The following is a 115,343-nucleotide window of genomic DNA, read 5'->3' as shown; positions in this document are numbered from 1 at the left end:
CTTTCCAGCTGGAACACACCAACGGTCTCACCCGCCGCCAGAAGCTTATAGGTCAGCGGATCATCGATCGGGATCTCTTCAATCTTCACTTCGATGCCGCGCTTCTTGATATGCGAAACCGCCGTATCAATCACCGTCAGCGTTTTGAGGCCAAGGAAGTCAAACTTCACCAAACCGGCAGCTTCCACCCACTTCATGTTGAACTGGGCAACCGGCATGTCAGAGCGCGGATCTCGGTAAAGCGGAACCAGCTGTTCCAGTGGACGGTCGCCAATCACCACACCCGCTGCGTGAGTAGACGCGTGACGGTAAAGACCTTCCAGCTTCATCGCCATTTTCAAAAGACGATCAACAACCTCTTCCTGCTTGGCAGCTTCACGAAGCCGAGGCTCCTGCTCCAGCGCCTCAGGCAAAGTACATGGGTTGGCCGGGTTACCAGGCACCAGCTTACTCAAGCGATCCACCTGACCATATGGCATCTGTAGAACACGGCCCACATCGCGCAGCACCGCCTTGGCCTGCAGCGTTCCGTAGGTAATGATCTGCGCCACCTGCTCGCGGCCATACTTGCGCTGCACATACCGGATCACTTCTTCTCGCCGGTTCTGGCAGAAGTCGATATCAAAGTCCGGCATGGACACACGTTCCGGGTTCAGGAAGCGTTCGAACAGAAGCGAGAACCGCATAGGGTCAAGGTCAGTAATGGTGAGTGACCACGCAACCAGCGACCCCGCACCGGAACCACGCCCCGGCCCCACCGGAATATCTTCGTTCTTCGCCCACTTGATAAAGTCCGCAACGATCAGGAAGTAGCCTGGGAACTTCATGCGGATAATGATGCCCAGCTCGTAGTCCAGACGGTCCCAGTAATCTTTCTCTTCCAGATCCGGTGCCAGACCATGCACATCAAGACGCGCCTGCAGGCCTTCTTTCGCCTGACGGGTCAGCTCTTCCGCCTCTGCCCGTTCTGCTTCTTCAGCATCGGCATCTGCCCCGGCAAAGCGCGGCAGGATTGGCGCGCGTTTCAACGGGCGATAATGACAGCGCTGCGCAATCACAACAGAGTTCTCAAGCGCCTCCGGCAGATCGGAGAACAGCTCCATCATCTGTTCGCGGGTCTTGAAACAGTGCTCCGGTGTCAGCTGGCGTCGGTCGGTCTCAACAAGAACGCGACCTTCAGAAATCGCGATCAGAGCATCGTGTGCTTCATAATCATCCGGGTTCGGGAAGAACGCTTCGTTGGTCGCGACAATTGGAATATTCAATTCATAGGCAAGGTTCAGGAGCTCAGGCTCAACATCTTCCTCGCCCTTCATATTGTGGCGTTGCAGCTCCACATAGAGGCGATCCCCAAACGTGTTCTGCAACAGCTCCAGACGGGATTTGGCAAGGTCAACATGCCCTTCACGAAGCTGAGAGTTGATCGGCCCTTCACTCGCACCCGTCAAAACAATCACGCCACCTGATTTATTCAGCACGCGCGAAATGGGAACATTCGCCTTGAACCCCGGCTCCGTATCAAGGAACGCACGAGACACCAGATCCATCAGGTTCTCGTAGCCCTCCTCATTCGCAGCGAGCAGTACCAGATCGCTCACCGCATCATCACCAGAGACATCGGGCTGATCTTCGAAGTTGACAGAGACCTGACACCCGATGATCGGTTGCATCCCGGCGCCAAAGGCTTTTTCAGAAAACTCCAGCGCACCAAAAAGGTTGCCGCTGTCCGTGATCGCCAGTGCGGGCTGCTCATCCTTGGAGGCAAGGTCAATCAGCTTGCCGATAGGCAATGCCCCTTCAAGCAGAGAGTAAGCTGAGTGAACACGGAGATGGACGAATCCTGGAGATGACATCTTGAGCCTTTTGGTTCGCAAGGTGTGCGCGACAGTAGCACCTCATTTGGAGGACCCAAAAGCAAAATGCAATTCCTTGGCAAATCGCACCACCGGTTATCCCGAGTTTCCCAACGCCTACTCCCAAGGAACTTACGGGAGCATCTGTGTCAGAGCATCACCCCACATCAGGCAGCTGCTTGCAAAAAGAACAATAGAACCGAATGCTGCTGTTTCACGAAGTACGAATGACATAACAAACACCCTCAATTTGAACTCTGTTTGTATCTGTTATGTTCTACCATTGTTCTCATTTGCACAACCCCTAATTCGGCTGGGTCAAACTCATAGTTAATGAGTGGTATACGCATATGTCCTGTGAAAGCAGAGCAAGCCAATTCCCTCATCAACTCAATGAGTTGAGAACTAGATCAAAGTTAATGCTGGAAGAAAAGGCGTGCGGTCACACGCTCTGGAAAGGAACTCGAGCCACAAGAACAACGGCATCAAAACGAGAACAGAGCCTCAAAACGCAAAATGCCAGCGACCGTATCGCTGGCATTTGATTCTTACTCAGACTTTCACAGAAAGCGCCCTAAGGCAGCTCCACCACTTTACCGTCGCGAAGCGTAATTCGGCGGTCCATCTGCTTGGCCAGTTCCAGATTGTGCGTCGCCAACAGCGCCGCCACACCGGAAGCGCGGACCAGTGCGGTCAGGGCCTCAAACACATACTGAGAAGTATTTGGATCAAGGTTTCCTGTCGGCTCATCTGCCAGCAGCACACGCGGTGCATTGGCAACTGCACGGGCAATGGCAACACGCTGCTGCTCACCACCGGAAAGCTCTGCCGGACGATGGCTCTCACGCTCAGCAAGACGCATATAGGAGAGCAACTGACACGCCCGCTCTTCAGCATCCTTGCGTTTCAGCCCGCAAATCATCTGCGGCAAAGCGATGTTCTCCAGCGCGGTGAACTCAGGCAGCAACTGGTGGAACTGATAGACGAACCCCACTTCAGTGCGGCGAATAGCAGTGCGCGCATCATCATTGAGCTTGGAGCACTCACGCCCGCCAATCATCACCTCACCGCTCTGCGGCTTCTCCAGCAGGCCTGCAAGGTGCATCAGCGTGGATTTACCGGCGCCAGACGGCGCCACTAGCGCAACCATCTCCCCCTCATAGAGATTGAGATCCGCGCCCTTCAGAATCTCCAGCTTGCTCTTGCCTTCATCATAGCTGCGAACCACGTTCTGCAGGCTGAGCACAGGAACACGCTCTTCACCTTCAAGCGAAACACCAGCAACCGGTTTTGTTGGTTTGTTCATCATTCGTAGCGCAAAGCCTCAACAGGATCGAGCCGGGCTGCGCGCCAGGCAGGGTAAATCGTAGCAAGCAGGCTCAACACAAGAGCCATGATCACAACACTCGCAGTCTCGCCTGGATCCATCTCAGCCGGAAGCTTGGAAAGGAAGTAGAGCTCAGGCGAGAACAACTCCGTCGCGGTCAGCCAGGAAATCGCCTGGCGAATGCTTTCAATGTTCCAGCACACCACCGTACCCAGAATGAAGCCAGCAAACGTGCCGATAGTACCAATGCTTGCACCAGTGATGATGAAAATCCGCATAACGGCACCGCGGGTCGCCCCCATGGTGCGCAGCACTGCAATGTCTCGGCCCTTGTCTTTCACCAGCATGGTCATACCGGAAATGATGTTAAGAGCCGCCACAAGAACAATCAGCGTCAGGATCAGGAACATCACGTTGCGCTCAACTTCAAGCGCAGAGAAGAACGTCATGTTGCGCTGGCGCCAGTCTGAAACAAACACAGGCCGCCCGGCTTCCTCTTCAATCATAGGACGCAGCGGACCAACAGCATCCGGGTCGTCTGCATAGACCTCAATGCCAGTCGCCAGACCTTCTTTGTTGAAGTAAAGCTGCGCTTCGTTGAACGGCATAAACGCGATGGTGCCGTCATATTCACTCATGCCAATCTGGAAGATTGCGGAGACAGGATAGCCCTTCACACGCGGTGTCATCCCCATCGGGGTGATACTGCCACGCGGGGTAATCACACGAACCGTATCCCCAACCGTCACACCAAGCTGGCGCGCAAGGCGGGAACCAATCGCGATGCCCTCGCCCTCGTCAAAGCCTTCCAGCGTACCAAGCAGAACATTGCCGGAAACAAGGTCCAGCTTATCAAGATCAGACTTGTGAACACCGCGAAACAAAGCGCCAAGATCAGCGCTCGGGCCGGAGATCATCGCCTGTCCTTCAACAAACGGCATGGCAAAATCCACACCGTCGATGCCAGCCAGCTTGACGGAGGTTTCCTGATAATCATTGAGCGGACTATCAATCGGCTGAACCAGCACGTGCCCGTTAATGCCAAGAATTTTGGTCAGCAGCTCTGTACGGAACCCATTCATCACCGCCATGACGATAATCAGAGTTGCAACGCCCAAAGTGATCCCCAAAAAGGAAAGACCGGCAATAATAGAAATGAAAGTTTCTTTGCGTCTGGAGCGCAGATAACGCCCTGCCAGCATCCACTCAAAGGGTGCAAACCACCGGTTCTTTCCGGGATGAGCCGCCTGAATCTCTGCCGTCATACTAGACTATTCTCCGTTTCCGCCTGTTCAACTACTCCGTGGAATATAGGGAGCGTGAAGAGCAAGTGCCATAAGCTCTGGCAAAAAGGCCCGGCAGCGGAAAGGCCGCCGGCACCTAGCATACCATTGAAGCTAGTGAGTTACCCCAAGCTTCACTAATATCAACCTTTTAAGGCAGAAATCAGTTTGTTGACAGCCGCTTCCGGGGTCAACATTTCGCGATCACCGGCTGCACGGTCTTTCACTTCCACTTCACCAGTCTTCAGACCACGTGGGCCAACAACCAGCTGATAAGGCAGACCAATCAGGTCCATGCTTGCAAATTTCTGGCCTGCACTGGTCTTGCGGTCATCATAAAGAACCTCAATGCCAGCTTTTTCCAGCTCAGCATAAACACTCTCACAAACCTCATCACACTCAGAACCGGCTTTCATGTTGATCAGACCAACATGGAACGGTGCCACTTCTTTCGGCCAGATAATGCCATCATCATCATGACAAGCTTCAATGATCGCGCCCAGCAAACGGGAAACACCGATGCCGTAAGAACCCATCTGAACAGGCACTTCCTTGCCTTCAGCGGTCATCACCTTCGCGCCCATTGGCTCGGAGTACTTGGTGCCAAAGTGGAAGATGTGGCCAACTTCAATACCGCGTGCAGACACTTTCTTGTCTTCCGCAACAGCACCAAACGCAGCTTCATCGTACATTTCGTCAGTCGCAGCGTATGGAGTGGTCCACTGCTCGATGATACCGGAAAGATCACCATCAAAGTCGGTGTCTTCACCTGGAATTGGCAGATCTAGAATGTCCTTGTCCAGGAACACTTCACTCTCACCGGTAGACGCCAGCACGATGAACTCGTGAGACAGATCACCACCGATTGGACCAGTGTCCGCTTTCATAGGAATAGCTGTCAGACCCATGCGCGCGAAGGTACGCAGGTACGCCACGAACATACGGCGATACGCTTCGGTTGAGCGCTCTTTGTCCAGATCGAAAGAGTAAGCGTCCTTCATCAGGAACTCACGACCACGCATCACACCAAAACGAGGACGCACTTCATCGCGGAACTTCCACTGAATGTGATAAAGGTTCAGCGGTAGATCCTTGTAGGAGCGCACGTAAGAACGGAAGATATCTGTGATCATCTCTTCGTTGGTTGGGCCAAAGAGCATTTCGCGCTCATGACGGTCCTCAATGCGCAGCATCTCTTTGCCATACGCATCATAGCGGCCACTTTCGCGCCACAGATCAGCTGGCTGAATGGTTGGCATGAGCAACTGCACCGCACCTGAGCGGTTCTGCTCTTCTTCAACAATACGTTGAATCTTGTTCAGCACACGGTGGCCAAGCGGCAGCCATGCATAAATCCCGGCTGACTGCTGACGGATCATACCAGCACGCAACATCAGGCGGTGCGATACAATCTCGGCTTCTTTCGGAGTTTCCTTCAAAATAGGCAGGAAATATCGGGACAAACGCATTAGTTTAACTCTTCAGTTTTTAAGGCTAGCAAGCTCAGGTTCACCACCAAGCTTCTCTTCTATGCCTTCTTAGCAAGCAGAACGCTCGTTGTAACTGCCAACATGGCTATATGCCAATTTTCTAAGAGACATTTCCCCATGCACGCGGCTTTTGGCCCACCCTTGCTGCTGCAGTGCACAGGATTTCCCAAAAATTATAGCTAAAATTTTAGGCAAGCAAAAAATTGCGGCGAATTGATACAAAATGATGACAAACAATTGTGATTACGCTAGTGTCTGTCCAACAACAAAAACAGCACCCTTAAGCGGTGTTGCAAGGTATCGCGATCTTTAGTCTTGGGAGGAAGGTTCTCGGGCGCCCGTTATGGTTGCAGCCGGCACTCTACGCAAGTGCAAAGAGAACATTTAGACGCGGAACTCGTTCTAATAGCAAGGCTTCGGCCTTGCTTTTTTTTCGCGGTTTTCCGCCATTTCCACTCAGTGAAACCTACTCAGCATAGCCGCAAGCAAACCACAAACACGCAAAAGCGCCTGCACGCATAACGTTATAGTCATCTCAGCACAAATCGGCCGGCCCCTGAAACGCAAAAAGCGATTCCGTAGAATCGCTCAGCATTCGTTTTGATGGGGTATGTCTGTAACTCTCTGATTTCGCGCCACACATTTGATGTGCAAAAGCAAAATCAGGACGGGGCATTGCCCATAAACTGATCAACCAGTGGAAACAGCTGAGCCCCAAGACCAGACTCAAGAAACCAATAGACCCCGGCAAACACGATAGTCGTGACGATGGTGTTGATGATCACCTTCTTCAGCAACTGCGGGTTTTTGGGAGCACTCTCGGTCGTACCGGGAATAACTTCACCCTCTTCCGCTTGCGTGCGCACCCCAAACGGCAAAATGGCCAGAAACAAAATCCACCACATCATGAAATAGAGTGCAACGAGTAGCGGCGTAGCCATAAATCTGCTCCAGGAGTTTCTTGTTGTGTCTGCGGCTGGTCACTTATATCACAAAGCAACCAGCTAACTAGATAGTTCTACCTACAAGAAATAGGCGCAGGCCGAAAGACTTCCAGTTTTCGCAAACCACAAGTCTTTCAAAGCAAACTTAAGCCTGTTCCAACTCGGTCAGTGTGCCGAGGAAGTCTTTTGGATGCAGGAACAGAACTGGCTTGCCGTGCGCCCCGATCTTTGGCTCACCATCACCAAGAATACGCGCACCATTCGCCACCAGCTGATCACGCGCAGCAATGATGTCATCCACTTCATAGCAGATGTGGTGAATACCGCCCTGAGTATTGCGCTCCAGGAACTTATTGATCGGAGAGTTCTCGCCAAGCGGCTCCAGCAGCTCAATCTTGGTGTTTGGCAGTTCAACAAACACAGTAGATACGCCATGGTCTGGCTGCGCAACTTTGTCAGACACAATGCCGCCAAGGGTATCGCGGTACACCTTCAGCGCCTCTTCCATATCCAACACAGCAATCGCAACGTGGTTTAGTCGTCCAATCATGGCGGTCCTCCCAATAACTCTTTGCTCTAAGGAACAGATTTCCCACGCAAAGTCCATTGGATCAAAAGTCAAAGGCCGCAGATGATGCACTCACCTGCGGCCTTCAAAATCTCAAATCGTACGAAGCAATTCAGACGCGTTGCACCAGCGCTTTGCAAAGTGGCTTCTTGCCCCAATGCTCCACAACCGCATAACGCCCTGCCCGGCGCGCCGCTTCGCGAACCAGTTCAACATCACGGCGACGGCTCTTCGGAATGGAAATCACAGCACCATAAACCGCATCACGAACAGCGTCCTCAAACGGTGTACCATCCTCAGTCTCATCCGGCATGCCAAACAACACCACATCAATGTCACCCAGCAACTCACCACGACCATCAAGGATGAGCGAAACCGTCACGCAGCCGCCATAAGAAAGCTTGCGGCGCTCCTGCACGCCAGTCTCTTCCGGAGCTGCCACCAGACGACCATCGCGAACAAGGATACCAGCCGGCGCTTCATCAATGACCTTCAGCCCACCCGGATGCAGACGAACCATGTCGCCATCACGGATGATCTTGACGTCTTTCACGCCTTTGCTCTCGGCAAAGTCCTTATGGCACTGCAAATGCAGCGGTTCGCCGTGAACCGGCAGAACCTTCTTCGGGCGCACAAGGTTATAAACCTGATCCAGCTCACCACGTCGTGGATGCCCGGAAACGTGCACCAATGCATCACGGTCTGTCACCACCTGAAGACCTTGCTGGGTCAACTGGTTGATGATGCCGTAAACAGCCTTTTCATTACCCGGAATGGTACGACTGGAGAAGATAACCATATCGCCAGCTGACAAACCAATCAGGCGATGCTGATCACCTGCGATACGCGCCATTGCAGCACGCGCTTCACCCTGAGAACCAGTGCACAGCGCCACAACCTTATCACGCGGCAAAGAGCCATAGGTCTCTTCATCACGGAATGGAGCCAAACCATCAAGGTATCCAAGGTCGCGGGCAATCTCGACAGTTCGCTGCATGGACCGGCCAATCACCACAATCTCACGTTCCGCAGCCATCGCCGCTTCCGCCACCGCACGCATACGCGCAACGTTGGAGGCAAACGTGGTCACAGCCACGCGGTTTGGTGCTTCCTTGATGATGCGGGTCAGCTCTTCCTTCACATCCGCTTCACTCGGGCTCACCCCATCGCGGACCGCGTTGGTGCTGTCGCAGACAAAAACGTCAACGCCCTCGTCGCCCAGCTCACGCAAGCGCTGAAGGTCAATTGCTTTGCCCACACCCGGCGTCAGATCGATCTTCCAGTCACCGGAATGCAGAACCAGCTGTCCGCCGATACGGATAGCCAAAGCACACGGCTCCGGGATCGAGTGGGTCATGGTCACCAGCTCAATATCAAAGATACCGGCTTTGAACCGATCGCCCTGATTAACAACAGTCACTGGAATTTGGTAATCCGCTCCATCACCAATCAGCTTGGCTTCCAGAAGGCGTGCGGTAAACGGTGTGGCATAGACCGGTAGTTCAAGGCGTTTCCAAAGATAGGACAGCGCACCATAGTGGTCTTCATGCGCGTGGGTAATGACAATCCCGTCAATGCGGGAGCGCTCTTCTTCCAGAAACCGAATATCCGGAAGAACCAAATCCACACCCGGCATTTCAGGACCGGCGAAGGACACACCAAAATCAACGATCAGCCAGCGACGATCATCCTCAGGCCCATATCCATAAAGACCCAGGTTCATACCAATTTCGCCAACACCGCCCAAAGGCAGGAACACGAGCTCTTCAGTGCTCGACATCTAAGACTCCTTCAAAGCATGCTCTGCAGAATGGCCCCGGTTACGGAACAAGAACACGCTGATAAACTCAATGTCCTGTCAGACGTGTGGCTTTGTCACTTCAAAAGCCAGCAACACGTGCTTTGCACGTCGTCAGGAAAAGAAAACATCACCGGCTGTCACCAGCCGCTCGCCGCCATGATCCATTTTCACGATCAGTCGGCCCATTTGGTCGATATCTATAAAGACACCGGAAAATTCTTCATTGCTCAGGCGAACGCGGATTGGTTTCCCACGCCCCACGGCGCGCCGCAACCATGCAGATCTGATCTCCTCAAACCCACTGGCCGCTTTCCACGTTTCCAGCCATCGTGCGAAGCTTTGCGCAAGTGCATCAAACACCTGGCTCGGGTCGCACATGTACCCCATGCTGCGCAAATCCGTAACAGCATAATCACCAAGATCCGGGTGATGAGACACGTTGACGCCAAAACCGCACACAAGGCACAGCTCACCATTAGGCCCACTTTCGCTCTCAAGCAAGATGCCAGAGACCTTTTGTCCGTCAATGAGCACATCGTTGGGCCACTTCAGCTGCGCCAGATTATGCGCACCGGTTGCCCGCTCAATGGCTTCACCAAGCGCAAGAGCCGCCACAAATGGCAGTTGAACAATCTTCTCATTCTGAACATCCACACGCAGCAGAACAGAAGCAAATAGATTGCCAGATTCAGAAGTCCACTCACGTCCCCGGCGCCCTCGTCCAGTCACCTGAATATCGGAGCGCACCCATAGGTTACCGGGATGTCCGTCCCGCGCTTTTTGCAGGCCGTAGGTGTTGGTGGAACCGATTTGATCGTAGTGCTCAAAACAAAAGCCCGGTGCTGAGCGCACCGGGCCTTCGTCTTTTAATTGTCCAAGGTCCATCATCGATGCACTAGAACAGAACGCCAGCTGCGTTGGCAGCAGCATTCATGATTGGCTCTGGCATGATGAAGAACAGTCCGACAACCGCACTGGAAAGACCCAGCACAATTTTCATTTCACCGGACATTGGCAGGAACTCGCCAGTCGCATCATCAAAGAACATAACCTTGATCACGCGCAGGTAATAGTAAGCAGCCACAACGCTGGTCACCAGACCGATCACGACCAGTGGAGCAAGACCTGCGTCCATCGCTGCGATGAACACGTAGAACTTACCGAAGAAGCCGATGAGCGGAGGCAGACCAGTCAGAGAGAACATGATCACAGCCAGCAGCACAGCCATTGGCAGGTTGGTCTTGGAAAGGCCAGCCAGATCAGAAATCTCTTCAACCATGCCTTCCTTACGGCGCATGGACAGGATGCAGGCAAACGCACCCAGTGTCATCGCAAGGTAAGCGGTCATGAAGACGATCAGACCATGTACACCAGCCTCGGTACCAGCTGCCAGACCTACCAGCGCGTACCCCATGTTACCGATGGAAGAGTAAGCCATCAGACGTTTGATGTTCTTCTGGCCAATCGCAGCGAACGCACCAAGCGCCATGGAGGCAATCGCGATGAACACAACGATCTGCTGCCAGTCAGTGGTCACGTCACCCAGAGCTTCGATCAGCACGCGGATCAGCATACCAAACGCAGCGATCTTAGGTGCTGCCGCGAAGAAGGCAGTCACTGGAGTTGGCGCACCCTCGTAAACGTCCGGGGTCCACATGTGGAATGGAACCGCGGAGATCTTGAAGGCAATACCTGCCAGCATAAACACGATACCGAACACCAGACCCAGAGACGCGCGCTCTTCAGTCAGAGCAGCCGCGATACCTGCAAAGTCAGTGTGACCGGTAAAGCCGTAGATGAAGGACATACCGTAAAGCAGCATACCGGAAGACAACGCGCCAAGGACGAAGTACTTCAGGCCAGCCTCTGTGGAACGCACAGAGTCACGGTTGATCGAAGCGACCACGTAAAGCGCCAGAGACTGCAGCTCAACACCCAGATACATGGAGATCAGGTCGTTGGCAGAAAGCATCAGCATCATACCAACGGTCGCGATCACGATGAGGATCGGGTACTCGAAGCGGTCAAAGTTCTGAGAACGGGCATACGCAACGGACATTGCAATGGCAAAGCCGGAACCGATCAGCACCAGCACTTTCATGTACTGGGAGAAAGCGTCCTGAATGAAAGCGCCATTGAAAGTGGTGCCGTAATGCGGGCTCACCAGCAGGATCAGACCTGCAACAGTGAGCAACGCAACGCAGATACCCGTTACCAGCGGAGTAGATTTCTCTCCACCAAATGCACCAACCATCAGCAGGACCATGGCACCGAGAACCAGAAGGATCTCAGGCATCACCGGCATCAGATCAGGAATTGCTAGAAGCTCAGCATTCATGAGTGCACAGCTCCCCTGTTAATGGCTGACAGCTGCAGCAGCGTGAGTGGCAATGCCACCTGCTTCTAGTGCAGCGTTGTAGTTTTCGATAAGGGCACCAACGGACGCGGACGTCACATCCAGCAGCGCTGCCGGATAAAACCCGAAGAAGATCGTCAGAATGATCAGCGGAGCCAGGATCAGCTTCTCACGGCCAGTCAGGTCCAACATGGACTTGAGGCTTTCCTTCTCCAGCGCACCAAAGACGACGCGGCGGTAGAGGAACAGAGCGTAAGCAGCAGACAGGATCACGCCGGTTGCAGCAAAGAACGCAACCCAAGTGTTCACCTGGAACACACCGATCATGGTCAGGAACTCACCCACAAAGCCGGCAGTGCCTGGCAGACCAACGTTCGCCATGGTGAAGATCATGAAGGCAACAGCATAACGCGGCATGTTGTTCACAAGGCCACCGTAAGCGGTGATCTGACGAGTATGCATGCGATCGTAGATCACACCAACACACAGGAACAGTGCACCGGAGATCAGACCGTGCGCCAGCATCATGAAGATCGCGCCTTCAATACCCTGCGCGTTTGCAGAGAAGATACCCATGGTCACGAAGCCCATGTGAGCAACGGATGAGTAAGCGATCAGCTTCTTGATGTCTTCTTGAGCCAGCGCCACCAAAGAGGTGTAGATGATCGCCACAATGGAAAGTGTGAAGATCAGTGGCGCGAACATGTCACTCGCGATCGGGAACATTGGCAGGGAGAAGCGCAGGAAGCCGTAACCACCCATTTTCAGGAGGATCGCCGCCAGAACAACAGAACCAGCAGTCGGCGCTTCCACGTGCGCATCCGGCAACCATGTGTGAACCGGCCACATTGGCATCTTCACAGCAAAGCTTGCGAAGAATGCCAGCCACAGCCAGGTCTGCATCTGTGCAGGGAAATCGCTCTTATCAAGCAGTTCCACGATGTCCAGCGTACCAGCCTGCCAGTACATAGCCATGATAGCGGCCAGCATCAGCACGGAGCCGAGCAAGGTGTACAGGAAGAACTTGTAGCTTGCGTACACGCGGCGTGGACCACCCCAGACACCGATGATCAGGAACATCGGAATGAGGCCAGCCTCAAAGAATACGTAGAACAGAACCAGATCCAGCGCACAGAACACACCGATCATCAGTGTTTCCAGCACCAGGAAGGCGATCATGTATTCTTTCACGCGGTCCTGAACGCTTTCCCAGCTTGCCAGAATACAAAGTGGCATCAGGAAAGTGGTCAGGATGACGAACAGCATGGAGATGCCGTCCACACCCATGTGGTAGGTGAAGGTATCACCGAACCAGTCGTACTTCTCAACCATCTGGAAGCCTGGGTTCTCATTGGTGAACCCGCCCCAGATAAACAGGGAGACGATGAATGTGAAGGTCGTTGTAATCAGCGCAACACGCCGAATGTTTGTCTTCGCATCTGGATCATCACCCCGCACCAGTAGGATGAACAGAACACCTACCAGCGGGAGAAATGTTGTGATGGAAAGGATGGACCAGTCGTTCATTAATGAACTCCCCCACCGGAGAACATGGCCAGGGTGACGAAGAAGGCAACCCCGATCAACATGGCGAATGCGTAGTGATAGATGTAGCCAGACTGCAGGCGAACAACCCAACCGGTAACCTGTTGAACGCGTGAGGCAACACCGTCAGGACCAAGTCCGTCGATAACTGTGCCATCACCACGCTTCCACAGGAAGCGGCCAAGTGCCATAGCAGGCTTCACAAACAGGAAGTCATAAAGCTCATCGAAGTACCACTTGTTCAGGAGGAACTTGTAAAGTGGCTGATGACGCTCTGCCAGAGCCTTCGGCATGTCTGGTTTTGCGATGTAGAATACGTAAGCGATGATGAAGCCGGCGATCATTGCGAAGGTCGGAGACCAAGCAACCAGCCAATGCACGTGGTGCATTTCTTCAATCACAGCAAGCTCACTGTTGGTACCGCCAAAGACGTCCTTCCAGAAGTGCGCATAGTCATGACCCATGAACGCTTCTTTGAAGGCCATACCAGCAAACAGTGCACCGATGGACAGAAGGATCAATGGAACCAGCATGACCCATGGGCTCTCGTGGATGTGTTTCATCACATCAACAGAAGCACGTGGTTTGCCATGGAAGGTCATGAACACAAGACGCCAGCTGTAGAAGCTTGTCAGCAGTGCAGCTAGAACCGTCGCCCAATAAGCGTAACTTGCAAAGGCATTATGACCAACATAAGCAGCTTCGATGATCGCATCTTTGGAAACGAAGCCTGCTGTACCAGCGAGGCCTGGAATACCGAAACCTGTCAGCGCCAGCGTACCAATCATCATGGTCCAGTAGGTCCATGGGATGTGCTTGCGCAGGCCGCCCATCTTACGCATGTCCTGCTCGTCGGAAACCGCATGGATAACGGAACCAGCACAAAGGAACAGAAGCGCTTTAAAGAAGGCGTGTGTGAACAGGTGGAAGATACCAACACCGAACGCGCCCACACCCAGAGCAACAAACATGTAACCCAACTGGGAACAGGTGGAGTATGCAATCACGCGCTTGATGTCGTTCTGCACACAGCCAATGGTCGCTGCAAAGAAGGCGGTGGTCGCACCGAAGAAGGTCACAACAGTCATCGCAGTTGGTGCCAGTTCAAAGATCGGCGCAAGACGCGCAACCATGAACACACCAGCTGTCACCATGGTCGCTGCGTGGATCAGCGCGGAAACAGGCGTTGGGCCTTCCATCGCATCCGGCAACCAGGTGTGAAGCAGGAACTGAGCTGATTTACCCATGGCACCCATGAACAGCAGCAGACAAACAACTGTCAGCGCTGGTTCAGCCATCAACTCATAACCCAGGAAGTTCAGCACAGGCTCTTTGTTCTCAAGAAGAGATGGGCCACTTGCGAAAATCGAGGTGAAGTCGATGGAGCCATACAGGTAGAAGACACCGAAGATACCCAGAGCGAAACCAAAGTCACCCACACGGTTGACGATGAACGCTTTCATCGCAGCCGCGTTAGCAGATGGTTTCTGGTACCAGAAGCCGATCAGCAGGTAAGATGCCAGACCAACGCCTTCCCAACCAAAGAACATCTGCAGCAGGTCATCAGCAGTGACCAGTGTCAGCATCGCAAAGGTGAAGAGCGAAAGGTAAGCGAAGAACCGCGGACGATGCGGATCGTGGTGCATGTACCCGATAGAGTAAATGTGAACCAGACAGGACACAGAGTTCACAACCACCAGCATCACTGCGGTGAGTGTATCCACGCGGATTGTCCAGTTAACCGACAGATCCCCAGAGGTGATCCAGCGGAAAATGGTAATAAGCTGCGTGCTTTCTGAACCAAGCCCGTATTGAAAAAACACCACCCATGACAGAAGGGCTGCGACAATCATGAAGCCGCTGGTGATGTACTCGCTGGCTTTGACCCCAAGCCGATTGCCGAATAGCCCGACAATCAGGAAGCCAAGCAACGGCAGAAAAACGATTGCTGAAAACATCCGCCCCTCAGCCTTTCATCATATTGATGTCTTCCACGGCGATAGAGCCGCGGTTACGGAAGTAAACAACCAGAATAGCAAGACCAATGGCCGCCTCTGCTGCTGCAACGGTAAGAACCAGGAGCGCAAAGATCTGACCAACCATGTCCTGCATGAAGTAGGAAAATGCCACCAGGTTGATGTTAACTGCGAGCAGTAAGAGCTCGATAGACATCAGGATGACGATGACGTTCTTCCGGTTGAGGAAGATGCCAAAGATCCCGATGGTGAATAGGATCGCTGCGACCCCGAGATAATGCGCTAAGCCAATTTCCATGGGCGCCTCTCAGTGCTCCCCGTGTTCTATTCAAACTCCGGAGAAGGAACCTTCAGATGAAGGTCTTTTCTCCGGTACGAATTAATGGTGAAGACCCGTCAAAGACGGCTCTTACAAACCCTTGCCACTTTCAACCTTGACCACTTCAATCGCGGTCTCTGGACGACGGGCAACCTGCTCAGAGATATTCTGACGGCGTACGCCCGGCTTGTGACGAAGGGTCAAGACGATCGCACCGATCATTGCCACCAGCAGCACCAGACCAGCAACCTGGAACCAGTAAATGTAGCGGGTGTAAAGCAATTCACCGATAGCGGCGATATTCTGTGTCTGCTCAACAGGAGGTGTTGGGGCAGACCCCTCACCCAGCATGCCAGGAGCGATGTACCAGCCACTGACAACCATCAGCAGTTCAACCAGCAAGATCACACCAATCAGCGCGCCGATTGGCAGATACTGCAAGAACCCCTGACGCATCTCAGCAAAGTCAACATCCAGCATCATGACCACGAACAGGAACAGCACCATGACCGCACCCACGTAGACAACAACCAGAAGCATCGCCAGATACTCGGCACCAATCAGCACAAACAACCCGGCTGCATTAAAGAAGCACAGGATGAGGAACAGCACTGAGTGAACCGGATTGCGAGATGCAATCACCATGAAGGCAGAGGCCACCGCAAGTGCAGCAAACAGATAGAAAAACAGGGCCTGCAAAACCATTTTTAGGTTGCCTTTGTCCTATTGTCTCGCCCGGTCAGTGCTAAGCCCCAACCGGACACAACCTACTCCCCCGCCTTAGCGGTACGGAGCATCCAATTCGATATTGCGAGCGATCTCACGCTCCCAACGCTCCCCATTCGCAAGCAGCTTGTCCTTATCGTAGAACAGCTCTTCTCGCGTCTCGGTCGCAAATTCAAAGTTCGGGCCTTCCACGATCGCATCAACCGGACACGCTTCCTGACAGAACCCACAGTAAATGCACTTGGTCATGTCAATGTCGTAGCGGGTGGTACGGCGAGTACCGTCGTTACGACGCGGTCCAGCTTCAATCGTAATGGCCTGCGCAGGGCAGATCGCCTCACAAAGCTTACAAGCAATGCAGCGCTCTTCTCCGTTCGGATACCGGCGCAACGCGTGTTCACCGCGAAAACGCGGACTTACCGGCCCCTTCTCAAAGGGATAGTTGATTGTCGGCTTCGGCTTGAAGAAGTAACGCATGGCAAGAAAAAACGCCGATACGAACTCCTTCAAAAGCAACGACTTTGCGGCCTGTCCCAGTCCCATAGCCTTTACAGCCCTTTCTTGATCGAACATGCCAGGGGGCATGGAAGATCGATTACAATCCAAGAGAACCTGCGAACACTTCAAGGAAGTCATACAAGGTTCTCGTTACCCTTTCCTCTCGAATTAAGGAGCAATGCTAGCTCCGGCGAGATATCCGATAATCGGGATCCCGATTATCGTCAGGGTAAAAATGACTTTGCGGATCGTTGGTTCCGCCAGCTCAACCCAGCCTTTTTCGGTTGGGTTGCGCTCTCTTCCTTTGTTGATGGCTGCCTCCATAAATCCAAGAAGGAGACGGTAGTTCAGCCATCCAAGGTAAATTCCCATCACACCGCCGATCAAACCGGCGATGGAAATCATGCTCCAAATCCGCCGACCGGTGGAGTCCAGCCCATGAACATCAGCACGAACGCTACGATGAACACCATTGCCAGAGACAGCGGCAGGAAGACTTTCCAACCCAGACGCATCAGCTGGTCATAGCGGTAACGAGGTACCATTGCTTTCGCCATGGAGATGAAGAAGAACACCAGCAGACATTTCAGCAGGAACCAGACGATGCCAGGAACCCATGTGAATGGAGCGATGTCCAGCGGAGGCAGCCAGCCACCCATGAACAGGATGGTCATCAGACCACACATCAGGGAGATCGCCACGTACTCACCCAACATGAACATCATGTAAGGGGTAGAGCCATACTCAACCATGAAACCTGCAACCAGTTCGGATTCCGCTTCCGCAAGATCGAATGGAGGACGGTTTGTTTCAGCAAGAGCAGAAACAAAGAACACCACGAACATTGGGAACAGCGGCAACCAGTACCAGTTCAGAATGGACAACCACGGAACGCCCAGCACATGAGCAAGGCCACGAGCCTGCTGTGCGTAAACGATCTCGGAAAGGTTCAGCGAACCAACGCAGAGCAGAACAGTCACAATCACGAAGCCGATAGACACTTCGTAAGAAACCATCTGTGCTGCAGAACGCAGTGCTGACAGGAACGGGTATTTGGAGTTGGAAGCCCAACCGCCGATGATCACGCCGTAAACTCCAAGGGAGCTGATCGCGAACACATAAAGAATACCCACGTTGATGTCTGCAATCACCCAGCCCTGCGCAACCGGAATAACGGCCCACGCAGCGAGAGAGAGAACCACTGTAATCAGTGGCGCAAACAAGAACAGGAACTTGTCAGATCCGGAAGGGATCATTGGCTCTTTCAAAACGAATTTCAAAAGATCCGCAAAACTCTGCAGCAAGCCCCAGGGGCCAACCACGTTAGGACCACGACGAATCTGAACAGCAGCCCAGATCTTACGGTCAGCGTATAGAATGTAAGCAACGATCAGCAGCAGCACGACCATCAGCAGCACGCTCTGGAAGAGCATGATGATCAGTGGCCAACCGTAATCCCAGAAAAAAGCTTCCATGCTCACCGTCCCCTTATTCCGCCGCCTCAGCTCGGCGCTGCATGGCAAGTGCAGAACACTCGGCCATCACCGCTGAAGCTCGGGCAATCGGGTTGGTTAGATAAAAATCACTGAATGCCTGCGCAAAACCGGCACCACTCATGTCACCACCGCGTGCAGCAAGCTTGGAAACATCCGAAGCCACACCGGTTGCAATGCAATTTACGTTCGCCAAGTGAGGAACGGCTTCAACAAGTACACCGCGCAGCTGCGCAAAGCTGTTGAAGGCAAGCGGCTTACCAAGTGCACCGGAAAGTGCACGAATGATCGCCCAGTCCTCACGCGCATCACCTGGAGGGAATGCAGCGCGGTTAGCCAGCTGTACACGGCCTTCCAGGTTCACGTAGGTACCTGGTTTCTCAGTGTAAGCAGCACCTGGCAGAATAACGTCAGCGCGGTGTGCACCGCGGTCACCGTGAGTACCGATGTAAACGACGAACGCGTCACCGAAGGAAGACATGTCCAGTTCGTCTGCACCAAGCAGGAACACAACATCAACGTCGCCTTTGGCAGCTGCATCCTGAATGCCACCAGCATCCAGACCGCCCTCACCCGGAACAAATCCGATATCCAGACCACCAACGCGGCTTGCAGCAGTGTGCAGAACGTTAAAGCCGTTCCACTCATCGCTCACAGCACCAACGCTCTCAGCCAGCTTTGCAGCAGCAGAAAGAACAGCAGCACCGTCTTCACGAGCGATTGCGCCTTCACCAACGATGATCATTGGCTTCTTCGCACCCTTCAGAACCGCTGCAAATGCATTCTTGCCAGAAGCAATGTCTGCCAGAGTGTCTGGACCAGCGCCAAGATAGTCTACATCATAGGTCAGATCTGCAGGCTGGCCGATAAAGCCAATCTTCGCACCGCCGTGACGCCAAACCTTACGGATGCGGGCATTAAGAACTGGAGCTTCAACACGCGGGTTCGCACCCACGAGAAGAATTACATCAGTGTCTTCAATACCTTCAACGGAAGAGTTAAACAGATATGTTGTGCGGCCAAGAGATGGATCAAGCTGAGCGCCATCCTGACGGCAGTCCATGTTTACAGAGCCAATGCTCTCCATGAGAGCCTTCAGCGCAAACATGTCTTCAACAGAAGCAAGGTCACCAGCGATTGCAGCAGTCTTAGCACCGCCAGCCGCTTTCACCTTCGACGCAACCGCGTTCAGAGCATCAGTCCAGCTCGCAGGAGCCAGCTTACCGTTCTGCTTCGCATATGGGCGATCCAGACGCTGCGTCTTCAGACCATCCCAGATGAAACGGGTTTTGTCAGAAATCCATTCCTCGTTCACCTCTTCGTTGAGGCGAGGCATGATGCGCATGACTTCTTTACCGCGTGTATCAACACGGATAGCAGAGCCAAGTGCGTCCATCACGTCGACGCTCTCTGTCTTCACCAATTCCCATGGACGAGCGTTAAACTCGTAAGGGCGGGAAGTCAGAGCACCAACCGGGCAAAGGTCAATCACGTTGCCCTGCAGCTCTGAGGAAAGCGCTTCTTCAAGATAAGTGGTAATCTCGGCGTCTTCACCGCGGCCAATCAGGCCCAGTTCGGAAACACCAGCAACTTCGGTCGTGAAGCGAACACAACGGGTGCAGTGAATGCAGCGTGTCATGATCGTCTTAACAAGCGGACCGATGTATTTATTTTCAACTGCGCGCTTGTTTTCAGCAAAGCGCGAACTATCTACACCGTAAGCCATGGCCTGATCCTGAAGATCACACTCACCGCCTTGGTCACAGATAGGGCAGTCCAGCGGGTGGTTGATCAGGAGAAACTCCATCACACCTTCACGCGCCTTTTTCACCATTGGAGACTTAGTAAAGATCTCTGGTGGCTGGCCTTCTGGTCCCGGACGCAGATCGCGCACGCCCATTGCGCAAGAGGCAACCGGCTTTGGCGGTCCGCCTTTAACTTCCACAAGGCACATGCGGCAGTTGCCGGCTACGGAGAGCCGGTCATGAAAACAGAACCTTGGAATTTCCGCACCGGCCTCTTCACAGGCCTGCATAACGGTATATTCCGCAGGAACTTCAATTTCTTTGCCGTCGACGACAAGCTTAGTCATGCGTTGGCATCCTCACCCTTAGCTTCCTGGGCTCGGTAAGCCTCAAGTAGCTCAGTCACTTCAATTCCATCGATGGTCATGCCCTCTAGCCGGCAGCTGTTAAGTTGAGCGCCAGCCAGATTGGCATTTTCAAGGATCAGTCCAGAAAAGTTGACTTTCTCGACTGACCAACCCGAGAGATTTGCATCATGGATAGACCAGCCCGAGAGATTTACGTCGTTGATGCGGCCACCAGACATGTTCACGTTGTTAAATCGGCATCCAGACAGGACACAATCATCAAACACGGAACCTGACAGGTCGCTTACATTTACATCGAGACGTTTTTTCTCGTTTCTGATCTTCATCCCCTACTCCGCAGCGATCTTGTCGGTCGGTGTACGGTGCTTGGCAACGTACTGGTCGATCCGGTCTTCAATCACAGGGCGGAAGTTTTTGATCAAACCCTGAATAGGCCATGCAGCCGCATCACCCAGCGCGCAGATCGTATGACCTTCCACCTGCTTGGTAACTTTGAACAGCATGTCAATTTCGTCGTAAGAGCTCTCGCCCTTGACCATCCGCTCCATCACGCGCCACATCCAGCCCGTACCTTCACGGCACGGCGTACACTGACCGCAGCTTTCGTGCTTGTAGAAGTAGGACAGACGGGCAATCGCTTTGATGATGTCGGTGGAGTTGTCCATCACGATCACGGCAGCTGTACCCAGCGAGGAGCCAACTTCGCGCAGACCGTCAAAGTCCATCTTCGCATCACGGATGTCTTCGCCCTTCACACAAGGAACAGAAGAACCACCCGGAATAACCGCCAGCAGATTGTCCCAGCCGCCTCGGATACCACCGCAGTGCTTTTCAATCAGCTCTTTGAAGGAGATACCCATCGCTTCTTCAACAGTACATGGCTTGTTCACGTGTCCGGAAACACAGAACAGTTTGGTACCAGCGTTGTTTTCACGACCAATGCCGGAGAACCATGCACCACCGCGCTTCAGAATGGTCGGCGCAACAGCAATGGATTCCACGTTGTTCACTGTGGTTGGGCAGCCATAGATACCCATGTTTGCAGGGAACGGAGGCTTCAGACGCGGCTGACCTTTTTTACCTTCAAGGCTTTCCAGCAGTGCAGTTTCCTCACCGCAGATATAAGCCCCTGCACCGTGGTGCACGTAGATATCAAAGTCGTAGCCGTTCTTGTTGTTTTTGCCGATCAGGCCAGCATCATAAGCCTGATCAATCGCAGCCTGCAGGCGTTCACGTTCACGAATGAACTCACCGCGCACGTAGATGTAAGCCGCAATAGCACCCATCGCGAAACCAGCAAGCAGACAACCCTCAACCAGATGGTGAGGATCGTGACGCATGATTTCACGGTCTTTACAGGTGCCCGGCTCGGACTCATCCGCGTTGACCACGAGGTAGGCCGGACGACCGTCGCTTTCCTTCGGCATGAAGGACCACTTCAGACCAGTTGGGAAGCCCGCACCACCACGACCACGAAGACCGGAGGTCTTCATTTCGTCGATGATCCAGTCACGACCTTTTTCAATGATTTCTTTGGTACCAGACCATGATCCGCGCTGACGTGCTCCTTCGAGACCCCAGTCATGCAGACCATAGATATTGGTGAAGATACGATCGGAATCGTTCAGCATCGCTTACCCCTCACCTTTCGCTTTGGCTTCCTGAGCCTTGCGGTGGCCTTCGATGAACTCCGCAACACCAGCTTCAGCTGGGCGAGGAACACCGGTGTAACCAGCACCGCCAGTATTCAGAGCAGCACCTGCATGGTGTTGGGACGCAGCATCGGAACCGTCAACAATCATTGCTTCCTGAGGCGCACCCTTTGTGGTGTCTTCAATGTTCAGCAATGTGGTTGGGCCACCCTCTGGCGCCGCGAAGATGCGGTCAACACCCTGAGGGCCCGGCAGAACCGGCTTTCCGCCTGCGATGTCATCAAGAAGCTTCTCGAACTTCTCAACGTCCAGATCCTCATAGAAATCCTTGAAGATCTGCACCATCGGCGCATTCACACAAGCACCAAGGCACTCAACCTCTTCCCAAGAGAAGTTTCCATCTTCGGAAAGAGTGTGAGGTGTCTCAGAAATCTTGCTTTTACAAACTTTGATAAGCTCTTCAGAACCACGCAGCTGACATGGGGTCGTGCCGCACACCTGAATGTGCGCTTTCTTACCGACCGGCTGCAGCTGGAACATGGTGTAGAAGGTTGCCACTTCCAGAACACGGATGCGAGGCATATCGAGCATTTCAGAGATCACGCGGATCGCTGGCTCGGTCACCCAACCAACCTGTTCCTGAGCACGCCACAGAATAGGCACGACAGCAGATGCCTGACGTCCTTCCGGGTAACGCTCGATAACCTTTTTCGCCCACTCCAGGTTTTCTGGAGAGAATTCAAAAGACTCTGGCTGTTCGTGATGAAGACGACGCACTGACATTACCGGTCAATCTCCCCAAATACGATATCGATGGAACCGATGACAGCGGCAACGTCAGCCAACATATGGCCGCGGCACAGGTAGTCCAACGCCTGCAGGTGAGCAAAGCCAGGAGCCTTGATCTTGCAGCGGTAAGGCTTGTTGGTTCCATCAGAAACGAGATACACGCCGAATTCGCCTTTTGGCGCCTCAACGGCTGCATAAATCTCGCCCTCAGGGACTTTATAGCCTTCGGTGTAAAGCTTAAAGTGGTGGATCAGAGCTTCCATGGAGCGCTTCATTTCACCGCGCTTAGGAGGAACCACCTTACCATCAGTAGAAGAAACAGGACCTGTTTCCTTACCCAGCATCTCCAGACACTGCTTCATGATACGCACAGACTGGCGCATCTCGAACATGCGGATCAGGTAACGGTCATAACAGTCGCCGTTCTTGCCGATTGCGATGTCGAATTCCATTTCATCGTAGCACTCATAAGGCTGCGATTTACGCAAATCCCATTTCGCGCCAGAACCACGAACCATCACACCGGAGAAGCCCATTGCCCAGGCTTCATCAAGATCAACAACGCCGATATCAACGTTACGCTGCTTGAAGATACGGTTATCGGTCAGAAGACCTTCGATGTCGTCGAGAGTCTTGAGGAACGGATCACACCAGTTCCACATATCATCGAGCAGATCCTGTGGCAGATCCTGGTGAACACCACCCGGACGCACATAAGCTGCGTGCATACGCGCGCCACAACCACGCTCATAGAAACCCATGAGTTCTTCGCGAGGCTCAAAGCCCCACAGTGGCGGCGTCAACGCACCAACGTCCATCGCCTGCGTGGTCACGTTCAGCAAGTGTGACAGCAGACGTCCGATTTCGGAGTAAAGCACACGGATCAGCTGACCGCGCTTAGGCACTTCAATGCCCAGCAGGCGCTCAACAGCAAGAGCATACGCGTGCTCCTGGTTCATCGGTGCCACATAGTCCAGACGATCGAAGTAAGGCACAGCCTGAAGATAGGTCTTGTGCTCGATCAGCTTTTCAGTACCCCGGTGCAGCAAGCCGATGTGCGGATCAACGCGAGTGACCACCTCACCGTCCAGTTCAAGAACCAGACGAAGCACACCGTGCGCCGCAGGGTGCTGCGGACCAAAGTTAATATTAAAGTTTCGTACCTGAGCCTCAGCCATTCTCTACCCGTGCCTCAGTTCGATGCTTTTTCATCACCAGGAAGCACATAGTCGGTGCCTTCCCATGGTGAGAGGAAATCAAAACTACGGAATTCCTGAGTAAGCTGCACAGGCTCATAAACAACACGCTTCTTGGTGTCGTCGTAACGAACCTCTACATAACCTGTCAGAGGGAAATCCTTGCGAAGCGGGAAACCGTCAAAACCGTAGTCGGTCAACAAGCGCCGCAGATCAGGGTTACCGGTGAACAGAATGCCGTACATGTCGTAGGCTTCACGTTCAAACCATTCAGCACCCTTGAAAATGGAAATCACAGACGGAACCGGAGTGGTTTCGTCTGTCTGAACCTTCACGCGAATGCGCAGGTTCTGAACAGGGGAAAGCAGGTGGTACACAACGTCAAAACGTTTTTCCCGAGCCGGCCAGTCCACACCGCAAATATCAACCAATGCTATAAAACCGCACCGCGCGTCATCGCGCAGGAAACGCAGAACATTGATAATCTGGTCATGGGACACATTAAGAGTGAGATCGCCATAAGCAACCGACCAGCTCTCAACTTTGTCTCCAAGCGTTAGCTCGATAAATTCACCGAGTTCGCTAAGCGTCTCGTCCATTACCTTGTTTCCTATAGGTTGGACATCTCACAAATGGCAGGGAAACCCGTGCCAGCAATGTCGATAAGGCCGTGCACCCATCAGCGCACGACCTGTAAATCATCTTTCGATCGTACCCGTGCGACGGATCTTTTTCTGCAGCAGCAGCACACCGTAAAGCAGCGCTTCAGCAGTTGGAGGACAACCCGGTACATAGATGTCAACCGGAACAACCCGGTCACAACCGCGCACAACAGAATAGGAATAGTGGTAGTAACCGCCGCCGTTCGCACAGGATCCCATGGAGATCACATAGCGAGGCTCTGGCATCTGGTCATAAACCTTGCGCAGCGCAGGTGCCATCTTGTTGGTCAGTGTACCTGCAACAATCATCACATCAGACTGACGTGGGGAGCCACGAGGAGCAAAGCCGAAACGCTCTGCGTCATAACGCGGCATCGACATTTGCATCATTTCTACTGCACAACAGGCAAGACCAAACGTCATCCACATGAGAGAACCGGTACGTGCCCACTGGATCAGGCTTTCACTGGAAGTAACCAGAAAGCCTTTGTCAGAAAGCTCGTTGTTCACATTCATGAAGAATGGATCATTCTCGCCCACCGGGCGACCTGTGTTGGGATCGATGATCCCTTTTGGAGCTTGAGAGACAAGAGGCTTGGAGCCGTCAGAGATCAATCCCATTCCAGCGCTCCCTTCTTCCATTCATAGATGAACCCAATCGTGAGCACGCCCAGGAAGATCATCATGGAGACGAAGCCGAACCAACCCAGATCACCAAAGGCAACAGCCCATGGGAAGAGGAAAGCAACTTCGAGGTCAAAGATGATGAAGAGGATCGATACCAGATAAAACCGGATGTCGAATTTCATACGCGCGTCATCAAAGGCGTTGAAACCACACTCGTAAGCAGAGAGCTTTTCAGAATCCGGGTTCTTGAAAGCAACAATGAACGGGGCGATGAGAAGCGCGAGGCCAATAACGAGGGCAACACCGATAAAGACGACAATCGGGATGTACTCCCTGAGGAGGTCTTCCATTTGAATATCCGTCCCTGGACGTAACAGGTCATGCGACCAATAAAACTCTTGGTGCACTGCACACACTGCAGAAAGTAGGGCGTAAGGATAGGAAGGACACCCTAGGATCCGGTGTATCTAGTCGCACCGCAACGCACGATTAGCTTAGCCCCACAATCTGCGCAAGACCTTACAACGGAGTAAATCGGGTAGGAAAGAGTGCCTTACGTCACGAGAAGATCACATTCTCGTAAGGCGGGCACAAAAAAACCGCTAAAAACCTAGAGATATATATTATGAGTAAAATACTCATATTAAAATAGAAAAATGACGATTTCTAACAATTGCTTGGGAAAACTACTCAAGGCTTAAAATTAAACACTAAAACAGGCACAATTTCCTGCGTAGTTCCACGTAAATAGTCAAAATGTCTCAATTGAAGAGTCGCCCTTCAATACCCATGAGGTAGTGACACCGGTCTTCATTTTAAACACCTGCCTTAGAAAAATTTTTAGCTAAATCCGCAAAGCAACGCAGCTCCCCTACCCTAAATGTAAGATGGCAAAATACCCTTAAATTACAATAATTAAAAACAATAGGGAAATAAAGGAAAGATCATTGGAAGCTGAGCCCAGACACACGAAAGCACGGCGCGCTATTTAAAGCGATCACCGTGCTTTTCGTAGTAAATGAAAGTGGCGCGAGTGACGGGGCTCGAACCCGCGACCTCCGGCGTGACAGGCCGGCACTCTAACCAACTGAGCTACACCCGCAACTCTCATTTATAGGGTCGTTATAGCAGCAACCTCTCAAAGAGAAGTGGCGCGAGTGACGGGGCTCGAACCCGCGACCTCCGGCGTGACAGGCCGGCACTCTAACCAACTGAGCTACACCCGCAGCTATAACTTGACGCTTGGACTGAACACCTCTTCCAAAGGGAAGTGGCGCGAGTGACGGGGCTCGAACCCGCGACCTCCGGCGTGACAGGCCGGCACTCTAACCAACTGAGCTACACCCGCTCAATCCAAACTACCTTCAACAACACCTTGTTACCGTGGCACCACTCTCCGAAGAAAAGTGGCGCGAGTGACGGGGCTCGAACCCGCGACCTCCGGCGTGACAGGCCGGCACTCTAACCAACTGAGCTACACCCGCTTGGGTCAGCAACGTTGTGTCGTTGTTGGTGGCGCTGATGTACGGCGGGGGCGGGTCCAAGTCAAGCACCGTTGGATGCAGTTTGCGAGTTTTTCCTGAATAACCTGTTTTCACAGTGAAAATTGGCCTCTGAAAGCCCTCAGATGTGGAAAACAAGGCCTCGAAATAGGCATTTTATCCCCTTCTGGACTCAAGGATATTTCGCCTGACTTCGAAAAAAATCTTTTTTGCCGTCCATGAAATTTCGAAAACCGCCTCAAAAAAGTCAAATCTCGTAATTCTACTTAGTCTGGGGCGGCTTCCGCGATACACTTTTCGCGATCATCACAGCCAAAAAACAAAAAAGTCGACAGTCCAATTCATTTTAAGGACCGGTTTTATGGGCACATTTTTCAAAACGCTTGCTCTCGTAGCAACAACAGCTGTCGTAGCACCATCACTTGCACAGGCAGACACTGGGGACTTCATCATCGGCCTTGGCGTAGGCGCCATCGGAAAGACGATCATCGATCACGCCACCAATGAGCAGCAGCCTTCGCAAGTGGTGAATGCTCAGCCGCAACCACCACACAGCGTTCCGCGCATCCCAAGCCAGCAAACTGTCGCGCTCAGCCGCATTCAGCTCAAAGACGTCCAGTATCGTCTCAACCTGCTTGGATACAACGCCGGCTTTCCTGATGGCGTCGCCGGCAAACGCACCCTGCGCGCTATAGGCAAATTCCAGCACTCTCTTGGCTATGTGGCTACGGGGCACCTCACCTCTTCTCAGCTGGAAGCACTTTACGCCCGCACCATAAAGGTACGTCGCCCCAAGACGCAGATCGATCAGGCACAGCCCTCCCCAGTCAAACTGCCCCTGCCCCAGTCCAATCCGGGCGGATATACAGAAGCTGAAAAAGCAACAGCCAGACTTCCCAAAGAGAGCAAGCTCGCGCTAGACCCGAAAAACCCACCCAATATCTACGGGATGGTCACCGGTATGCGCAGCGACAGAACAGCCGACCTGCTGAAAACAGAAGGCTATGAGGAATGCGTTGAAACCACGGGCCTCACAATCTGCGAAAAAACTTCCAAGAACCTGGAGGAAACAATCAGCGTCGTCAAAGTTGGAAAAGTCATCTACGGCATCTCCCGGAATGTCAGCTTCAAAACAGCTGCCCCACGCTCAGCTGTGCTGACCAAGCTTGCAGAAGCCTATCCCAACCTCACCCGCTTTAAGAAGATGGCAACCTCAACCTCTAAAAGTTGTCTCGAACGCTACACCGGAGATGCCAACAGCCTGCTCGCCACAGCCGAAGCCAATCCATCCGATCCAGAAACGCTCCTGACATTGACGGAGAACTGCCGAAACTTCTACGCCATCGAGCTGGAAGGCAGCCGCAATCTCAAATCCATGAGCATCGTGCTTTACGATGGTTACCCGATCCAGCTTGCTGAAGAAAAGCAAACCGGCATCTTCCAAACCAAATCAGAAGCCGCAGATGAACTGAAGTTCTGAGCACTGCCCTTTAACTACGAAGTCTTGTGTTGGCCCCATTCTCCGGCGGCCAACACAAACTGCTAGCCCTTCCTGTCAGGATTACCACCCCACAACCAAGGGATTATTCCTGCTGCATACACAGTTAAAGTAACTCCCGGAATTCATTTCTGCCCACCTGCATTTATGACCCTTCGGGAGTTCCAATATGATGAGAATAAAAGCGCTGGCTCTGCTGGCCGCCTACTGCCTGTGCATCACCCCGGCCCTTTCTGACAAGCTGCATAAGCTAAAAGAGTTCAAACCAGACGTCTCATATACAGCAGCATCCTACTCCATGGATTTCCTTGCCAATGAGATTGTGGCCGAAAGTTATGATGCCAACGGACATCCAGGTTACATTCTCGTCGCCTCAGATTCAGCAGACAACCTCGTCATCTCCACTTGGCAATCTGATGTCGCAACTCCAGTAGACCTCGTAGACCGCGGCAAAGCCCGCAGTGTCTCCATCGCCAAAATCGACGACACACACTTCATCACACCGATTATCGATGGAGATAACAAACTCAGAGTCATGCTCTGGGAGATAACTGGAAACGGGACCATCACACTTCGCGACCATGACGTAGGCCCATTAATTACAGAAGTAACTTCAGCCAACTCAGGTTCGGCAGCCATGATCCTCGCACAACGCGCAAACGGCACACTGTTTGCCAGAACCTATAAGCTCAAACGGGCTGGCAACACCAGTAATATGGCGCTGGACCACAAAGGCACGTTCAACTTCCAGGGCTCCGCAGATCAACTAGTCCTTAGTGACGGCAGTGTGAACCTCGCCGCGTTTCGCGACGACGACGGCAAACTGAGAGTAACGCGCCTCCGCAAACGACAAGACGCAACCGTAATTGAGCGTGGACACACCGCCGTAAGTTTAGGCGGCATCCAAAAGGCAGCCATCGCCACCGCAGACGGCAGCCCCAATGGCCGCTGGATCACCCTCACCACAAGCAGAGGCCCCAGTGAGTTCAAGACTGGACACAGATGTCTGGGACGAACAATACACAAAGAACCCCATGGTCGCGGAAAGCTCATTGAGTGGGACATCGGAACAGATGGCACCCAAAACGTCCGACGCGGAGCAGATCGTGAGTTTCAAGGCAGTGGCGGCGTGGCAAAAGAAGTCGCTGTCGAAGTCATCGGTAATGGCAACTTTCTTGTGAGCAGTCACCTAGGCTTTGATACCTTCTGCAAACGCAACCCTAAGAACCGCGGCAAACAGCGCATGGAAGTCCATCTTTGGAAACACGCTGGAACCACTTATAACAAAGATGCCTCAGGTCGTATCAACGGCAAATACTACGACGTCTCCATCGCTGAGTTTCACCCTATCCGAAACTACGACGCCAACTTCGTCGTCGCCCTAATCGGCGAAAACCAGCAAGTCAAGCTCTCCATCTGGGGTGTAAAGTAAGCATCAGAACCTACAAACGCAAAAAGGCGGAGCACAGTGCTCCGCCTTTTCTTTTGCAGTGAACTTAATCACGTAACAGCCAATCACCAACCGTGACGGTAGCGGACCACCAGAGCGGTCATGAAGCCGAAGATCATGTGACCAACCAGAGAAGCCCATGTCAGCTGGATGAAGCCGAGGAACGGTGGCAGGCCAGCAAAGATGTGCGCCATGATGTAAAGCGCGAACACCCAAAGACCAACACCGTAACAAAGACCAACAATCCACCATGGCAGCGGCGGAATGATCACGCGTGCCAGCGGACGGGCAATATAAACGTAACCCAGTGGATAGAAGACGACGCCAACAACGGCGTGGATGACTTCAGCCCAGAACAGGTTTCTGAAGCCGAACACAGACTGCACAAGAGCAGCTGGCTGAAGAGGACCACCAACCCAGAACGGCGTGATGTAGCGCGCCCAGATTTCCCAGCTCACATCAGCAACGATGCCAGCCAGAATGATGGTGACTAAGGTATGCCACACAAGTGGCGGACAGATGGGGTGCTTATGACTTGAACCACTCATACGGCGCATGCCTCCACGTAGTTATACTTGATTGCTATGCGGAGTTAAAAACCATCTCAGTTCGAACTGGTGTTATCTACGGCACACTTAGCCGATCAATAACAGCTCAAGTACACGTGACGGTGGATTGATCAAGATCAACCAGTGAAAACGCGCACTCCAACCCAAAACCGCTTTGAAAAATCAAAATTCAAAAACACGCTCTGGGAACAAACTCCACAAACCACTACCAGAAGCTTAGCCAGAAGATCCTGAGATCACCCTTTGGTTTTTGCTCAGATTAGCTCCCTTCCCTACAGTCTTGAGAAACCAAGAGCCGTAAGGCACCCTTAAGCTTAATGGAGCAGCACTCGATAATTTTCGGGAGGTCAGACAACAAAAAAGCCTCCGCAGATCTCCGGGAGACTTGACATCCTCTAGAAGAGGAATGGTGGGCGATGAGAGACTCGAACTCCCGACATCTTCGGTGTAAACGAAGCGCTCTACCAACTGAGCTAATCGCCCATCCAGGCGCGTTGAACATTCCCTTAAAAGAGAATGGTGGGCGATGAGAGACTCGAACTCCCGACATCTTCGGTGTAAACGAAGCGCTCTACCAACTGAGCTAATCGCCCCCGCTTGGGTGGTACGCCGTGTGGCGTGGGGAGCTATTTAGCCGCCCTCCCTACCCTTGGCAAGTCCTGAAATTGAAAAAAACGACATTACCAGCAAAAAACTTGAGCCAGCCACCGATCCTGTGAATTACCTGATTAAACAAAGGCTTGTCCACACAGCTAAAAATCGGAAGCCCACCTGAAATCTACGCATAAAAAAAGCCCCTGCCACTCCAATGAGCAACAGGGACTTTTCAACCCAAAACGAACAAGCCCAATTAGGCGTTGACCGCGTCCTTCAGGCCTTTACCAGCTTTAAATTTCGGCGTCTTGGAAGCCGGAATCTGAATGGTTTCGCCTGTGCGTGGATTACGGCCTTCAGTTGCCGCACGAGCGGAAACGGAAAAGTTGCCAAATCCGATGATCCGAACTTCATCGCCGCTCTTCAGGGTTTCAGTGATTGCCTCGAAAGATGCTTCTACTGCTTCGCCTGCCTGTGCTTTGGTCAAGCCAGTTTTTTCTGCAACGGCCCCGATCAGATCATTCTTGTTCATGACAGTCCCTTTCTAAAATAACGTGGGGAATGCTTTAGATTCGCGCTGCACTCCTGAATCGGACATTCGTGCGAAAATGCGTTCAAATCAAGCCGTAAACCGCAGAAAACGGCCATTTCCTGTGTAGTATCAACCAAAAAAAGCCTCGGAACTTGTCCGAGGCTTTTGTATCCACAACCTGACGCTCTGGTTTAGTGGGCAACGACCCCTGAACCCTTGTCATCTTTGACCAATGCTTCTGAGCTGGACTTATCTTCCTCTTCGCTCCATTCGATGGCCTCAGGCATACGAACAAGAGCATGTTCAAGGACTTCGTCCATGCGAGCGACTGGAATAATTTCCAATTCATTCTTCACATTGTCAGGAATGTCAGCCAGATCCTTCGCGTTGTCCGCAGGGATCAGAACCTTCTTAATACCGCCACGCAGAGCTGCCAGAAGCTTCTCTTTCAGACCACCGATCGGCAGCACGCGACCACGCAGTGTGATCTCGCCTGTCATCGCCACATCACGACGAACCGGAATACCTGTCATCACAGAAATGACGGTGGTCGCCATGGCGATACCAGCAGATGGACCATCCTTAGGAGTAGCCCCTTCTGGCACGTGAACGTGCAGCTCACGCTTGTCGAACAGTGGTGGCTCAATGCCGAAGTCTTCAGAGCGGGAACGAACGTAAGACGCAGCTGCGGAGATGGACTCTTTCATCACATCACGCAGGTTGCCGGTTACGGTCATCTTGCCCTTGCCTGGCATCATGACACCTTCAATGGTCAGCAGCTCACCGCCAACCTCGGTCCATGCCAGACCAGTGACAACACCAACCTGATCTTCGTCTTCGACCTGACCGAAGCGGAAGCGTGGAACACCGAGGTATTCCTCAACAATGTCCTCATCAACAGAAATGGACTTCTTGTCAGAGGTCAGAATGTCTTTCACAGCCTTACGCGCCAGAGTGTTCATCTCACGCTCAAGGTTACGCACACCGGCTTCACGGGTGTAAAGGCGAATGGTCTTCTGCAAAGCGCCATCGGACACTTCAAACTCACCATCCTTCAGACCGTGGTTCTTCACGGCTTTAGGCAGCAAGTGGCGACGGCAGATTTCGATCTTCTCGTCTTCGGTGTAACCAGCAATACGGATGATTTCCATACGGTCCATCAATGGGCCAGGAATGTTCAGCGTATTGGCGGTGGTCACGAACATGACGTCAGACAGATCGTATTCCACTTCCAGGTAGTGATCCATGAAGCTGCCGTTCTGCTCTGGGTCAAGAACCTCAAGCAGAGCGGAAGATGGATCGCCACGGAAATCCATGCCCATCTTGTCGATCTCGTCGAGCAGGAAGAGCGGGTTGGATTTCTTCGCTTTCTTCATGGACTGGATCACTTTACCCGGCATGGAACCGATGTAAGTGCGGCGGTGACCGCGGATCTCAGCCTCATCACGTACGCCGCCAAGGGACATACGCACGAATTCACGACCAGTTGCTTTCGCAATGGACTTACCCAGAGAGGTTTTACCAACGCCTGGAGGGCCAACGAGACACAGGATAGGACCGCGCAGCTTGTTCGCGCGCTTCTGCACTGCCAGATACTCGACAATGCGCTCCTTGACCTTCTCAAGGCCGTAGTGATCGGTGTCCAGCACCTTCTCAGCCAGCGTCAGGTCGTGCTTTACTTTGGACTTCTTGCCCCAAGGAATGCCGATCAGCCAGTCAAGGTAGTTGCGAACAACAGTAGCTTCCGCGGACATTGGGCTCATCTGCTTCAGCTTTTTCAGCTCAGCATTCGCCTTCTCGCGAGCTTCCTTGGACAGCTTCGTCTTTTCAACGCGCTCTTCCAGCTCAGCAAGTTCGTCGCGGCCGTCTTCACCATCACCAAGTTCTTTCTGAATGGCCTTCATCTGCTCATTCAGATAGTACTCGCGCTGGGTTTTCTCCATCTGGCGCTTCACGCGGGAGCGGATGCGCTTTTCCACCTGCAGAACGGAGATTTCGCTCTCCATCATGCCCAGCACCTTCTCAAGGCGCTCTGTGACCGCCACAGTGCCAAGCAGCTCCTGCTTGTCCTGGATCTTCACAGCAAGATGGGATGCAATGGTATCAGCAAGTTTCGAGAAGTCGTCAATCTGGTTGACGGCGCCGAGAACTTCAGGAGACACTTTTTTGTTCAGCTTCACGTAGTTTTCAAACTCGGAAATCACTGAACGGCCAAGCGCTTCAACCTCAACCTCGTCACCACCAGTCTCATCGAGAATGACAGCTTCCGCTTCATAAAGGTCTTCGCGATCGGTAAACCCGCCGATTTCGGCACGTGCACCACCTTCAACCAAAACCTTTACGGTATTATCAGGCAGCTTCAGCAGCTGCAAAACTGTTGCAAGAGTACCGACCTTATAAATCTGGTCAGTATCCGGATCGTCATCCGCCTCGTTCATCTGGGTGGCAAGCAGGATCTGCTTGTCAGAGTTCATAACCTCTTCCAGAGCACGGATCGATTTCTCGCGCCCTACAAACAGCGGCACGATCATATGAGGGAATACGACGATGTTGCGCAGTGGGAGAACTGGAAATACCGAGCTTTCCGTTTCTTCTACCGGGCGCATTTCATTGTCAGCCATCTCTATTCCTTTCAAAATGCGGCTTTCCAACGAAAGCCACGAAAAAGCGCAACATAAAAATCAACTCGGACCACAAGGCCATTCGAAGAATTTTTGTAAAGGCCGAACCTCCTCGCCCCGGAACGGGCACGAACAAACTCGCCAAGCTGCGAACTAGACCTATTACGTGGAGACACCGCCCCCAAGTGTCAAGCACTCCCCTCTTAAGTCTTTCAGCGATCTGTTGATATTATAAGCTTTTTTCCTGTTGGAAGGAGCGCATAACACCGCCTGACCATCCTCATCCTTAAGCCGGAATGCTATCCTTTCTGGCCTGATCCGCCGTTTACGCAGAACACTCATTCACCGCATCATGCTAGACGCATGAGACAAAAAATGGGCGGCACTTTTTTCTCAAGTTACCGCCCAAATTAAACTCAATACCTGCGAGCGACGCCAAATGGCTCTTCAATCACCTAGCTTATGCGCTGGTGGCTGAATTCTCCGCACGATCCTCATAGATGTACAAAGGACGCGCTTCGCCGTCGACGACTTCAGCAGAAATAACAACTTCCTTGACGCCCTTCAGTCCAGGAAGCTCATACATGGTCTCCAGAAGGATCGCCTCAAGGATGGAGCGCAGACCACGTGCACCGGTCTTACGTTCAATCGCCTTGCGGGCAATTGCCTTAAGAGCATCTTCGTGGAAGGTCAGCTCAACATTTTCCATCTCGAAGAGACGCTGATACTGAGCAACCAATGCGTTCTTAGGCTCACGCAGAATTGAAACCAGTGCATCTTCGTCCAGGTCTTCCAGAGTTGCGATCACAGGCAAGCGACCAACAAATTCCGGGATAAGACCGAACTTGAGCAGATCTTCCGGCTCCAGCTCCGCAAACAGCTCACCAGTCTTACGATCTTCCGGCGCCATGACGGACGCAGCAAAACCGATAGAGGTGGAACGACCACGGTCAGAAATGATCTTGTCCAGACCAGCAAACGCACCACCACAGATGAACAGAATGTTCGTGGTGTCCACCTGCAGGAACTCCTGCTGTGGGTGCTTACGACCACCCTGCGGAGGCACAGAAGCAACAGTACCTTCCATGATCTTCAGCAGTGCCTGCTGAACACCTTCACCGGAAACATCGCGGGTGATGGATGGATTCTCTGCTTTACGCGTAATCTTGTCCACCTCATCGATGTAGACAATACCACGCTGTGCGCGCTCAACATTGTAGTCAGCGGCCTGAAGAAGCTTCAGAATAATATTTTCAACGTCTTCACCAACGTAACCCGCTTCAGTCAGCGTGGTTGCGTCAGCCATTGTAAACGGAACATCCAGAATTCGGGCGAGCGTTTGTGCCAGGTGGGTTTTACCACACCCGGTAGGACCAACCAGCAGGATGTTGGACTTTGCAAGTTCAACATCGTTGTTCTTGGACGCGTGATTCAGGCGCTTGTAGTGGTTGTGCACCGCTACGGACAGAACCTTTTTGGCTCGGCCCTGACCAATCACGTAATCATCCAGAACGCCACGAATTTCCTGAGGTGTCGGGATCCCATCACGAGACTTCACCAGCGAAGATTTGTTTTCTTCGCGAATAATGTCCATGCAGAGTTCGACGCATTCATCACAGATGAACACGGTCGGACCCGCAATCAGCTTACGGACCTCATGCTGGCTTTTTCCGCAAAACGAGCAGTAAAGCGTATTCTTGCTGTCGCTGCCGCTGGCTTTGCTCATGAGATATAACCCCGCATCGTTTCAGGGGACGCAGCCCCTGTTAGAATTCTTAACTCGACAGCGAAATATTCGCCTCGACGTTCTACTGACTTATCGCGTTTTGTGTTCCGCTTCCAGAGGGAAGCTTTGGAAATCACTAATAGCCATTCTCTTATGCGATATTTGGCTCGCAATAATCAACATTCCTTTAAGCCCCGCACGCAAAGTTCATTCCCTGTTAAAAAAACTTGCGCGCGAGTTACTTTTAAAAACCGGCTTTAAGCTGGCTCAATAACGTTCAGGCTCTCGCGATTTTCAATAACGTTATCAATCAGACCGAACTCTTTCGCCGCATCTGCACTCATAAAGTTATCACGCTCAAGCGCTTCTTCAACAGCTTCAAGTGTCTGACCTGTGTGAGAAACGTAAATCTCATTGAGGCGACGCTTCAGCTTCAGAATTTCCTGTGCATGCAGCATAATGTCTGCCGCCTGCCCGCGGAAACCACCGGAAGGCTGGTGAACCATGACCCGGCTATTTGGCAGAGAAAAGCGCATACCCTTTTCACCAGCAGCCAGAAGCAAAGAACCCATGCTTGCAGCCTGACCGATACAAAGAGTTGAAATCTTTGGGCGGATAAACTGCATAGTGTCATAAATAGCAAGACCACTAGTGACAACGCCACCCGGGGAATTGATATAAAGCGCAATCTCTTTGTTCGGGTTTTCCGCTTCCAGATAAAGCAACTGGGAACAGACCAGCGTCGCCATTGTATCTTCCACAGGACCGGTCAGGAAGATAATGCGTTCCTTGAGCAACCTTGAGAAGATGTCATAGGCCCGCTCACCCCGGTTGGTTTGTTCTACAACCATCGGCACCAGGCTGTTCGTAAAATACTCAACAGGATCGGTCATGCGTCATCCATTTTAAATATGCAGAAAGCTTATTAAGCTCGGTAACTTATCCGGTATCCCGGCAAGCCTGCAAGAAACTTATGTCGAAAAAAGCAACATGCCCACCCACGGGATGTCGCCCTTGTCTTAAAGGCACTTGCCAAAAGGTAAAGCCACAAGGTTTATGGAGTGTTTCCATAAGGCCTGATAGTCTTATCCCAATTATAAGGGAGCTTAAAGGCCACATTAGCCCTATGCACTTAAGACGGCTTTAGATATTTCGGCTTTCCACCTCAAATTTCAAGATCTCAAAAAAGAAAAAGGGGGCACAAGGCCCCCTCTCCGTAATTCTCGGAAAAATTCGAGAATTAAGCTTCGTCTTCGTCCTGAGCCAGCAGCTCTTCTTTGGACACGACTTTGTCGGTAACTTTCGCGAGTTCCAGAATGTAGTCCACAACCTTCTCTTCGTAGATTGGGGCACGCAGGGAAGCGAGAGCCTGTTCGTTGTTCTTGTAGAATTCGAACACCTGCTGTTCCTGACCTGGGAACTGACGAACGCGGTCGAACAGAGCTTTCTGAACTTCTTCGTCGGTAACCTGAACTTTGTTCTGCTCACCAACTTCAGAAAGAACCAGACCGAGACGTACGCGACGCTCAGAGATCTTGCGGTATTCAGCTTTAGCTTCGTCTTCAGTAGTCTCTTCGTCTTCGAAGGTCTTACCGGACTGCTGCATGTCAGCTTCAACCTGCTTCCAAACGCCTTCAAATTCTGTTTCCAGAAGTTTTTCAGGCAGCTCGAAGGAGTACTCTTCGTCCAGCTTGTCGAGAAGCGCGCGCTTCACTTTCTGGCGGGTAGCTGCACCGAACTGGCTTTCGATCTGGCCACGAACGATTTCTTTCAGCTTGTCCAGGGACTCAAGACCCAGCTTGGTTGCCATTTCATCATCAATGGAAACTTCGCCTGGAGCTTCAATGCCCTTAACGTCGATGTCGAAGGTTACTGCGCGACCAGCAAGGTTTGCTGCGCCGTATTCTTCAGGGAAGGTCACGTCGATGACTTTCTTGTCACCGATTTTCATGCCAACGATCTGCTCTTCAAAGCCTGGAATGAACTGACCAGAACCCAGAACCAGCTGACCGTTTTCGTCTTCACCACCGTCAAATGGCTCGCCGTCAAGCTTACCAAGGTAGTGCATGGTTACACGGTCACCGTCTTCAGCAGCAGCGCCTTCTTCGCGCGCTTCAAATGGACGGTTGGATTCTGCGATCTGCTTAACCTGCTCGTCGACTTCTTCGTCAGCGATTTCAACGATTGGGCGCTCAAGTTCGATCTTTGCGAAATCTACCAGTTCAAACTCAGGCAGAACTTCGTAAGTCATGGTGAAAGCGAGATCTGCTTCACCTGCCAGAACTTTTTCAGCATCGTCTTCAGGAAGATCGATTTCTGGCTGAAGAGCTGGCTTTTCTTTGCGCTCTTCAATGGTCTTAGCAGTGGTTTCGTTGATCAGGTTACCGATCAGCTCAGCCATTGCCTGACGGCCATGGATCTTCTTAAGGTGTGAAACTGGAACTTTACCCGGACGGAAGCCGTTGATGTTTACCTTGGACTTCATGTCGTCCAGATATGCATCGAGGCGGGTCGCCAGATCCGTCGCCGGGATAACGACTTTGAGTTCGCGCTTTAGGCCCTCGGCCAGGGTTTCTGATACCTGCATTGGTCTTTGCTTCGTCCTTGATTTAGGACGTGTAACGACAAACCAAAATGGTTTGCCCCAGTACGGAAAACAACCACCAATTTCGAAGGAAGAGTTTGCGCTTGAAGGGCTATCCCCTCAGCTCTTATCCGCCTGGCGAAAAGGTGAGCATAAACCGAACTTCGACAACGCCCTCAACTTTTCCGTTTCCGATAAGCTACGGTCGTTTATCTATGCACCGTATCACCGGGGATATGGTGCGGCTGGAGGGACTCGAACCCCCACGGTCTCCCGCCAGAACCTAAATCTGGTGCGTCTACCAATTTCGCCACAGCCGCGTTGGAGGGGTAGCTAAATGGGAACCCGAGAGAAGTCAACCACCTAATGCGCTGTTTATGCCCAGTTCTCGGTTTTCCACGCCATTTCTACCTATGAAACTGTGCATTACGCCTATCTGGGGCTCATTTCTCATAGGGCCCTGCCTGTTTCACACAGGCCTGAAACCCATTTCCTGCGAAAGAGATAGCTCGCACGCTCTTTTTCTTTTTTAGCTCCTGACGCGTTCATTCAGCTGCTGACTGCCATCATTCGCAAAGTGGCGTCAGCACACGCTGCATAAAAGCCGCGCCTTTGTCTGTCAGATACAGCTCCCGGCGGCGACCATCCGTCTTATCTGCCTCAACACGAGCATAGTTATGTCCGCCGCGCACATCCTTATGCCCCTCACACCAGTAATAGATGTTTCGGGTTGCGGTACCGGACTGGTAGCCAATCTTCTTTTGCAGGCTGAGAGGATGGATCTTCACCCCCTCCTCCTGATGGGCCGCGATCTCGAGCAATGTCAGAACCGTTGAGACCTGCATCTTGGCATCATGGTCTTTGAACGGTGTCAGCGCCTCGATAATCTGGCGTAGGGCTGCAGAGTGCTGTGTCGTCTTGCTCATGTAAATATCCGTCGTAATCATCCGGAGGCAGGCACAACCACACGCTCCGCGTGCAATCCCTACCTCTTTCTCGCATGCCTATCGCATTGCTTGCTTCACTAAATGATACGCATCATCTTTTGCAGATTAATTATCACAAAAATTGATGATTCCCACCAGATATCTCAGAAAGACAACCTATCCCTTGGGCTGGGAGACCTTAAAAGTCTCCCAGAAACTGAACCAATTCGGTGATCACATCCGGAATATGCGAGATCAGGTCCTCAGCAATGAGCCCGGCCCCGGCGATCTCCGCAGCGCGTCCATGCACCCACACACCTTTGGCCGCCGCTTCATAGCCGCCAAGTCCTTGAGCTAGATACCCCGCAATCACGCCTGCAAGCACATCACCAGAGCCCGCTGTCGCAAGCCACGGTGTACCGCTAGCATTAATAGAGACATTACCCGCCGGATCAGCAATCACGGTATCTGCGCCTTTAAATACCACGACAGCACCGGCCCGCTTGGCCGCCTTCTGAGTGCGCTCTACTTTGCAGTAGGTAGACGTCGGATCATAAAGATCAGGGAACAACCGGCGGAACTCCCCTTCATGAGGCGTCAGAACAACCCGCCCAGCGCTTTCACTCTCCGCAATATACTCAAACAGATGTTCCGGCTTTTCTTCAAAGGACATCAGAGCATCTGCATCCAGCACCACAGCCCGCTCAGAAGACAGACACTCTGCAACCCGCTCCTGCGTTTCCCGGCCAATACCGGCAGCGGGCCCAATCACCACAGAGTTGAGCCGCTCATCTTCCAAAATACGCTCAAAATCAGCAATGCGCTCAGCCGGACGGATCATTACACTCGTCAGATGCGCTGCATGCACAAGCGCCGCTTGCTCTCGTGCAACAACCGTCACAAGACCACTGCCCGCCCGCTGCGCGCCCAGCGCGGCCAGACGACTGGCACCGGTAGAGAATTTCGGCCCACTAACAACAACCGTGTGCCCCCTATTATATTTGTGACCAGCCACAGCAGGCTGATCGGGAATGTCACCCCAGATCTTGTCGCAGTTGTAAAAGGCAGTAGGACCAACCTTCTCCAGTACCTCATCGTCGAGACCGATCTGCTCAATAACAATCTCACCGCAATGAGCACGCCCCGGATAAAGATAATGCCCCGGCTTGGCGCGGAAGAAGGTGATGGTCATATCAGCATGAACGGCCTCACCCAGCACCTCACCGCTTTTGCCGCTCACGCCAGAGGGAAGGTCAACAGCCACACACTGCGCCGGGCTTTCGTTGATCTGCTGAACCAGATCCAGAACCTCATCATCCAGCGGACGCGACAGCCCTGCCCCGAACAAGGCATCGACAATCACATCATCTTCGCCCAGCTCTTCCAGCGCCGCCCGCATGTTATCCATTGAGGTTAAGTCAAGATCCATCTCGTCATAGGCCAGCTCCGCATCGCCTTCCAACGTCTCCGGATCACACACCAGCCCGACGGAAACATTAAAGCCCTCGTTATCCGCCAGCTGCGCCACAACAAAGCCATCACCGCCATTGTTGCCGGGGCCACAAAACACCAGAACACGGGAATAAGGATGCAGAATCTGGCGCATCACCTCAAACACGGCTTTGCCCGCGTTATGCATCAGTTCAATGCCAGGAAAGCCACCTTCAATTGTCAGGCGATCTGCCTTCTTCATCTGCAAGGGTGTCAATAACTCATGCATAAAGCTCTCCAATTCCCTATCCGACAGGTCTTGAGAAATTTATTACCCATTATCCCTAAGAATTTGGTTCATCATTACCCAACTGCCGCCACGGTTTTTTCGATCACGAAAATTCACAAAACTTGAGCTAGTGCTAAAAGGCACAGATTTCTGAGGGACTTCCTGAGTAAATGTTGATACCAGCGCACCACTTTGGGAAAACAACGAAAACATGCACGAGAGACGAGCCCATTACGACCAGCTTCTAACTGCTTTCGCACGACGTCTGGGTATGACCACCCAGCCTGATAATGGACTATTCCTTATCGAGGAAGCAAATGGCAGCCGCTGGTCAGTCGAACTCAATGAAAGCTCCGATCTCGTTTACATTAGTACCAGTCTCTTTCTTGCAGAAGATAAAAACACGCTGAAAGCGGCTTTGGAACTCAATCAGAACGTGGAACTCTTGCGTGGAGCATTCCTCGGCCTGTCTCAATCTGGCGACCTGCAACTCAACGCACAGGCAACCTTACAGTTCACAGATGACCTTGCTCTGGAGAACACACTGGTCAACCTGATGCAAATTCGTGAGCAGGTATGCGCACGGCTTTCTGAAATGAAATCCACCCAAAGCTCCCCAGCCGTTCAACCGGACTGGAGCACGACGTCTATTCGCCTGTAAAGGTTTCTCACCCATGCATTCCGTCAACTCTCCCAAGCATACTCCAGTTGATCAGAGCCAACTCCAGAACGACGTAAGTGCACAACGAAACTCTGCTCCAGAAAAATCAGAGAAGTTAGAAGCACGCGGCGTGACCGCGGATGTACAAAAAAGTTCAACCCAGCCAACAACAAGCAACGCAAAACCTCTGGACACCGCCGCAACTGAAACGCTCGCAAACCGGATAAAGCCACCGAGCGCAGACAGTTCCCAAACCTCAGCACCAACATCTTCCTCTGCCCCTTATGAGGCAGACCGCACCGCACTGGAACAATCCGCAAAACGCCTGGGCGCAGGCGCTTTCGGAGACGTCTACCTGATCAAGCAGGACGGCAAGTCCTTCGCATTCAAGGTGGCCAGCACGGAAGCCGGTTGGGAAGCGTTGCAGCGCGAGGCAAAGGTTTACAGCGACATTGCCAAAGTCGGGCCACATGACAATGTGGTCAAGAGCATGGGCATTGTGGAAGTTCAGGGCGTACAGGGCCTGGCCTTGGAATACGTGGAGGGCTGCGAAGCGGGCAAGCTCTTCACCACAGCAGAAAATTTGTACACCAGCAACAAACTCAGCCACTCCCAGTACTGGGGCACCGTTCAGTTCATCATGCGTGACGTGCTCAGCGGCGTACAGCATCTGGCAGAAGCTGGCATCAGCCACAGCGACATCAAGGGCGGCAACCTGCTCTATGATAAGGAAAGTCAGGCGATCAAGATCGTCGACTTTGGCAGCGCTGCGACAATCGGCAAAGACCCTGTCACCATCGGCACCCCATCCCACTCTGCACCGGAAGCGCTCCTGTCACTTCCACAGCGTGAGGGAGAAAAGGCCCGTGCCAATGAGAAGCAGGACACCTTCGCCGTTGGCCAGATGACCTATCGCGCAGGCGAGCACGCTGAAAACCTGTTCGGCGCCCAGAACAACGGCGATCAGGCAGCCCTCGGTTACTCCATGCATTCCCAGCTGCGCGACATTGAACGTCGCGATGAAACACTTGAGTATCAGGCACTCAATGAAACCAGTGATCCAAAACTGGCAAACACAGCTGGTCACTACGGCAAAGGCGGCGAAACAGCTTACGTGGAGTTTGTAAACCTCTCCACCCTGCTCGACATCGACGTCCGCGGCACGGCAGAAGAGCTCCTGAAAACCAACTTCATCTCAGACCCGCTATGTCAGCCGGATGAAGCCCGCCAGGTGATCTCAGGCCTCATGACCAAGATGGAAGAAGACCACCAAGCCGAACTCGCCGCCCTCATGGGCCGAGCCTGACAGATACCACCTTGATAAAGATAAGAAGCCGGCCCTTTGGTCGGCTTTTTTGTTGGGCAGTTCATCTTGCCTTCATTTGACAAAAATCCCTCCCTCACACCTAAGCCCCTCTTAACAGTCATAAAAGATAGCAGCGCCCAGCGGCTCAAAATCACAGCGTCCCGGACAATGCCCATGCATAATTGAAAGATAAAAGAGCCAGCACCGGAGTGATCCATGCCGAAAGTGACGGGAGACGGAAACGAGCCCCTACCTGATCTTCCACCCGAAGTCGATCAATGGGCGGATCAGATGTGCGACCTCCTCGGCGTCAACCCGCAGGAAGTACCGGAACCCAATGAGCCCATAGAAGAAGCAGGCATCGGCGACAGCTGGCTTAAGCCGCCGACATCTGAGGCCGGAGATGAGGACAGCTGGCTTAATGCACCAAGTTCCAAACCCGAACTCGACAGCTGGATGTACGACACCGACCCCACAAACCTCGTGGACGGAGCTCAGGCACTGCAAGTTGACACCAGCAAACTGGAAAAGGTCGGCAAACGTCTGGGGGCCGGAGCATACGGCGAGGTCTTCCGCATCAAGGAAGATGGCAAGGACATCGCTTTCAAAGTTGCACACACCGTCGAAGCGCAGACCGCCCTTGAGAAAGAAGCCGAGATCTACGAAAAAATCGCAGCAGCAGGCCCACATAAAAACGTCATTGCCTCCCAGGGCATGCGAGAGGTGGAAGGCATAAAGGGGTTGGCGATGGATTATGTTGAGGGCTGCGACGCCAGCAAGCTCTTCAGCGCTGCCGAACGGTTCTACAAGCAAAACAAGATAAGCCACACCGAGTACTGGGGCGCGATCCAGAACATGCTGAGGGAAGCATTAGAGGGCATACAGCACATCGCCAAGGCAGGCGTCAGTCACAGTGACATCAAAAGCGGTAACATGCTCTTTGATGAGAAGACCCAAACCCTCAAACTGTGCGACTTTGGCCGCGCCGCAATCATAGGAGAAGATCCCGCAACCATAGGCACTCCCGCCCTCTCAGCACCAGAGGCCATCAAAACCTTGCCGCTGGAAGGGGTTCCCGGCGAAGACCAACGTCCTCGCGCCAATGCCAAACAAGACACATTCGCCGTGGGCCAGATGGCTTACAAGTCGGGAGAAAAATCCGAACATCTATACGGTGCCAGAAACCCGGGCGATACCCACGCCCTCACCTATATGCTCTGCACAAAGATCGAAGAACTGGAAGCTGCAGGCAGGGATAAAGACTACCGCGCGCTCAACCCCACGGATGATCCCAAACAGGCCGGAACAGCAGGTCACTACGGCAAAGGTGGCAAAACCGCATATGTGGACTTTGTCAACGAAGCCACCCTCATGGACATTGGCACTCGCGGCTCAGCTGAAGATCTGCTGGCCAGCAAGTTCCTCTCCGATCCTTTGCTCCAGCCAGAAGATGCTCAGAAAGTCCTGTCAGGCCTCATCACACGTATGAAACAGGAGGAAGACGCAGAAAAGGCCGCGCTCAACAAATCAGCCAGCAAGAAACCGTGAGACACGGAAGCTTCAAAGACATTTTAATCGCATCCCTCCAATTGGATACACTGGATCAACATCTGCGCTGACTACACTGAAGGGGTGATCACAAACCTCTGAAGACCGGCAGCATGACCAAACCTCCGCGCGCCCTCCAGACACCAACGGACGAGACCGCCAATCAGGATGCCCAGATCGGCATATGGGCCGACAATGTCATCACCCTCCTCGGCCTCAGTGAAACTCCCCCCGACAGCGGACAAACAGAACCCGACTTTGACCAGCCGCCCGCCGCAAGCCGGTTCACCGTATCGGATGTCGTAGAGGACAGCTCTTCAGAAGAAGAGAGCGACGACGAGTTGGAACCAACACCAACTACTACCGCCCCCACCAGCCGCTTCACCATCGGCGATGTAGTAGAGGACAGCTTCTCTGAAGACGAGGAGAGCGAAGAAGAGCCAACACCAACACCAACACCTCCACCCGCTAACCGCTTCATTGTCAGCGACGTTGTCGAAGACAGCTCCTCTGAGGATGAGGAGAGCGAAGAAGAGCTAGAACCCTCAGCCACAACACCTCCTCCCGCTAGCCGCTTCACCGTAAGCGATGTCGTAGAAGAAAGCTTCTCTGAGGATGAAGAGAGCGAAGAGGAGCCAACACCAACCGCCACAGCCGCCCCCACCAGCCGCTTCACTGTCAGTGACGTGGTAGAAGAAAGTTCCTCTGAAGATGAGGAAAGCGAAGACGAGCCGGAACCAACCGCCGCTACCAGCCGCTTCACGATAAGCGACGTTGTAGAAGATAGCTCCTCTGAAGACGAGGAAAGCGAAGAAGAGCTAGAACCCTCAACCACAACACCTCCCACCACCCGCTTCACCGTCAGCGACGTCAGTGAACCCAACTTCTCCGAGGATGAGGAAGGCCCGTTTGCGACCCTGCCGCTCCCCTCCAACAACCTCAGACGCGCCAAACGGTTGGGGGCTGGATCTTTCGGGGAGGTCAGTCTCTTCACCGACGAGCAAAGCGGCAAGTCCATTGCGTTCAAGACGGCCCGCTCCCAGAAGGGTAAGGACGCCCTGCAGAAAGAGGCGCAGATCTACGGCAAGCTCATGGCCGCCGGTCCGCACAAGAACGTGGTGCAGTGCTACGGTATGCACGAGATCGACGGCGAGACAGGTCTTGCCATGGAGTATGTGGAAGGCTGCGAAGCAGATGACCTGTTCCAGGGTGCGGAAGAACTCTACCGCGACAACAAACTCAGCCATGCCCAATATTGGGGTGCGCTACAATTCATGGCCAATGAAGTGATCGATGGCCTGAAGCACATCAACGCCGCTGGCATCAGCCACAACGACATCAAAGGCGGCAACATCCTGTTCGATCAAAACAGCCAGTCTCTCAAGATCGCTGACTTCGGCTTTGCAGGTATCATCGGCGAAGACCCGCTGGACTTCGGCACACCTGAGTACTCCAGCCCCGAAGCCATTGCCGCAGCCTTCGAAGATGAAGACAAACGCGACCGTCTGGACGACAAACAGGACGGCTATGCGGTTGGGCAAATGGTGTTCGGTGGCGGTGAAGGTGAGTTCAATCTGCTGGACGCGCCCGATTGCGACAATCCCTATGCGTTCGCACTCCATGTTGTCCGCAAACTCAGCAACTCAAAAACCCAGAGTTCGGCAGCAGACGAAAAAGACAGCACAAACAGCGAGTACAAAGCCCTTAAGCCGACAGATGACCCGGACCTGGCAGCCGAACCCGGCTATTACAATGACAGCTATGAATCTGAGTACGCCCGCTTCGTCAACAATGCCATGCAGATTAACCCAAAGAAGAGAAGCAGCCTGGACGACATGCAGCAAAGCCAGTTTTTGAAAGACCCGCTCCTCCAGCCTGAAGACGCCAAAGGCGTGCTTGAGCTGATCAGAAAACGAAGCAGCTCCTGATCTTCACACAAAAGGCTCAAGCTTCTAACGGTTGGACTTGGGCTTCTCGGCGCCTTTCGTTTTCTTAAGTCCCTCTGGCCGCTCATCGCTGGCAATCACCACATCCTGCGGCTGAGAAAGCTCAATCAGGTTCCCATCCGGGTCTCTTATATAGACAGACAGAATGGGTGAGCTGGCCCCGGTCCGAAACACCGGTCCTTCAACAATGGTGACTGACGCTGCACCCAGCCGCGCAATGGCCGCATCAAGACTCTCCACCAGAAAGCACAGATCAGCTGTGCCCGGCATCTGCTCCTTGGCTAAAGGCTCCTGCGAAACATCAATGGGCTGAAGGTTGATTTTCTGCTGACCAAAGTGCAGCGCCCGTCGCCCGCCTCCGAATATGATCTCCTCCATACCCAGTACATCCTGATAGAAACGACTGGTACGTTCAACATCATGAACGGTAAGCACGACATGGTCGAGAGAAACCAACCTCATCACTCGCTCCTTTAAACGCGCTCCTAAAAAAGGACCTGATCAGAACGCGTGAGAAACTGCATCAGCTTTTGCTGCTCCAACCATAACCCTGCCTTGCATAAGGAACCAACACCTAGTTTCTGGCGAGATGAACAAAACGTACACTGCCTATTTTTTAACCATCCTGCGCAGTGTTTGTGCACCAGATATATTTCAGATGCACTTTCCCATTATTATTGAGGGAGCGAAATGCCCGCTTTTGTGGCTTTTTAAGAAAATTTCAAAACTGGCACGGTTTCTGCATTCATATTTCCGTAAGTTTTGAATCGCGAACTTTCTGCACACGTAACGGTCATTCTATAGAGCATGCCAGACCAGACGCGGTGCAGATACAAGACGAACTGAGAGTGTGACGACCATGAAGAAAATTGAGGCGATCATTAAGCCGTTCAAACTGGATGAAGTGAAAGAAGCACTTCAGGAGGTTGGCCTTCAGGGGATCACCGTTACCGAGGCAAAAGGTTTTGGCCGCCAGAAAGGTCATACGGAACTCTACCGCGGCGCTGAATACGTGGTCGACTTCCTGCCAAAGGTGAAGGTGGAAATCGTACTCAATGACGATCTTGTCGACAAAGCTGTCGAAGCTATTCGCGACGCAGCACAAACCGGTCGTATCGGTGACGGTAAAATCTTCGTCTCTTCCATCGAAGAAGCGATCCGTATCCGTACCGGTGAGACCGGCGAAGACGCCGTTTAAGTAATTCCTTAGGGATAAATGGGGACCGGTGACAAATTGGGGGGAACAGTCCCGCGCGCTTGGTCTTCTAGTTTACAACACTGCGCCACTGGCGATTTTAATAAGAGGAATAGGAAGTTATGACAACCTCCGCTGATGTCTTGAAAGAAATCCAGGAAAAAGACGTAAAGTTCGTAGATCTTCGTTTTTCTGATCCGCGCGGCAAGCTGCAGCACGTCACCATGGATATCTCCCAGGTGAACGAAGACATGTTTGCAGAGGGCGTAGCATTTGACGGTTCCTCTATCGGTGGTTGGAAAGCAATCAACGAATCCGACATGATGCTGATGCCAGATCCGGAAACAGCTCACGTCGACCCATTCTTCGCGCAGTCCACCATGTCCATCTTCTGTGACGTTCTCGACCCACGTACAGGTGAAGGTTACAACCGCGACCCACGCATGACTGCAAAGCGCGCTGAAGCCTATGTAAAAGCATGTGGCGCTGGTGACACCGTGTTCGTTGGCCCAGAAGCTGAGTTCTTCATCTTCGACGACGTTCGCTTCGCAGCAGACCCATACAACACCGGCTTCAAGCTGGACTGTTCCGAACTGCCATCCAACATGGACAGCGAGTACGAATCCGGCAACCTCGGCCACCGTCCACGTACAAAAGGTGGTTACTTCCCGGTTCCTCCAATCGACAGCTGTCAGGACATCCGCTCTGAAATGCTGACCGTAATGTCCGACATGGGCGTAAAAGTTGAAAAGCACCACCACGAAGTGGCGGCTGCTCAGCACGAACTCGGCATGCAGTTCCAGACCCTGACCACTTGTGCTGACCACATGCAGATCTACAAGTACGTGGTTCACCAAGTTGCTCACGCTTATGGCAAATCCGCAACCTTCATGCCTAAGCCAGTCTTCGGCGACAACGGCACCGGCATGCACTGCCACTTCTCCATCTGGGACGAAGGCAAGCCAACTTTTGCTGGCAGCCAGTATGCTGACCTTTCCGAGAACGCTCTGTACTTCATCGGCGGCATCCTGAAGCACGCAAAATCCCTGAACGCGTTCACCAACGCGTCCACCAACTCTTACAAGCGTCTGGTACCGGGCTATGAGGCTCCAGTTCTTCTGGCATACTCTTCCCAGAACCGTTCTGCGTCCTGCCGTATTCCATTCACATCTTCTCCAAAAGGCAAGCGCGTTGAAGTTCGCTTCCCAGATCCAACAGCAAACCCATACCTGGCGTTCGCTGCACAGCTGATGGCTGGCCTTGATGGTATCAAGAACAAGATCCATCCTGGTGATGCAATGGATAAGAACCTGTACGATCTGCCAGCAGAAGAACTCTCCGAGATTCCAACTGTTGCAGCATCTCTGCGTGAAGCTCTGGAAAGCCTCGATGCTGACCGTGAATACCTCAAAGCAGGCGGCGTGTTCGACGACGACCAGATCGACGCATACATCGAGCTGAAGATGGAAGAAGTCCTGCGTACAGACATGACCCCTCACCCAGTTGAGTTCGACATGTACTACTCCGTCTAATTTATGAAGCGGCTGTTTTAACTCCAATGCACCCCGGGCGTATCTCCAAGCGGATACGCCCATCCAAAGCAGCCCCGTCATTTAGACACAATAAAACCCCGACTGGCCCCAGTCGGGGTTTTGTTTTTTAAAGAGCACGCTGCACTGATCACATCAGGCGATACAAAGCTGCATCAGGCAAACTTACCAGCCGCCCTCACGCATCTCCGCAGAGATCTCCAGACGCACACGATCACTGGTCAGCGGCGCAAACATGCCCACACCAAAATCACTGCGCAGGATCTCCCCTGTGCCCTCTACGCCAATCCACTGGCCCTGATAGTAGTCAAAGTAACTGCCAAGCGGGTGCGGACCATTGTGATTGAGCTTAAAGTCCAGCTCCACCGGATGCTTCTGGTCCTTGATGGTCAGATCTCCCACCAGCGTGACACCAGTCGCACTGGTCTGTTTCACACTCGTGGAAACAAAGGTAATCTCCGGATACTTCTCTACGTCGAAGAAGTCAGAGTTCTTCATATGCTCATCCAGCGCCTCAACACCCGTATCAATGCTGGCTGGGTCAATGACCACGGAAACTTTGGTCTCTTCAATCTTTTCCGGATCAAACTCCACGTCCCCGCGAACCACCTTCCACTCACCGGACTGTTCGCTCAGGCCCGCATGGTTGTAGTAAAAGCGCACCTCGGTGTGTGTCGGGTCAAACTTGTAGCTTGCAGCCTGCGCCGATGCGGTGAATGCAAGCGATGCCGCAACAACGGCAAATTTTGTGAAATGCTTCATGCTGTTTCCTGCCTCATATCCCTGTCTGCCACATAAAACTGTAGCTTTTCATAGGTGCACATCCATTAACCCATTGATTTATAGTCAATTAATGTATATGCATGTATATACATCTAAATGAATAGAAACACGTTTCAAGTCCTGAATGCAAAAATAACGAGGATGTGATGTCTGTCAGCAAAGAGTCAGTCTCTCTCTGGATCGCCCTGAACCGGGTGCAAAAGACCATCTACACGGAGATTGAGAGCGCCTTTAAAGCAGAAAGATTTCCCCCTCTGTCGTGGTACGACATCCTCTGGGAGCTGGAGAACGCCCCCGACGGCCTGCGTCAGTTCGAGCTGGAAGAACGTGTCCTCTTCCAACAGGCCAACCTTTCCCGCGTCATCCAGTCTCTCGCCAAGGCAGCACTGGTCGAAAGCAAACCAGCCCCAAAAGACAAACGCGGCAAGACCCTCTACATCACCGGGAAGGGAAAAGACCTCCGCGCTCAGATGTGGCAGACCTACGAACGCATGCTGGAAGAAAAGCTCGACACAAAAGTCAGCGCGGACAACGCCATGCAGCTGGCAGAAGCTCTCAAAACGCTGCTTTAGATTTTTTCAGCGACCATGGGAGGCTGGTACCAAAAGGCTTTCTAAGAGCGTCACAACAGCCTCAACACAGCAACGCAGAAAAACACAAAAGAACGCAAACCAACGCACATATGAGCGCAAAGGGGGATATGTCATCACCCCGTCACGAAACTGCGTTTAAGTGCAGCAAGGTTATCAGCAACTGACCGTGCTGATTAGACCCGCATACCTTTTAAAGGCGGCCTTCTAAGGTCGCCTTCTTTTTACACTTTTTCAAAAAGTGAAATGATCAGGGCAAACCGGTACTAACTATTTTCTCCCCCTTCTCTTGAAAGAAATGCCGACCGTTCCTACGTTAGGAACAGGTCAACAAAAGGAGAGCCAATGACTCCACCGGACCTGCATGTTGTACGGTGTTTATAAAGGCAATTCGGCACTTATGAAGACCCTCTGCAGGATGCCACAATATATCGGCACTACAAAACGGCCTGCACGACTGAGCGTCATCAGGCGGTAAGCAAGGATCGAACCCGGACGTACAAGGGCGAGAAATCATATAAGACGCCCAAGCATATAGCCTTGAAACGGTAAATCGCGGCGATCCAACCAGAAAAGCAAGACCCCGTTAGAGCCTTCGAGAAGGTCACGGGGTTTTCTTTTGGCCATTGCAATGTGGTTGCTCCCCTCTAAAATATACCATTCACATTCATATTTTAGAGATTCTGGTGATGACAACAGCCGATACAATTGAACTTCTACCCACGCTTCCATCCCTCAACATTCAGGAAACAAAAGCGTTTTACGCAGGCAAGCTGGGTTTTACCAACGTCATCTACGAGCGCGATGATTTCCTGATTCTGCGACGGGACAATCTGGAAATCCACTTCTGGCTCACCACAGAAAAGCACCTCTGCGAAAACAGCAGTGTGTATTTTCGCGGCGGCCCAATCGCAGCTCTCCACGAAGAATTCCGCAAACTCGGCCTTCCAGAAGACGGCAAAAGCGAACCCCGCCTCACTCCACTCGCCAAACGCCCCTGGGACATGGAAGAATTCTACATCCACGACCCGCACGGTAACCTCCTGAAATTCGGTCGCATTCCGCTCTGAACCTCAAAAGAGCCACCACACTACACGGCGTTGCAGCACTGCTCCCACAAAGCAACCATCCAATTTACCCGCACAATCCCAGAAGCCCCGCATACCTTTTGGGCTTTCCAGAAAAAACGAGTGAATCCCGGCAAAAACTCAGGTATAGACCTTTCAACTTGGAAATACTCAGTAAATTGAACAGGCTTGACCAATGAGCTCATATAAATCCGAATTTATGCGGACAATGGAAGAACGCGGTTTTCTGCACCAACTCTCCAACGCCGAAGGGCTGGACGAGCTGTGCGCCAACGAGACCGTCACCGCATATATTGGCTTTGACTGTACCGCGAGCAGCCTGCACGTCGGCTCCCTCGTGCAGATCATGATGCTCTATTGGTTCCAGCAGGCTGGTCACCGCGCTATCACCCTGATGGGCAGTGGTACAACCCGCGTTGGTGATCCAACTGGCAAGGACGAAAGCCGCAAGGTTCTGACCGATGAAACCATCGAAGACAACAAGAACGGCATCAAGCAAGTCTTTGAAAAGTTTCTGAAGTTTGGTGATGGTCCATCTGACGCAATGATGATGGACAACGCCGATTGGCTCCTGAAACTCAACTACATGGACTTCCTGCGCGACGTAGGCCGCTACTTCTCTGTCAACCAGATGATCCAGCGCGACAGCGTGCGCCTGCGTCTGGAACGCGAGCAGCACCTATCATTCCTCGAGTTCAACTACATGCTGCTGCAGGGCTACGATTACCTCGAAATCCACCGCCGCACCGGCTGCCGCTTGCAGATGGGTGGCTCTGACCAGTGGTCCAACATTCTCTCCGGCGTCGACCTTGGCCGCCGCCTCGCAGACAAAGAACTCTTCGCTCTCACCACGCCGCTGCTGACCACTGCATCCGGCGCAAAGATGGGCAAGACCGCAGCAGGCGCCGTATGGCTCAACGCTGACATGCTCAGCCCCTACGATTACTGGCAGTTCTGGCGCAACACCGAAGATGCTGACGTAGAGAAGTTCTTGAAACTCTTCACCATTCTGCCAATGGACGAAATCAAGCGTCTGGCAGCTCTTGAAGGTGCAGGCATCAACGAAGCCAAGAAGGTTCTGGCAACCGAAGCAACCGCTCTGCTCCATGGCCGTGAAGAAGCTGAGAAAGCTGCTGAGACCGCTCGCAAGGCCTTTGAAGAAGGTGCAAACGCTGCTGGCCTGCCAACCATCGAGATCGCAGCTGCAGAGCTGAACGACGGCATTGGTATCCTCAACGTGTTCGTAACCGCAGGCCTGTGCACCTCCAACGGTGAAGTCCGCCGCAACATCAAAGGCGGTGCTGTTCGCATCAATGATAAAGCGGAACAGGATCACACCCGCGAGATCACCGAAGCGGACCTGACCGACGACGGCGTCATCAAGCTGTCCCTCGGCAAGAAAAAGCACGTTCTTGTTAAGCCAGTCTAACCGACTGACAGCACAAAGAATTCAGAGAAGCCGGGTCACAACACCCGGCTTTTTCTTTGCTCACAAACAGCGCAAATTTAACCAATTACGCGCAGAAACTTGCACTCAGAACTAGGCTCCTTCCGGTACCCTCTACTCAGGAATGACGGAGCTAATCCATGGTCCTGCAGAACTGGAACGCACAGCAGTATCTCAAACACGCCGCCTATGTCCCCGACTTCGGGCAGGATGCACTTGAGCTGCTCTCTGTAGAGCCGGGAGAAATCATTCTGGACCTCGGCTGCGGTGAAGGCACACTGGCTGCGCAAATCCAAAACCGCGGCGCACTCGTCACCGGCATCGACACCGCAGAAGACATACTCCGGCAAGCCGATGAGAAAGGCATCAAGACCCTGCTCATGTCCGGCGAAAAGCTTGAGTTTGAAAATGAATTCAACGCCGTCTTCTCCAACGCCGCCCTTCATTGGATGCAGGACTACAAAGGTGTCATTCGCGGTGTTGTCAAAGCCCTGAAACCGGGAGGACGGTTTGTAGGCGAAATGGGCTGTGACCGAAACTGCCGGATCATCCGTTCTGCCATGGAAAACGTGTTTGCTGAGAACAGAGATTTCGGTCCCTACAAAAGCCCCTGGATCTTCCCATCTCCTAAGACCTACATGCATGCCCTAAAAGAGGCAGGGTTTTCGCTCACCTATCACACGGAGATAGAACGCAGGACGCCACTGGAAACGGGTATGAAGGGTTGGCTGGAGCTCTTTACCGGCAGCCTGACAGAAGAGCTCAGCGAGGCACATAAAAAACGGTTTTACAAAGAGACGATCAAACGCCTGAAACCGGATCTCTACTCAAAAGAAAACGGTTGGGAAGCAGACTACGTGTGCATGCGCTTCGCAGCCTACCTCCCTGTAAGCACTACTTAAACTCAAAGATCCGGCGGAAAACACCCGGTGCAATCGCGGAGACCGGATTGACCTGAAACTGCGGCTTCTCGAAAGTACCATCCAGCTTGTAAGTCACACCAAACAGCCCTTCATCAGAAGATCCACCACCAAGAATGAGGCCAATCACAGGCAGCTTGGCGAACAGGTTGTTCAGCGCATAAGCCGGTACAAATGTACCTGCCATATCCAGCTTCCGGCTCTTCAGATTAGCATTGCCGCTAAACGTCCCGCCAATAATCGCGCCGCTCAGCGTTCCTTTGGAAACATTCAGCGTATCGCCATTACGGGAGAACTGCATGCGCATCTTCTGGAATGATGCCTCACCCGAGTTCACCGCAGCCGAGTAGACTTCACTGTTCCGCGAACCACGAATTTCACGCGGCTTGATGCCCTTCAACGCCTTAATGGCTGGATCTTCTGTAATAGAGAAGTTCGTCACCGTCAGCTGACCAGCCCAGTTGGTATCGCTCGGCATCTGAATATCAACACGTCCGCTACCACCACGCATACGCGGGAAGATGTCCATGAAGCGCAGGAACTCGCCGGTATTGTTCAGCTTACCCTTCGCAAAACGGTGCTTACCTTCACCACCAACCGTGAAGTTGAACTGACCACGACTGGAGGTCGCTCCAGAGACTGTCAGATCGACTGGGCTCTCGCCACGGAACAGTCCATCGACGCGCACGTTGGACGCCTGAACGCCTCTGTAACCAATCAAGCGACGGAAGCTCAGGTCAACCTCAACGACGTCTCTCCTGCCTTTGCCAGCAGATGAACCGCCATCGCCACCAAAACTATCCAGCAGGGCACGACCATCAAAGCGCTCGGCATTCAGCACAACCTTGTAGCCCCCACCACGACGAGGGCGAACAGTCATCTTCGCATTATCATTCGGCCGCAAGTTGAAAGCAGAAAAATCAGCCAGAGACAACTTGCCACTACTATCAATCTTCAGATTGCCACGCACTTCCACTCCCTCAGAGAGGAACGAGAAGTTATGCAGTGTCTTGGCATTACCTGAACTGGTCACACGGAAACGCGCAGTTGCACGGACACCAGGAACCTTACTCCAACCAACTTCCCTCACATTGATGGAAGCTTTCGCCAGATCCAGCTCAAACACCTGCGCACCGCCGCTATCCTCATAGCTGACCTTGATCGGACCCTTGATGTAATCCTGAAGATCGACGCCATAGTCTTTCAGGTCCTTTGCATTCGCAACAAACGTGACGCCCTGACGGTCTTCACCGCCACTGCCATCACGGCTGGTACTCAGATCGATCTCAGACTGGAACCCGTTGAGCTTACCCTTACCGGTAATCAGCGTCTGTTTCGTATCTGCCTGAACAATAAGATCCGCGTTTTCAATGGTCTGACCTGAAATCTTCGCTTTACTGGAAAAATCTTTCAGATCCAGATTGGCGCGCCAGTCAACGTCCTTGACTTTCAGGTTCTTAGCAAGCGGGAACGATGCCTCAACGCGTACCTCACCTGTACCGGAAAGATCCGCAGGCACCACGCTAAAGCCGTCCAGTGCGTTGATCGGCTCAGAATCTGCCAGTACACCAAGATCATCTGCCCGGCCCGTCACAACAACAGAAAGCTCTGCTGGCTGAATACCCGGTCCTGCGATCTTCTTGATGGCAAACTGAACTTCCGGAACCTTAACGATATTGCCATCTTGCATACGGAAGTGACCGTTGGTGCCAGAGATCGAAAAGTCTTCGTTTTCAATCTTCCCTGATCCAGTCAGATCACGCACCACAGGAAGTGACTTCAACGCCTTGATAGAACCATCAATCACATCAAATGTCGCTGTCAGCCCATTCCCCTGCCAGGCAGGCGTTGCCTTATCACCATCAAAGGCAGCAGGCCCAAGCGCCAAGTCCAGATACACATTATCAACACGACCAGGGCCAAGATGATTGATCAACCAGTCGCGGGTTTTCGGCGCAGTAATCGTCGGCCAAACCTGCAGCACCTCACCAAAGCTCAGGCTTGGTGTGTAAACAGAAAGAGCCAAAGAAGGCCCCGGCTGACCATAATAGAAAGAACCGGCTACATTAATGTCCGCATCAAGACCAACGGCACGTGCTCGCTCAATTGAAATCAGAGAGTTCGCCGGATCAAACGAGCCAGACGCATACGCATCCGGGAAAAGCAGTGGCGGCGAGTTCACATCCGCAGGTGCCAGTACGATCTCACGAGAGCCCAGAGAATAGTTCCATTCTGCCCCCTCAGTGACAGGTGGCTGCAACACACCGCCAAACACCACACGCGTGTTCTTGCGGCGCAGATATGACCGGCCAACGATAATATCCGGAGTGTCGCGCTGCAGTTTCAGATCCAGGTACGCTTCATCAACGGTGATGGAATTGTCTGGCGCAGTGCGGATGAAGATCGGAGACGTCCGCACATTCATATCTGCGCTGACAAACTCGCCTGTCGCCCAAAGCTCAGCACTGGCTTCAACGGACAAGCGGGTACTTGCCAGTTTATCATCGCGGGCAAAACTGTGTGTTGGCAGCAGGTCACGCAGGGAAGCATCGCGCAAATTGACGGAGATATTGCGAACACCCGTTTCAGGCGTAACAGTCCGTTTTAGATCCCATGACCAATCCCCTTCACGGCCCACAATCTTCGCGTTCACAGCAAAGGAAAGGTCATCCAGCAGTACGGCATTTGCATCAATGCCATCAGCGACGAACTCTTCTCCTTGAGTGTTGATCACCAGTCGGCCGTACTCAATTGCAACCTTTTCAAGGTGCCAGCGCTTGAGTTCTTCAACAGCAATCACACTAAATTTGTCAATCGCAACAACACGGTTCTGAACCCGTGGCAAAGGCTCTGAACCGCTCGCCAGCCGAATGGTTGCAGATGGGCGTTCAAGCGCCACACTGGTGATCTCTAGATCACCCGTCAAAAGACCGGAGAGATTGATACCAATCTCAGCCCGGGGCAGCAGAACAGTCGCAGCTGTGCGCCCTTTGACACGGATGAGAGAGTCTTCAAGAATGATACGGCTGCCGTTGTCGCCAAACAGGTCAAACTGGGCACTGCCGACCGTGACATTCAGTGCCTTGCTTTCAAACTGACGGATCGCCCAATCCACCAGATAAGGCACAGAAACCGGCCCGCTCATCAAACGGTAACCGCCAAAACCAATCGTCAAAAACAGAAAAACACAAACAACGCCCCAGACAACGCGGCGCTTAAAACGGCGTGTAACCGAAGAGCTTTCAAGCTCTGCTGAATTCCCAACATCAACAGCCAGAATCTTATTCCCTGTTTTAGTAGTCCGTTCGAGTATGCTCGAATCGTAACCTGCGCTAGCATCGCGTGATCACAGGTGCTCTGCAAGATAAATTACTTATCTACACCATGTAGAAAAACGCAGTCCTGAGAGACAAATTGCACACCCCAGGAGCAAATAAAGAATGCCTGATACAAAAGATGCGACACCTTCCTTACCGCTGGAAGGAATGCCAGCACCGGATTTCTCCTTAGCCACAGATTCGCAAGGACAATTCATTTTATCAGAACAAACTGGCCAGTCAGTCGTTGTTTACTTTTATCCTAAAGATGACACGCCCGGCTGCACCAAGGAAGCAATTGCCTTTACCGAACATGCAGCTGAGTTTCAAAAACACAATGCTGTTATCATTGGCATTTCGCCCGATACAGCACTAAAGCATGACAAGTTTAAGGCGAAACACGGGCTAACTGTCACACTTGGGGCAGATACCGACAAAGAGGTCTGCGAGGCCTACGGTGTCTGGGTAGAAAAAAACATGTACGGAAAGAAGTACATGGGCGTTGAACGCTCGACGTTTCTCATAGATAAAACGGGCAAGATTGCCAAGATCTGGCGTAAGGTCCGCGTTCCCGGCCACGTCGAAAAGGTCTTGGAAGAACTGAAGAGTCTGAGCCAGTAAAGAATGCCAAAACTACCGGGCAAGAATGAAGCAGATGCGTTTGCTGGACAAGCGCATCTCAACCTCCCTGAATATATCAGTGTAAAGTCGCTCAAGGACGGTGCACGCCAGATTCTGGAGACACCTGATCTGGAGCTGAAAGTCGCGCTTGCCTACTATGTGGCCAATCAATGGTTCAAAGGCGCACTCTCCATTTCAAGAGGGTCCGCTGAAAGGCTTATGCCGGACCGCCCGGGCCGCCCGGCCAAACCAGAACTACTTCCACCTCGCGATATGCCAAAGCGCGCCGTTGGCGGCAAAAACGGCAAGGTCGCCCTACTCCACTCATTGGCCCATATCGAGCTGAATGCTATCGATCTCACCTGGGATCTGATTGGCCGCTTCACACATGTACCAATGCCGCGCTCTTACTACGATGATTTCGTCCGCGTAGGTCTGGAAGAAGCAAAACACTTCACACTCATTCAGGAACGACTGGCAAAACTAGGCGCAGCGTACGGCGACCTCCCTGCCCATGATGGACTATGGCAGGCGGCTCAATCCACCGGCAAGGATCTGTTGGCTCGTCTGGCAATCATCCCGCTGGTGCTGGAAGCACGCGGCCTCGACATCACACCATCCATGATCGAGAAGGCCAACGCGACGGGTGACGAGGACACGGCTAGTGTGCTGCATGTGATCTACCGGGATGAAAAAGGACACGTTGCCTTTGGCGCAAAGTGGTTCCGCTTCATGTGCGACCGCCAGCGCGTCCGTCCGGAGCCGCGTTTTCAACAGCTCGTAAAACAGCATTTCAAAGGACCACTGAAGCCCCCGTTTAATGACAGGGCAAGATCTGAAGCTGGCCTCACTCCGGGCTTCTACCGCCCACTCATCAAATTGACCTAATGATACACCGCACTTAGACTTTATTAACCATAACTAACTTTAATCGAATTTAACAAATCATTTCCAGTAGGCAAACTGAGCAAGTGGTCATCCGATGAAACTTTCTAGGTGCAGTGAGTTTTCCAGCAATTACAGTCAATTGAAGTTGGATGGTCCAATGTGGCTTTCGCGCATCACATCTGAGCTGCGATCAATTCCGCCCGTGGCCTATTGGATTTCCGGTCTCGCAGCCACGGCTGTGGTCTCTGCAGTATTAGCAAGCAGCTTTCAGCAGTCTCTCAGCGAGATACGACTTAATTCAACATTATCCAGAGAAATAGCTCTCCGTGAAAACTATGAAAGCGAAATCCGGGACCTCAAATTTCAGCTTGGAGAGCTGAGAGGCCGCATGGATCAGGACGCTTCTGGTTTGAGCGCTCCGGCCCGTAAACAGCAAGAACTGTTGCTGCGCCAGTTCAGAGAAATCGAAGCTCTGGTAACACTTGCAGAGCAGTCCAACCTCGTCCTTTCCGCAATCCCACCGTCTCCAAAGCGCAAACCGCTCAAGAGCACGACACCTGCAGCTACAACAGCAAGTCTGTCCTATGCGCCGCAGCAGAACAGCTCTGCACCGCTGGATATTCTTGGCACACTGTCTGGAAAAAAGACCTCTGCAGAGCAACAGGCAACAACACACAAAGATTTCTACTCCAAGCAAGCTCAAGGCCAGCTTCTGCTGACGGCTTACACGCAAGCCGCACTGGACGACATCAAACGGGCCAACACCCTACTCAAGAAAGCCGGTGTCTCTCAGCCTGCATTTGTCACACCTCGCTCTTCTGCTGGTGGCATCTATCAGGACATTGGAACGGCGGATCTCGACAGCAGCATGGTTGCAGCCCGCCGGATCATCGAACAGCGCATTGAACTGAACGCGAAGGTGGACGCTCTCCCATTTGGGCGACCGCTGAACAGCTTCAACGTCTCCAGCCCTTATGGAGCACGCACCGATCCATTCCTCGGCAAACCGGCAATTCACACCGGGCTCGATTTCAAAGCCAGCCGCGGAACCCCTGTGAAAGCAACCGGCGCTGGTATCGTCTCACTCTCCCGCTACAACGGCGGCTATGGTCTGTCTGTAGAGATTGTTCACGACAACGGCCTGATCACCCGCTACGCCCACATGCAAAAGCTTTTGGTGAGTGAAGGTCAACGCGTCAACATGGGCGATCTGGTCGGCACAGTCGGCAACACAGGCCGCTCCACCGGCCCTCACCTTCACTACGAAGTGCGCCTGAACGGCAAACCTGTCAACCCAATGCGCTTCATCCGCACAGGCGACAGACTAGCAGCGATCTTCCGCCCAAAACAGCAAACCAAGGTCGCCCTCAACCTGCCGTGACCATATCGACTGCATGTTTCATGTATCCTGACTTGCAATACACACAGAGCAACATAGGTTAAGTTCATACTTATCCTATGTGTGCCTCAAAAACTTTCGTGTGCTTTGCAATGAGACAGAAATTTCCGCTTTACCTAATCCTACTTCTTCTTTTAATCGCTTTCCCAAACATCAGTTACGCACGAACAATGATCACCACTTTTTCAGAGGCCTCACCTAGTGAGCTGAGACCTCTGATTAAAGATGGCGTACTGAAGCAAGAAGACACGGAAAATACGCGAGTTCACTCAACCTACTCCTTGCAACTCTTTCGCGTCGAAACCGCAGAAAAATGCAAAGACTACTTGTGTGAAGGGATACTGGTAGTTCCACATGGCGAGGGTAACTTCTACATCAATCTTCCGGTTTCAAATCAGATTTTCAAAAGCGATCATATGCAAGAGAACGCAAGCATTTCTGATGTAATCGACACAATACATCTGACCAGCGAAGATCGCTGCTACAGCACAACAATCACATTCACACCGCGCAAACCGATCAAGATCAAGCAAAACCTTCCTGATAAAGACTGCCTTGAAAACAAAAAGCCCCGAAACTGAGCTCCGGGGCTTCTTTCATTCATTGCAGAAGATAAGACTTAGTCCAGATCTTCAACCGCTGCAGGAGCATTGCCGAAGGCGCGATGCGCGAGCGTTGCTTCCATGAACTTGTCCAGATCACCATCCAGAACGTCAGAAGGTGCAGTGCTTTCAACACCGGTTCGCAGATCCTTCACCAACTGGTATGGCTGCAGAACGTAAGAGCGGATCTGGTGGCCCCAACCGATATCGGTCTTAGAGGCGGCATCCTTGTTGGCCTGCTCTTCACGGCGTTGCAACTCAGCCTCATAAAGACGCGCACGCAGCATGTCCCACGCGGTGGCGCGGTTCTTATGCTGAGAACGTTCGCTCTGACACTGAACAACAATACCTGTCGGATTGTGCGTGATACGAACAGCAGAGTCAGTCGTGTTCACGTGCTGACCGCCTGCACCGGACGCACGGTAGGTATCAATGCGGCAGTCGGCCTCATTAATCTCGATATTGATGCTGTCATCAATAACCGGATAAACCCAGACAGATGCAAAGGACGTATGACGGCGTGCATTGGAGTCATATGGGGAGATACGAACCAGACGGTGAACACCAGCTTCGGTCTTCATCCAGCCATAGGCATTCTCGCCCTTCACAAGCAAAGTCGCAGACTTGATGCCAGCTTCTTCACCGTCGTTGTATTCCATCAGCTCAACTTTGTAGCCGTGCTGTTCGCCCCAACGACGATACATACGCAGCAACATGCTGGCCCAGTCCTGGCTCTCCGTACCACCTGCACCAGAGTTGATCTCTATGTAAGTGTCGTTGCCATCGGCTTCACCGGAAAGCAGAGACTGCAACTGAAGCTTATTGACCTGCTCAAGCATAGCTTTCAGAGCACCCTCAGCCTCGTCAACGACAGACTGATCGTCCTCCATCTCGCCCATTTCAATCAGTTCCTGATTGTCAACGAGATCCTGCTCAAGCTTGCGAACGCCGTTGATGCTGTCATCAAGCTGCTGGCGTTCACGCATAAGTTTTTGCGCATTCGTCGGGTCATTCCAAAGATCTGGATCTTCAGAAAGCGCATTGAGTTCATCTAGACGGACAAGTGCGACGTCCCAGTCAAAGATGCCTCCTCAGCAGGCTTATGGCCTGCTTGATTTCGTCGACGATGGCCTCCATTTCGGCGCGCATCGGATACCTCACTGTTTTGAAAAAACTTTAATGCAGTCAATTGCACTGCGTCGGTTGCGAACATAGTCGCAGCAAATCATTTCCGCAATCAGTCAGACCACAGAAACTGTGGGCTGGTCGCGCAGTTAGCATGACCAGCCCATGAAGAGTTTTAGTAAAGACCACCGGTACCGGACATAACCGCCCGCCCTGCTTCCGGAGAAAGATCCTGACGGATACCAATCTCATCCTGGAAGCCAATCACAGAGTAACTGTCTGGTGGAGACGTACCTGGTTTGAAGGACTCCAGAATGGTGCCCGGAGCGCCTGCAGATGCCCGCAGACCTGTGCGGCGGTTGATGGAAACCAGACGCAAACCATTAGGAACACGGAACTCAAGTGGAGGCGCATCCTGCAGCGCATCTTTCATGAACGCTGTGAAGATTGGCGCAGCAACCTGACCACCAGTCGCGCCCTTACCCATCTTGCGAGGCGTGTCGTAACCAACAAACACACCAACGGTCAGTTCAGGCGTAAAGCCCACGAACCAAGCATCACGCTCATCGTTGGTGGTACCAGTCTTACCAGCAACCGGACGACCAACAGCCTTAACGCCTGTCGCCGTACCGCGCTGTACTACACCTTCCATCATGGAGGTGATCTGGTAAGCCGTCATTGGGTCGAGCACCTGCTCGCGAGTATCGATCAGCTCAGGCTCAGCCTGATTATCCCAATACTCTTCAGAGCAGTTGGTGCAGACCAGCTGGTCGTTCTGATAGATGGTCTCACCATAACGGTTCTGAATGCGGTCAATCAGAGTTGGCTGCACACGGCGACCACCGTTGGCCATCATGGAGTACGCAGCGGTCATACGCATCACAGTGGTTTCACCAGCACCCAGAGACATGGAGAGCACTGGCATCATGTTGTCATCAATGCCAAAGCTGCGCGCATACTCGGAAACCAGATCCATGCCCATGTCCTGAGCAAGGCGCACAGTCATCACGTTACGGGAAAGTTCAATACCTGTCCGCAAAGTGGATGGACCATAGAACTTGCCGCCGTAGTTCTGCGGCTTCCATGGGTCCTGTCCCGGTCCCTGTTCAATTTCAACCGGCGCATCCAGCACCACGGAAGACGGCGTATAGCCATTATCCAGCGCGGCTGCATAAACGAACGGCTTGAAAACAGAGCCAGGCTGACGCCAAGCCTGTGTCGCGCGGTTAAACTGGCTCTCTGCATAGCTGAAGCCACCAACAAGCGCCAGAACACGACCGGTATGCGGATCCATCGCCACCAAAGCCCCGGAAACCTCCGGAACCTGACGTAGAACGTACTTACCGCTTGGCATACGCTGTATGTAAACAACATCGCCCGGGTTCAGCACTTCCTGAACATTACGCGGAGCGCGTCCATTAACGCGCGCCCATTTCATATCGCTCAGGTTCAAATCAGCGCGTACACGCTCAGTAGAGAGCTTACGGTTCGCAAGGCGCTCTGGACGAAGACCAACAACAGCCTTCTGATTGCTTACAGAAAGAACAACAGCACTGGTCCACTCAGGAACATCATTCAGGGTCTGAACTTTGTCGAGAGCAGCACCCCAGTCGCTGGAAGCGATTTCGATGTTACCAATCGGACCACGCCACTTGCCACGCTTATGGTCAAAGTCAACCAGACCATCACGCAGGGCTTTACGGGCTTTCAGCTGCATATCAGGGTTAAGAGAGGTCCGAACGGACAAACCGTCCTCATAGAGCTTCTCTTCGCCATATTGAGCAGCCAACTGACGACGCACAGCTTCAGAGAAGTACTCAGACCCTCTTACAAGGTTTCCTGTTGGGCGCAGCTTCACATCCAGAGGCTTCGCTTTTGCTTCAATGCCTTCCTGAACAGAAACGTAGCCATTCTCAACCATACGGTCGATCACCCAATTACGACGCTCAATCGCGCGATCACGATAGCGGTATGGGTGATAGTTGGATGGGCCTTTAGGAACAGCAGCCAGATACGCAATCTCTTGCAGTTCGAGCTCATGAACGGATTTATCAAACAGGATCAGGGATGCAGCACCAACGCCATATGCCCCTACCCCAAGATAGATCTCGTTCAGATAAAGTTCGAGGATTTCGTCTTTGGTGAAGGCCTGCTCAATGCGTAGAGCCAGAAGCGCTTCTTTGATCTTGCGCTCGTACTTCTGCTCACCGGTCAGAAGGAAGTTCTTCGCCACCTGCTGCGTAATGGTGGACGCACCAACAAGTCGGCGACCGGAACCACTGTTGCGCACGTTGGTGATCACCGCACGGCCAATGCCCCATGGATCAATACCAATATGCTCATAGAAGTTCTTATCTTCCGCAGAAAGGAAAGCCTGCTTCACACGGTCAGGAATAGCCTGAATCGGAATAAACAAACGCCGCTCACGCGCGAACTCATACATGAGATGACCATCAGCAGCATGCACACGTGTCATGACTGGTGGTTCGTAATCCTTCAGCGCGGTGTAATCCGGCAGATCCTTGGTTATGTCATTGAGATAAATCCACAGTCCGGCCGCTGCAATCAGCCCCAGAACAACTGAAATCCCAAAGAGATATCCAATGAACTTTAAAAATAATCTCATATTCGGGCTCGTTTGCTTTCCCGCTAAGAATGTTCGAGTCGTGAAGCCAGCATTCCAGAGCCAGTTTCAAACGCCGTTCCTGATGCATTTCCGGTAAAGGGTCAAGAGGTCTTGGCCCGAATGAGTGCAGCAGAACCGAATCCAGACTTCACTGTTACAGTTTGGCACCCAATCGCTTTTCATTATGGCAAAGCTGAGGCAGGAACTATGGAATTATCCCACCGCAACAGCGACATATACGCACCCGAAAAACAATCAGCCAAACAGCTATTGCTGCGCAATTCTGGCCCGAAAGAAACTGTTCGTTGCCTGAACAATCGCATCCGACACACGTTCCCGCCACTCATCAGAACCTAACATTTTCTCATCCAGATTATTGGAAAGAAATCCAAGCTCGATCAAAACGGAAGGGACATCGTGGCTTTTCAGCACCTGAAACCCCGCAGAACGAAGAGGATTTTTAATAACTGTTGTGGCGCTTTTAAGTTCTTCAACCACCAATCGTGCAAAATGGATCGAAAAATTCTTGGTTTCGCGACGTGTCAGCTCCACAAGAATATCCGTAACTTCTTCTGGTTCATCAGAAAAATCCACACCGCCGATTACATCGGAATAGTTTTCACGCCGCGCCAGAGCAGCTGCCATACGGTCAGAGGCTTTCTCTGAAAGAGTGTAGATTGAGGCACCACGCGTGGTCTCTGCCCCATTTGTGATCGAATCCGCATGAATGGAGATAAAGAGGTCAGCATCCTTGCCACGAGCAATCTTGGTGCGCTTACCAAGAGAAATGAACTTGTCGTCTTCACGGGTTAGATGAACCTGATAGTAGCCAAGTTTATCCAGTTTCTGTTTCAGGAACCGCGCAAAGTTGAGCACAATTGCCTTCTCCAGCGTCCCGTTACTGCCCACGGCTCCGGAATCAACGCCGCCATGCCCCGGATCAATAACGATCACCGGCAAGTTGCTGTCAGCAGCTTGCGCAGGCTCCTCAGCCTTTGGCTCATCAGGAACAGAAGCTGTCGCGCCTACCGGCAAAGTCTGTGAAATCGCACGGCCAATGGAAGCTTCAAACTCATCAGGGGAGGATTCGGTCAGATCAATCACCAACCGCGTCGGCTGATCCTGAACACCGGGCAGCAGAAAGGTTTTGTCCAACGCCACCGGTGAGTTCAGATCTAGAACAACACGCGAGCGCCCCTTGGAAATGGAGCCATAACGCCAGGAACGCACAAGTCCCCGCCCCTTCGGCGTAAAATCTCGTGGAAACTCAAAGGTCACAGACGGAAGATCAATCACCAGACGATAAGGGCGAGACAAGAATGACAGGCTATAGCCCACTTCACCGTCCATATCGAGAATGAAGCGTGTTCGCGCCAGATCTCCTGCAACACGTGCATCCGAGACCACAGAAACTGCATTTTGCGCTGTTGCCGGGCCATTCACTGCGACGACTGCAAGAAGAGAAAACGCAAAACAATAAAAGCTGAGAGCACAGAACTGGAATGCATAACTGATGCGGCTCACCTTTTCACTCCCCTCAATAAACGCTGGCAATTTAGTTTAAATCAAGTTGAACGATTAAATGACGATTAAGCGAAAGTCACCCCGCCAAACCCTTCATTAAGCATTGATTAACAACTGCAGCTTTCGTAGCAACACACTGCCAGATCGATTTTCCCAAGCTTGCCAAGCGTCTCGATGGATCGTAAAAGGTTTACTAGGACTTCGATTTGGAACTGTTCTGTAAAGTTGTGAGCCATATTTTTTGAAGCTGATATCCTGAGATTTTCGCAGTTTTCAAGCTGATCGGAATGCTTCAAAAGCCCATATGAGCAATTTATGTCGTTTCCAGTTTGTTGATGTGGATACGGTATAAACCAACCGGAAGAGCAATCTGCTCGAGAACCAAGACAGAGTTTTGCCGTGACATTTTCGTTCATGGCGGGTTGTGAACAGTTTTTCTGTCGCTCTGGATAAGTGCTTTATCCCCGAAAATTCGGAGAGGTAGGGCAGCTAGGCGCACGAAGAGTTGTTTACTTACTGGAAGCCTGAAGAAGCGCTTCTATCTAAAGCATACCGCCTTTTGGGCGGACACAAGAGATCATTAAGGGCGAACGGTTTGTCAAAGCTACGCGCAAATACAAATGAACACACTGTAGGAAGCAGTGCGCCGACGTGTCAGTCGGTCCCTTCCTGTCGTGCTCATGCGCGCCGCCGTCTCGCCTTTTCTACTAGCAACTTAAATAACAAGTTGACCGACCTGGGGATGTACAAATCTCAGCGCCACTCGCGCCGTCTTCAGGGCTTGGTCCTAAGGAACTCACTTCATGGCAAACAAGATGCTGATAGATGCGACCCACCCGGAGGAGACCCGGGTTACGGTCGTGCGCGGGAATCGGGTTGAGGAATTTGACTTTGAAGCAGCAAACAGAAAGCAGCTTCGCGGAAATATTTATCTAGCAAAAGTCACCAGAGTAGAGCCATCTCTTCAGGCAGCATTTGTCGAGTACGGTGGCAACAGACACGGGTTCCTCGCATTCAGCGAAATCCATCCGGATTATTATCAGCTTCCGAAAGAAGATCGCGAAGCTCTTGAAGCTCAGCTTGCAGCTGAAGCCGCTGCAAACCAGCGCGAGCGCGAGCGTCGTGAAAAAGAAGAAGCTAAGCGTGAAGCTGAAATTCAGAAAGCCGCTGCTGCGAAAGCCGCAGAAGCTTCTGAAGAAGTTGTTGCTGAGCTGATTGAAGCTGAAACCAGCGCACTTGAAGCTGAGCACGAAGCTGAAGCACTCGCCAGCATGGATGCGCCGTTCCAGGACGACAGCATCGAGGACATCGAAGCGGAAGCACCTTCTGACGAAGATGACACAGATGCAAAGACTGCTGATGAAGCTACCGCAGAAGGTGAAAGCTCCGAGGAAACTCCTGCAGAAGAAGCTTCCGAGGAAGCCGCTCCTGTAGAGGCGACCACTTCTGAAGAAACCGCTGAGGAAGAGACTTCCGGCGAAGCGTCTGAAGAGAAGACTGAAGCAGAAGAAGAAACTGCGGAAGCAGCTTCTGACGCTGACGAGCAGGATGGAAGCGAAGACGAAGCGCAGGAAGAAGTTATCGAGCGCCCTCGCCGTCTGCGCGACAACTACAAAATTCAGGAAGTCATCAAACGCCGCCAGCTGCTGCTGGTTCAGGTGGTGAAAGAAGAGCGCGGCAACAAAGGCGCAGCTCTGACCACATACCTGTCCCTCGCTGGTCGTTATTCTGTTTTGATGCCAAACACCGACCGTGGTGGCGGGATCTCCCGTAAGATCACCAAGCCAACAGACCGTAAGCGCCTGAAGCAGGTTGCCGGTGATCTGGATGTGCCAAACGGCATGGGTGTTATCCTGCGGACCGCAGGCGCAAGCAGAACCAAAGCAGAAATCAAGCGTGACTTCGAATACCTCCTGCGCCTTTGGGAAAACGTCCGCGAACTGACTCTTGATTCAGCAGCCCCTACCCTCGTTTATGAGGAAGGCAGCCTGATCAAGCGTTCTATCCGCGACCTTTACAACAAAGACATCGATCAGGTTCTGGTTGCTGGCGAGGAAGGCTACCGTGAAGCGAAAGACTTCATGCGCATGCTGATGCCAAGCCACTCCAAGAATGTTCAGCCATACCGTGACGCGACGCCAATCTTCACCCGTTTCGGTGTTGAGGCTCAGCTGGATGCAATGTTCTCCCCTCAGGTGACATTGAAGTCTGGCGGTTACATCGTCATCAACCAGACAGAAGCTCTGGTCGCTATCGATGTGAACTCCGGTAAGGCAACCCGCGAACAGAATATTGAAGACACAGCTCAGGCAACCAACCTTGAAGCTGCTGAAGAGATTGCGCGACAGCTTCGCCTGCGCGACCTCGCCGGTCTTGTGGTTATCGACTTCATCGACATGGAAGAGAACCGCAACAACCGCGCTGTTGAGCGTCGCCTGAAGGAATGCCTGAAGTCTGACCGCGCCCGCATTCAGGTTGGCCGTATTTCTCACTTCGGCCTTCTGGAAATGTCACGTCAGCGCATCCGTACCGGCGTGCTGGAAAGCTCCTCCGTTGTATGTCCGCACTGTCATGGTTCCGGCATCGTACGTTCAGTAGAATCCGTTGCTCTGCACATCCTCCGCTCTCTGGAAGATCAGCTACTGCGCGGCTCCTCACATAACCTGAACCTGCGTACGCCAAACGAAGTGGCAATGTACATCCTGAACCAGAAGCGCCATCACCTGATGGATCTGGAACGCCGCTTCGGCCTGGAAATCTCCATTTTTGGTGACGACAGTGTCACCGAGCAGCACTTCACTCTGGAGCGTGGTGAGCTCGCAACACCAAGCGAACGCACTCAGCCGCTGCCTGCAACCGTTCAGCCAGACACCATCTTCCCGATTGAAGAAGATGAAGACGTGATCGAGGAAGCAGCAGACGAACAGAAGCAGGAAGCTTCTGACGAAGATGGCAACGATCGTCGCCGTCGCCGCCGTCGCCGCCGTCGTCGCGGTGGAGACAAGGCTGAAGCAGAACAGAAGCTGGACGATGCTGATCTGTCTGAAGAACAACCTTCCGATGACGAAGAAGCTGCTGAAGAAAAGTCTGCGGATGCGGAAGCATCAGACGCCGGCGAAGACGATGATGATCGTCGTCGTAAGCGTCGTCGCGGTCGCCGTGGTGGCCGTCGCTCACGCCGCAGAAATGCATCTGATGAAAACGGCGAGAACGCAGAAGCAGCTGAAGGCGCAGAATCTTCTGAAGAAGCTGAGCGCTCCGAAGAAGGCACTGCAGACAGCGTAGAAGAAATCATCGCTGAGGCAAAATCTGAAACCGCTGAAGATGCAGCACCGGCAGAAGAAGCTTCTGCGCCTGCTGAAACCACAGCGGAAACTGAAGAAGCTGCAGAAGAGCCAAAGAAAGAGACACGCAAGCCGCGTCGTCGTCGCAGAAAGCCTGCTGCAGAAAAAGAAGCAGCTCCTGAAGCCAAGGAAGAAACTGAAGCACCAGCTGTGCAGGCAGAAGCTTCTGAAGACGTAGCCGTCAAAGAAGCTCCAGCTGCTGTAGAAGCACCGGTTGAACCTGTCGCAGAAGTGGTTGAAGTTGAGGCAGAGCCTGTCGCTGAAACAGCTGACGCTGTTGCTGAGCAGCCGAAGGAAGAAAAGCCAGCTGAGGAGCCAAAAACCGAAGCAAAGGAAGAAGCTCCTGTTGCTGAGGAAGCTCCAGCGGTAGAGGCTGCAGTAGAAGTTGAAGCCCCGGCAAAGCCAAAGGCACCAACCAAGCCAGTCGTCACCTCTCACAAAGTGGTTGAAGGTGAAACCGTCGCGGTTGAGAGCGATGAGGACACACCACGTCGCACCGGCTGGTGGCAGCGCCGCTCTTTCTTCTAAAAAGATCCGAGATCAAATAAAAAGCCCGCTCATTTGAGCGGGCTTTTTTGTTGTTAGTTCTGCCCTACTTGAGCCAGCTTTCCAATCGCTCTACGGCCAGCTTTATGTCTGCCTCCTTCCCTGCAAAGGAAAAGCGCATGTACTGATGGCCGCGAGTAAGATCGAAATCGACACCCGGCGTTGCAGCAATATGCGTCTCAGCCAGCATACGCTGACAGAACTCCATGGAGTCGTTGGTCAGCTTAGATACACCAGCATAAACATAAAAAGCACCGTCCACTGGCAGCACATCAAAGCCCAGCTGAGGCAAGTGATCCAGCAGTACCTGACGGTTCGCAGCATAGCCTGCCTTGATCATCTCGTAGTCTTCCACCGCATCAAACGCAGCCGCAGCAGTCACCTGCGCCAGTTCTGGCGGTGAGATGTAAAGGCTCTGCGCAATACGCTCGATCGGCCGTACCAACACCTCAGGCAACACCATCCAGCCAATACGCCAACCAGTCATGCAGTAATACTTGGAGAAACTGTTGACGATGATCGCCTTGTCCGTAAACCGAAGCGCAGTCTCCTCCTGCATGTCATAGGCAAGGCCGTGATAAATCTCATCTGAGATAAACCAGAGGTCCAACGCCTCACAGGCCTCCACCAAAGCCTTCAGGACTTCAGGCGACATCATGGTGCCCGTCGGATTAGCCGGACTTGCCACCAACACCCCCTTGAGAGGCTTTTCCTTGTGCACCTCTTCTAGGATTTCTGGTGTCAGCGACCAGCGGGTCTCTGGCCCAACCTCAATCTCCACACACTCCAAGCCCAGCACTTCGATGATATTGCGATAGGCCGGATATCCCGGAGACGTAATCGCAATCCGGTCCCCCCGATCAAAACCCGCCAAAAACGCCAGATTGAAGCCGGCAGAAGAACCTGTGGTTGCAAAGATTCGGGATTCCGGCACCTCAAGCCCAAAGGTCTGCTTGTAGTAGCGGGCAATGCTCTTCTTCAGCAGCGGAATGCCCTGCGCTTCTGTGTAGCCCAAGCGTCCGGAGGACAGATACTCATGCGCCACCTTCAAAACCGAGTCAGGAACCGGTGCGCCGGGCTGCCCAACTTCCATGTGCAGCACATGTTCGCCAGCCTGCTCAAGGCGATTGGCAGCATTCAGCACTTCCATAGCTTGAAATGGCAGCACTTCACTCCGTTTTGATCCCATTAATACTGACAAATGCATTCCCTCTTATTTCTTCTTCTCAGAGCCTGTGCTTTAATTTTTTCGGGCCACCTAGCAATTTTGCCTAATAACTGCCTATCTTGGGTGGTTAAGGCTTATTTGAAAGTCTATGTAGTACTTTAAGTGCGAACCGCTCTGCGCCTGCCAAGCCAACTAAGGGGACTTGACGTGCAATTTAAGAACAATGCATTGAAACGTGTGATTGAACCAGTCAAATCACAAGCAACAAAGTTTGCGCGCAATTTTCTCATCACAGCGACTGCACTTTCACTGGTTGTACCTAATGTGGCAATCACCACAGCTCAAGCTCAACAAAAGAAGGGTCTCCCCCTCGTTCGTGATGCTGAGACTGAAGATTTGCTGCGCGAGTACGCCAAACCAATTTTCCGTGCTGCAGGCCTTCCTGCAAATCAGGTTGAGATTATTCTGGTCAATGACAAAAGCTTCAACGCCTTTGTGCCTGACAGCCGCAGAATGTTCATCAACCTCGGCGTGATCATGGACGCCAAAACACCAAGCGAAGTGATCGGCGTGATCGCGCACGAAACCGGCCACATCGCAGGTAATCACCTCGTTCGTATGCGTCAGGCTGCCTCCAATGCACAGATTATGTCCGTGATCGGTATGATCCTTGGTGCAGGCGCCATGGCAGCAGGCGCAACCACCGGCAACAGCTCCATCGCACGAGGCGGTGCAGCGGCAGTATCCGGAGGCGGCGCTCTCGCACAGCGTAACTTCCTGTCCTATCGCCGCTCTGAAGAATCTGCAGCTGACCAGGCAGCCCTGCGCTATCTTGATCGCGTCGGCGTTTCTGCCAAGGGCATGCTCACCACATTCGAACGCATGGCAGATCAGGCGCTATTCTCAGCTCAGTACGTTGATCCATACGCACTCAGCCACCCGATGCCGCGTGCACGTTTCAACGCACTTCAAAACAAGGCGCAAAAAAACAGGCACTTCAACAAGAAGGATCCTGAACGCCTTCAGCTGAAGCATGATATGGTCAAAGCCAAACTGCTGGCCTTCACCAGTCACAAAAACTCTGTTTATCGGGCCTACCCGGACAAAGACAAAAGCCTTGCAGCTCAGTATGCCCGCGCGATTGCCAGCATGCGCTCTGATAAGGTTTCCAAAGCCGTCAGAAAAATCGACGCGCTGATCGCGAAGGCTCCGGAATATCCATACTTCTATGAGATCAAAGGACAAGCCCTGCTCGAAGGAGGCAAGCCCAAAGCGGCTATTGCGCCATTCCGTAAGGCGCTAGCCCTTTATCCGGGCAATCCGCATTTTGAGATCTGGCTCGGCTTCGCCATGGTCGCCTCCAATGACCAGAGGTATCTGAAAGAAGCCAAGAGCATTCTGACAAGAGCTCTTCAGAAAGACCGGTATTCCATGAACGGCTATGCCCAGCTCGCCATCGCAAACGCTCGCCTCGGCGACGTCGCAGGCGCGGATCTGGCAACAGCTCAAAGTCACATGGCCCGCGGCGATATCCGCAGCGCACAGCGCTACGCAAAGCGTGCTCAAAAAAAATTGAAGGTCGGCACACCGGCTTGGCAACAAGCTGACGATATACTGTCGGTTAAAGTGCCTCAGGTAAGACGCCGCTAACAGATCAGACAGATAAAAACCAACACCCGAACAGGGTTACAGGAGATGTCATGAATAAACTCATTCGCCGAGCTGCGATCACTTGTGCAGCAACGCTCGCTCTGCTGCCAGCAACTTTTTCTGCACAAGCAGAATCGGTGAACCGCGCTGAAGTGGAAACGATCATCAAGGAGTACCTCGTTCAGAACCCTGAGATCGTGCTGGAAGCACTGCAGGAACTGGACAAGCGCCGCCTCGCTGAAGAAGAAAGCGCTCGTAAAGAAGCCATCACAGGCCTTTCCGACAAGATCTACAACAGTGAATACCAGATCGTTCTTGGCAATCCAGATGGTGACGTCACCCTCGTTGAACTGTTCGACTACAACTGTGGTTACTGTAAGCGCGCCCTGTCTGACCTCGTTCGCCTCGTAGACGAAGACAAGAACCTGCGCGTAGTGCTGAAAGAGTTCCCGGTTCTGGGCAAAGCCTCTCAGGAAGCTGCACGCGTTGCGATCGCTGTTGCTGAAGTTGCACCAGACAAATATGAGGACTTCCACCTCGCCCTGCTCAGCCAGCCTGGCCGCGCAAACCTGGCGAGCAGCCTGAAAGTGGCGAAAGACCTTGGCATTGCAGATGCAGATCTGGAAAAGTCCATGAAGTCCAGCCGCGCAGCTGAAACTTTCCAGGAAGTCTTCACCATTGCAGAACAGCTCGGCATCACCGGCACACCATCCTACATTCTGGGTGATGAAGTGATTGTGGGCGCTGTCGGCTACGACACTTTGAAGGAAAAAATTGCAGCAGAACGCGAGTAAGTTAATCTTAATCGCGCATATCAACGCATTTTCGCTGCTTTATCCTTAAGAACTCTGCTCAGAGCGGACAAAGGTCTTTTCCTTGGTCCGCTCTGATCATATAAGAGGGCCAGTTATGTTTATTTGTCTGGCTACACTTTACCAATACGTCAAGTAAACCTAGCTCATTACACAGAGTTTTTGAGAACAGATTGGTTGCGTAGCCGCAACTACATTTGTGTACTTCTGAGTAAATCAAAGGGAAATGTGCCTTTCTGCGCGGTTAAACATGATATTGCCTTATGCGCAGCCTAGGCACACCGGATGCATACTTTTTTAAAAGCAGCATCTCGCAACTAGAGAATTAATGGCCATCTATGCAGTTAATGACCGACTGCTTGATGCGTTCATTCACTAAGAAGATCCGTATTTTGCTCTGAGCAACCGGATTTTCACAGATTTTTAAAGGCCATCCTTGCTGCACATTCGCTTTGGGGGGCCAAACCGAAAGTTCCTGACACCAGTCAGGGCATTTCGAACTGGACGATGAAAACGATGACGAAAGAAACTAAGTTTGATCAGGAAATGATCCGCCAGCTGGCTAACGTGCTGGACGAAACCAACCTGACCGAAATCGAGGTGGAACACAAAGATCTCCGCGTTCGTGTCGCTCGTCAGCTGTCAGCAGGCGCAGTCGCGGCAGCTCCTGTTGCAGTCGCAGCACCGGCTCCTGTAGCAGCTCCAGCACCAGCTCCTGCTGCTGCAGCGCCAGTTGAGATCGCAGTGTCCGCAGACGCAGCAAGCCATCCGGGCGCAGTGACTTCTCCAATGGTTGGTACCGCTTACCTTGCTCCAGAGCCAGGCGCAGCACAGTTCATCGAAGTTGGCAAATCCATCAAGAAGGGTGACACCATCCTGATCGTGGAAGCAATGAAGACCATGAACCAGATCCCTGCTCCAAAAGCAGGTACTGTAACTGCAATTCTGGTTGAAGACGGTCAGCCAGTAGAATTCGGCGAACCACTCATCATCATCGAATAACAGGCGTAGTCTCTATGTTCTCCAAGATCCTCATCGCAAACCGCGGCGAGATCGCACTCCGCATCCTTCGGGCATGTAAAGAGCTGGGCATTCGCACTGTTGCGGTCCACTCCACTGCCGACGAAGACGCAATGCATGTGCGCCTTGCTGACGAAAGTGTTTGTATTGGTCCGCCGGTAGCCCGCGACAGCTACCTCAACATTCCGCAGATTCTGGCAGCCTGTGAAATCACTGGCGCCGACGCGGTGCATCCCGGTTACGGTTTCCTTTCCGAGAATGCACGCTTTGCGGAAATTCTTGAGGCGCACGGCATCACCTTCATCGGCCCTACCTCTGAGCACATCCGCGTGATGGGCGATAAGATTCAGGCAAAAACCACGGCAAAAGAACTGGGTATTCCAGTTGTGCCAGGTTCTGACGGTGGTATCACTCCGGAAGATGACGTCCATGCAATTGCAAAAGAGATCGGCTATCCGGTTCTCGTAAAAGCAGCTGCAGGCGGCGGTGGTCGCGGCATGAAGGTCGCTCAGACCGCTGATGATCTGGACACTGCAATCTCCACCGCACGCTCTGAATCCAAAGCAGCTTTCGGCGACGATGCGCTGTACATGGAAAAGTACCTCGGTAAACCACGCCACATTGAGGTGCAGGTTCTGGGTGACGGTCAGGGCAATGCGATCCACCTTGGTGAGCGCGACTGTTCCTTGCAGCGTCGCCACCAGAAGGTATTCGAGGAGTGTCCTTCCCCAGCTCTGAACGAAGAGCAGCGGATGGAAATCGGCGAGATCTGTGCGGAAGCGATGCGCAAGCTGAAGTATCGCGGCGCGGGCACCATCGAGTTCCTCTATGAAAACGGTGAGTTCTACTTCATTGAAATGAACACCCGTTTGCAGGTGGAACACCCTGTAACAGAAATGGTAACCGGCATTGATCTCGTGATCGAACAGATCCGCATCGCTGCAGGCTCTACCCTTTCCATCAATCAGGAAGATGTACGCTTCTCCGGTCACGCAATTGAGTGCCGTATCAACGCAGAACATCCTCTGACATTTGCTCCGTCTCCGGGCACCATCACCTACTACCACCCACCGGGCGGTCTGGGCGTGCGCGTGGATTCCGGCGTTTATCAGGGCTACAAAATTCCTCCGCACTATGACAGCCTGATCGGTAAGCTGATCGTCCATGGCCGCTCTCGTGTAGAATGTATGATGCGTCTGCGTCGTGCGCTCAGCGAGTTTGTGGTTGATGGCATCAACACCACTGTTCCGCTCTTCACAGAGCTTCTGGACAACCAGGATATCGCCAACGGCGCCTATGATATCCATTGGCTGGAGAAGTTCCTGGAAGCGCACATTGCAGAACAGAACTCAGAAGAAAACTGAGGAGATTTAGGGAGGTCAAAAGCAGCCCAGCATGGAATTTAAGATTACCCCACAAATTCTGCTTAAAGCATACGCTTGTGGCATCTTTCCAATGGCTGAAACTGCGGATTCTCCTGATCTTTTCTGGATCGATCCCGAGCGGCGAGGCATCTTGCCGCTCGATTCATTTCATATCCCCAAACGGCTCGCACGAACCGTTCGCGCAGACAAGTTCATTGTCCGCGCCTCCCGCAATTTCAAAGCTGTCATCTCCCACTGCGCAACCACCAATGCGGAGCGCAAGGAGACATGGATTAATGCGGAGATCAGGAAGCTCTACACAGAGCTTTTCGCTATGGGCTATTGCCACACCGTTGAAGTTTATAACACTTCTGACGAGCTCGTTGGCGGCCTTTACGGAGTATCACTCGGCGGAGCCTTCTTTGGTGAAAGCATGTTCTCGCTGGAACGCGATGCCTCAAAGGTTGCGCTGGTGCATCTCTATGGACGCCTTCTCTATGGCAACTACAGGCTGCTGGACGCACAGTTTGTGACAGAGCATCTGGAGCAATTCGGCGCCACTGAAGTTCCAAAAGAGCAATACGGCAAGCTATTGGAAAACGCATTGATGGTGCATGGAGATTTCAATGCGCTGCCTCAGGAAACCTCAGGCAAACTGCTGCTGCAGATCATTGAGGACATGCGTCCTGCTCCCCCCAAAAACAAAAACGGCCTCTTGTAAGAGGCCGCATCATCTTTATTGCAGGGTGGCAACAACCTTAGGCCGTGGCACCGGAATTTCGCCTGAAGAAACAAAGTCTTTGCCAGCCAGCTCGTCCTCTTCGGAAACAAGCTCAACGGCAGGACCGGCATATCCTTCCGGCGGTGGAACCGATGTGGTCTTCTTACAGTTGATCAGCCAGATGTCATAAACACTGTGCTCCACAGCATGAACGCCCGGGTTGCTGGCGAACATCCAACCGCTGAAGATACGGCGTACTTTGCTGTCCAGTGTCAGCTCATCAACCTCAATAAACGCAGTGGTTTGAGAGGCTTCTGTCAAAGGGCGAGAGTTACACACGCGCGGTGTCACCTGCAGCGCGCCAAACTGAACGGTCTCATCAATGTAGACATCAAAAGTGGTAATACGGCCTGTGATTTTGTCGAGGCCTTTAAACACAGCAACTGGGTTATGAATTGGTGTCTGAGCTTGAGCAGGCAATGAGTAAGCTGCCCCACCAATCAACGCAGCGAGTGCGCAAGATGCAGCACGCCCAAGATATTTACGCATTGTAAAACCCATAAAACTTTCCAGCAGCTATTGATTCAATCGCCCAAGCTGTACAGGGCTTAGCACTGGAATGGCGCGGGGAAAAGGCCAGAACGAGGCAAACAGGCGGCAATCGCTGAGGAATCTCAGCTAACCCACAGGCGTTGCCCAGATGTCACGGTGGATTTTTATGGCTCACCTGCAAATTTTACTTAAATAACAAGGCGCCAATTTCCCAAATGGTCTTGTGTCACTGGTTTCATAGCACCCACTGCTGGCAACACCCGAGACCTTGATGCAACCACAGCAACAACGCACATATCAACCACAAGGACAACAGGCACAGAGCCTGAAGAGCCCACTTTGCGTTGGTTTGCGTTATTTATGCGTTGCACGCGTTTTTTCTGCGTTTTTATGCGTTCTTTTGTTTCTGGCACTCCCGGGCGAGGCCCCTGCTCAATCCCTCTACCAAAAGTACATCAAGCAGCAGCAGAAGGAGATCCTGAAAGCGCCCTCCGAGAAGCCGGAGATGCCAGGCGATGAGAACGGCATGCCTGAAACCTTGCGCATGCCAGCAATGCCGCTGATGGAGTTCCGCGCAAAAGATATCATCGGGATGTTCCCCCTCGCCCCTGCTGATACCAGCTCCCCCAGAGCGACCCTCGACAGCTTCCTCGACATCATGGAGGAAACCAACCACCTCATTCAGGAAGCCTATGAGGAGAACACCGGCATGGGAGCCTTCTCCATGGAAACGCTCGGCATGAGCAAGAACCATGAGCGCCTGCAAAACAAGATCCACCTGGCCGAGATCCTTCTGGAACGCGCCAGGGGTTGTTTCGATCTCTCCGGCCTTCCGAGCGCCACCAGACAGCAAACTTCTCTGGAGCTGGTTCTCCAGCTCAAAGAGATACTGGACCGCATCCCACTGCCGCCGTTCCCTGACATCCCGGGAACCGCTGCTGGTACCTATGACTTCAATCAGGCGGGACTGGAGAGTTCATGGACAATCCCGTTCACTCAGATCGTCATCACCAAGATGACAGAGGGACCGCAGCAGGGAGAATACGTTTTCTCAGCGCAAACAGTAGATCGGATTCCTGAGTTCTATGAGGAGGTGAAGAACCTTCCCTCCCGCTCTTCCATCCCGCAGGACCTCTACCACTTCTTTGCCAGCAGTCCGGGACATCTGCTGCCTCCGGCATGGTTCTCGCTGATTGAAAGCCAGCCTTCCTGGTTGTTGGAGCTTTACTACGGACAGGCCGTCTGGCAATGGTTCGCGCTGATCCTGATCACAGCCATCGCAGCAGCTATTCTTTTTGCTTTCATCAACGTCATGCGGCGCTTGCCGGATCGCAAGAAGCCTGTTCGCCGACAGGTGCTCAGCATCATCACCTCCAGCGTCATTGTCGGCTCGCTCATCTTCCTGCGCTACTTGGCGGACTATCAGATCAACATCGGCGGACCGGTTCTGCAGGTCTATGACCTGACCATCGAAACTCTGGTCTGGATCGGCGCAGCTGTGATCATCTACAAAAGCCTGCGCCTTCTGAGCGAACTGGTCCTCCTGAAAAACCGGGGTGCCCCGTCCATTGATCGCAGCATCATTCGCACAGCAACCCAGTTCTTCGCCATCATCTGCGCCCTTGTCCTGCTCACCTATGGTGCAACACGTCTGAACATCCCGCTCTACGGCATCATCGCCGGTATCAGTGTGGGCGGCCTTGCTATCGCCCTTGCAGCCCAGCCCACGCTAGAGAACCTGCTGGGCGGCTTGATCCTTTATGCAGATGGCATCGTGCGGGTTGGAGATTACTGCGAGTTCAACAAGATACGCGGACACGTGGAATCCATCGGCATGCGCTCCACCCGCATCAGAACCACGGACCGAACGCTGGTCACCATCCCCAATGCGGATCTCGCCAAGATGAACTTCATGAACTTCACGGCAAAGGACCACTTCCGCGTGGTCCTCAGGTTTGCCCTCAAATATGACACCAGCGCCGAGCAGCTGGAAAGGCTGATCACCAAGATCAAACGCATGCTGGCCAAACATCCCCTCTCCCAACCAGACGCAGCAAAGGTGAGACTGGAGAACATCGACGAGAACGGCATCGTCATTCAGATCGAGGACAGCGTTCAGGCCGCGACCCGTGATGAGTATCTCGCCATTCAGGAAAGCATCATCATCCGCACTCTGAAACTCATTTCAGATGAGAACATCGAAGTCGCCCACCCCTTCGTCACCAACTACGGCGAGACCGGGAATCTCCAGATGCCCGAAAAAACCGTCGTGCCACCTGTAAAACCAAAACCCAAAGCCAAGGCTGAGACAAAGAAAGAGCCCAAGGCAAAAACGCCAAAGAAAATGAAGGAACGAAAGAAGGCGAAAAAGGCCTGAACGAAAAAACGCGGCCCCGAGGAGCCGCGTTTTGAATTTTGAAGAAGGATGTGAGCCTTAGCCCAGAGCTGCGAGGCGCTCCAAAGCGGCTTCCATCTTTTCTTTGCGCTCTGCGAGCTCTGCCACTTTTTCTTTTTCAGCAGCCACAACATCTTCAGGAGCTTTTGCAAGGAAGCGCTCGTTTTCCAGCTTCTTGGAGATCTTGGTGAGTTCACCAACGATCTTGTCCAGAGACTTGCCAAGGCGTGCCTTTTCCGCATCCAGATCGATAACGCCAGCCAGCGGCAGACAAACAGTCGCTTCACCAACAACGATCTGAGCAGAACCCTGCGGGATCTCATCAGCAGTGGTAACGCTTTCTGCACGTGCGTTCTTGATGATCGCAGCTTCGTGGATTGCCAAACGCTCTTTGGTCTGCTCGGAAGCACCGGAAAGAACAACAGGAACCTTCGCGCCCGCAGGAACGTTCATTTCAGAACGAACGGAGCGGATCTGAACGATCATGTCGATCAGCCAGTTGATCTCAGCAGCAGCTTCCTCATCTTCACCAATCGGAGTTGGCCAAGAAGACAGAACCAGCATCTCATCACGCTTGGAGCCTGCAGTTTCAGCAGTACGCTGCCACAGCTCTTCAGTGATGAACGGCATGAATGGATGCAGAAGCTTCAGAATTTCATCGCGAACCCAAGCAGTGGTCGCACGAACTTCTTCCTTCGCCTCTTCATCATCGCTGTAGAAGATCGGCTTGGTCAGCTCAACGTACCAGTCACAGAAGGTGTTCCAGACGAAACGGTAAGCACCACCTGCTGCATCGTTGAAGCGGTACGTGTCGATCGCCTCGGAAACTTCGCGGATAGCGCGGCTGGTTTCAGTCACGATCCAACGGTTCACAGTCTGCTTGACCAGAGCCGGATCAAAACCTTCGACAGCATGACACTCGTTCATTTCCGCAAAGCGGCACACGTTCCAAAGCTTGGTCGCAAAGTTACGGTAACCAGCAACACGGGAGGTCGCCAGTTTGATGTCGCGACCCTGAGCAGCCATGGCAGACAGAGTGAAGCGCAGTGCATCCGCACCGTACTCTTCAATCAGCGCCAGCGGATCAATCACGTTGCCCTTGGACTTGGACATCTTAGCGCCCTTCTCGTCACGAACGAGGGCGTGGATGTAAACCGTGTCGAATGGCTCGGTCTTCATGTAATGGTTGCCCATCATCATCATCCGGGCAACCCAGAAGAAGATGATGTCAAAGCCAGTTACCAGAACGGACGTCGGGTAGTAACGTGCAAGCTCAGCAGTTTTGTCAGGCCAGCCCATGGTGGAGAACGGCCACAGAGCAGAAGAGAACCAGGTGTCCAGAACGTCTTCATCGCGGTACATGGCAACAAAATCAGCTTCGCCTGCATCATGTGCAGCCAGAGCATCGTTCTGTTCCATCAGCTTAACAGGCTTACCGTAAAATTCTGCCGCAGCAGCCAGAGCTTCTTCTTCGCTTTTCTCAACGAAGAACTTGCCGTCCGGGCCATACCACGCAGGGATACGGTGTCCCCACCACAGCTGTCGGGAAATACACCACGGCTGGATGTTTTCCATCCACTCGTAATAGGTCTTATCCCAGTTTGCAGGAACAAACTTGGTGCGGCCTTCACGAACAGAAGCAATAGCAGGCTGTGCCATGGTCTTGGCATCAACATACCACTGATCGGTCAGCATAGGCTCAATCGGCACACCACCACGGTCACCGTGTGGAACCATGTTCAGGTGGTCAACAACCTCATCCAGCAGGCCTTTTTCATCCAGCATGGAAACAATCAGCTTACGGGCTGCAAAACGCTCAACGCCTTCAAGCGTCTCAAGGGTCTTGGTCAGCTCGTCGGTCATCTCCAGACCGTCCATAAAGCCTTCTGCTTCGCGCAGAACAATGTTGGCTTCACGGTCCATAATGGAGATCTGTGCCAGATCGTGACGCTTACCAATGTCAAAGTCATTGAAATCGTGCGCAGGCGTAACCTTCATCGCGCCTGTACCGGTTTCAAGATCAACATAGTCGTCAGCAATGATTGGAATACGGCGGCCAACCAGCGGCAGAATGATGTCTTTGCCCTGCAGCTCTTTAAAGCGCTCATCATCCGGATGAACGATAACAGCCGTATCACCCAGCATGGTTTCCGGACGAGTGGTCGCAATCACGATGTAATCGCGAGTCTCGAACTCGGTTGCCTTGCCTTCTTCGTCAAATGCAACTGGGTGCTGGTAGGTCACGCCATCCGCCAGCGGATAGCGGAAGTGCCACATGTTGCCCTGCATTTCCTTCTGCTCAACTTCCAGATCGGAAATCGCAGTCAGAAGCTTAGGATCCCAGTTCACAAGGCGCTTGTCCTTGTAAATCAGGTTTTCTTTGTAAAGGGAAACAAAGACTTCCAGAACGGCCTTGGAAAGACCCTCATCCATGGTGAAACGCTCACGGGACCAGTCACAAGACGCACCAAGGCGCTTGAGCTGGTTGAAGATCATCCCGCCGGACTCACCTTTCCATTTCCAGACGCGCTCAACAAACGCTTCACGGCCAAGATCACGGCGCGAGATGTTACCACCGTCAGCAGCCATCTGGCGCTCAACGACCATCTGCGTTGCGATGCCTGCGTGGTCCATACCCGGCTGCCACAGAACGTCGCGACCACGCATACGCTGGTAGCGAACCATAATGTCCTGCAGGGTGTTGTTGAGTGCGTGGCCCATATGCAGAGAGCCTGTCACGTTTGGCGGCGGAATCACGATTGAGTAGGTCGCAGCTCCATCTTCTGCGCCCGCACCTGCCTTAAAGGCGTCAGCCTGTTCCCAGGCTTCGTAAATCCGCGGCTCAACAGAGGCCGCCTCATATGTTTTATCCAGCATACCTAAAAGCTCTTCCACTTATGGAGTTTGTCTGGTGTAAATCGGATGCACTCGCCTAAGTCAACCTTTCATGCAGTAACAGAGCATATTTGAGCGACAAATACCCAAACAGCCCACACCACAAACGGGTTTTGACAAGGTTTTCACAGAGGGAGTGATGAAGGCCGGGAGATGTGAGGGGAACTGAGTGCCCCTCTCCCCGGTAAGTTATTTCCGTGAGATGCGATCGATCTCTTGGCGCACGAGCCGTTCCACCACACTTGGCAGATGTTGGTCGAGCCAGCTTTTCAGCATCGGGCGCAGCATCTCAGCAACAAGGTCCTCCAGCGTACGGGCGTTCTTGGACAGCACCGTGTTGGCAAGACCGTTAAAGGCATTGGACACAACCTGGTCCGTTGCCGTTGAAATCAGAGTTTCAGCAGGATCTTTTGCAGTCGCCGCCGCAGGTTCAAGAATGTCATCCTGTTCCGCGCTGCTCAATCCAAAGGCTTCCGGTCCCGGCTGATCAAGAAACGCGATGTCGCCACCGTCGTCCTTGTCTTCATCTGCAAGGCCCTCAACCATCTTCAAGGAGGAGGTTTCCTCTTCGATCTTCTCTTTTTGTGTCAGCTCCAGAACCTCAGGTTCTTCCGCCTTCACCTCTTCAGGCTCAGGCGCCGGAGCTGGCTCCATTTCCGCTGGCGCATCGTCAAAGAGTTTATCCAGATCGTCTTGTGATAGTTCACGACCCGCGTCCGCTTCACTTAATGCAGCATCTGTCATTTGCTCTGCGCCACTCGCTTCGTCATCCGAAATAATCTTGCGGATCGAGCTCAGGATATCCTCCATGGAAGGCTCGTTACCTTGAGAAACAGCTCCCATGTATGTACTCCACTTCTAAACGCGTCTAATCCGCCGGCTTTCCGACTCAGTTCATTAATAAATACTTACTCAAATATAAGAGAAAAGCCGCCCCACCTGACAGCCACAGAACGGGCAAAACGCCAATTCCCACAAGGAAAACTGGTACCCTTGCAAATCCGGGCAACAAAAAAGGGAGCGCAACCGGCTCCCTTCTTCAAAATTTCATTTTATCAGAGGAACTTAACGTCCATCCGGGGTCCGCAGACCAATCCACTTATCACGTACCAGACGGTAGTGTTCGGTTGGATCATAACGCGCACCAGTCAAACCAAGACTGTCGTAATCCAGACGACCAACCGCGGACAGCACAGAATAAGCAGCCACCACACGATCACGCTGTGCAGTCACGAGAGTAACGCGCGCATCAACCAGATCACTCTGTGTGTCCAGAACGTCAAGCGTAGTACGCTGACCAACGCGCTGCTCTTCAATCACACCTTCCAGAGCCAGACGAGCCGCAGCAACCTGCGCTTCAGCCGCTGTAATAGATGCGATAGACGCATTCAGCTGCCCCCAAGAAGAAATCGCCTGCGCGCGAATGTTATCACGGGAAACATCAACGAGGATCTCAGTACGACCCAGATCTTCTTTTGCCTGACGAACAACAGAATACTCACTACCATTCTGGTAGATCGGGATATTTACACGACCAAAAATCGAAGCTGTTCGAGTAGGCTTACCCAAGTTAGCTGTTTGATTGGTATCACTAAAACTAAGCGATCCCTGCAAATTTGCAGTTGGTAGCAAAACACCTTGTGCTGTCTTAACTGCAAACTGCGCTGCATCAACCATGAACTGAGAAGACTGAATGGAAGGATGCTCTTCCTGACCAATGGAGATCGCTGAAGAAACAGTTTTCGGCAGCAAGCTGGTGATATTGGTGCGCGCACTCAGGTTTTTCGGATCAATGCCGATCACCTGACGGAAAATAGCACGGCTTGTATTCAGGTTTGCCAGAGAGGTATTCAGCGCAGACTGCGCACGAGCACGACCGGATTCAGCCTGAGAAACATCAGTACGTGTACCTTCACCCACATTAAAGCGGTCTTTGGAGGCACGAACCTGCTCTTCCTGGAATTTCAAGTCGCTCCGACGCAAAGAAACAAGAGCCGTATCGCGAATGACATCCATATAGGCTGTCGCAGCTTGAAACAGAGCCGTTTGCTCGGCAAAACGAAGATCTTCGCGCTGTGCACGAACAATAGCCTCAGCCTGACGTGTGGAGTTTACTGTTCTAAAACCACGAAAGAGCGGCTGAGTAGCCGTCACAGACAAAGAGTACTGATTGAAGTTTTGGTAATTCCCCTGAGCTTCTCGCCATTGGTAACCATATTCACCAGTTGCAGTGATGGTCGGACGCCAACCAGCCAATGCCTGCGGCACGCCTTCATCTGTCGCACGAAGTTGCGCGCGTGCTGCGTTCAATGTCGGGTTATTCTGATAGGTGGCAGCCAATGCCTCTTTAATAGAGAGAGCATTCGCGCCTTGAGCACTTACAAGCAAGCCGACTACTGCAACTGCACCCGCTAACGTTTTTCGAGAAACCACTTTTAATGCCTCAAACAAGGGTCAATCTTACGAACCGCAAACCCAACACGTTCGCCGAAAGGTATAACTTATTCGGCGTTTTCCGAAACCGGCGATCAAACCGATTTTGGAAAAAAAATAAATACTGCGACGAACCAGCAACATCTTATCCAGAAATCTAACTAGCCCGAATGCAGAATATCATTCCCCGGAGGCACACTAATAGAACCATTAAGATTTTACTACCGTTTTTTCGCCCAATGATTGAGACGTGGATATCTCTACATCATCAAAGCAAATGGCAGCAGCAGCCCGCAGTTCCTATTTTACCCCACCGGAGTTGGGAGTGCTTTAAACCTGCGTGACCAGAAAACTGTAATTCACGTCACGAAAAGGTAAACTCATTTCAACTTTTCACAGAAAAACAAAAAAGGCGAAGGTTTCCCCTCGCCTCATTTCAGCTCGCTGAGCGTGAACTCAATTAAAATTCAAAGACTTCCGGCTTCTCAAAGCCTGGCAGCGCACTTGCATGCGCGTTAAATGCAAAGCGTGAACTCACATTACCGCCGGACTTGGTGTAAAGCTTCGCAACACCTGCATTGCTTTCACCCTCAACCACAACCAGACGACCTTCGTCTTTCATCTGCGCAGTCAAAGCTTCAGGCAGCTGCTCAACAGAACCGTTGACCAGAATAACATCGTAAGGCGCGTCAGCCGCATAGCCCTTCGCCAGATCGCCATCAATCACCGCTGCGTTTTCAATACCCAGCTGCTCAAGATTCGCAGAGGCAGCTTCAGAAAGCGCCACATCAACCTCAAGACCAACAACGGATTCAGCAAGGTAAGAAACAACTGCCACACCGTAACCGGAGGCAGCACCAACAACCAGAACAACGTCTTTGTCTGTAATGTCAGCCAGCTGAACAAGACGGCCAAAGATGTGCGGCTTGAGCATTTTGCGCTCACCGTTTTCATCTACGGACACATCTTCATCGATGTAAGCCAACTCCTGCTGGTTTTCCGGAACGAACTTTTCGCGAGGCACCTTACCCATCGCACCAATAATGCGCAGGTCTGTAATATCATTGGTCCGCAGCTGATTATCGACCATCAGTGTTCTTTGTTCCGCGAAGTTGACCATCCTGTCCTCACTGTCTCGCAAGATTCTTTGGCTGAGAAATATCGCTCATGCTTCACAAACACAAGCTGCCACATCCGTAAAAATAAACAGTACCCTCTGTTGTTTTTCCATTTTTCAATTTTGCAATGCAAATATGAGCTTTTTCGAAGAAATTTGACAAAGGTCATGTGCAACTCAGAAATTCACGCGCTCAGGTAAACCCCATAGATTTCGGTGTTTTACACAAGAGTGATACCAGAATTGAAATTGCCCGCTTGACTATCCGCCCCAAATATCAGAAAAGCCCTCTCACACCACACGGGGCCTCTTGGCGGAGTGGTGACGCAGCGGATTGCAAATCCGTGTACGCCGGTTCGATTCCGGCAGAGGCCTCCATTTTTTCTTCCTGACATCGATAGTTTGGCTAATCAGCGCGCTCTGCGCGAACAATGTCGCTCGCCTTCTCACAACACCGGCGGCGCGTCGATCTTTACGTGTCCGACCTCCCGATGGTGGCTGGATTTACCTGTCAGTTTGCTCCTGAAGTTCAGATAGGCCGTATAAATCTCTGACTGCCTACCCTTGATGCCTGGCAGTGAGCGTGCGTCCAGCCCTGACCATGGAAAGTACGGTGAGCGGCGCAGATCTCCGAAAAGACCGAGACGAACACCCGGGCGTGTTGCAATACCCCGGCGGTGGAAGCCGTGCGTATCCGCAATCACCAGCGTGTTAGCTGGCACCGCAAAACTCACGGGCTCGCCATATCCCAATTTGCGAATTGTCCTTTCACTTGCCCGGAATGAGCCCGCTGCATGCATGCCATCGCTATGATGAACTGCATCAAGGCTTTGATCGAACTCCCATTCCCGTCGTTCAGGCGTATAGCGATGAGAGCCCGGCACGTAATGAAACGGCCCATCTTCTGCCTCTACATCCTTTAAAAACAGCCAGCATTTGGAGGTGGCGTGGAAGGTATCAATGTGAAAATCCGTCTGCGGGTCTTTCTGTGTCTTGTCCAGATCCCACAAAACCGCATGCAAAAACAGGATTGGATCCGCATTATAAGAGGCCACATAACGCATCGCCTTTTGCAGGAACGGGTCATGAACCACCTGCTGCAAGCCCGGCAGTTCCTTCAAAACGGAGGGCGGCAACCCGATAAATCGCGTCACCGTTTTTCCCTGCCGCATTTCGCTTGCAGCAAACTCGCGGGTGGCAATCTCGTCCTGAACCCGCTTCAAAACTTCAGAAGGCAGGAAGCTCTCTTTCACCAGATAGCCATTGCGATGGAAGAACGCCCGGTCTTCATCAGTCAGGAAATGCGCCATCTGCCTCCTGCGCAGCGCTGCCATCCGCTCCGCCCAGGCAACGCGTTTGAGATAAAACCCGCGCTCGTTCAGCCAGCGGCTGCCGATAATCGGGTTCTTTTTAAAGGACTTCTGCCCCATCAATGCATCAACAGCCCAGATCGGACCTTTCAGAATTCGCAGCACATCCATCCCCTTCACGACCTCAAACACCACAGAACCTGTGCAGTACCCGGTACTCTGCGTTTCCGCGCAAGCATTTGCCAATTAAACTCAAATGGCATGCGATTGCAGCACGGCTGATTTAAGGGGCAGCTTTCTATGAGCGATATAACTGACACATCAAAAAAACGCTCTGCACCCGCTCGCCGAAAAAAGAGACGGCGCAAGGCAGAGTTTGCCTCAGAAAACGAGATGTGCGCCCACTTCATCAGCAAACTGCCTGAGGAATGGATCGCCTACCCAGAATGGGGCAACTGGGATATCCTTCTCGTCAGAAAGTCAGACGGTTTTCAGGTCGGCATAGAAGCCAAACTGCGCCTCAATGCCAAAGTCATTTCACAGTCTGCTGAAACCGCCTATCAGGCAGATAAACCCGGCCCAGATTGTAGAGCGATCCTGATCCCGAAAGGCTCAAATCTGGATTTCCAGCCTGTCTGCAACATTTTGCAGCTGCAAATCATTGAGATTGAGAGCGAAACCTCTAAAAGCCCGAGCACCGTCAACTGGTATCGCCCCAAACTGCCAAACCCGGATCGCGCGTCACCTGCTGGCAACTTCAAGGAATTCTATCCCCTTGAACGGCTGGAACTGCCGGAGGTTGTTCCTGTTGTTGAAGCCGGCAAGCCCGCGCCAATTAAGCTGACACCATGGAAGATTAAAGCCATCAAGCTGGATGTCATCTTGAAAAAACATGGTGTCGCCACCCGCAAGCTGTTCAAGGCCCTCAGCCTCAACACCACCCTCTTCCTCTCCTCTGGCAATGGCTGGATGCTGAAAGGAAACGCACGGGGAGAATGGCTGCGCGGCCCCAACTTTCCTGATTTCCGCGTGGGCTGCGAAGAAAACTACGACGAACTGGAAAAGCGCTACAAAACGTGGTCCAAGACCCTACCGATGGACGACATCATCAAACCGGCAGCAGTTGAAGAAGAACCTGTCGCGTAATCAGCGCCAATCCCTCTCGCCAAACAACACAGTTTCGCTTTACCCAAAAAGCTGCTACCTTACCCTAAGGTAAACCTAGCATCTGGGAGGGAGCGATGGTTTTCAAAACACGGGATCAAGCAGGCAACATCACCACATATAAGGACGCAAAGCGCTATTACTGGCTGATTGCCTATGCCAGCAGCAGCGTCACGCTAATCACGGTCGCGCTCTATGCCTACACGCTGGCCACCGCAACACTCTTCATCCCTCTCATTTACTTCTTCATCGTCATCCCGGGTCTGGATGCCTTAATCGGCGAAGATCCCTACAATCCACCCGATGATGTGCTCGCCCAAATGGCGGAAGATCCGTATTATAGCCGGCTGGTCCGCTGGCTGGTGCCTTATGCATGGATCAACCTGTTTGCGGGTGTCTGGCTTGTTGGCACTTACGATCTTCCGCTCTGGCTTATTGCCCTCTTCGCCTTTGGCAAAGGCCTGTTTGGCTCTGGCACAATCATGCTGGCTCATGAGCTTGGCCACAAAACCAACAAGACAGATCAATGGCTGGCCAAACTGGCTTTGGCCGTTGTTGGGTACGGCCATTTCTGCATAGAACACAACCGCGGCCATCATGTGCATGTGGCAACACCAGAAGATCCGGCAAGCGCGCGCATGGGAGAAAGCATCTACGCCTTTGCCCGGCGAGAAATCCCGGGTGCTTTTGTAAGAGGCTGGCAGAACGAAAAGGCTCGCCTCAATCGCAAAAATCTTGGCACATTCTCATTCCAGAACGATATCCTGCAAGGCTATGCCATCACCCTGATTGTCTTTGCCATCTGCACAGCCTTATTCGGCTGGAAGGTCCTGTTTCTGTTGGTTATTCAGAGTGTTGTGGCCTGGTATGGCCTGACACAGGCCAACTATGTGGAACACTACGGTCTGCTGCGTCAGAAGGATGAAAACGGCAAGTATGAGCGCTGCCAGCCGCGCCACTCATGGAACACCAACCACATTTTCTCCAACCTTAGCACCTTCCATCTGCAACGCCATTCAGACCATCACGCCAATCCGCTGCGCCCTTATCAAACGCTGCGAAACTTCCCGGATCTGCCGAGCCTGCCAAGCGGCTATCCCGGTTGCTTTGCTTTAGCTGCAATCCCCTCCCTCTGGTACAAAACCATGGACCCCAAAGTGCTGGAATGGGCTGGCGGCGACATTAACAAGACCAATCGCGTTGATGGCTATGAACCAATGGGAGTATCTGCTGCCAACACCTGTTGAAACCGGCAGAATTCCGCAGCGATTCATAGCATTCGCAAGGGCACCCCGCTAAAACAGATGAGCAAGTTTGAGCGGGGTACGACTAATGCAACATGGTGGAGATCTTTCAAAGGCAATCACCCAGTATGGCGGCACGCCTGAGGACTGGCTGGACCTCTCCACTGGCATCAACCCCGTGGCCTATCCCGCAACAGAACACATCACCTTGCGCGGCCTGACAGAGCTGCCAACAGAGGGCGCTGAAACCACTCTTCTGGAAGCCGCGAGAACAGCTTACCGCGTCCCATCGCAGAGCGGTCTCACCGCAGCGCCGGGAACACAGGCGATCATCACAGCCCTTCCATCTCTGCTCGGTGCAAACTCTTCTATCTCAATCGTCAGCCCCACCTACTCTTCTCACGAAGAAAGCTGGCAACAGGCTGGCGCTGATGTCCAAAAAATTTCTGCATCAGAGGCTCACAAGGCTTCGACCCAGCATCTGTTGCTGGTGAACCCGAACAATCCAGACGGCCATATCTTTGCAAAAGAAGAGCTCCTTCAACTGGCAGAAAAACAGCAAAAGGCAGGTGGTTATCTGATTGTCGATGAAGCGTTCATGGACCTTTACCCGGATGCCTCAATCATTCCGGAGCTGGATGATCAGCCGATCCTCGCCTTACGCAGCTTCGGCAAGTTCTTCGGCCTCGCCGGTGTCCGTCTGGGCTTTCTGATTGGCCCCAAAGCGATAACAGCAAAACTGCAAAGCCAGCTTGGCAGCTGGGCCGTCTCCGGTCCCGCACTGGATATCGGCAGCGCAGCCCTTTCCGACCTGCGCTGGCAAGACGAAATGCGCACCTTCCTGAAGACAGAAATGCAGCTCTTTAGCACATCTCTACAACAGCTGAACCTGCCAATTGTCGGCCAAACAGATCTTTACATCCTGATCGACCACCCAAACGCACACGCATTGCATAAAGCACTGGCAAAGCAGCACATCTGGACCCGCATATTTGACTACTCTCCAAGCTGGATGCGCCTCGGCTTACCCACCGACAAAGCCGCCCGGCAGAGGTTAACAGCCGCACTGAAACAGTCTCTGTCAGCGATCGAAAACCATGCTGTTCTTTGAGGATACGCTTTGGATCGTTCTGCTTGCGATCCTGCTGGATGCCGTGATTGGTGACCCAAACTGGTTCTGGTCCAGACTTCCGCATCCGGTCACGTTGTTTGGCAAGCAAATTTCCCTATTGGAAAGCTGGTACAACAAAACAAGTTTCTCGGCAAAACGACGCAAAGTGAATGGCGTCAGAACACTTCTAAGCCTAGTTGCCACTGCAGGTATCATAGGTACCCTTCTCCAAACGACTTTGGAGGGAAGCTTCGTAGGCAACATCCTGCTGGCCTTGATCGGCATGACGTTAATCGCTCAAAAGAGTCTTTACGAACATGTCGCCAGAGTGCGCGATGCACTGAGATACTCCGGTCTGGATGAAGCCCGCAAACAGGTCTCTATGATCGTCGGACGCAATCCAGATTATCTGGATGAAGCTGGCGTCAGCAGAGCCGCGATTGAATCGTGCTCCGAAAACTTCTCAGATGGCGTGGTCGCACCCATTTTCTGGTTCGCCGTGTTAGGCCTGCCGGGCCTGCTCATCTACAAAGCCGTCAACACCGCGGACAGCATGATCGGCCATAAAAACGAAACCTACGAAGACTTTGGCTGGGCCTCAGCCCGATTTGATGATCTGATCAACCTGCCCGCCTCACGCCTTTCCGGCCTGCTTATCGTACTTTCTGCATTCATCTCAGGCCGCGCTTACAAAGCTGCCTTCACCACTATCATGAGAGAAGCGAAGAACCATCGCTCTCCCAATGCTGGCTGGCCAGAAGCTGCTATGGCAGGCGCATTGGGTATCGCACTGGCAGGTCCCCGCCAATATGCAGAGTACCGCGTGGAAGATCCCTTCATGAACGCCAGTGGCCGTAAAGCAGCAGATGCAGATGACATCAATGGCTCACTCAAACTCATGGGTATCTCCTGCGCCCTGCTGGCTCTGCTTATTGCCGCAGTCGCGTGGCTCATCTAAACCCGCGACTGAGCAATCTCCCAAAGCGCATCCAGATCAAGATGCTCCTCCAGATGATCCGCCAGCGCGTCCAGAGCTTGCTCTACGCGGTGCTCATAGCCCAACTGCGAGGTAGCGCCGAAGCCCCTCAGAAAAGCAGCGCGGAACCTATCAGAGCCAAAGATACCGTGTATGTAACAGCCTGAAATCAAGCCATCTTTCGAGATTGCACCATCCACGTGATCATCCAGATCAACAAACGGTCGCGCGCAGTCAGGCCCTGATGTTCGCCCCACATGGATCTCATAGCCGGTCACAATCTCACCGCTTGGAATATGCTGACCGGTCTTCTCAGTGGTTTCCTTGTGAGGTGTCAGCACCGTCTCCACATCCAGCAAGCCAAGCCCGTCAACAGAACTCGCCTCACCTTCAATCCCTTCCGGATCAGCAATGGTCTTGCCCAGCATCTGATAGCCGCCGCAAATACCAAGCACCTGCCCGCCACGGCGCACATGAGCGTAAAGATCAATGTCCCAGCCCTGAGCCCGGAAGAAGGCCAGATCGCCAATGGTGGACTTGGTCCCCGGCAGCAAAACCACATCCGCATCTGCTGGCAACACCTCGCCCGGCAACACAAACTCCAACGAAACATCGGCTTCCATACGAAGTGGGTCCAGATCGTCAAAGTTGGCTATGCGACTGATGACGGGAACGACAACCTTCAGCTTGCCGCGACTGGTGCTCTCAGAAAGGTCCAGCGCGTCTTCTGCTGGTAAATCCATTACCTGCGGGAACCACGGCACCACGCCGTTGCAGGGCCAACCGGTTTTGTCCTCAATAGCCGTTACGCCTGAATCAAACAGTGAGGGTTCACCTCTAAACTTATTGATCAAAAACGACTTTATGCGTTTCGCCTCATCAGATTCCAGCACCGCATGTGTGCCCACGACCGAGGCAATGACGCCGCCGCGGTCGATATCCCCGCACAATACCACCGGAATGTCAGCAGCCTCCGCAAACCCCATATTGGCGATATCCCCGCTGCGAAGGTTGATCTCCGCAGGCGACCCAGCCCCTTCCACCAGAACCAGATCAGCCTTTGATTCAACTTCAGCAAAACTCTCCATAACATACTGGATAAGCGTGCCTTTTTGCCGACCAAACTCCGCACCACGCAGCGTTCCAAACCGCTTACCTTGCACAATCACCTGAGAGCCACTGTCACTTTCTGGCTTCAGCAGCACAGGGTTCATATGCACGCTTGTTACAACTTTGGCCCCGCGCGCCTGGAGCGCCTGCGCACGCCCGATTTCCCCGCCATCAACGGTCACGGCGGCGTTGTTAGACATGTTTTGCGGTTTGAACGGCTGAACGGAAAAGCCGCGACGTGTGAAAGCGCGGGCCAACCCGGCCACAAGAACGCTTTTACCCACATTGGAACCCGTGCCCTGTATCATCAGGGCTGGTTTTCTTATCCCCTTGTCTGGTGACAGCACGACTTAAAACTCAATCCCTTCCTGCGGCTTCACGCCAGAGCGGAACGGGTGCTTGATCTGCCCCATCTCGGTCACAAGATCCGCAATCTCAATCAGCTCATCCTTCGCGTTACGGCCAGTGATAACCACATGAACATCCTCAGGTTTTTCGTCACGCAGGTACGCAACAACCTCTTCAAGCGGAATGTATTCGTAACGCAATACAATGTTCAGCTCATCCAGCAGAACCATCTTGTGTTCACGGGAGCTGATCAGCTCTTTCGCCGCATCCCACGCTGCACGCGCAGCAGAGATATCCCTCTGGCGGTCCTGCGTTTCCCACGTAAAGCCTTCACCCATACGCTTGATGGTAACGAGATCGGAGAAGCGGTCCAGCGCCATGCGCTCACCGGTCTCTAAACGGCCTTTCACGAACTGGACGACAGCCACTTTATGGCCGTGCCCAAGGCTGCGGAAGATCATGCCGAAACCGGCGGTGGACTTGCCTTTCCCCTTCCCGGTATGGACGATCAGCAATCCCTTCTCGATAGTTTTCGTCGCCATGATCTTGTCACGCGCCGCCTTCTTTTTGCGCATCTTTTCCGCGTGGCGGGCGTCCAGATCTGCTTCACTCATGTCTGTCTTCGTTACCATGTTATTCCCCTCCATCCATGAGTGCGCGTCGCAACTCTAACAAATCATCATAGGCGCTGTTTCGTTTCGGCACCCACATATCTCGTTGAATGACCTCTAAAAATCGCTCAGTCATTTCCAAAAGCGCTGCGGAATTCTTCTCCGCAATAAAGTCCCGCACCTCATCATCATAAAGATATGCATCATAGAGCTGATCGAAATGATGGTGCGAAACGGCATTGGTTGTCGCCCCAAAAGCAAAAAGATAATCCAGTGTCGCCGCCATCTCAAAAGCACCTTTATACCCGTGGCGCATGACACCCGCGATCCATTTTGGATTGGCAGCTCTCCCCCTGACAACCCGCCCGATTTCTTCCGAAAGCGTACGAATGACAGGACGTTCAGGGCGGGAATGGTCGTTGTGGTAGATGTGCGGGGCATCGCCTTTCAGCGTTTCAACCGTCGCCGCCAGACCGCCCTCGAACTGATAATAGTCATCAGAATCAAGGAGATCGTGCTCTCTATTGTCCTGATTGTGAACCACTGCATCAGCTTGAGAAAGGCGGGTGACCAGATCTTCTTTGGCGTGCTCACCTTCCTGCGAACGGCCATAGGCATAGCCGCCCCATTCAAGGAAACTCTCCGCAAAGTCAGCACGCTTATCCCACAGCTTCTCATCAATCAAAGCCTGCAGGCCAGCCCCGTAAGCCCCCGGTTTACTGCCAAAAATCCGCGTGGACGCCCGCTTGCGGGCCTGTCTTTCATCAACGCCTTTGGCCAGTAATCCCCCAAGCTCGGCTTGGTACCGCGCCGCTAAGGGATTGGCATCTTCCGGTTCATCCAACTCTGAGATCGCAGCAACCGCAGCATCGAACAGATGTATGAGTTGCGGGAAAGCGTCGCGAAAAAAGCCGGAAATTCTGAGGGTTACGTCAACTCGGGGGCGTTGGAGTTCAGAAAGTGGAACAATCTCGAATCCTGTTACGCGGCCAGAAGCCTCTTCCCACACCGGACGGGCGCCAATCAGGGCCAAAGCCTGGGCGATATCATCCCCGCCAGTGCGCATATTTGCCGTTCCCCAGCAGCTCATGGCGATGCTTTGCAGCCACTCTCCGTGATCCTGAAAGTGACGCTGTATCAATGCGCTAGCACTGCGCTCACCCAGCTTCCAGGCGACCTTTGTGGGAACGGAGCGAACGTCAACAGAATAAAAGTTACGCCCGGTCGGCAACACATCAGGGCGACCACGGGACGGCGCACCTGACGGCCCAGGGGGGACAAATCGACCAGCAAGGGAGGATAACACCCCCTCCACCTCTGCAGAGCCAGACTCGTCCACATTGCGCGCAATCTCTTGGCTCATCGCCTCCAACACCGCAGAAGTCGCTGTAAATCCAGAGGGAACCGCCCGCACACCAGAAACCAGCTCAAGAGCCAGCACTTCCAGCCGCTCAACTGTGTCCCCACAACTGCGCCAAGAAGCCTCTACCAGCTCCTGCAAAATCGTTGGCCGCGCACCTTCCCATACCTGCTCAAAAGCACAGTCCAGCGGATCAAACCCTTCCAGATTCAAATCCTCAGCAAGCGCGCGTAACAGACTGTTTTCATGAGGCTTTTCTCCACGCGGCACGCGCAGCAAAGCCACCAGCAACTCAGCCCGCTGATCGCCCGTGGGAGACTGCCCCAGAATATGTAGCCCATCCCGGATTTGCAGCTCCTTCAGGTCGCAGAGGTAAGCATCAAGCCGCGCCAGACGAGTGTCCTCATCCATATCGGAAGTCAGCCCGATATCCTTGTCCATCCCTTCACGGGCAGCAACGCCAAGTATCTCTTTGCCAAGCGCTTTCAGGCGGCGATGGTCCACGCCAGCCGCGATGTAATACTCATCCAGCAGCGCTTCCAGTTCAAGAGCGGAACCATGGCTTTCAGCGCGGGCCAACGGAGGGGTAAGATGATCAATGATCACCGAGGATAACCGCCGCTTGGCCTGAGAACCCTCACCGGGGTCGTTGACGATGAAAGGATAGATGTTCGGCACTGGCCCAATCACCGCCTCCGGATAGCAAGTCTCTGATAAGGCTAATGCTTTTCCCGGAAGCCATTCAAGGTTGCCGTGCTTGCCAAGGTGAATAAGTGCGTCCGCCTCAAAGCTGTCACGCAACCACATATACCAGGCAAGGTAATGATGCGGCGGAACTAGCGCCGGATCGTGATAAGTCTCTTTAGGATCAATGTTATAGCCGCGTGCAGGCTGAATGCCGACGGTCACATTACCGTAAGTCTTCAGTGCCAGCTGGAAAGATCCGTCCAAAACATGCGGATCATCCTCTGGCGCACCCCAACGCTCCTCAATCCCCGCACGCACCGCCAAAGGCAGCTGAGAAAACAACTGCTTATATCGCTCCAGCGACAGCTCTTCCCCGCCTTTGCGTTGGTTTGCGTTGCTAAGTGCATTGGTAGGACCTGCCAGCAGATCCTCTATCAACGCCTCAGAAGAACCAGGCGCATTCTCGGAAACCTCATAACCTTCTGTTTTCATGACAGAAAGCAGATGCGCGCAGGAGGCAGGCGTATCGAGCCCCACCCCGTTTGCTATACGCCCATCCTTGTTGGGATAGTTTGCGAGGATTATGCCAACTTTGCGCTCGATTGCGTTTTTGTGTTTCAGCCGCGCCCAATTGGCTGCCAGTGCCGCCACAATCTGCACCCGGTCCGGTTTTGGTACAAACCGAACAAGCGAACATTGTGTTTTGGTATCGCGGCCACCCTCTTCTTTAAACGAGATCGCACGCGTCAAAAGACGGCCATCAATTTCAGGCAGCACCACATGCATGGCAAGGTCGCGCGGGGATAAGCCCTGATCACTCTCCGCCCAACCCTCTTCAGAGGATGACGACAGCACGATTTGCAGAACGCATGCACCTTGCCTGTCCAGCACCGTGCCGGAATGAACAGCGCCTACGTTTGATAGGGCAAAGGCCGTGGCGTTCAGAACCACATCAGGCGGGCACTCTTCAAACACGCTGGAAACAACCGCCGCGCATTCCGCCTGTTTCAGGCTCGCCACATAAAGCACCAGCGGGTTTATCCCATGCGCCTCAAGTTCATGGCATAATGCTTGTACAGGCTCAATTGCTCCGCTCTGATAAAGCGCCCGGTAAAACACGATGGCTGCAACAGGGCGGCTCGGGTCTTTCCAGCTCGCCCGCACATCATCCAATGAAGGAAGCGAATGCCCTTGCAACATCAGCCCGGCCCGCGGCAACGCCATAGGCTCAGAAGGCGCTTCAACAGGTAGCTCAGCAATCCGCGCTGCATAAAGCAAAGCACCAGAAAGGTTCTCCGCACCCCCTTCAATCAAATAGCGCCACAACATCTGCGCAGTTTCCAGCGGCACGGTGGAGCGTTTGGCAAGCTCCTCATCCCACTTGTCATCCCCCGGCAGCAGAACCAGCTTCACACCTTCAGCACGGGCGACCGCTTCCAGCCGCTCAACGCCGTAGCGCCAGTATTCAACGCCGCCCAACAGGCGCACCACCACAAGCTTGGAGGCCTGAATGCACTGCTCAATATAAAGGTCAACAGAGTACGGATGGGACAGCGCCAGAAAACTGGCAAGCCGCAGGGAGTAGCCCTCATGCTGGGCATGGGCCGCCGCAAGGCCAGCAAGCTCTGTGTCCGCTGCGCTTAAAAACACAACATCCGCAGGCGTCTGCCCCAGATCGACAGCCTCTTCTCCATCATCCAATCGGCGTGATTGCCCGACAAGTACGTGCATCAGGCAGAAACCAACTCAAATTCACTCAGCGCAGCATTCACACTGTGCTTGTCCAATCCTGCAAGACCAATCACAACCAGCTTGGAATGGCTTTCACTGCCAGCCGCAAACCAGGCTTCCACACGTGGGCCAACCGCCTGCACCAGCACCGGCGCCACTTTGCCTTCCACCACCACACTGCCTTTAATCCGCAGCACGCCGGAAACCTTCATGGCCGCCTCCACCTGAGCTTTCACCTCCTCAATGGAGGCAAACCGGCGGGTAGGCAGCACAAAGCTCTCAAAGTCATCATGGGAATGATCGTGATGATGATGGTGGTCGTGGTCGTGGTCGTGGTCGTGGTCGTGGTCGTGGTCGTGGTCGTGAGCATGCTGCGCTTCATGATGAGAAAGACGCAAGTCCATATCATCTTCAGCCCCGGCATCCCGGCCCAGCAGAACATCCAGCGCCAGCTCTCCATGAGAGGCAGCCACAATCTCAACCCCATCGCGCAAACGGCCACTGATGGTCGCCTTAACAGCGACAAGCTCTTCATCAGTCAAAAGATCAGCTTTGGAAAGCACAACAAGATCGGCGCAGGTCAGCTGGTCAGCAAACAACTCCTCCACCGGGCTTTCATGGTCCAGCGCCTCATCTGCAGCACGCTGCGCCGCAACCGCCTCTTCATCAGAGGCTACCTTGCCAGCAGCAACAGCAGGCGCATCCACCACAGTCACCACACTGTCTACGGTGACGCGAGGTTTCACAGAAGGCCAGTTGAAGGCCCGCACCAAAGGCTGTGGCAAAGCCAGACCAGAGGTCTCAATCACAATCACATCCGGCGCTTGCTCTCGCTCCAGCAGCATTTCCATGGTTGGCAGAAAATCATCCGCCACCGTGCAGCAGATGCAGCCATTGGCCAGCTCCACCACCTCATCCGCAGAACAATCCGGATCAGCACAGCCATTGACCAGCGATCCATCAAAGCCCATCTCGCCAAACTCGTTGACGATGAGCGCAATGCGCTTGTCCTGCGCTTTCATCAAAAGACTGCGGACCAATGTGGTTTTTCCGGCACCCAGAAAACCAGTGATAATGACAGCAGGAATTTTTTTAGAAGGGGCAGCAAAAGAAACAGTCATAGGGAAATCTCCGGAAAAACAGCAGGCTTCAGCTGCAACGGTTGACCGGCAGCAACAAACATCACGTAGTGGCAACACTCAGCGATACGCTGGTTGAGGCGCCCGGCCTCATCACGAAAGGCGCGGGCCATGGCGTTTTCAGGCACAATGCCCATACCCACCTCATTGCCAACAAACACAACGGGGCATGGCAGATCGGAGAGCACAGCACGCAGCTGCTCAAGCTCAATGCTCCAGTCCCGCTGGGCATGCATAAGGTTGGAAATCCAAAGCGTCAGGCAATCAACGAGGATGGCGCACTCCGCATGGGCATGCTCTTTCAGCACGCGCACAAGCTCCAGCGGCTCCTCAACAGTGTCCCAAAGGTCGCCTCGCTGCATCTTATGATGCGCGATACGTTCCTCCATTTCACCATCAAAGGCCTGGCCTGTCGCAATATAAGTCGGGCGTCGCCCGCTGCTTAAAACCAGTTTTTCCGCATATGCGCTTTTCCCGGAACGAGCACCGCCCGTTACGAGACAATGGCGAACGCAAAGGTCGCCGCTCTGTTCAGCCATCTGAATTAGCTGATCAGCAAGCGCATGGAAGCCGAAGCTTCACTCAAAGAATATGAAAGTACAGCAGCTGTCTCACACGGAGACAGGGAAATATGTGTCATGAGCACCTCTCGCCGTCCACCCGACAGCAGTCCTATGTCAAATCATATCTCCAGCCGGTCTCCTGGCTTGCGGCTCTGTCGATCACAGCCCCTTCCCAGCCTCAAAAAAGGCCAGTGGGATTATCGCAATGATCTCGCCGCTCACAGTTGCGGGGGCAGCTGCGGCTTACTTCCATAATATATGGAACCGCATTCCCGTTTAATCCTTCCGCCTGGAGCCTCGGCACAGACGAAAAGAAACTGGAGTTCTGGGCTTAAGTGTGGGGCGCAATCAGCTCCCCTGTCAATTGTCTTTGTGAGGATTCCAACATCACCGGAAAATCAAACCCGCAAAATCCGCGGTTTTTGGAGATTTCTGGCTAACCCCCTTGGATATCTCAATAAAAAAAACGAGAAACTGTCCACAAATCGAAAAATTCCTAAAAAACGACTTGGCAAACACACCATGCCTCTGTAAAAGCCTCCTCACGCAAACGGCGAGGCAAACTCGCAAGGGTGTCATGATCCCCGGTAGCTCAGTGGTAGAGCAAGCGGCTGTTAACCGCTTGGTCGCTGGTTCGAATCCGGCCCGGGGAGCCATCCTTTCTCGTTTGCAGCCATAACGGCAAGATCATCGTGATCCCCGGTAGCTCAGTGGTAGAGCAAGCGGCTGTTAACCGCTTGGTCGCTGGTTCGAATCCGGCCCGGGGAGCCACTTTTCTTGATTGCAGCCAAATGGCAAGCATATTGTGATCCCCGGTAGCTCAGTGGTAGAGCAAGCGGCTGTTAACCGCTTGGTCGCTGGTTCGAATCCGGCCCGGGGAGCCATCCTTTCTCAAAATTCCCCTCTCCTTTAAATCAGCGTTTCATCTCACAGAATTCGTGCGCGCGCGTCTAACCCTACAATAATAAAAACAGTGGGTAGAAAACCATGTTCACGCGCAGCGAAACCGCAGCACTGGCAAGTGCCGCAGGCCGAAGAAACGGAGTCCATCTGGGTAGAACTCTCTTCCGCACAAAAGCGGAGGCACTCCATTTCGCCGCAAAACTCACCCTGATCCTGCATATGGCGACCAACTAGCCGAGCGACATCCCCCTAAATTATCGGGGAGTTCATAAGCTGGGAGAGCTGTGCATATCACGCAGCACTTAAAACAGCCCATATCAGGTAGATGCACCCCATATAAAAAGGGCAGAAATGAAGCGCTGTTCTTTCAAAAACTTAAGCTACTTGAAAAAATAAGTGATTTTTTTGCCAATGAGAGAAAATGAGATGCTCATCACAGTTCTCTCCATTTCATATAGCAAATCAACACAATGAAAATTTTACATAATAGCAATTAAATAACCTGAAAGTATAAATACGCGAAACATAATTTATATACAATTATTATGGCATAGATACTCTAAGTAAATACGTATACCTCTAATGTATCTGGTGCGAATTATCATAGTCACTACTTCGTGATGACTGTGTTACTGCACACAATAAGGCGCCCCCTCTGGGAAAGTTGCTGCGTGAAAGTCAGGGAGCCATCAATGAGTAGTCTGTTTCCGCTGTGCGGTCTGCCGCACATCTTGAATTTTCGCTTCGCAAAATCTGGTCTTCTTGCTGCCTGTCTCGCTGCGCCGCTCACGCTGGCCGCGCCTGTTCTGGCAGAAACACCTCCTGCAACGGACCCGGCCACACCTTCCGGCCCGCAACTTATTGATAAATCTGCGGACGGCAACACCTACGCCATGCCAGAGGACTATCTCGCCGTCACCGTCGCCCCACCACCTAAAGCTCCTTACGCAGACCCTCTGGAGAGCGATCTGTCTATCTGGGTAGGTGAAGTGGAAATTCAGGGCCGCAAAACCCTGTGGGTCGAGCTGATCGATCAGCACGGCGAAGTCATTTACAACTCCGAAGTCCAGCAGAACGAAACCCATCTCCTGCCTGATGGCAGGGCCATTGCGGTGACCGTGATGCAGCCAGACAGCCACAGCAAAGCCATGCAGTCGGCTGCTCTGAAGAAGGACCAGTCCCGCGTACCAACGGATGAGCGCTTTGTGGTCACCCGCAAGGAAGCTTTTGCCCCAGCATTGGATACGCAGGTGAACCTGCTGGAGGTGCAGCCTGTTCCAGAGGAAGTCCATAATTCTTTCATGCTCCGCGCAGGAGAGAATGGTGAAATCCTCTGGAAGGCCACCAAAGACGCCATCTCTTGGCTGGAAAGCAGATCCTGACAGGAACCAGCTGCGCGCAAATCGATACTCTCTCAAATCGCATTTAGCGCGCACATTCGAACCGCACACACCCGGTGAGCAATTTTATTCTCCCATGGAAGTCCGAAGAGAATAATATCCTAGTCTAACGCACCCTTTGGCAGCCCATTTCTTGTTCTTGCCGGGCCAGCACAGTAGCGTGGTCTCAAAAGGGGTCGAATACCCGCATTCTGAAATTTATCCTGATACGAGTTATTTGAGAGACACTATGGACACGCGCGCCTCTGCCATCGAAGCTATCGGCAACACCCCCCTCATTCGCCTCAAAGGCCCTTCTGAGCGTACCGGCTGTGAAATCCTCGGCAAAGCTGAGTTCATGAACCCGGGCCAGTCCGTCAAGGACCGCGCTGCGCTCTTCATCATCCGCGATGCTGTTAAACGCGGCACCCTGAAGCCAGGCGGCATCATCGTGGAAGGCACCGCAGGCAACACCGGCATCGGCCTTGCACTGGTCGGCAACGCACTGGGCTACCGCTCTGTCATCGTCATTCCCGAGACCCAGTCTCAGGAAAAGAAAGACATGCTGCGCATTGCAGGTGCTGAGCTGATCGAAGTTCCGGCTGTTCCGTATAAGAACCCGAACAACTACATCAAAGTTTCCCAGCGCATCGCAGAAGAGCTGAGCAAGACCCATCTGCAAGGCGCCATCTGGGCCAATCAGTTTGATAATGTCGCCAACCGTCAGGGCCACATTGAAACCACCGCTCAGGAAATCTGGCAGCAGACCGACGGCAAAGTCGACGGCTTCATCTGCGCAGTGGGCACCGGCGGCACACTGGCGGGCACCGGCATCGGCCTGAAGGAAAAGAACCCGAACATCAAGATCGGCCTCGCAGATCCGCACGGTGCAGCACTCTACAACTACTACGCCCACGGCGAGCTGAAGTCCGAAGGCTCCTCCATCTCAGAGGGCATCGGTCAGGGCCGCATCACAGCGAATCTGGAAGACGCGCCGATCGACATCCCTTACCGCATCTCTGATGAAGAAGGCCTGCTGATCAACTTCGAACTGCTGCAGAACGAAGGCCTCTGCCTCGGCGGCTCTTCCGGCATCAACGTGGCTGGCGCCATCCGCCTTGCCAAGGAACTGGGTCCGGGCCACACCATCGTGACCGTGCTGTGTGATTATGGCACCCGTTATCAGGGCAAGATGTTCAACCCAACATTCCTGCGCGAAAAAGGCCTGCCAGTGCCGGAATGGATGGAGCGCAAGTCCGACATCGCTATCCCGTTCGAAGCAGCCTGATTGGCCTGAGGTGCCCGCTATAGGGCACCAGCTTTCCAGAAAGCACTAACAAGCTCCGGCAACCTGCCCTTAACGGAAAGCATTGCAAAATTCGCCAAGAGGTTTTGACCAATCCTCTTGGCACAGCTATAAGTAGGTCCTCGCATTACAGGAGTTGTAACGCTTGGAATCTTCATTCAGCCTCCTCTCCCTGATCGCCCTATTCAGTGTATTTTTCTACGCATTGGCAGTGGTTTGTGCCATTCGCGAGATCATGTACTCCCGCACCTCGCAAGGCAGCATTGCCTGGCTGCTCTCCCTGTTTTTCATCCCCATGCCCACGGTCCCGCTCTACTTCATCTTCGCGTGGAAACGGCTGGATGATTACATCGAAGTACGCGACGACATCTCCCAGATCGAGGCTGACGTCCTCAACCGCCACACCCCCTATGTAGACGGTGCAGCCAGCAGCCACTGGCCCGTACACACCCGCGTGGCGTCCGTCCCGTTTCTGGAAAACAACACCTGCGACCTGCTCATCGATGGCCCGGCCATGTTCGCCTCTATCATTGAAGGCATCCGCACCGCAGAAAAGCACGTGCTCGTCCAGTTCTTCATCATCCGCGAAGACAGCATCGGACTGGAGCTGGCAGACGCCCTCATAGAGCGCGCCAAAGCAGGCCTGCGTGTTTGTCTGCTTTATGATGATATCGGCTCTCGCTCCCTTTCAACTCAATACATCACACGCTTGCAAGACGCTGGTGTCCGCGTCAGCGCGTTTAACAAACGCCACCGCCTTATGCGTATGCTGGGGCCAATGCGCCTCAACTACCGCAACCACCGCAAGGTGGTGGTGACAGACAGCAAGCACTGCTGGATCGGCGGCCACAACATCGGTGAAGAGTATCTTGGCCTCTCAGAAACATTCGGCCACTGGCGCGACACCCACGTAAAGGTCTCCGGCCCGGCAGCCCTTGCTGCCACACTCTCCTTTAGCGAAGACTGGCAGTTCGCCACCGGCAAAACCCTGCAACTGGAACTGCCGGGCAGCTTCCCAAAGGCAGATGGCGAGAGCGTCATGGTCATGCCGACTGGCCCCGCCGACATTCAGGAAGACTGCGCCATCACCTTCGTGGAAAGCATTGCACGCGCCAAAGATCGCCTCTGGATCGTCAGCCCCTACTTCGTGCCGGGCATTGAGGTCCTCACAGCGCTCTACGCAGCCGCTCTGCGCGGTGTTGACGTGCGCATCCTATTGCCGGAGAAAGCCGACCACTGGCTCGTCTGGCTCGCCAGCTACGCCCATGCAGACAACCTCGCCAGCCACGGCATTAAGGTCTACCGCTATCTGGAAGGCTTCCTGCACGAAAAGGTCATCCTCATCGACAATGAGCTGGCTGGCATCGGAACAGTCAACTTCGACAACCGCTCCTTCAACATCAACTTCGAGATCACCTTGTGGTTCACCGGCCAGAACATGATCAAAAAAACAGAAGAGATGCTGCAGCAGGATTTCAAAGGCGCCCGCCAGACCGACCGCCTCGAACTCAACAACCGCCGCTACGCCTTCCGCGTCCTAGCCCAAGCCGCCCGCCTGTTCTCACCAATACTTTAGTTTTGATGAGGACAGTTCAGTAGACTTGCGCTGGCACAGTAAAATACGTTAGGGCCAATTGAGAATAATAACCCAGAGGGCCTTTCGCATGTATTTTGTGCCTGAACTAAGTGTGATGGCGGGTTTCACCGTTGCTGCCTTCATCCTGTCCATTACCCCTGGACCGGACATGACCTTCTTCATGAGCAAAACGCTCACGCAGGGCCGCAAAGCCGGTCTGATGGCCATTGTTGGCGCAACAAACGGCGTGATGATCCACGCATTCCTTGCTGCCGTTGGCATCTCCGCCCTGCTCGCCGCCTCCGAGTTCGCTTTCCAGATCCTCAAAACCGTTGGCGCGCTTTATCTGGTTTATCTGGCCTTCCAGATCCTGCGCAATGGCTCTGCGCTGTCATTGGAAGAAGGCGAAGCCTCCCGCGAAACCGCCAGAGCCATCTGGGCCAAAGCCGTGACGATCAATCTGCTCAACCCTAAAGTTGTGCTGTTCTTCGTGACCTTCCTGCCTCAGTTTGTGTCCGCATCAGATCCATACGCGACCTCCAAACTGTTGTTCCTTGGCTTCTTCTTCATTCTGCTGAACGTGCCAAGCAGTCTGGTTATGGTGTTTGGTGCTTCTGCTGTCTCCAAGTTCCTGCGCAACTCCCCACGTGTGATGCGCATCCTCGATTACTCTTTTGCGGGCATCATGGCCGCCTTTGCAGTCAAACTGCTCAGCGCACGCTCCACCGCTTAAGACCTCTCCTTGAAGGTGCGCCAAATCATTTCACGGCGCACCTTTCCCTATCCATTTGAGATTATTCCATGACAGAACATTTGTACCGAGAAGATGCCTACCTGCGCAGCAGTGAAGCGGCTCTAAGCGAAATCACCCCAGAAGACGGCATTATTCTGGACCGGACCTGCTTCTACCCCAATGGCGGCGGCCAACCGGGCGACAGTGGCTCCATTGAGCTGGAAGACGGCACCCGTATTCCAATTGCGACAACCGTGTACTCCAAGGATCGCACCCAGATCGTGCATGTGCCAGCAGAAGGCACGCAGCTGCCAGCAGCCCTGAGCGCAGGCGCAAAGATCACTGCGCACGTTGATTGGGAAACCCGCTACAAGCGCATGCGCGTCCACACAGCCCTGCACCTGCTTTCCGTCGTGCTGCCATTCCCGGTCACCGGCGGCCAGATCAGCGATGGCACAGGCCGTCTGGACTTCGATATCCCAGAAGCCGCACTGGACAAGGAAGAGCTCACAGGCAAGCTTCAGGAGCTCATTGCTGGTGATTATGCTGTCACGCAGGAATGGATCACCGACGAAGAGTTGGAAGCCAATCCCGGCCTTGTAAAGACCATGAGTGTAAAACCACCAATGGGCAGCGGACGGGTAAGACTGGTAAGAATTGGCGATAACGTTGATTTGCAGCCCTGCGGCGGCACGCATGTGTCCCAAACCGCACAGATCGGAACCGCTGTAATCACTAAGATTGAGAAAAAAGGCCGTCAGAACAGACGCGTCCGCATCCAGTTGGAGGACTAACACATGGCGCAGGATCCAATTGTCTCAGTAAGCTGGCTCAAGGACCACCTTGATGCACCCGATGTGGTCATCATTGATGCGTCCTGGTACCTGCCTGCCATGGAGCGCAACGCCCAAAAGGAATACGAGCAAGAGCACATTCCTGGCGCTGTCTTCATGGACATTGATGAAGTCTCCGACCAGAGCTCCCCGCTTCCGCACATGATGCCGGAACCACACGTGTTCTCCTCCAAAATGCGCAAGATGGGCATTGGCGATGGCCAGACCATCGTGGTCTATGACGGTGCAGGCATTTTCTCAGCCGCACGTGTGTGGTGGATGTTCCGTGCCTTTGGTGTTGAAAGCGTCTTCGTTCTGGATGGTGGCCTGCCAGCCTGGAAAGAAGAAGGCTATCCGCTCACCGATGAGGTTCCAACCCGTCTGGAGCGCCACTTCACAGCCATGCTCAACCACGACATGGTGCGCAATCTGGATGAAGTGCAGGACGCACTGGACAGCAGCAGCCACCTTGTGTTGGATGCCCGCGCACCAGAGCGCTTCAAAGGTCTGGCACCCGAGCCACGCGAAGGCGTTCGTGCCGGTCATATGCCGGGTGCTCTCAACCTGCCATTCGGTCTGTTGTTGAACGAAGGTAAACTCCGCTCCAAGGAAGACCTGCAAAACATCTTCAAGCAGGTTGGTGTGGATGCCTCCACCCCGGTGATCTCCTCCTGCGGCTCCGGCGTAACCGCCGCTGTCATTACGCTGGCACTGGAGCAGGTCGGCTTTAGCAAAAACGCGCTTTATGACGGTTCCTGGACCGAATGGGGCTCCAGCGAAAAGACAGAAGTCATCAGCGAACCAGCCTGAGTTAAACCAGAATCATATTCACAAGAAAGCCCTGCAAATCATTGACCTGCAGGGCTTTTTTTTACTCAGGCAACAACCAACTCTTCCTGCTTGGCAAGCGCATCCTGCTCACCCAGCTGAGCCGCCTCAGCAATCCAAGCAGCACGCTCTTCCTCAGTCGACAGGTAAGTCGGTGAGAACATGCGGAAGCTGTGGTTTTCAAACCCGACAAAGTCGAGAATCTGCAGCCCCATCACCGTGTCATGAGCGCGTTTATAAAGCTCATCATAGTAGTTCGAAGCGGTATCACTGGTGATCAGCACCCGGGCGCTCCGCCCCTTCAGCAGCTTGGCTGGCAGCTCTTCACCTTCCACAATCTGGAACGCAAACCCCGGCAGCAAAGTACGGTCCAGCATTCCTTTCATCGGGCCTGGCATACCGCCCCACCACAGCGGATACACAGGCACCCAATGCGTGCACCAGGTCAGGTTCTCCTGAAACGCAACCAGATCAGGCTCCAGCCCCTGCCCGCCCTTGTAGTCACCGGACCGCAAGCCTGCATCAAACGCCATTGCACTCAGGTTCATCACACGAACCTCTGCCCCCGCCTTGCGCGCAGCATCCGCATAGGCCTCAGCAAGAGCATGCCCGAGACGATCTTCTCCGAGATGACCGCTAAACACAAAAATTCGGTTTGTCATGGGAACTCCATTTATTTGACTGCGGTCAACTTATTTTCAAAATATGACTGGAGTCAATTTATTTTTTGACCATAGTCACTTTATTGAATTTGAGGGAACCATGCTTCAGGGCAAACAAAAACGAGCACAAGAAACCCGCCAGCGCATTTTGGTGGCCGCCACAGATCTGTTCAATCAGGGCAACTTCAACGCGGTCAGCACAGAAAGCATCGCGGAGCAGGCCAATGTCTCCAAAGGCACGCTCTTCGCCCACTTCGGCGACAAGCTCGGCCTGTTTGCGGAGATCGGTTTGAAGGAGCTCAAGATCTGCGTGGATGCCTTGCACGAAGAAGCTGAAACAAGCACGGCAAGTGGCCGCGAGCAATTGAATCACTCTCTCATGAAGATTCTACAGTACTTTGAAAAACAACCAGAATTTCTGCGCATCTTCATCGACGTCGCAGGCTGGGAAAAAGGCAGTCGGGCAGAAAATTTCCTTGATGTGGCCGGAAGCATCGACAAGCTGTTTCAGCGCTTCATCGAAAAGGGCCAGCAGGATAAATCCATCCGCGCCATGGACCCAAAACTGGGCGCCGTTTCTGTGCGCGCTTTCATGATCCACGCCGCCATCAGCCGCGTCTGCGGCGAGTATCCAACCACCGAAGAGCAGCACACCGAAGTGGGTAAACTGCTCTCCCTGGTACTCTGATCAGCGTTATACGCCGTAAACGTCAAACACGGTTTTGGGCGCTGTGCCGCCTGTGAGTTTCGTCAGCACATAGGGCCGCGTGCCCTTCATATGACTTGCAGTTTCAAACTCCAGCGCCTCAATCACCCCATCTCGCGGGTGCTTGTTCATAATCTGCTCCACACTGGATTTAGCCATCCGGCGATGCCCTGCGCCAAACAGATCACACATCGCCCCCCGGTTCACCAGATACGCCTCACCTCCATGAGCACGGGCCGACACATAGGCATTCAAGTGCAGCGCGATCGCATCGCCCACCTTGTGCACCGTGTCCCTGTCATGCCCGCAGCTGGAAAGATGGTTGCACGCCACCCCCGCCCCTGATATCGCAAAGCAGCACTCATGCACCTGCGTCTGCCGATTGTTGATCAGCCCACTATCATGCAAAATCGCTGCGGAAAACAACAGCTCCCGATCAAAAGACACACTTGCATACTCACCCAGCAGCACCCCGAACAGATAAGTCCGCCAACTGTGGTGCAACAGCCTTGCATCATGGGTCTCCACCGCAAAATCCAGACTATCGCGTACCAATGAGGTCTCAGAGGGCAACAACGCCTCCAGCTCTGAGTAAACCGGCGACAGCAAACCCAGCCGATCCTTCACCGTATCGCCCAGATCCACCAGCTGCGTGCGCACCAGATTGCCAACAAGCTTCAAATGTTCCAGCCGCGTCATCCGTCCTTTGCTGTAGTCCCCCGTTCTCTGGCCCCAGCTCAGGCTTCCCATTACACGCTCAGAGGCTCCACAATCCTTTGCCGTTTCAGACATAACTCACTCTTCCAATTACAAAAATAATTATGTACCGTATCGCATCAATATTTAGAGCTCAATATTTTTATGCGAAGCAGTACATAAATGAGTACATCACGACCACGCGGGCGTCCCCGCCTCTATGACAAAGAAACCGCCCTGACCACAATGCAGCGAATTTTCTGGGAAAACGGCTTCTCGGCCACCAGCCTGGATCAGATCTCCGCGGAAACCGGAATCAACCGCCCAAGCCTTTATGCCGCCTTCGGCTCCAAGAAGGACATGTACATCAAATGTCTGCAGCATTTCGCAGAGATGATGGGCAAACGCACCGAAAACGCCATCCTCTCCGAGCCTGACCTTTCCAAAGGCCTTGAGAAGGTCTTCATGAAAGCCATGGAGATTTACCGGCCAGAAGCTTCCATGGAAGACGGTGGCCCGCTCGGCTGTTTTGTCACCTGCACCGCCCCAGCAGAGGCTGGCGCGGATGAGGAGATCAGGGAAGTCCTGAGAATGGTCCTCGACACCATCGACCAGTCCATGCGCGAAACCGTAGAAGTCGCGATCAAAGATCAGAAAATCCAGCCAAGACAAAGCGCCGAGATCACCGGCCACCTGCTGGGTTGTCTGCTCAACGGTCTCTCTCTACGCGCCCGCTCCGGCACCTCGCGCGAGGAACTGCAACTCACTGCCAAGGCAGGCATCTCTCAGATCCTCGCCTAGCGCCGACAAGAACACCTCACACAACACGCCGCCCCATCGGCAAAAAAAGAGAGCACCGGTTTTCATGGCCGGTGCTCTCACGTCAACTCACCTGCTTGGTTCAGGTCATGGCGCCATGGGCAACCAGCGCCTGATCAATCGCCATCTTGAACCGGCCCGCAACCTTGGCAAAGCCGTCAGACGTGCCGTGGATCTCATCCACCCAATCCGTCAGGTTTGGCATAGCACCCCGGCAATCCACTACAATCACATTGGCATCCGCGGCCGCCAGACCATCCAGCATGGCATAAAGCTCATCCAGCATGGCGCTGATAATCTTCCGTCCCAACACACTCGGGATGTTGCGGTCAGACAACGGTTCTCCCAGCCACTCATCCTTGGCCGCATGCAGCGGATCGCGTGTATCTCCCTGCCACTTGTAAGGGAACACGTAATCATAGCCATGCACGAACACAGGCATGTTCTGCAACTCAGAAACCCCACGAATATCGCTGATCACTCGCTCATACGCCCCTTTCAGGAAAGCAAGCTTCTCATCAAAGGCCACGCGGTTGATATGCCCGTCCACATCGTTGATATCGCCGTTGAAGTCCTGAAGAATGTCAAAGAGAACTGCAACACCCGTATCCGGATCTTCGCCGATAATGTCGTTTCCGGCAGCTGAGAACAGGAAGCCGGAGACCTTGTCCTTGTAGTCATAAAGCGCGGAGAGATATTCCCGCCGCCGGGCGCGGTCCGGACCGTAGACCATGTTCTGCGCCGTATCTCCCGCAGCACCCAGCGAGTAAATGTTGTAGTGCTCGCTCAGATGATCAATCACATCGTCAATGATAATTGGAAACTGAAACCAGCTGTCCCCTTCAGAGATCAGCATAGGCCGTTCAGGATGATCCTTCATGGCTTCTTTGAAGCGCCAGTACCGACGAATGCGGGAGGCCCAGTTACCGATCTGAAGAGCATTCTCAAACTCCTCATCAATCTCGGTCATCTCCACCAGTTCCGGCTTCACCTGGAACTGTATGTCGAATGCACCCGTATGCCGAACAACCCTGCAGTATTTCAGAAGTTGCTCTTCAGGGACACTCGGGTCACGAGCCAACTTCAAAAACTCATCATATGTAATTTTCATAGTATTCCCCCTCTACGATTAACTATTAAACTTTACACAAGAGGTGAGTTTACGGTTAAGCTTGCCATATGCAGATAACAATTTAAAGGTACATTTCATGACCCTTAAATTACAGAATTTAAACAGTGTATTACTTGAAAAAGCAGCCCAACGACTAAGAGACCGAAGCGGGGAATTAAAAAAGACCCGCAGCGCAATTCTGGCAGGAACTCAGGCAGAAACAGACAGCAAGGAACGGTTGGCCCTCTACAATCAACGCGCTGCCACGCTGGCCATGTCTGAAGGTCAAACCACGCCCGTTCAGAGCCCGATCTTTGAAGAAGAAAAGCCAGACCTCACCAGCATTGGCAAGGAAGCCCTGATCGGCACGCAAAACGATTTGCTCCCCATCGAGTTTTTTGAGTACGGCCTCTATGCCGCTCGTTCTGTTGGCAGAATTGAGCACGTCGAAGGACTGAGGTTCGGCACAGGCTTTCTGGTAGGCCATGGCCTGATGATGACCAACCATCATGTTCTCAGCACGCCAGAAGACGCCAAAGCCCACTTCTTTGAGCTTGGCGCAGAGACCAACCGCATTGGCAACCAAACCCCTTCAAAGATCTGCTCCATCGATCCAGACCGCTTTTTCTGGGCCGGTGAGGAACTGGACATCGCAGTGGTCGCGGTAGTGGATGAAGATCCCGGCTTTATTCCGCTGGATCATTACGGCTGGCACGCCCTCATCCGCCAGCAAGGCAAAATCAAGAAGGGAGATCCGATTAATATCATTCAGCATCCCCTTGGCCGCAACAAAGCCGTGGTCGTTCATAACAACCACCTTCTGCATATTGAAAATGGAACTGATGCACACATGTTTTGCTGGTACTCGGGCGATACACAGAAAGGCAGCTCCGGTTCTCCCGTCTTCAACAACCGCTGGGAAGTCGTCGCCGTCCACCACATGGCCGTGCCGCAAACCAACGCCGATGGCGCCATTTTGGACAAACACGGCAATCCTCTCACCCGCGCTCAGGCCCGCCGCAATCCATCCCTCATCGCCTACGCCGCCAACGAAGGCATCCGCACCTCCCGCATTGTCAGCGCACTGGAAGCCGCACAGTTCACCAAAGCCCACCACGCCGACATACGCGACTTCCTCCTAAAGTCCTGGAGCAGCCCCGGCGCCCACCGCCGAGGCCTGCACGCCGCCGTAAGAAGCGCACAGGCTTTGTAGGAGAAACCCAGATAAGCGATATTCGAACGTTACAAAGAGGCAGGCGACCAGCACAAAAAAAGCCCCGCTGAAACAGCGAGGCTTTGAACTTGGAACTCTGACCAGATCAGTGGTTGAGGATCTGGGAGAGGAACAGCTGAGTACGCTCATGCTGCGGATTGGTGAAGAATGGCTCTGGCTCATTCTGCTCAACAATCTGGCCCTGATCCATGAAGATCACGCGGTTCGCCACTTTACGGGCAAAGCCCATTTCGTGGGTCACGCAGAGCATGGTCATACCCTCTTCCGCCAGACCGATCATCACGTCCAGCACTTCCTTGATCATCTCAGGGTCAAGCGCAGATGTTGGCTCATCAAACAGCATGACCTTCGGGTTCATGCAGAGCGAACGGGCAATCGCCACACGCTGCTGCTGACCACCGGAAAGCTGACCAGGATACTTGTTGGCCTGCTCAGGGATCTTCACGCGCTCAAGATAGTGCATCGCAATCTCTTCAGCCTGCTTCTTTGGCATCTTGCGAACCCAGATTGGAGCCAGTGTACAGTTCTCCAGAATGGTCAGATGCGGGAACAGGTTGAAGTGCTGGAAGCACATACCCACTTCGCGGCGGATCTCATCAATCTTCTTAAGGTCAGAAGTCAGCTCAATACCGTCAACAACGATACGGCCCTTCTGATGTTCCTCAAGGCGGTTGATGCAGCGGATCATGGTGGATTTACCAGAACCGGACGGGCCACAGATAACGATACGTTCGCCGCGCATAACCTTTAGGTTAATGTCACGCAGAACGTGGAAGTCTCCGTACCACTTGTTCATACCTGTAATCTCGATAGCCACATCGGTATCGGATACATGCATTTTAGAGCGGTCCGCCTGGATATCTTCAGCGAGGTTTACGTCACTCATTTTTATAACTCCGAATTTTTAGGCATGCACCAGGCGACTAGCGATGGCCGGTATGCAGTTTGCGTTCCAAATACATCGAATATCGGGACATTGCAAAGCAGAAGATAAAGAACATGAACGCGATAAACGCATAAAGTTCCACAAAGATACCATTCCAACGTTGGTCAGCAAGCGTAGGCGCAACCAGTCCGAGAGGATCCATAAGGCCAATGATCAGCACCAGAGTGGTGTCCTTAAACAGGCCGATAAAGGTATTCACGATTCCTGGGATGGAGATTTTCAGCGCTTGCGGCAGAATAATCAGACGCATGCTCTGCCAATAACTCAGCCCCAACGCATCCGCAGCCTCGTACTGTCCCTTAGGCAAGGCCGCCAGACCACCACGGATAACCTCCGCCATGTAAGCACTGGCAAACAGCGTCACCATGATGACAACACGCAGCACGATGTCGAAGTTTACGCCCTTCGGCAGGAAGTAGTTGAGCAGAACGTGCGCAACAAACAGAAGGGTAATCAGCGGCACACCGCGGATGAACTCGATGAAGATCACAGCCAGTGACTTCACGATCGGCAGGTTGGAGCTACGGGACAGCGCCAGCACAATACCAATCGGCAGCGAGAACGAAATACCGGACACACCAATGATCATGGTCAGCAGCAGACCACCCAGCTTGGTGGAAGACACTGGCTCAAGACCAAAACCACCCCAGATCAGCCAGAAAGCCACAAATGGGTAGGTCATGGAGGCCATCAACGCAGCACCGCGCTTCGGCATACCGTCCCAAAGAGCAGGAACCAGAGCCACAAACAGCAGTACAAAGGCCAAGATTGGACGCCAGTACAGCTCAGTTGGGTAGAAGCCAAACAGGAACTGATGATAACGCTCACGAATAACCGCCCAGCAAGCACCATTTTCTGTCAGCGCACGGCACTCATCCAGAGAGTTTGCGTTCCAGACGGAGTTAACAAACGCCCAGTTAAAGATGCCAGGGACCGTCGAAAACACTACAAAGACGGAAACAAGCGTCAAAATAGTATTCAGCGGTGAAGAGAACAGGTTCTCACGAGCCCAGCCAACAGCACCAGTTGTGCCCTGGGGGGGCGGCAACTGAGGCTTTTCAGAGGTCGCGACATAGGCAAAAGTGTTTTCACTCATCTTAGCGCCCCTTCAGCTTTACGGATTCGTTGTAAACGTTCATCACAGCTGAAATGCTTAGCGAAATCAGCAGATACGTTGCCATGAGCAGCAGCATACATTCCATCTCACGACCGGTCTGGTTCAGCGTAATACCGCCGAGCGTACCTGTCAGATCCATATAGCCAACCGCAATCGCCAAAGATGAGTTCTTGGTGATGTTCAGGTAGTTGGAGATCATTGGAGGAATGATGATGCGCAGGGACTGCGGCAGAACAACAAGACTCATGGTCCGTCTTGGACGAAGGCCAAGCGCATAAGCAGCTTCTGTCTGTCCCTTACTGATCGCCATGATACCTGCGCGCACAATCTCAGCAACAAACGCAGCAGAGTAGATGGAAAGCGCAAACCACAGAGCAATCAGCGGCGTACCAACTTTCAGGCCACCCTTCAGGTTGAAACGACCGGCAACAGGGTAATCAAGACCAATCGGCATGCCAGAAGCAAAGTAAGCCAGCACGGTCGGTACAATCAGGATCGCCAGAGAGATGTAGCCAACTGGTAAAATCTGACCGGTTGCTTCCTGACGCTGACGCGCCCAACGACGGAAGACAAAAATACCCGCGATGGAAGCCAGCAGAACTGCAACAACAATCTGGTAGCCACCGTCAAACGTTAGTCCCGGAATGTAGAAACCACGGTTTGTTGCATAAACCGCCCCTTCAATAACTGGTGCTTTGACAGCCTGCTTTGGTGTCGGAAACACGTGAATGAAGACAGCGTACCAAGCCAGAATTTGCAGCAGCAGCGGTACGTTACGGACGCCTTCAATGTAAACCGCCATCAAACGGGAAACGACCCAGTTATTGGAGAGACGCAGAACACCGACAAATACGCCGATGATAGTCGCAGTCACACACGCAAGAAACGCAACGAGCAGCGTGTTGAGCAAGCCGACAAGTGCCGCTTTCCAGTGACCGGAAGCGGAGGTGTAGTTCACCAGGACCTGACCAATGTCATAGCCTGCTGGTTCGTATAAGAATCCGAAATTGAAATCTTTGCCAAGTGCTTCGAGGTTCTCGACAGCAT

The 115,343-nt window shown here is 53.1% G+C and carries 93 protein-coding genes, 11 tRNA genes and 1 riboswitch (1 of these 105 cut by a window edge); of the genes, 41 read left to right on the top strand and 63 right to left on the bottom strand.

What is annotated here, in order from left to right; translation table 11 throughout:
- From dnaE to PJE062_RS01595, 28 genes are all read right to left on the bottom strand, one after another.
- A protein-coding gene (gene dnaE, locus PJE062_RS01730; protein ID WP_008546382.1) for a DNA polymerase III subunit alpha crosses the window boundary here: on the bottom strand, nt 1–1,853 show its 5' portion. The gene continues 1,582 nt to the left of window position 1, outside the view; the window shows 1,853 of its 3,435 coding nt (coding positions 1–1,853); its start codon is at nt 1,851–1,853; its stop codon lies off the left edge, out of view.
- Between the two features lie 574 nt (nt 1,854–2,427).
- Nucleotides 2,428–3,162: an ABC transporter ATP-binding protein gene (locus PJE062_RS01725; RefSeq protein WP_008546597.1), complete on the bottom strand. Its 735-nt coding sequence runs from the start codon at nt 3,160–3,162 to the stop codon at nt 2,428–2,430.
- Nucleotides 3,159–4,382, bottom strand: coding sequence for a lipoprotein-releasing ABC transporter permease subunit (locus PJE062_RS01720; protein WP_008546568.1), 1,224 nt, complete (start codon nt 4,380–4,382; stop codon nt 3,159–3,161). The genes PJE062_RS01725 and PJE062_RS01720 overlap by 4 nt, the downstream gene beginning before the upstream one ends.
- Nucleotides 4,383–4,606: 224 nt before the next feature.
- Entirely contained in the window at nt 4,607–5,932 is a 1,326-nt protein-coding gene (proS, locus tag PJE062_RS01715; protein ID WP_008546558.1) for a proline--tRNA ligase, read from the bottom strand.
- 683 nt (nt 5,933–6,615) lie between these two features.
- Nucleotides 6,616–6,894 carry a DUF1467 family protein gene (locus tag PJE062_RS01710; RefSeq protein ID WP_008546849.1) on the bottom strand — a complete coding sequence of 93 codons (279 nt, stop codon included), beginning with the start codon at nt 6,892–6,894 and terminating at the stop codon, nt 6,616–6,618.
- Between the two features lie 148 nt (nt 6,895–7,042).
- Entirely contained in the window at nt 7,043–7,447 is a 405-nt protein-coding gene (gene mce / locus PJE062_RS01705; protein WP_008547081.1) for a methylmalonyl-CoA epimerase, read from the bottom strand.
- A gap of 130 nt (nt 7,448–7,577) precedes the next feature.
- The gene (locus tag PJE062_RS01700) at nt 7,578–9,245 is read right to left on the bottom strand and encodes a ribonuclease J (RefSeq protein ID WP_008546958.1); all 1,668 of its coding nucleotides are present in this window, start codon (nt 9,243–9,245) and stop codon (nt 7,578–7,580) included.
- Nucleotides 9,246–9,377: 132 nt separating this feature from the next.
- The gene (locus tag PJE062_RS01695) at nt 9,378–10,196 is read right to left on the bottom strand and encodes a biotin--[acetyl-CoA-carboxylase] ligase (RefSeq protein ID WP_208982100.1); all 819 of its coding nucleotides are present in this window, start codon (nt 10,194–10,196) and stop codon (nt 9,378–9,380) included.
- Entirely contained in the window at nt 10,162–11,604 is a 1,443-nt protein-coding gene (gene nuoN / locus PJE062_RS01690; protein WP_008546746.1) for an NADH-quinone oxidoreductase subunit NuoN, read from the bottom strand. Before nuoN ends, PJE062_RS01695 begins: the two co-directional genes overlap by 35 nt.
- An 18-nt stretch (nt 11,605–11,622) precedes the next feature.
- Nucleotides 11,623–13,149, bottom strand: coding sequence for an NADH-quinone oxidoreductase subunit M (locus PJE062_RS01685; protein ID WP_008546553.1), 1,527 nt, complete (start codon nt 13,147–13,149; stop codon nt 11,623–11,625).
- Nucleotides 13,149–15,125: an NADH-quinone oxidoreductase subunit L gene (gene nuoL, locus PJE062_RS01680; RefSeq protein WP_008546190.1), complete on the bottom strand. Its 1,977-nt coding sequence runs from the start codon at nt 15,123–15,125 to the stop codon at nt 13,149–13,151. Before nuoL ends, PJE062_RS01685 begins: the two co-directional genes overlap by 1 nt.
- Before the next feature lie 7 nt (nt 15,126–15,132).
- Nucleotides 15,133–15,441, bottom strand: a complete 309-nt coding sequence (nuoK, locus tag PJE062_RS01675) for an NADH-quinone oxidoreductase subunit NuoK (RefSeq protein WP_008546212.1) — start codon at nt 15,439–15,441, stop codon at nt 15,133–15,135.
- Nucleotides 15,442–15,552: 111 nt separating this feature from the next.
- Nucleotides 15,553–16,167 (bottom strand): NADH-quinone oxidoreductase subunit J, encoded by a 615-nt coding sequence (locus PJE062_RS01670; protein ID WP_008546727.1) that lies wholly within the window; start codon nt 16,165–16,167, stop codon nt 15,553–15,555.
- A gap of 75 nt (nt 16,168–16,242) precedes the next feature.
- Nucleotides 16,243–16,731: an NADH-quinone oxidoreductase subunit NuoI gene (gene nuoI, locus PJE062_RS01665; RefSeq protein ID WP_014285948.1), complete on the bottom strand. Its 489-nt coding sequence runs from the start codon at nt 16,729–16,731 to the stop codon at nt 16,243–16,245.
- A gap of 123 nt (nt 16,732–16,854) precedes the next feature.
- The gene (locus tag PJE062_RS01660) at nt 16,855–17,091 is read right to left on the bottom strand and encodes a hypothetical protein (RefSeq protein WP_037035791.1); all 237 of its coding nucleotides are present in this window, start codon (nt 17,089–17,091) and stop codon (nt 16,855–16,857) included.
- Nucleotides 17,088–18,161, bottom strand: a complete 1,074-nt coding sequence (nuoH, locus tag PJE062_RS01655) for an NADH-quinone oxidoreductase subunit NuoH (RefSeq protein ID WP_008546369.1) — start codon at nt 18,159–18,161, stop codon at nt 17,088–17,090. Before nuoH ends, PJE062_RS01660 begins: the two co-directional genes overlap by 4 nt.
- Nucleotides 18,162–18,174: 13 nt before the next feature.
- A complete protein-coding gene (nuoG, locus tag PJE062_RS01650) occupies nt 18,175–20,271 on the bottom strand; it encodes an NADH-quinone oxidoreductase subunit NuoG (RefSeq protein WP_008546304.1) in 2,097 nt (698 codons plus the stop codon).
- Nucleotides 20,268–20,618: a pentapeptide repeat-containing protein gene (locus tag PJE062_RS01645; protein ID WP_008546530.1), complete on the bottom strand. Its 351-nt coding sequence runs from the start codon at nt 20,616–20,618 to the stop codon at nt 20,268–20,270. The genes nuoG and PJE062_RS01645 overlap by 4 nt, the downstream gene beginning before the upstream one ends.
- Nucleotides 20,619–20,621: 3 nt before the next feature.
- Nucleotides 20,622–21,923 (bottom strand): NADH-quinone oxidoreductase subunit NuoF, encoded by a 1,302-nt coding sequence (nuoF, locus tag PJE062_RS01640; RefSeq protein ID WP_008546776.1) that lies wholly within the window; start codon nt 21,921–21,923, stop codon nt 20,622–20,624.
- Between the two features lie 3 nt (nt 21,924–21,926).
- The gene (gene nuoE / locus PJE062_RS01635; protein ID WP_008547032.1) at nt 21,927–22,727 is read right to left on the bottom strand and encodes an NADH-quinone oxidoreductase subunit NuoE; all 801 of its coding nucleotides are present in this window, start codon (nt 22,725–22,727) and stop codon (nt 21,927–21,929) included.
- On the bottom strand, nt 22,727–23,911 hold the full coding sequence (locus tag PJE062_RS01630) for an NADH-quinone oxidoreductase subunit D (protein ID WP_008546642.1): 1,185 nt from the start codon (nt 23,909–23,911) through the stop codon (nt 22,727–22,729). Before PJE062_RS01630 ends, nuoE begins: the two co-directional genes overlap by 1 nt.
- 14 nt (nt 23,912–23,925) lie before the next feature.
- Nucleotides 23,926–24,528 carry an NADH-quinone oxidoreductase subunit C gene (locus tag PJE062_RS01625; protein ID WP_008546747.1) on the bottom strand — a complete coding sequence of 201 codons (603 nt, stop codon included), beginning with the start codon at nt 24,526–24,528 and terminating at the stop codon, nt 23,926–23,928.
- A gap of 99 nt (nt 24,529–24,627) precedes the next feature.
- The gene (locus PJE062_RS01620) at nt 24,628–25,212 is read right to left on the bottom strand and encodes an NADH-quinone oxidoreductase subunit B family protein (RefSeq protein ID WP_008546978.1); all 585 of its coding nucleotides are present in this window, start codon (nt 25,210–25,212) and stop codon (nt 24,628–24,630) included.
- Nucleotides 25,203–25,568: an NADH-quinone oxidoreductase subunit A gene (locus PJE062_RS01615; RefSeq protein WP_008547103.1), complete on the bottom strand. Its 366-nt coding sequence runs from the start codon at nt 25,566–25,568 to the stop codon at nt 25,203–25,205. Before PJE062_RS01615 ends, PJE062_RS01620 begins: the two co-directional genes overlap by 10 nt.
- Before the next feature lie 675 nt (nt 25,569–26,243).
- Nucleotides 26,244–26,320 (bottom strand) — tRNA-Asp (locus PJE062_RS01610).
- Between the two features lie 47 nt (nt 26,321–26,367).
- Nucleotides 26,368–26,444 (bottom strand) — tRNA-Asp (locus PJE062_RS01605).
- Between the two features lie 45 nt (nt 26,445–26,489).
- Nucleotides 26,490–26,566: transfer RNA gene (locus PJE062_RS01600), tRNA-Asp, on the bottom strand.
- A gap of 59 nt (nt 26,567–26,625) precedes the next feature.
- Nucleotides 26,626–26,702, bottom strand: a tRNA-Asp gene (locus PJE062_RS01595).
- A 379-nt stretch (nt 26,703–27,081) separates the two neighbouring features.
- Between PJE062_RS01595 and PJE062_RS01590 the strand changes: the two genes are divergently transcribed.
- Both PJE062_RS01590 and PJE062_RS01585 read left to right on the top strand, forming a co-directional pair.
- Nucleotides 27,082–28,200: a peptidoglycan-binding protein gene (locus PJE062_RS01590; RefSeq protein ID WP_008546764.1), complete on the top strand. Its 1,119-nt coding sequence runs from the start codon at nt 27,082–27,084 to the stop codon at nt 28,198–28,200.
- 187 nt (nt 28,201–28,387) lie between these two features.
- A complete protein-coding gene (locus PJE062_RS01585; RefSeq protein ID WP_008546567.1) occupies nt 28,388–29,650 on the top strand; it encodes a hypothetical protein in 1,263 nt (420 codons plus the stop codon).
- A gap of 83 nt (nt 29,651–29,733) precedes the next feature.
- Here PJE062_RS01585 and PJE062_RS01580 read toward each other — a convergent pair whose 3' ends face one another.
- From PJE062_RS01580 to PJE062_RS01530, 11 genes are all read right to left on the bottom strand, one after another.
- Nucleotides 29,734–30,216, bottom strand: coding sequence for a hypothetical protein (locus PJE062_RS01580; protein ID WP_008546890.1), 483 nt, complete (start codon nt 30,214–30,216; stop codon nt 29,734–29,736).
- A gap of 428 nt (nt 30,217–30,644) precedes the next feature.
- Nucleotides 30,645–30,720: transfer RNA gene (locus tag PJE062_RS01575), tRNA-Val, on the bottom strand.
- Between the two features lie 34 nt (nt 30,721–30,754).
- A tRNA-Val gene (locus PJE062_RS01570) sits at nt 30,755–30,830 on the bottom strand.
- A gap of 257 nt (nt 30,831–31,087) precedes the next feature.
- Entirely contained in the window at nt 31,088–31,363 is a 276-nt protein-coding gene (locus PJE062_RS01565) for an HU family DNA-binding protein (protein ID WP_008546789.1), read from the bottom strand.
- Between the two features lie 191 nt (nt 31,364–31,554).
- Nucleotides 31,555–33,984, bottom strand: coding sequence for an endopeptidase La (lon, locus tag PJE062_RS01560; RefSeq protein ID WP_008547296.1), 2,430 nt, complete (start codon nt 33,982–33,984; stop codon nt 31,555–31,557).
- Nucleotides 33,985–34,444: 460 nt separating this feature from the next.
- Complete coding sequence (clpX, locus tag PJE062_RS01555) at nt 34,445–35,710, bottom strand: ATP-dependent Clp protease ATP-binding subunit ClpX (protein WP_008547232.1); 1,266 nt, start codon at nt 35,708–35,710, stop codon at nt 34,445–34,447.
- 257 nt (nt 35,711–35,967) lie between these two features.
- Complete coding sequence (gene clpP / locus PJE062_RS01550) at nt 35,968–36,603, bottom strand: ATP-dependent Clp endopeptidase proteolytic subunit ClpP (protein ID WP_008547009.1); 636 nt, start codon at nt 36,601–36,603, stop codon at nt 35,968–35,970.
- A 347-nt stretch (nt 36,604–36,950) separates the two neighbouring features.
- Entirely contained in the window at nt 36,951–38,297 is a 1,347-nt protein-coding gene (gene tig, locus PJE062_RS01545; RefSeq protein ID WP_008546975.1) for a trigger factor, read from the bottom strand.
- A gap of 234 nt (nt 38,298–38,531) precedes the next feature.
- Nucleotides 38,532–38,614, bottom strand: a tRNA-Leu gene (locus PJE062_RS01540).
- A gap of 246 nt (nt 38,615–38,860) precedes the next feature.
- Entirely contained in the window at nt 38,861–39,220 is a 360-nt protein-coding gene (locus PJE062_RS01535) for a hypothetical protein (protein ID WP_208609004.1), read from the bottom strand.
- Nucleotides 39,221–39,419: 199 nt separating this feature from the next.
- Nucleotides 39,420–40,940, bottom strand: a complete 1,521-nt coding sequence (locus PJE062_RS01530; RefSeq protein ID WP_037035787.1) for a bifunctional ADP-dependent NAD(P)H-hydrate dehydratase/NAD(P)H-hydrate epimerase — start codon at nt 40,938–40,940, stop codon at nt 39,420–39,422.
- 211 nt (nt 40,941–41,151) lie between these two features.
- On the opposite strand from PJE062_RS01530, the gene PJE062_RS01525 reads away from it, so the two are divergent.
- From PJE062_RS01525 to PJE062_RS01510, 4 genes are all read left to right on the top strand, one after another.
- Nucleotides 41,152–41,601, top strand: a complete 450-nt coding sequence (locus PJE062_RS01525) for a type III secretion system chaperone (protein ID WP_083793192.1) — start codon at nt 41,152–41,154, stop codon at nt 41,599–41,601.
- A gap of 13 nt (nt 41,602–41,614) precedes the next feature.
- On the top strand, nt 41,615–42,907 hold the full coding sequence (locus PJE062_RS01520) for a protein kinase (protein WP_008546735.1): 1,293 nt from the start codon (nt 41,615–41,617) through the stop codon (nt 42,905–42,907).
- Nucleotides 42,908–43,123: 216 nt separating this feature from the next.
- A complete protein-coding gene (locus PJE062_RS01515) occupies nt 43,124–44,455 on the top strand; it encodes a protein kinase (RefSeq protein ID WP_008547007.1) in 1,332 nt (443 codons plus the stop codon).
- Nucleotides 44,456–44,568: 113 nt separating this feature from the next.
- Nucleotides 44,569–46,383: a protein kinase gene (locus PJE062_RS01510; RefSeq protein ID WP_208982099.1), complete on the top strand. Its 1,815-nt coding sequence runs from the start codon at nt 44,569–44,571 to the stop codon at nt 46,381–46,383.
- A 24-nt stretch (nt 46,384–46,407) separates the two neighbouring features.
- Here the strand turns inward: PJE062_RS01510 and PJE062_RS01505 are convergent, their stop codons facing one another.
- Complete coding sequence (locus PJE062_RS01505; protein ID WP_008546362.1) at nt 46,408–46,863, bottom strand: VOC family protein; 456 nt, start codon at nt 46,861–46,863, stop codon at nt 46,408–46,410.
- 397 nt (nt 46,864–47,260) lie between these two features.
- Between PJE062_RS01505 and PJE062_RS01500 the strand changes: the two genes are divergently transcribed.
- Together PJE062_RS01500 and glnA are read left to right on the top strand one after the other, a co-directional pair.
- Nucleotides 47,261–47,599, top strand: a complete 339-nt coding sequence (locus PJE062_RS01500) for a P-II family nitrogen regulator (protein WP_008547261.1) — start codon at nt 47,261–47,263, stop codon at nt 47,597–47,599.
- A gap of 119 nt (nt 47,600–47,718) precedes the next feature.
- Nucleotides 47,719–49,128: a type I glutamate--ammonia ligase gene (gene glnA, locus PJE062_RS01495; protein WP_008547031.1), complete on the top strand. Its 1,410-nt coding sequence runs from the start codon at nt 47,719–47,721 to the stop codon at nt 49,126–49,128.
- A 183-nt stretch (nt 49,129–49,311) separates the two neighbouring features.
- Here glnA and PJE062_RS01490 read toward each other — a convergent pair whose 3' ends face one another.
- On the bottom strand, nt 49,312–49,908 hold the full coding sequence (locus PJE062_RS01490) for a YceI family protein (RefSeq protein WP_008546680.1): 597 nt from the start codon (nt 49,906–49,908) through the stop codon (nt 49,312–49,314).
- A gap of 167 nt (nt 49,909–50,075) precedes the next feature.
- On the opposite strand from PJE062_RS01490, the gene PJE062_RS01485 reads away from it, so the two are divergent.
- From PJE062_RS01485 to PJE062_RS01470, 4 genes are all read left to right on the top strand, one after another.
- On the top strand, nt 50,076–50,501 hold the full coding sequence (locus PJE062_RS01485) for a MarR family winged helix-turn-helix transcriptional regulator (RefSeq protein ID WP_008546247.1): 426 nt from the start codon (nt 50,076–50,078) through the stop codon (nt 50,499–50,501).
- Between the two features lie 707 nt (nt 50,502–51,208).
- Nucleotides 51,209–51,589 carry a VOC family protein gene (locus tag PJE062_RS01480; protein ID WP_008546610.1) on the top strand — a complete coding sequence of 127 codons (381 nt, stop codon included), beginning with the start codon at nt 51,209–51,211 and terminating at the stop codon, nt 51,587–51,589.
- A 193-nt stretch (nt 51,590–51,782) separates the two neighbouring features.
- Complete coding sequence (gene tyrS, locus PJE062_RS01475) at nt 51,783–53,036, top strand: tyrosine--tRNA ligase (RefSeq protein ID WP_037035782.1); 1,254 nt, start codon at nt 51,783–51,785, stop codon at nt 53,034–53,036.
- 158 nt (nt 53,037–53,194) lie between these two features.
- Complete coding sequence (locus tag PJE062_RS01470; RefSeq protein ID WP_008547076.1) at nt 53,195–53,956, top strand: class I SAM-dependent methyltransferase; 762 nt, start codon at nt 53,195–53,197, stop codon at nt 53,954–53,956.
- Here the strand turns inward: PJE062_RS01470 and PJE062_RS01465 are convergent.
- Nucleotides 53,949–57,119, bottom strand: a complete 3,171-nt coding sequence (locus tag PJE062_RS01465; RefSeq protein WP_208982097.1) for an AsmA-like C-terminal domain-containing protein — start codon at nt 57,117–57,119, stop codon at nt 53,949–53,951. The two genes, PJE062_RS01470 and PJE062_RS01465, sit on opposite strands and share 8 nt — an antisense overlap.
- Nucleotides 57,120–57,414: 295 nt before the next feature.
- On the opposite strand from PJE062_RS01465, the gene PJE062_RS01460 reads away from it, so the two are divergent.
- The 4 genes from PJE062_RS01460 (at nt 57,415) to PJE062_RS01445 (ending at nt 60,780) form a co-directional block, all read left to right on the top strand.
- The gene (locus PJE062_RS01460; protein ID WP_008547082.1) at nt 57,415–57,912 is read left to right on the top strand and encodes a peroxiredoxin; all 498 of its coding nucleotides are present in this window, start codon (nt 57,415–57,417) and stop codon (nt 57,910–57,912) included.
- A 3-nt stretch (nt 57,913–57,915) separates the two neighbouring features.
- A complete protein-coding gene (locus tag PJE062_RS01455; protein WP_008547128.1) occupies nt 57,916–58,800 on the top strand; it encodes a ferritin-like domain-containing protein in 885 nt (294 codons plus the stop codon).
- 388 nt (nt 58,801–59,188) lie between these two features.
- Nucleotides 59,189–60,181, top strand: coding sequence for a M23 family metallopeptidase (locus tag PJE062_RS01450; protein WP_208982096.1), 993 nt, complete (start codon nt 59,189–59,191; stop codon nt 60,179–60,181).
- A 188-nt stretch (nt 60,182–60,369) separates the two neighbouring features.
- Nucleotides 60,370–60,780 (top strand): hypothetical protein, encoded by a 411-nt coding sequence (locus tag PJE062_RS01445; RefSeq protein WP_008547005.1) that lies wholly within the window; start codon nt 60,370–60,372, stop codon nt 60,778–60,780.
- Between the two features lie 38 nt (nt 60,781–60,818).
- Here PJE062_RS01445 and prfB read toward each other — a convergent pair.
- The 3 genes from prfB to PJE062_RS01430 form a co-directional block, all read right to left on the bottom strand.
- Nucleotides 60,819–61,950, bottom strand: a protein-coding gene (gene prfB / locus PJE062_RS01440) for a peptide chain release factor 2 (protein ID WP_128647353.1) whose coding sequence is annotated in 2 segments (ribosomal slippage) — nt 60,819–61,880 and nt 61,882–61,950 — 1,131 coding nt in all. Because the reading frame shifts where the segments join, the coding sequence is not laid out codon by codon here.
- 151 nt (nt 61,951–62,101) lie between these two features.
- Entirely contained in the window at nt 62,102–64,552 is a 2,451-nt protein-coding gene (locus tag PJE062_RS01435; RefSeq protein WP_008546215.1) for a penicillin-binding protein 1A, read from the bottom strand.
- A 267-nt stretch (nt 64,553–64,819) separates the two neighbouring features.
- Complete coding sequence (locus PJE062_RS01430; RefSeq protein ID WP_008546504.1) at nt 64,820–66,076, bottom strand: N-acetylmuramoyl-L-alanine amidase; 1,257 nt, start codon at nt 66,074–66,076, stop codon at nt 64,820–64,822.
- Nucleotides 66,077–66,879: 803 nt separating this feature from the next.
- Here PJE062_RS01430 and PJE062_RS01425 point away from each other — a divergent pair.
- Nucleotides 66,880–69,948, top strand: coding sequence for a ribonuclease E/G (locus PJE062_RS01425; protein WP_008546539.1), 3,069 nt, complete (start codon nt 66,880–66,882; stop codon nt 69,946–69,948).
- A gap of 64 nt (nt 69,949–70,012) precedes the next feature.
- Here PJE062_RS01425 and PJE062_RS01420 read toward each other — a convergent pair whose 3' ends face one another.
- Nucleotides 70,013–71,155, bottom strand: coding sequence for a pyridoxal phosphate-dependent aminotransferase (locus tag PJE062_RS01420; RefSeq protein ID WP_008546203.1), 1,143 nt, complete (start codon nt 71,153–71,155; stop codon nt 70,013–70,015).
- A gap of 186 nt (nt 71,156–71,341) precedes the next feature.
- Between PJE062_RS01420 and PJE062_RS01415 the strand changes: the two genes are divergently transcribed.
- From PJE062_RS01415 to aat, 5 genes are all read left to right on the top strand, one after another.
- Nucleotides 71,342–72,784 (top strand): M48 family metalloprotease, encoded by a 1,443-nt coding sequence (locus tag PJE062_RS01415; RefSeq protein ID WP_008547240.1) that lies wholly within the window; start codon nt 71,342–71,344, stop codon nt 72,782–72,784.
- Nucleotides 72,785–72,834: 50 nt separating this feature from the next.
- Nucleotides 72,835–73,578 (top strand): DsbA family protein, encoded by a 744-nt coding sequence (locus PJE062_RS01410; protein ID WP_008546423.1) that lies wholly within the window; start codon nt 72,835–72,837, stop codon nt 73,576–73,578.
- A 525-nt stretch (nt 73,579–74,103) separates the two neighbouring features.
- Nucleotides 74,104–74,598 (top strand): acetyl-CoA carboxylase biotin carboxyl carrier protein, encoded by a 495-nt coding sequence (gene accB / locus PJE062_RS01405; RefSeq protein ID WP_008547175.1) that lies wholly within the window; start codon nt 74,104–74,106, stop codon nt 74,596–74,598.
- A gap of 14 nt (nt 74,599–74,612) precedes the next feature.
- The gene (gene accC, locus PJE062_RS01400; RefSeq protein ID WP_008547084.1) at nt 74,613–75,980 is read left to right on the top strand and encodes an acetyl-CoA carboxylase biotin carboxylase subunit; all 1,368 of its coding nucleotides are present in this window, start codon (nt 74,613–74,615) and stop codon (nt 75,978–75,980) included.
- A 31-nt stretch (nt 75,981–76,011) separates the two neighbouring features.
- On the top strand, nt 76,012–76,701 hold the full coding sequence (gene aat, locus PJE062_RS01395; RefSeq protein WP_008546439.1) for a leucyl/phenylalanyl-tRNA--protein transferase: 690 nt from the start codon (nt 76,012–76,014) through the stop codon (nt 76,699–76,701).
- A 15-nt stretch (nt 76,702–76,716) separates the two neighbouring features.
- On the opposite strand, the gene PJE062_RS01390 is transcribed toward aat, so the two are convergent.
- Nucleotides 76,717–77,262: a DUF2155 domain-containing protein gene (locus PJE062_RS01390; RefSeq protein ID WP_008546745.1), complete on the bottom strand. Its 546-nt coding sequence runs from the start codon at nt 77,260–77,262 to the stop codon at nt 76,717–76,719.
- Nucleotides 77,263–77,653: 391 nt separating this feature from the next.
- Between PJE062_RS01390 and PJE062_RS01385 the strand changes: the two genes are divergently transcribed.
- The gene (locus PJE062_RS01385) at nt 77,654–79,630 is read left to right on the top strand and encodes a mechanosensitive ion channel family protein (RefSeq protein WP_008546200.1); all 1,977 of its coding nucleotides are present in this window, start codon (nt 77,654–77,656) and stop codon (nt 79,628–79,630) included.
- Between the two features lie 57 nt (nt 79,631–79,687).
- On the opposite strand, the gene PJE062_RS01380 is transcribed toward PJE062_RS01385, so the two are convergent.
- From PJE062_RS01380 to PJE062_RS01365, 4 genes are all read right to left on the bottom strand, one after another.
- Entirely contained in the window at nt 79,688–82,525 is a 2,838-nt protein-coding gene (locus PJE062_RS01380; RefSeq protein WP_008547120.1) for a valine--tRNA ligase, read from the bottom strand.
- Between the two features lie 207 nt (nt 82,526–82,732).
- A complete protein-coding gene (locus PJE062_RS27005; RefSeq protein WP_008546476.1) occupies nt 82,733–83,386 on the bottom strand; it encodes a PopZ family protein in 654 nt (217 codons plus the stop codon).
- A gap of 222 nt (nt 83,387–83,608) precedes the next feature.
- Entirely contained in the window at nt 83,609–84,976 is a 1,368-nt protein-coding gene (locus tag PJE062_RS01370; RefSeq protein ID WP_008546765.1) for a TolC family outer membrane protein, read from the bottom strand.
- Between the two features lie 460 nt (nt 84,977–85,436).
- The gene (locus PJE062_RS01365; RefSeq protein WP_008546544.1) at nt 85,437–86,096 is read right to left on the bottom strand and encodes a protein-L-isoaspartate O-methyltransferase; all 660 of its coding nucleotides are present in this window, start codon (nt 86,094–86,096) and stop codon (nt 85,437–85,439) included.
- A gap of 301 nt (nt 86,097–86,397) precedes the next feature.
- Here PJE062_RS01365 and PJE062_RS01360 point away from each other — a divergent pair.
- Nucleotides 86,398–86,471: transfer RNA gene (locus tag PJE062_RS01360), tRNA-Cys, on the top strand.
- Nucleotides 86,472–86,539: 68 nt separating this feature from the next.
- Here PJE062_RS01360 and PJE062_RS01355 read toward each other — a convergent pair.
- On the bottom strand, nt 86,540–87,649 hold the full coding sequence (locus PJE062_RS01355) for a phytanoyl-CoA dioxygenase family protein (protein WP_208982094.1): 1,110 nt from the start codon (nt 87,647–87,649) through the stop codon (nt 86,540–86,542).
- A 54-nt stretch (nt 87,650–87,703) separates the two neighbouring features.
- On the opposite strand from PJE062_RS01355, the gene PJE062_RS01350 reads away from it, so the two are divergent.
- From PJE062_RS01350 to cbiB, 4 genes are all read left to right on the top strand, one after another.
- Nucleotides 87,704–88,549 (top strand): hypothetical protein, encoded by an 846-nt coding sequence (locus PJE062_RS01350; RefSeq protein WP_008546600.1) that lies wholly within the window; start codon nt 87,704–87,706, stop codon nt 88,547–88,549.
- Nucleotides 88,550–88,644: 95 nt separating this feature from the next.
- Complete coding sequence (locus PJE062_RS01345; protein WP_008546889.1) at nt 88,645–89,814, top strand: alkane 1-monooxygenase; 1,170 nt, start codon at nt 88,645–88,647, stop codon at nt 89,812–89,814.
- 85 nt (nt 89,815–89,899) lie between these two features.
- Nucleotides 89,900–90,922 (top strand): threonine-phosphate decarboxylase CobD, encoded by a 1,023-nt coding sequence (cobD, locus tag PJE062_RS01340; RefSeq protein WP_008547087.1) that lies wholly within the window; start codon nt 89,900–89,902, stop codon nt 90,920–90,922.
- A complete protein-coding gene (gene cbiB, locus PJE062_RS01335) occupies nt 90,909–91,880 on the top strand; it encodes an adenosylcobinamide-phosphate synthase CbiB (protein ID WP_008546886.1) in 972 nt (323 codons plus the stop codon). Before cobD ends, cbiB begins: the two co-directional genes overlap by 14 nt.
- On the opposite strand, the gene PJE062_RS01330 is transcribed toward cbiB, so the two are convergent.
- Genes PJE062_RS01330 through cobU form a run of 5 tightly spaced genes read right to left on the bottom strand, consistent with a single transcriptional unit; the run spans nt 91,877 to nt 99,423 of the window.
- Nucleotides 91,877–93,316 carry a cobyric acid synthase gene (locus tag PJE062_RS01330; RefSeq protein ID WP_050773810.1) on the bottom strand — a complete coding sequence of 480 codons (1,440 nt, stop codon included), beginning with the start codon at nt 93,314–93,316 and terminating at the stop codon, nt 91,877–91,879. The genes cbiB and PJE062_RS01330 overlap by 4 nt on opposite strands.
- A 42-nt stretch (nt 93,317–93,358) precedes the next feature.
- Entirely contained in the window at nt 93,359–93,988 is a 630-nt protein-coding gene (gene cobO, locus PJE062_RS01325) for a cob(I)yrinic acid a,c-diamide adenosyltransferase (RefSeq protein WP_008546500.1), read from the bottom strand.
- A 1-nt stretch (nt 93,989) separates the two neighbouring features.
- A complete protein-coding gene (gene cobN / locus PJE062_RS01320; protein ID WP_008546952.1) occupies nt 93,990–97,745 on the bottom strand; it encodes a cobaltochelatase subunit CobN in 3,756 nt (1,251 codons plus the stop codon).
- Complete coding sequence (gene cobW, locus PJE062_RS01315) at nt 97,745–98,866, bottom strand: cobalamin biosynthesis protein CobW (protein WP_008546580.1); 1,122 nt, start codon at nt 98,864–98,866, stop codon at nt 97,745–97,747. Before cobW ends, cobN begins: the two co-directional genes overlap by 1 nt.
- Nucleotides 98,863–99,423 (bottom strand): bifunctional adenosylcobinamide kinase/adenosylcobinamide-phosphate guanylyltransferase, encoded by a 561-nt coding sequence (gene cobU / locus PJE062_RS01310; RefSeq protein WP_083793191.1) that lies wholly within the window; start codon nt 99,421–99,423, stop codon nt 98,863–98,865. The genes cobW and cobU overlap by 4 nt, the downstream gene beginning before the upstream one ends.
- A 135-nt stretch (nt 99,424–99,558) precedes the next feature.
- Nucleotides 99,559–99,780, bottom strand: a riboswitch (cobalamin riboswitch).
- Nucleotides 99,781–100,028: 248 nt separating this feature from the next.
- Here cobU and PJE062_RS01305 point away from each other — a divergent pair.
- The 10 genes from PJE062_RS01305 to sseA all read left to right on the top strand — a co-directional run bounded on the left by PJE062_RS01305 (nt 100,029) and on the right by sseA (nt 106,987).
- Nucleotides 100,029–100,103: transfer RNA gene (locus tag PJE062_RS01305), tRNA-Asn, on the top strand.
- A gap of 40 nt (nt 100,104–100,143) precedes the next feature.
- Nucleotides 100,144–100,218 (top strand) — tRNA-Asn (locus PJE062_RS01300).
- 38 nt (nt 100,219–100,256) lie between these two features.
- Nucleotides 100,257–100,331: transfer RNA gene (locus PJE062_RS01295), tRNA-Asn, on the top strand.
- Between the two features lie 103 nt (nt 100,332–100,434).
- The gene (locus PJE062_RS26455) at nt 100,435–100,584 is read left to right on the top strand and encodes a hypothetical protein (RefSeq protein ID WP_008546290.1); all 150 of its coding nucleotides are present in this window, start codon (nt 100,435–100,437) and stop codon (nt 100,582–100,584) included.
- Nucleotides 100,585–101,042: 458 nt separating this feature from the next.
- Nucleotides 101,043–101,732, top strand: a complete 690-nt coding sequence (locus tag PJE062_RS01290) for a hypothetical protein (RefSeq protein WP_008547169.1) — start codon at nt 101,043–101,045, stop codon at nt 101,730–101,732.
- Nucleotides 101,733–101,979: 247 nt separating this feature from the next.
- Entirely contained in the window at nt 101,980–103,017 is a 1,038-nt protein-coding gene (locus PJE062_RS01285; RefSeq protein ID WP_008547166.1) for a cysteine synthase A, read from the top strand.
- A 163-nt stretch (nt 103,018–103,180) separates the two neighbouring features.
- Nucleotides 103,181–104,611 carry a cardiolipin synthase gene (gene cls / locus PJE062_RS01280; RefSeq protein ID WP_008546375.1) on the top strand — a complete coding sequence of 477 codons (1,431 nt, stop codon included), beginning with the start codon at nt 103,181–103,183 and terminating at the stop codon, nt 104,609–104,611.
- Nucleotides 104,612–104,699: 88 nt separating this feature from the next.
- Nucleotides 104,700–105,344: a LysE family translocator gene (locus PJE062_RS01275; protein ID WP_008546863.1), complete on the top strand. Its 645-nt coding sequence runs from the start codon at nt 104,700–104,702 to the stop codon at nt 105,342–105,344.
- Between the two features lie 68 nt (nt 105,345–105,412).
- Nucleotides 105,413–106,138, top strand: coding sequence for an alanyl-tRNA editing protein (locus PJE062_RS01270; RefSeq protein ID WP_008546728.1), 726 nt, complete (start codon nt 105,413–105,415; stop codon nt 106,136–106,138).
- Nucleotides 106,139–106,141: 3 nt separating this feature from the next.
- A complete protein-coding gene (sseA, locus tag PJE062_RS01265) occupies nt 106,142–106,987 on the top strand; it encodes a 3-mercaptopyruvate sulfurtransferase (RefSeq protein WP_008546657.1) in 846 nt (281 codons plus the stop codon).
- A 65-nt stretch (nt 106,988–107,052) separates the two neighbouring features.
- On the opposite strand, the gene PJE062_RS01260 is transcribed toward sseA, so the two are convergent.
- Entirely contained in the window at nt 107,053–107,667 is a 615-nt protein-coding gene (locus PJE062_RS01260; RefSeq protein WP_008547061.1) for an NAD(P)H-dependent oxidoreductase, read from the bottom strand.
- A 100-nt stretch (nt 107,668–107,767) separates the two neighbouring features.
- Here PJE062_RS01260 and PJE062_RS01255 point away from each other — a divergent pair, with 100 nt between their 5' ends.
- Nucleotides 107,768–108,355 carry a TetR/AcrR family transcriptional regulator gene (locus PJE062_RS01255; protein ID WP_008546589.1) on the top strand — a complete coding sequence of 196 codons (588 nt, stop codon included), beginning with the start codon at nt 107,768–107,770 and terminating at the stop codon, nt 108,353–108,355.
- A 6-nt stretch (nt 108,356–108,361) separates the two neighbouring features.
- On the opposite strand, the gene PJE062_RS01250 is transcribed toward PJE062_RS01255, so the two are convergent.
- The gene (locus PJE062_RS01250; protein WP_008546631.1) at nt 108,362–109,165 is read right to left on the bottom strand and encodes an HD domain-containing protein; all 804 of its coding nucleotides are present in this window, start codon (nt 109,163–109,165) and stop codon (nt 108,362–108,364) included.
- Nucleotides 109,166–109,252: 87 nt separating this feature from the next.
- On the opposite strand from PJE062_RS01250, the gene PJE062_RS01245 reads away from it, so the two are divergent.
- On the top strand, nt 109,253–109,870 hold the full coding sequence (locus PJE062_RS01245) for a TetR/AcrR family transcriptional regulator (RefSeq protein WP_008546874.1): 618 nt from the start codon (nt 109,253–109,255) through the stop codon (nt 109,868–109,870).
- 100 nt (nt 109,871–109,970) lie between these two features.
- Here PJE062_RS01245 and PJE062_RS01240 read toward each other — a convergent pair whose 3' ends face one another.
- A complete protein-coding gene (locus PJE062_RS01240) occupies nt 109,971–110,999 on the bottom strand; it encodes a hypothetical protein (RefSeq protein WP_008546630.1) in 1,029 nt (342 codons plus the stop codon).
- Nucleotides 111,000–111,096: 97 nt separating this feature from the next.
- On the opposite strand from PJE062_RS01240, the gene PJE062_RS01235 reads away from it, so the two are divergent.
- Nucleotides 111,097–112,212 (top strand): serine protease, encoded by a 1,116-nt coding sequence (locus PJE062_RS01235; RefSeq protein ID WP_083793190.1) that lies wholly within the window; start codon nt 111,097–111,099, stop codon nt 112,210–112,212.
- A 106-nt stretch (nt 112,213–112,318) separates the two neighbouring features.
- On the opposite strand, the gene PJE062_RS01230 is transcribed toward PJE062_RS01235, so the two are convergent.
- From PJE062_RS01230 to PJE062_RS01220, 3 genes are all read right to left on the bottom strand, one after another.
- Complete coding sequence (locus PJE062_RS01230) at nt 112,319–113,119, bottom strand: amino acid ABC transporter ATP-binding protein (protein WP_008546717.1); 801 nt, start codon at nt 113,117–113,119, stop codon at nt 112,319–112,321.
- Between the two features lie 37 nt (nt 113,120–113,156).
- Nucleotides 113,157–114,275, bottom strand: a complete 1,119-nt coding sequence (locus PJE062_RS01225) for an amino acid ABC transporter permease (RefSeq protein WP_008546704.1) — start codon at nt 114,273–114,275, stop codon at nt 113,157–113,159.
- A 1-nt stretch (nt 114,276) separates the two neighbouring features.
- The coding region (locus PJE062_RS01220) for an amino acid ABC transporter permease (RefSeq protein WP_037035954.1) at nt 114,277–115,343 on the bottom strand (1,067 nt) is incomplete at its 5' end.

Origin of the sequence: Pseudovibrio sp. JE062, from assembly GCF_000156235.1 — a bacterium.
In the GTDB taxonomy this organism is placed as follows: Bacteria; Pseudomonadota; Alphaproteobacteria; order Rhizobiales; family Stappiaceae; genus Pseudovibrio.
The sequence above is the reverse complement of the archived record's forward strand: the minus strand, read 5'-3'. Positions and strand labels throughout refer to the sequence as shown.

What these genes read in the sequence shown, in the direction of transcription:
- PJE062_RS01510 (WP_208982099.1), top strand. Translation starts at nt 44,569, where the DNA reads ATGACCAAACCTCCGCGCGCCCTCCAGACACCAACGGACGAGACCGCC.
- PJE062_RS01700 (WP_008546958.1), bottom strand. Translation starts at nt 9,245, where the DNA reads ATGTCGAGCACTGAAGAGCTCGTGTTCCTGCCTTTGGGCGGTGTTGGC.
- PJE062_RS01230 (WP_008546717.1), bottom strand. Translation starts at nt 113,119, where the DNA reads ATGAGTGACGTAAACCTCGCTGAAGATATCCAGGCGGACCGCTCTAAA.
- accB (WP_008547175.1), top strand. Translation starts at nt 74,104, where the DNA reads ATGAAAACGATGACGAAAGAAACTAAGTTTGATCAGGAAATGATCCGC.
- PJE062_RS01260 (WP_008547061.1), bottom strand. Translation starts at nt 107,667, where the DNA reads ATGACAAACCGAATTTTTGTGTTTAGCGGTCATCTCGGAGAAGATCGT.
- PJE062_RS01670 (WP_008546727.1), bottom strand. Translation starts at nt 16,167, where the DNA reads ATGGTTTTGCAGGCCCTGTTTTTCTATCTGTTTGCTGCACTTGCGGTG.
- PJE062_RS01460 (WP_008547082.1), top strand. Translation starts at nt 57,415, where the DNA reads ATGCCTGATACAAAAGATGCGACACCTTCCTTACCGCTGGAAGGAATG.
- PJE062_RS01365 (WP_008546544.1), bottom strand. Translation starts at nt 86,096, where the DNA reads ATGGTCAACTTCGCGGAACAAAGAACACTGATGGTCGATAATCAGCTG.
- PJE062_RS01535 (WP_208609004.1), bottom strand. Translation starts at nt 39,220, where the DNA reads ATGAGCAAGACGACACAGCACTCTGCAGCCCTACGCCAGATTATCGAG.
- PJE062_RS01525 (WP_083793192.1), top strand. Translation starts at nt 41,152, where the DNA reads ATGCACGAGAGACGAGCCCATTACGACCAGCTTCTAACTGCTTTCGCA.
- accC (WP_008547084.1), top strand. Translation starts at nt 74,613, where the DNA reads ATGTTCTCCAAGATCCTCATCGCAAACCGCGGCGAGATCGCACTCCGC.
- PJE062_RS01255 (WP_008546589.1), top strand. Translation starts at nt 107,768, where the DNA reads ATGCTTCAGGGCAAACAAAAACGAGCACAAGAAACCCGCCAGCGCATT.
- PJE062_RS01390 (WP_008546745.1), bottom strand. Translation starts at nt 77,262, where the DNA reads ATGGGTTTTACAATGCGTAAATATCTTGGGCGTGCTGCATCTTGCGCA.
- nuoH (WP_008546369.1), bottom strand. Translation starts at nt 18,161, where the DNA reads ATGGAAGCTTTTTTCTGGGATTACGGTTGGCCACTGATCATCATGCTC.
- lon (WP_008547296.1), bottom strand. Translation starts at nt 33,984, where the DNA reads ATGGCTGACAATGAAATGCGCCCGGTAGAAGAAACGGAAAGCTCGGTA.
- PJE062_RS01270 (WP_008546728.1), top strand. Translation starts at nt 105,413, where the DNA reads ATGACAGAACATTTGTACCGAGAAGATGCCTACCTGCGCAGCAGTGAA.
- cobW (WP_008546580.1), bottom strand. Translation starts at nt 98,866, where the DNA reads ATGACTGTTTCTTTTGCTGCCCCTTCTAAAAAAATTCCTGCTGTCATT.
- PJE062_RS01625 (WP_008546747.1), bottom strand. Translation starts at nt 24,528, where the DNA reads ATGGACGAGACGCTTAGCGAACTCGGTGAATTTATCGAGCTAACGCTT.
- PJE062_RS01480 (WP_008546610.1), top strand. Translation starts at nt 51,209, where the DNA reads ATGACAACAGCCGATACAATTGAACTTCTACCCACGCTTCCATCCCTC.
- PJE062_RS01410 (WP_008546423.1), top strand. Translation starts at nt 72,835, where the DNA reads ATGAATAAACTCATTCGCCGAGCTGCGATCACTTGTGCAGCAACGCTC.
- cbiB (WP_008546886.1), top strand. Translation starts at nt 90,909, where the DNA reads ATGCTGTTCTTTGAGGATACGCTTTGGATCGTTCTGCTTGCGATCCTG.
- PJE062_RS01350 (WP_008546600.1), top strand. Translation starts at nt 87,704, where the DNA reads ATGAGCGATATAACTGACACATCAAAAAAACGCTCTGCACCCGCTCGC.
- PJE062_RS01710 (WP_008546849.1), bottom strand. Translation starts at nt 6,894, where the DNA reads ATGGCTACGCCGCTACTCGTTGCACTCTATTTCATGATGTGGTGGATT.
- PJE062_RS01565 (WP_008546789.1), bottom strand. Translation starts at nt 31,363, where the DNA reads ATGAACAAGAATGATCTGATCGGGGCCGTTGCAGAAAAAACTGGCTTG.
- nuoL (WP_008546190.1), bottom strand. Translation starts at nt 15,125, where the DNA reads ATGTTTTCAGCAATCGTTTTTCTGCCGTTGCTTGGCTTCCTGATTGTC.
- PJE062_RS01275 (WP_008546863.1), top strand. Translation starts at nt 104,700, where the DNA reads ATGTATTTTGTGCCTGAACTAAGTGTGATGGCGGGTTTCACCGTTGCT.
- clpP (WP_008547009.1), bottom strand. Translation starts at nt 36,603, where the DNA reads ATGACCGATCCTGTTGAGTATTTTACGAACAGCCTGGTGCCGATGGTT.
- PJE062_RS01330 (WP_050773810.1), bottom strand. Translation starts at nt 93,316, where the DNA reads ATGATACAGGGCACGGGTTCCAATGTGGGTAAAAGCGTTCTTGTGGCC.
- PJE062_RS01490 (WP_008546680.1), bottom strand. Translation starts at nt 49,908, where the DNA reads ATGAAGCATTTCACAAAATTTGCCGTTGTTGCGGCATCGCTTGCATTC.
- nuoE (WP_008547032.1), bottom strand. Translation starts at nt 22,727, where the DNA reads ATGTCAGTGCGTCGTCTTCATCACGAACAGCCAGAGTCTTTTGAATTC.
- PJE062_RS01470 (WP_008547076.1), top strand. Translation starts at nt 53,195, where the DNA reads ATGGTCCTGCAGAACTGGAACGCACAGCAGTATCTCAAACACGCCGCC.
- PJE062_RS01380 (WP_008547120.1), bottom strand. Translation starts at nt 82,525, where the DNA reads ATGCTGGATAAAACATATGAGGCGGCCTCTGTTGAGCCGCGGATTTAC.
- PJE062_RS01580 (WP_008546890.1), bottom strand. Translation starts at nt 30,216, where the DNA reads ATGAGTGGTTCAAGTCATAAGCACCCCATCTGTCCGCCACTTGTGTGG.
- glnA (WP_008547031.1), top strand. Translation starts at nt 47,719, where the DNA reads ATGACAACCTCCGCTGATGTCTTGAAAGAAATCCAGGAAAAAGACGTA.
- PJE062_RS01345 (WP_008546889.1), top strand. Translation starts at nt 88,645, where the DNA reads ATGGTTTTCAAAACACGGGATCAAGCAGGCAACATCACCACATATAAG.
- PJE062_RS01695 (WP_208982100.1), bottom strand. Translation starts at nt 10,196, where the DNA reads ATGCTGCTGCCAACGCAGCTGGCGTTCTGTTCTAGTGCATCGATGATG.
- PJE062_RS01500 (WP_008547261.1), top strand. Translation starts at nt 47,261, where the DNA reads ATGAAGAAAATTGAGGCGATCATTAAGCCGTTCAAACTGGATGAAGTG.
- PJE062_RS01585 (WP_008546567.1), top strand. Translation starts at nt 28,388, where the DNA reads ATGATGAGAATAAAAGCGCTGGCTCTGCTGGCCGCCTACTGCCTGTGC.
- clpX (WP_008547232.1), bottom strand. Translation starts at nt 35,710, where the DNA reads ATGAGCAAAGCCAGCGGCAGCGACAGCAAGAATACGCTTTACTGCTCG.
- proS (WP_008546558.1), bottom strand. Translation starts at nt 5,932, where the DNA reads ATGCGTTTGTCCCGATATTTCCTGCCTATTTTGAAGGAAACTCCGAAA.
- PJE062_RS01240 (WP_008546630.1), bottom strand. Translation starts at nt 110,999, where the DNA reads ATGAAAATTACATATGATGAGTTTTTGAAGTTGGCTCGTGACCCGAGT.
- PJE062_RS01435 (WP_008546215.1), bottom strand. Translation starts at nt 64,552, where the DNA reads ATGAGATTATTTTTAAAGTTCATTGGATATCTCTTTGGGATTTCAGTT.
- PJE062_RS26455 (WP_008546290.1), top strand. Translation starts at nt 100,435, where the DNA reads ATGTTCACGCGCAGCGAAACCGCAGCACTGGCAAGTGCCGCAGGCCGA.
- tig (WP_008546975.1), bottom strand. Translation starts at nt 38,297, where the DNA reads ATGCAGGTATCAGAAACCCTGGCCGAGGGCCTAAAGCGCGAACTCAAA.
- nuoN (WP_008546746.1), bottom strand. Translation starts at nt 11,604, where the DNA reads ATGAATGCTGAGCTTCTAGCAATTCCTGATCTGATGCCGGTGATGCCT.
- PJE062_RS01285 (WP_008547166.1), top strand. Translation starts at nt 101,980, where the DNA reads ATGGACACGCGCGCCTCTGCCATCGAAGCTATCGGCAACACCCCCCTC.
- PJE062_RS01485 (WP_008546247.1), top strand. Translation starts at nt 50,076, where the DNA reads ATGTCTGTCAGCAAAGAGTCAGTCTCTCTCTGGATCGCCCTGAACCGG.
- PJE062_RS01450 (WP_208982096.1), top strand. Translation starts at nt 59,189, where the DNA reads ATGGATCAGGACGCTTCTGGTTTGAGCGCTCCGGCCCGTAAACAGCAA.
- mce (WP_008547081.1), bottom strand. Translation starts at nt 7,447, where the DNA reads ATGATTGGACGACTAAACCACGTTGCGATTGCTGTGTTGGATATGGAA.
- PJE062_RS01420 (WP_008546203.1), bottom strand. Translation starts at nt 71,155, where the DNA reads ATGGGATCAAAACGGAGTGAAGTGCTGCCATTTCAAGCTATGGAAGTG.
- nuoK (WP_008546212.1), bottom strand. Translation starts at nt 15,441, where the DNA reads ATGGAAATTGGCTTAGCGCATTATCTCGGGGTCGCAGCGATCCTATTC.
- PJE062_RS01455 (WP_008547128.1), top strand. Translation starts at nt 57,916, where the DNA reads ATGCCAAAACTACCGGGCAAGAATGAAGCAGATGCGTTTGCTGGACAA.
- PJE062_RS01290 (WP_008547169.1), top strand. Translation starts at nt 101,043, where the DNA reads ATGAGTAGTCTGTTTCCGCTGTGCGGTCTGCCGCACATCTTGAATTTT.
- PJE062_RS01720 (WP_008546568.1), bottom strand. Translation starts at nt 4,382, where the DNA reads ATGCTGGCAGGGCGTTATCTGCGCTCCAGACGCAAAGAAACTTTCATT.
- cobU (WP_083793191.1), bottom strand. Translation starts at nt 99,423, where the DNA reads ATGGCTGAACAGAGCGGCGACCTTTGCGTTCGCCATTGTCTCGTAACG.
- PJE062_RS01645 (WP_008546530.1), bottom strand. Translation starts at nt 20,618, where the DNA reads ATGAAGATCAGAAACGAGAAAAAACGTCTCGATGTAAATGTAAGCGAC.
- PJE062_RS01630 (WP_008546642.1), bottom strand. Translation starts at nt 23,911, where the DNA reads ATGGCTGAGGCTCAGGTACGAAACTTTAATATTAACTTTGGTCCGCAG.
- nuoG (WP_008546304.1), bottom strand. Translation starts at nt 20,271, where the DNA reads ATGACTAAGCTTGTCGTCGACGGCAAAGAAATTGAAGTTCCTGCGGAA.
- PJE062_RS27005 (WP_008546476.1), bottom strand. Translation starts at nt 83,386, where the DNA reads ATGGGAGCTGTTTCTCAAGGTAACGAGCCTTCCATGGAGGATATCCTG.
- PJE062_RS01245 (WP_008546874.1), top strand. Translation starts at nt 109,253, where the DNA reads ATGAGTACATCACGACCACGCGGGCGTCCCCGCCTCTATGACAAAGAA.
- PJE062_RS01225 (WP_008546704.1), bottom strand. Translation starts at nt 114,275, where the DNA reads ATGAGTGAAAACACTTTTGCCTATGTCGCGACCTCTGAAAAGCCTCAG.
- PJE062_RS01620 (WP_008546978.1), bottom strand. Translation starts at nt 25,212, where the DNA reads ATGGGATTGATCTCTGACGGCTCCAAGCCTCTTGTCTCTCAAGCTCCA.
- PJE062_RS01235 (WP_083793190.1), top strand. Translation starts at nt 111,097, where the DNA reads ATGACCCTTAAATTACAGAATTTAAACAGTGTATTACTTGAAAAAGCA.
- sseA (WP_008546657.1), top strand. Translation starts at nt 106,142, where the DNA reads ATGGCGCAGGATCCAATTGTCTCAGTAAGCTGGCTCAAGGACCACCTT.
- PJE062_RS01515 (WP_008547007.1), top strand. Translation starts at nt 43,124, where the DNA reads ATGCCGAAAGTGACGGGAGACGGAAACGAGCCCCTACCTGATCTTCCA.
- PJE062_RS01685 (WP_008546553.1), bottom strand. Translation starts at nt 13,149, where the DNA reads ATGAACGACTGGTCCATCCTTTCCATCACAACATTTCTCCCGCTGGTA.
- PJE062_RS01520 (WP_008546735.1), top strand. Translation starts at nt 41,615, where the DNA reads ATGCATTCCGTCAACTCTCCCAAGCATACTCCAGTTGATCAGAGCCAA.
- cobN (WP_008546952.1), bottom strand. Translation starts at nt 97,745, where the DNA reads ATGCACGTACTTGTCGGGCAATCACGCCGATTGGATGATGGAGAAGAG.
- PJE062_RS01615 (WP_008547103.1), bottom strand. Translation starts at nt 25,568, where the DNA reads ATGGAAGACCTCCTCAGGGAGTACATCCCGATTGTCGTCTTTATCGGT.
- PJE062_RS01250 (WP_008546631.1), bottom strand. Translation starts at nt 109,165, where the DNA reads ATGTCTGAAACGGCAAAGGATTGTGGAGCCTCTGAGCGTGTAATGGGA.
- PJE062_RS01425 (WP_008546539.1), top strand. Translation starts at nt 66,880, where the DNA reads ATGGCAAACAAGATGCTGATAGATGCGACCCACCCGGAGGAGACCCGG.
- PJE062_RS01465 (WP_208982097.1), bottom strand. Translation starts at nt 57,119, where the DNA reads ATGAGCGGGCCGGTTTCTGTGCCTTATCTGGTGGATTGGGCGATCCGT.
- cobD (WP_008547087.1), top strand. Translation starts at nt 89,900, where the DNA reads ATGCAACATGGTGGAGATCTTTCAAAGGCAATCACCCAGTATGGCGGC.
- PJE062_RS01530 (WP_037035787.1), bottom strand. Translation starts at nt 40,940, where the DNA reads ATGCATGAGTTATTGACACCCTTGCAGATGAAGAAGGCAGATCGCCTG.
- cobO (WP_008546500.1), bottom strand. Translation starts at nt 93,988, where the DNA reads ATGGTAACGAAGACAGACATGAGTGAAGCAGATCTGGACGCCCGCCAC.
- PJE062_RS01445 (WP_008547005.1), top strand. Translation starts at nt 60,370, where the DNA reads ATGATCACCACTTTTTCAGAGGCCTCACCTAGTGAGCTGAGACCTCTG.
- tyrS (WP_037035782.1), top strand. Translation starts at nt 51,783, where the DNA reads ATGAGCTCATATAAATCCGAATTTATGCGGACAATGGAAGAACGCGGT.
- nuoF (WP_008546776.1), bottom strand. Translation starts at nt 21,923, where the DNA reads ATGCTGAACGATTCCGATCGTATCTTCACCAATATCTATGGTCTGCAT.
- aat (WP_008546439.1), top strand. Translation starts at nt 76,012, where the DNA reads ATGGAATTTAAGATTACCCCACAAATTCTGCTTAAAGCATACGCTTGT.
- PJE062_RS01660 (WP_037035791.1), bottom strand. Translation starts at nt 17,091, where the DNA reads ATGATTTCCATCGCCGGTTTGATCGGCGGTGTGATGGGAATTTACCTT.
- PJE062_RS01505 (WP_008546362.1), bottom strand. Translation starts at nt 46,863, where the DNA reads ATGAGGTTGGTTTCTCTCGACCATGTCGTGCTTACCGTTCATGATGTT.
- PJE062_RS01590 (WP_008546764.1), top strand. Translation starts at nt 27,082, where the DNA reads ATGGGCACATTTTTCAAAACGCTTGCTCTCGTAGCAACAACAGCTGTC.
- nuoI (WP_014285948.1), bottom strand. Translation starts at nt 16,731, where the DNA reads ATGGGACTGGGACAGGCCGCAAAGTCGTTGCTTTTGAAGGAGTTCGTA.
- PJE062_RS01725 (WP_008546597.1), bottom strand. Translation starts at nt 3,162, where the DNA reads ATGATGAACAAACCAACAAAACCGGTTGCTGGTGTTTCGCTTGAAGGT.